The organism is Pseudochrobactrum kiredjianiae (genome assembly GCF_030362795.1).
GTDB lineage: Bacteria > Pseudomonadota > Alphaproteobacteria > Rhizobiales > Rhizobiaceae > Pseudochrobactrum > Pseudochrobactrum kiredjianiae.
This window is the reverse complement of sequence record NZ_JAUCBM010000009.1, coordinates 1-111,525: the sequence shown is the minus strand read 5'-3', so window position 1 is coordinate 111,525 and position 111,525 is coordinate 1. Positions and strand designations below refer to the sequence as shown.

123 protein-coding genes, 1 tRNA gene and 1 pseudogene are annotated in these 111,525 nt (G+C 50.7%); 41 read left to right on the top strand and 84 right to left on the bottom strand.

The window, feature by feature from the left end; genetic code table 11:
- From QUF18_RS15590 to QUF18_RS15580, 3 genes and pseudogenes are all read right to left on the bottom strand, one after another.
- Positions 1 to 367, bottom strand: a pseudogene (locus tag QUF18_RS15590) (IS6 family transposase); the annotation flags it as partial.
- A 71-nt stretch (positions 368 to 438) separates the two neighbouring features.
- Positions 439 to 996: a peptide chain release factor H gene (gene prfH / locus QUF18_RS15585; protein WP_289388182.1), complete on the bottom strand. Its 558-nt coding sequence runs from the start codon at positions 994 to 996 to the stop codon at positions 439 to 441.
- Positions 983 to 2,200, bottom strand: a complete 1,218-nt coding sequence (locus QUF18_RS15580; RefSeq protein ID WP_289388181.1) for an RNA ligase RtcB family protein — start codon at positions 2,198 to 2,200, stop codon at positions 983 to 985. Before QUF18_RS15580 ends, prfH begins: the two co-directional genes overlap by 14 nt.
- Before the next feature lie 455 nt (positions 2,201 to 2,655).
- Here QUF18_RS15580 and QUF18_RS15575 point away from each other — a divergent pair, with 455 nt between their 5' ends.
- Positions 2,656 to 3,957, top strand: coding sequence for a metal-dependent hydrolase family protein (locus QUF18_RS15575; RefSeq protein ID WP_289388180.1), 1,302 nt, complete (start codon positions 2,656 to 2,658; stop codon positions 3,955 to 3,957).
- Positions 3,958 to 4,008: 51 nt separating this feature from the next.
- Here QUF18_RS15575 and QUF18_RS15570 read toward each other — a convergent pair whose 3' ends face one another.
- Complete coding sequence (locus tag QUF18_RS15570; protein ID WP_289388179.1) at positions 4,009 to 4,824, bottom strand: AraC family transcriptional regulator; 816 nt, start codon at positions 4,822 to 4,824, stop codon at positions 4,009 to 4,011.
- 95 nt (positions 4,825 to 4,919) lie between these two features.
- Between QUF18_RS15570 and QUF18_RS15565 the strand changes: the two genes are divergently transcribed.
- Positions 4,920 to 6,152 (top strand): MFS transporter, encoded by a 1,233-nt coding sequence (locus tag QUF18_RS15565; protein ID WP_289388178.1) that lies wholly within the window; start codon positions 4,920 to 4,922, stop codon positions 6,150 to 6,152.
- 61 nt (positions 6,153 to 6,213) lie between these two features.
- Here the strand turns inward: QUF18_RS15565 and QUF18_RS15560 are convergent, their stop codons facing one another.
- Positions 6,214 to 7,122: a LysR family transcriptional regulator gene (locus QUF18_RS15560; RefSeq protein ID WP_289388177.1), complete on the bottom strand. Its 909-nt coding sequence runs from the start codon at positions 7,120 to 7,122 to the stop codon at positions 6,214 to 6,216.
- Positions 7,123 to 7,270: 148 nt separating this feature from the next.
- Between QUF18_RS15560 and QUF18_RS15555 the strand changes: the two genes are divergently transcribed.
- Positions 7,271 to 8,095, top strand: coding sequence for an aldo/keto reductase (locus QUF18_RS15555; protein ID WP_289388175.1), 825 nt, complete (start codon positions 7,271 to 7,273; stop codon positions 8,093 to 8,095).
- A 13-nt stretch (positions 8,096 to 8,108) separates the two neighbouring features.
- Positions 8,109 to 9,308, top strand: coding sequence for an MFS transporter (locus tag QUF18_RS15550; protein ID WP_289388174.1), 1,200 nt, complete (start codon positions 8,109 to 8,111; stop codon positions 9,306 to 9,308).
- A 59-nt stretch (positions 9,309 to 9,367) separates the two neighbouring features.
- Here QUF18_RS15550 and QUF18_RS15545 read toward each other — a convergent pair whose 3' ends face one another.
- From QUF18_RS15545 to QUF18_RS15465, 17 genes are all read right to left on the bottom strand, one after another.
- Positions 9,368 to 10,255 (bottom strand): helix-turn-helix domain-containing protein, encoded by an 888-nt coding sequence (locus tag QUF18_RS15545; protein ID WP_289388173.1) that lies wholly within the window; start codon positions 10,253 to 10,255, stop codon positions 9,368 to 9,370.
- A gap of 797 nt (positions 10,256 to 11,052) precedes the next feature.
- Positions 11,053 to 11,499 carry an iron-sulfur cluster assembly scaffold protein gene (locus QUF18_RS15540; protein ID WP_289388171.1) on the bottom strand — a complete coding sequence of 149 codons (447 nt, stop codon included), beginning with the start codon at positions 11,497 to 11,499 and terminating at the stop codon, positions 11,053 to 11,055.
- The gene (locus QUF18_RS15535; protein WP_289388168.1) at positions 11,496 to 11,933 is read right to left on the bottom strand and encodes a DUF1641 domain-containing protein; all 438 of its coding nucleotides are present in this window, start codon (positions 11,931 to 11,933) and stop codon (positions 11,496 to 11,498) included. Before QUF18_RS15535 ends, QUF18_RS15540 begins: the two co-directional genes overlap by 4 nt.
- 5 nt (positions 11,934 to 11,938) lie before the next feature.
- The gene (locus tag QUF18_RS15530) at positions 11,939 to 13,129 is read right to left on the bottom strand and encodes an NAD(P)/FAD-dependent oxidoreductase (protein ID WP_289388166.1); all 1,191 of its coding nucleotides are present in this window, start codon (positions 13,127 to 13,129) and stop codon (positions 11,939 to 11,941) included.
- A 207-nt stretch (positions 13,130 to 13,336) separates the two neighbouring features.
- Complete coding sequence (locus QUF18_RS15525; RefSeq protein WP_374807190.1) at positions 13,337 to 14,020, bottom strand: ABC transporter ATP-binding protein; 684 nt, start codon at positions 14,018 to 14,020, stop codon at positions 13,337 to 13,339.
- The gene (locus tag QUF18_RS15520; RefSeq protein ID WP_289388164.1) at positions 14,020 to 14,769 is read right to left on the bottom strand and encodes an ABC transporter ATP-binding protein; all 750 of its coding nucleotides are present in this window, start codon (positions 14,767 to 14,769) and stop codon (positions 14,020 to 14,022) included. The genes QUF18_RS15525 and QUF18_RS15520 overlap by 1 nt, the downstream gene beginning before the upstream one ends.
- Positions 14,762 to 15,733, bottom strand: coding sequence for a branched-chain amino acid ABC transporter permease (locus QUF18_RS15515; protein WP_289388163.1), 972 nt, complete (start codon positions 15,731 to 15,733; stop codon positions 14,762 to 14,764). The genes QUF18_RS15520 and QUF18_RS15515 overlap by 8 nt, the downstream gene beginning before the upstream one ends.
- Before the next feature lie 54 nt (positions 15,734 to 15,787).
- Entirely contained in the window at positions 15,788 to 16,708 is a 921-nt protein-coding gene (locus tag QUF18_RS15510; RefSeq protein WP_289388162.1) for a branched-chain amino acid ABC transporter permease, read from the bottom strand.
- 149 nt (positions 16,709 to 16,857) lie between these two features.
- On the bottom strand, positions 16,858 to 18,006 hold the full coding sequence (locus QUF18_RS15505; RefSeq protein WP_289388160.1) for an ABC transporter substrate-binding protein: 1,149 nt from the start codon (positions 18,004 to 18,006) through the stop codon (positions 16,858 to 16,860).
- A gap of 101 nt (positions 18,007 to 18,107) precedes the next feature.
- Positions 18,108 to 19,187, bottom strand: coding sequence for a hormone-sensitive lipase (locus QUF18_RS15500; RefSeq protein ID WP_353074532.1), 1,080 nt, complete (start codon positions 19,185 to 19,187; stop codon positions 18,108 to 18,110).
- A 40-nt stretch (positions 19,188 to 19,227) separates the two neighbouring features.
- Positions 19,228 to 20,778 carry a L,D-transpeptidase family protein gene (locus QUF18_RS15495; RefSeq protein WP_289388159.1) on the bottom strand — a complete coding sequence of 517 codons (1,551 nt, stop codon included), beginning with the start codon at positions 20,776 to 20,778 and terminating at the stop codon, positions 19,228 to 19,230.
- Between the two features lie 89 nt (positions 20,779 to 20,867).
- Entirely contained in the window at positions 20,868 to 21,881 is a 1,014-nt protein-coding gene (locus QUF18_RS15490; RefSeq protein ID WP_289388157.1) for an ABC transporter ATP-binding protein, read from the bottom strand.
- Positions 21,874 to 22,854 carry an ABC transporter ATP-binding protein gene (locus QUF18_RS15485; RefSeq protein WP_289388156.1) on the bottom strand — a complete coding sequence of 327 codons (981 nt, stop codon included), beginning with the start codon at positions 22,852 to 22,854 and terminating at the stop codon, positions 21,874 to 21,876. The genes QUF18_RS15490 and QUF18_RS15485 overlap by 8 nt, the downstream gene beginning before the upstream one ends.
- Complete coding sequence (locus tag QUF18_RS15480) at positions 22,854 to 23,672, bottom strand: ABC transporter permease (RefSeq protein WP_374807189.1); 819 nt, start codon at positions 23,670 to 23,672, stop codon at positions 22,854 to 22,856. The genes QUF18_RS15485 and QUF18_RS15480 overlap by 1 nt, the downstream gene beginning before the upstream one ends.
- A gap of 58 nt (positions 23,673 to 23,730) precedes the next feature.
- The gene (locus QUF18_RS15475; protein WP_289388189.1) at positions 23,731 to 24,663 is read right to left on the bottom strand and encodes an ABC transporter permease; all 933 of its coding nucleotides are present in this window, start codon (positions 24,661 to 24,663) and stop codon (positions 23,731 to 23,733) included.
- A 174-nt stretch (positions 24,664 to 24,837) separates the two neighbouring features.
- On the bottom strand, positions 24,838 to 26,442 hold the full coding sequence (locus QUF18_RS15470) for an ABC transporter substrate-binding protein (RefSeq protein WP_289388152.1): 1,605 nt from the start codon (positions 26,440 to 26,442) through the stop codon (positions 24,838 to 24,840).
- 115 nt (positions 26,443 to 26,557) lie between these two features.
- A complete protein-coding gene (locus tag QUF18_RS15465) occupies positions 26,558 to 27,478 on the bottom strand; it encodes a serine hydrolase (protein WP_289388151.1) in 921 nt (306 codons plus the stop codon).
- Between the two features lie 144 nt (positions 27,479 to 27,622).
- On the opposite strand from QUF18_RS15465, the gene QUF18_RS15460 reads away from it, so the two are divergent.
- From QUF18_RS15460 to ggt, 7 genes are all read left to right on the top strand, one after another.
- Entirely contained in the window at positions 27,623 to 28,561 is a 939-nt protein-coding gene (locus QUF18_RS15460) for a LysR family transcriptional regulator (RefSeq protein WP_289388150.1), read from the top strand.
- A 158-nt stretch (positions 28,562 to 28,719) separates the two neighbouring features.
- A complete protein-coding gene (locus QUF18_RS15455) occupies positions 28,720 to 29,220 on the top strand; it encodes an RNA polymerase sigma factor (protein WP_289388149.1) in 501 nt (166 codons plus the stop codon).
- A gap of 127 nt (positions 29,221 to 29,347) precedes the next feature.
- The gene (locus tag QUF18_RS15450; RefSeq protein ID WP_289388147.1) at positions 29,348 to 30,304 is read left to right on the top strand and encodes a FecR family protein; all 957 of its coding nucleotides are present in this window, start codon (positions 29,348 to 29,350) and stop codon (positions 30,302 to 30,304) included.
- Between the two features lie 112 nt (positions 30,305 to 30,416).
- On the top strand, positions 30,417 to 34,067 hold the full coding sequence (locus tag QUF18_RS15445) for a TonB-dependent receptor domain-containing protein (RefSeq protein WP_289388145.1): 3,651 nt from the start codon (positions 30,417 to 30,419) through the stop codon (positions 34,065 to 34,067).
- 404 nt (positions 34,068 to 34,471) lie between these two features.
- The gene (locus tag QUF18_RS15440; RefSeq protein ID WP_289388144.1) at positions 34,472 to 36,103 is read left to right on the top strand and encodes an L-lactate permease; all 1,632 of its coding nucleotides are present in this window, start codon (positions 34,472 to 34,474) and stop codon (positions 36,101 to 36,103) included.
- 12 nt (positions 36,104 to 36,115) lie between these two features.
- Entirely contained in the window at positions 36,116 to 36,313 is a 198-nt protein-coding gene (locus QUF18_RS15435; protein ID WP_289388143.1) for a hypothetical protein, read from the top strand.
- Positions 36,314 to 36,360: 47 nt separating this feature from the next.
- On the top strand, positions 36,361 to 38,016 hold the full coding sequence (gene ggt / locus QUF18_RS15430; RefSeq protein ID WP_289388142.1) for a gamma-glutamyltransferase: 1,656 nt from the start codon (positions 36,361 to 36,363) through the stop codon (positions 38,014 to 38,016).
- A gap of 330 nt (positions 38,017 to 38,346) precedes the next feature.
- On the opposite strand, the gene QUF18_RS15425 is transcribed toward ggt, so the two are convergent.
- The 14 genes from QUF18_RS15425 to QUF18_RS15360 all read right to left on the bottom strand — a co-directional run bounded on the left by QUF18_RS15425 (position 38,347) and on the right by QUF18_RS15360 (position 55,862).
- Positions 38,347 to 39,603, bottom strand: coding sequence for a hypothetical protein (locus QUF18_RS15425; RefSeq protein ID WP_289388140.1), 1,257 nt, complete (start codon positions 39,601 to 39,603; stop codon positions 38,347 to 38,349).
- A gap of 226 nt (positions 39,604 to 39,829) precedes the next feature.
- A complete protein-coding gene (locus tag QUF18_RS15420; protein WP_289388188.1) occupies positions 39,830 to 41,638 on the bottom strand; it encodes an ABC transporter ATP-binding protein in 1,809 nt (602 codons plus the stop codon).
- Positions 41,639 to 42,180: 542 nt separating this feature from the next.
- A complete protein-coding gene (cydX, locus tag QUF18_RS15415; protein WP_289388139.1) occupies positions 42,181 to 42,330 on the bottom strand; it encodes a cytochrome bd-I oxidase subunit CydX in 150 nt (49 codons plus the stop codon).
- A 48-nt stretch (positions 42,331 to 42,378) separates the two neighbouring features.
- Positions 42,379 to 43,524 (bottom strand): cytochrome d ubiquinol oxidase subunit II, encoded by a 1,146-nt coding sequence (gene cydB, locus QUF18_RS15410; protein ID WP_289388137.1) that lies wholly within the window; start codon positions 43,522 to 43,524, stop codon positions 42,379 to 42,381.
- Positions 43,524 to 45,128 carry a cytochrome ubiquinol oxidase subunit I gene (locus QUF18_RS15405; protein ID WP_434547424.1) on the bottom strand — a complete coding sequence of 535 codons (1,605 nt, stop codon included), beginning with the start codon at positions 45,126 to 45,128 and terminating at the stop codon, positions 43,524 to 43,526. The genes cydB and QUF18_RS15405 overlap by 1 nt, the downstream gene beginning before the upstream one ends.
- A gap of 411 nt (positions 45,129 to 45,539) precedes the next feature.
- Complete coding sequence (gene cydC / locus QUF18_RS15400) at positions 45,540 to 47,246, bottom strand: thiol reductant ABC exporter subunit CydC (protein WP_289388136.1); 1,707 nt, start codon at positions 47,244 to 47,246, stop codon at positions 45,540 to 45,542.
- Positions 47,243 to 49,063: a thiol reductant ABC exporter subunit CydD gene (cydD, locus tag QUF18_RS15395; RefSeq protein ID WP_374807192.1), complete on the bottom strand. Its 1,821-nt coding sequence runs from the start codon at positions 49,061 to 49,063 to the stop codon at positions 47,243 to 47,245. The genes cydC and cydD overlap by 4 nt, the downstream gene beginning before the upstream one ends.
- 38 nt (positions 49,064 to 49,101) lie before the next feature.
- A complete protein-coding gene (locus tag QUF18_RS15390) occupies positions 49,102 to 49,683 on the bottom strand; it encodes a GbsR/MarR family transcriptional regulator (protein ID WP_289388135.1) in 582 nt (193 codons plus the stop codon).
- Positions 49,684 to 49,822: 139 nt separating this feature from the next.
- Positions 49,823 to 50,176: a monovalent cation/H(+) antiporter subunit G gene (mnhG, locus tag QUF18_RS15385; RefSeq protein ID WP_289388134.1), complete on the bottom strand. Its 354-nt coding sequence runs from the start codon at positions 50,174 to 50,176 to the stop codon at positions 49,823 to 49,825.
- Positions 50,173 to 50,454 (bottom strand): K+/H+ antiporter subunit F, encoded by a 282-nt coding sequence (locus tag QUF18_RS15380; protein WP_289388132.1) that lies wholly within the window; start codon positions 50,452 to 50,454, stop codon positions 50,173 to 50,175. Before QUF18_RS15380 ends, mnhG begins: the two co-directional genes overlap by 4 nt.
- A complete protein-coding gene (locus tag QUF18_RS15375) occupies positions 50,451 to 50,933 on the bottom strand; it encodes a Na+/H+ antiporter subunit E (protein WP_289388131.1) in 483 nt (160 codons plus the stop codon). Before QUF18_RS15375 ends, QUF18_RS15380 begins: the two co-directional genes overlap by 4 nt.
- Positions 50,930 to 52,579, bottom strand: a complete 1,650-nt coding sequence (locus QUF18_RS15370) for a monovalent cation/H+ antiporter subunit D (protein WP_289388184.1) — start codon at positions 52,577 to 52,579, stop codon at positions 50,930 to 50,932. Before QUF18_RS15370 ends, QUF18_RS15375 begins: the two co-directional genes overlap by 4 nt.
- 2 nt (positions 52,580 to 52,581) lie before the next feature.
- A complete protein-coding gene (locus QUF18_RS15365) occupies positions 52,582 to 52,917 on the bottom strand; it encodes a Na+/H+ antiporter subunit C (protein ID WP_289388129.1) in 336 nt (111 codons plus the stop codon).
- On the bottom strand, positions 52,917 to 55,862 hold the full coding sequence (locus QUF18_RS15360) for a monovalent cation/H+ antiporter subunit A (RefSeq protein WP_289388127.1): 2,946 nt from the start codon (positions 55,860 to 55,862) through the stop codon (positions 52,917 to 52,919). The genes QUF18_RS15365 and QUF18_RS15360 overlap by 1 nt, the downstream gene beginning before the upstream one ends.
- A gap of 376 nt (positions 55,863 to 56,238) precedes the next feature.
- On the opposite strand from QUF18_RS15360, the gene QUF18_RS15355 reads away from it, so the two are divergent.
- Positions 56,239 to 57,564: an NAD(P)/FAD-dependent oxidoreductase gene (locus QUF18_RS15355; protein ID WP_289388125.1), complete on the top strand. Its 1,326-nt coding sequence runs from the start codon at positions 56,239 to 56,241 to the stop codon at positions 57,562 to 57,564.
- A 9-nt stretch (positions 57,565 to 57,573) separates the two neighbouring features.
- Here the strand turns inward: QUF18_RS15355 and crcB are convergent, their stop codons facing one another.
- The 10 genes from crcB to QUF18_RS15305 form a co-directional block, all read right to left on the bottom strand.
- Positions 57,574 to 57,960 carry a fluoride efflux transporter CrcB gene (gene crcB / locus QUF18_RS15350; RefSeq protein WP_289388123.1) on the bottom strand — a complete coding sequence of 129 codons (387 nt, stop codon included), beginning with the start codon at positions 57,958 to 57,960 and terminating at the stop codon, positions 57,574 to 57,576.
- 21 nt (positions 57,961 to 57,981) lie between these two features.
- On the bottom strand, positions 57,982 to 58,194 hold the full coding sequence (yacG, locus tag QUF18_RS15345) for a DNA gyrase inhibitor YacG (RefSeq protein WP_289388122.1): 213 nt from the start codon (positions 58,192 to 58,194) through the stop codon (positions 57,982 to 57,984).
- Positions 58,194 to 58,814, bottom strand: coding sequence for a Maf-like protein (locus QUF18_RS15340; RefSeq protein WP_289388121.1), 621 nt, complete (start codon positions 58,812 to 58,814; stop codon positions 58,194 to 58,196). The genes yacG and QUF18_RS15340 overlap by 1 nt, the downstream gene beginning before the upstream one ends.
- Positions 58,815 to 58,855: 41 nt before the next feature.
- A complete protein-coding gene (gene infA / locus QUF18_RS15335; protein ID WP_002965531.1) occupies positions 58,856 to 59,074 on the bottom strand; it encodes a translation initiation factor IF-1 in 219 nt (72 codons plus the stop codon).
- 259 nt (positions 59,075 to 59,333) lie between these two features.
- Complete coding sequence (locus QUF18_RS15330) at positions 59,334 to 59,786, bottom strand: arsenate-mycothiol transferase ArsC (protein WP_289388183.1); 453 nt, start codon at positions 59,784 to 59,786, stop codon at positions 59,334 to 59,336.
- Positions 59,787 to 59,810: 24 nt separating this feature from the next.
- A complete protein-coding gene (locus QUF18_RS15325) occupies positions 59,811 to 60,293 on the bottom strand; it encodes a UPF0262 family protein (protein ID WP_289388119.1) in 483 nt (160 codons plus the stop codon).
- 51 nt (positions 60,294 to 60,344) lie between these two features.
- Positions 60,345 to 61,637, bottom strand: coding sequence for a histidinol dehydrogenase (gene hisD / locus QUF18_RS15320; RefSeq protein ID WP_289388118.1), 1,293 nt, complete (start codon positions 61,635 to 61,637; stop codon positions 60,345 to 60,347).
- A gap of 21 nt (positions 61,638 to 61,658) precedes the next feature.
- Positions 61,659 to 62,120 carry a DUF2948 family protein gene (locus QUF18_RS15315; RefSeq protein ID WP_289388117.1) on the bottom strand — a complete coding sequence of 154 codons (462 nt, stop codon included), beginning with the start codon at positions 62,118 to 62,120 and terminating at the stop codon, positions 61,659 to 61,661.
- 148 nt (positions 62,121 to 62,268) lie between these two features.
- Positions 62,269 to 63,558: a UDP-N-acetylglucosamine 1-carboxyvinyltransferase gene (gene murA / locus QUF18_RS15310; protein WP_289388116.1), complete on the bottom strand. Its 1,290-nt coding sequence runs from the start codon at positions 63,556 to 63,558 to the stop codon at positions 62,269 to 62,271.
- A gap of 479 nt (positions 63,559 to 64,037) precedes the next feature.
- Complete coding sequence (locus tag QUF18_RS15305; protein WP_289388115.1) at positions 64,038 to 64,238, bottom strand: hypothetical protein; 201 nt, start codon at positions 64,236 to 64,238, stop codon at positions 64,038 to 64,040.
- A gap of 149 nt (positions 64,239 to 64,387) precedes the next feature.
- Here QUF18_RS15305 and QUF18_RS15300 point away from each other — a divergent pair.
- From QUF18_RS15300 to QUF18_RS15275, 6 genes are all read left to right on the top strand, one after another.
- Positions 64,388 to 64,462: transfer RNA gene (locus QUF18_RS15300), tRNA-Thr, on the top strand.
- A gap of 314 nt (positions 64,463 to 64,776) precedes the next feature.
- Positions 64,777 to 66,051, top strand: coding sequence for a Y-family DNA polymerase (locus QUF18_RS15295; RefSeq protein WP_289388113.1), 1,275 nt, complete (start codon positions 64,777 to 64,779; stop codon positions 66,049 to 66,051).
- A complete protein-coding gene (locus tag QUF18_RS15290) occupies positions 66,051 to 66,305 on the top strand; it encodes a hypothetical protein (RefSeq protein ID WP_289388112.1) in 255 nt (84 codons plus the stop codon). The genes QUF18_RS15295 and QUF18_RS15290 overlap by 1 nt, the downstream gene beginning before the upstream one ends.
- Positions 66,306 to 66,584: 279 nt before the next feature.
- Positions 66,585 to 66,761, top strand: a complete 177-nt coding sequence (locus tag QUF18_RS15285) for a hypothetical protein (protein WP_289388111.1) — start codon at positions 66,585 to 66,587, stop codon at positions 66,759 to 66,761.
- A 269-nt stretch (positions 66,762 to 67,030) separates the two neighbouring features.
- Complete coding sequence (locus tag QUF18_RS15280) at positions 67,031 to 67,240, top strand: cold-shock protein (RefSeq protein WP_289388110.1); 210 nt, start codon at positions 67,031 to 67,033, stop codon at positions 67,238 to 67,240.
- 121 nt (positions 67,241 to 67,361) lie between these two features.
- Entirely contained in the window at positions 67,362 to 67,574 is a 213-nt protein-coding gene (locus QUF18_RS15275) for a hypothetical protein (protein ID WP_289388109.1), read from the top strand.
- Here QUF18_RS15275 and QUF18_RS15270 read toward each other — a convergent pair whose 3' ends face one another.
- The 3 genes from QUF18_RS15270 to QUF18_RS15260 all read right to left on the bottom strand — a co-directional run bounded on the left by QUF18_RS15270 (position 67,575) and on the right by QUF18_RS15260 (position 68,974).
- Positions 67,575 to 67,868, bottom strand: coding sequence for a hypothetical protein (locus tag QUF18_RS15270; RefSeq protein ID WP_289388108.1), 294 nt, complete (start codon positions 67,866 to 67,868; stop codon positions 67,575 to 67,577).
- Between the two features lie 96 nt (positions 67,869 to 67,964).
- Entirely contained in the window at positions 67,965 to 68,225 is a 261-nt protein-coding gene (locus QUF18_RS15265; protein ID WP_289388107.1) for a hypothetical protein, read from the bottom strand.
- Complete coding sequence (locus QUF18_RS15260) at positions 68,222 to 68,974, bottom strand: glycoside hydrolase family 108 protein (protein WP_289388106.1); 753 nt, start codon at positions 68,972 to 68,974, stop codon at positions 68,222 to 68,224. Before QUF18_RS15260 ends, QUF18_RS15265 begins: the two co-directional genes overlap by 4 nt.
- Before the next feature lie 95 nt (positions 68,975 to 69,069).
- Here QUF18_RS15260 and QUF18_RS15255 point away from each other — a divergent pair, with 95 nt between their 5' ends.
- The gene (locus QUF18_RS15255) at positions 69,070 to 69,372 is read left to right on the top strand and encodes a DUF982 domain-containing protein (protein WP_289388105.1); all 303 of its coding nucleotides are present in this window, start codon (positions 69,070 to 69,072) and stop codon (positions 69,370 to 69,372) included.
- A 92-nt stretch (positions 69,373 to 69,464) separates the two neighbouring features.
- Here the strand turns inward: QUF18_RS15255 and QUF18_RS15250 are convergent, their stop codons facing one another.
- The 19 genes from QUF18_RS15250 to QUF18_RS15155 all read right to left on the bottom strand — a co-directional run bounded on the left by QUF18_RS15250 (position 69,465) and on the right by QUF18_RS15155 (position 89,489).
- Positions 69,465 to 69,842, bottom strand: a complete 378-nt coding sequence (locus QUF18_RS15250; protein ID WP_289388104.1) for a hypothetical protein — start codon at positions 69,840 to 69,842, stop codon at positions 69,465 to 69,467.
- 56 nt (positions 69,843 to 69,898) lie between these two features.
- Complete coding sequence (locus QUF18_RS15245) at positions 69,899 to 71,833, bottom strand: phage tail fiber repeat family protein (RefSeq protein WP_289388103.1); 1,935 nt, start codon at positions 71,831 to 71,833, stop codon at positions 69,899 to 69,901.
- A complete protein-coding gene (locus tag QUF18_RS15240) occupies positions 71,826 to 72,020 on the bottom strand; it encodes a hypothetical protein (RefSeq protein ID WP_289388102.1) in 195 nt (64 codons plus the stop codon). Before QUF18_RS15240 ends, QUF18_RS15245 begins: the two co-directional genes overlap by 8 nt.
- Positions 72,020 to 72,802, bottom strand: coding sequence for a phage tail protein (locus QUF18_RS15235; protein ID WP_289388101.1), 783 nt, complete (start codon positions 72,800 to 72,802; stop codon positions 72,020 to 72,022). Before QUF18_RS15235 ends, QUF18_RS15240 begins: the two co-directional genes overlap by 1 nt.
- On the bottom strand, positions 72,802 to 73,515 hold the full coding sequence (locus QUF18_RS15230) for a M15 family metallopeptidase (protein WP_289388100.1): 714 nt from the start codon (positions 73,513 to 73,515) through the stop codon (positions 72,802 to 72,804). Before QUF18_RS15230 ends, QUF18_RS15235 begins: the two co-directional genes overlap by 1 nt.
- A gap of 713 nt (positions 73,516 to 74,228) precedes the next feature.
- Positions 74,229 to 75,971 carry a TrbL/VirB6 family protein gene (locus tag QUF18_RS15225; protein ID WP_289388099.1) on the bottom strand — a complete coding sequence of 581 codons (1,743 nt, stop codon included), beginning with the start codon at positions 75,969 to 75,971 and terminating at the stop codon, positions 74,229 to 74,231.
- A complete protein-coding gene (locus QUF18_RS15220; protein ID WP_289388098.1) occupies positions 75,971 to 77,362 on the bottom strand; it encodes a hypothetical protein in 1,392 nt (463 codons plus the stop codon). The genes QUF18_RS15225 and QUF18_RS15220 overlap by 1 nt, the downstream gene beginning before the upstream one ends.
- Positions 77,362 to 77,709: a hypothetical protein gene (locus tag QUF18_RS15215; protein WP_289388097.1), complete on the bottom strand. Its 348-nt coding sequence runs from the start codon at positions 77,707 to 77,709 to the stop codon at positions 77,362 to 77,364. The genes QUF18_RS15220 and QUF18_RS15215 overlap by 1 nt, the downstream gene beginning before the upstream one ends.
- Before the next feature lie 25 nt (positions 77,710 to 77,734).
- A complete protein-coding gene (locus tag QUF18_RS15210; RefSeq protein ID WP_289388096.1) occupies positions 77,735 to 78,754 on the bottom strand; it encodes a tail fiber domain-containing protein in 1,020 nt (339 codons plus the stop codon).
- The gene (locus QUF18_RS15205) at positions 78,754 to 79,185 is read right to left on the bottom strand and encodes a hypothetical protein (RefSeq protein WP_289388095.1); all 432 of its coding nucleotides are present in this window, start codon (positions 79,183 to 79,185) and stop codon (positions 78,754 to 78,756) included. Before QUF18_RS15205 ends, QUF18_RS15210 begins: the two co-directional genes overlap by 1 nt.
- Entirely contained in the window at positions 79,182 to 80,639 is a 1,458-nt protein-coding gene (locus QUF18_RS15200) for a gene transfer agent protein BgtE (RefSeq protein WP_289388094.1), read from the bottom strand. The genes QUF18_RS15205 and QUF18_RS15200 overlap by 4 nt, the downstream gene beginning before the upstream one ends.
- Positions 80,640 to 80,649: 10 nt before the next feature.
- Positions 80,650 to 81,336, bottom strand: coding sequence for a phage adaptor protein (locus QUF18_RS15195; RefSeq protein WP_289388093.1), 687 nt, complete (start codon positions 81,334 to 81,336; stop codon positions 80,650 to 80,652).
- 58 nt (positions 81,337 to 81,394) lie between these two features.
- Positions 81,395 to 82,480 carry a N4-gp56 family major capsid protein gene (locus QUF18_RS15190; RefSeq protein ID WP_289388092.1) on the bottom strand — a complete coding sequence of 362 codons (1,086 nt, stop codon included), beginning with the start codon at positions 82,478 to 82,480 and terminating at the stop codon, positions 81,395 to 81,397.
- Between the two features lie 156 nt (positions 82,481 to 82,636).
- Positions 82,637 to 83,602: a hypothetical protein gene (locus tag QUF18_RS15185; RefSeq protein WP_289388091.1), complete on the bottom strand. Its 966-nt coding sequence runs from the start codon at positions 83,600 to 83,602 to the stop codon at positions 82,637 to 82,639.
- Positions 83,603 to 83,687: 85 nt separating this feature from the next.
- A complete protein-coding gene (locus tag QUF18_RS15180) occupies positions 83,688 to 85,682 on the bottom strand; it encodes a portal protein (RefSeq protein WP_289388090.1) in 1,995 nt (664 codons plus the stop codon).
- Positions 85,683 to 85,685: 3 nt separating this feature from the next.
- On the bottom strand, positions 85,686 to 87,095 hold the full coding sequence (locus QUF18_RS15175; RefSeq protein ID WP_289388089.1) for a terminase large subunit domain-containing protein: 1,410 nt from the start codon (positions 87,093 to 87,095) through the stop codon (positions 85,686 to 85,688).
- Complete coding sequence (locus QUF18_RS15170; RefSeq protein WP_289388088.1) at positions 87,055 to 87,393, bottom strand: DUF5681 domain-containing protein; 339 nt, start codon at positions 87,391 to 87,393, stop codon at positions 87,055 to 87,057. The genes QUF18_RS15175 and QUF18_RS15170 overlap by 41 nt, the downstream gene beginning before the upstream one ends.
- 424 nt (positions 87,394 to 87,817) lie before the next feature.
- Entirely contained in the window at positions 87,818 to 88,126 is a 309-nt protein-coding gene (locus QUF18_RS15160; protein ID WP_289388086.1) for a hypothetical protein, read from the bottom strand.
- 823 nt (positions 88,127 to 88,949) lie between these two features.
- On the bottom strand, positions 88,950 to 89,489 hold the full coding sequence (locus QUF18_RS15155; RefSeq protein WP_289388085.1) for a hypothetical protein: 540 nt from the start codon (positions 89,487 to 89,489) through the stop codon (positions 88,950 to 88,952).
- An 87-nt stretch (positions 89,490 to 89,576) separates the two neighbouring features.
- Between QUF18_RS15155 and QUF18_RS15150 the strand changes: the two genes are divergently transcribed.
- A complete protein-coding gene (locus QUF18_RS15150; protein WP_289388084.1) occupies positions 89,577 to 89,780 on the top strand; it encodes a hypothetical protein in 204 nt (67 codons plus the stop codon).
- Positions 89,781 to 89,788: 8 nt separating this feature from the next.
- On the opposite strand, the gene QUF18_RS15145 is transcribed toward QUF18_RS15150, so the two are convergent.
- The 9 genes from QUF18_RS15145 to QUF18_RS15105 form a co-directional block, all read right to left on the bottom strand.
- On the bottom strand, positions 89,789 to 90,052 hold the full coding sequence (locus QUF18_RS15145; protein ID WP_289388083.1) for a DUF2312 domain-containing protein: 264 nt from the start codon (positions 90,050 to 90,052) through the stop codon (positions 89,789 to 89,791).
- Positions 90,049 to 90,588 carry a hypothetical protein gene (locus tag QUF18_RS15140; RefSeq protein WP_289388082.1) on the bottom strand — a complete coding sequence of 180 codons (540 nt, stop codon included), beginning with the start codon at positions 90,586 to 90,588 and terminating at the stop codon, positions 90,049 to 90,051. The genes QUF18_RS15145 and QUF18_RS15140 overlap by 4 nt, the downstream gene beginning before the upstream one ends.
- Positions 90,515 to 91,351 (bottom strand): phage replication initiator YdaU family protein, encoded by an 837-nt coding sequence (locus tag QUF18_RS15135; protein ID WP_289388081.1) that lies wholly within the window; start codon positions 91,349 to 91,351, stop codon positions 90,515 to 90,517. The genes QUF18_RS15140 and QUF18_RS15135 overlap by 74 nt, the downstream gene beginning before the upstream one ends.
- Before the next feature lie 14 nt (positions 91,352 to 91,365).
- Positions 91,366 to 91,719 (bottom strand): RusA family crossover junction endodeoxyribonuclease, encoded by a 354-nt coding sequence (locus QUF18_RS15130; protein ID WP_289388080.1) that lies wholly within the window; start codon positions 91,717 to 91,719, stop codon positions 91,366 to 91,368.
- Entirely contained in the window at positions 91,716 to 91,922 is a 207-nt protein-coding gene (locus tag QUF18_RS15125; protein ID WP_289388079.1) for a hypothetical protein, read from the bottom strand. The genes QUF18_RS15130 and QUF18_RS15125 overlap by 4 nt, the downstream gene beginning before the upstream one ends.
- The gene (locus tag QUF18_RS15120) at positions 91,915 to 92,100 is read right to left on the bottom strand and encodes a hypothetical protein (RefSeq protein WP_289388078.1); all 186 of its coding nucleotides are present in this window, start codon (positions 92,098 to 92,100) and stop codon (positions 91,915 to 91,917) included. Before QUF18_RS15120 ends, QUF18_RS15125 begins: the two co-directional genes overlap by 8 nt.
- A 121-nt stretch (positions 92,101 to 92,221) precedes the next feature.
- Entirely contained in the window at positions 92,222 to 92,584 is a 363-nt protein-coding gene (locus QUF18_RS15115; protein ID WP_289388077.1) for a hypothetical protein, read from the bottom strand.
- Entirely contained in the window at positions 92,523 to 92,831 is a 309-nt protein-coding gene (locus QUF18_RS15110) for a hypothetical protein (RefSeq protein WP_289388076.1), read from the bottom strand. Before QUF18_RS15110 ends, QUF18_RS15115 begins: the two co-directional genes overlap by 62 nt.
- Positions 92,828 to 93,022, bottom strand: a complete 195-nt coding sequence (locus tag QUF18_RS15105) for a hypothetical protein (RefSeq protein WP_289388075.1) — start codon at positions 93,020 to 93,022, stop codon at positions 92,828 to 92,830. Before QUF18_RS15105 ends, QUF18_RS15110 begins: the two co-directional genes overlap by 4 nt.
- Before the next feature lie 79 nt (positions 93,023 to 93,101).
- Here QUF18_RS15105 and QUF18_RS15100 point away from each other — a divergent pair, with 79 nt between their 5' ends.
- Positions 93,102 to 93,779: a S24 family peptidase gene (locus tag QUF18_RS15100; RefSeq protein ID WP_289388074.1), complete on the top strand. Its 678-nt coding sequence runs from the start codon at positions 93,102 to 93,104 to the stop codon at positions 93,777 to 93,779.
- Here QUF18_RS15100 and QUF18_RS15095 read toward each other — a convergent pair.
- Positions 93,776 to 94,024, bottom strand: coding sequence for a hypothetical protein (locus tag QUF18_RS15095; RefSeq protein WP_289388073.1), 249 nt, complete (start codon positions 94,022 to 94,024; stop codon positions 93,776 to 93,778). The genes QUF18_RS15100 and QUF18_RS15095 overlap by 4 nt on opposite strands.
- 248 nt (positions 94,025 to 94,272) lie before the next feature.
- Here QUF18_RS15095 and QUF18_RS20405 point away from each other — a divergent pair, with 248 nt between their 5' ends.
- A complete protein-coding gene (locus tag QUF18_RS20405) occupies positions 94,273 to 94,719 on the top strand; it encodes a DUF4258 domain-containing protein (protein WP_353074528.1) in 447 nt (148 codons plus the stop codon).
- A complete protein-coding gene (locus tag QUF18_RS15090) occupies positions 94,697 to 95,152 on the top strand; it encodes a helix-turn-helix domain-containing protein (protein WP_289388072.1) in 456 nt (151 codons plus the stop codon). The genes QUF18_RS20405 and QUF18_RS15090 overlap by 23 nt, the downstream gene beginning before the upstream one ends.
- A gap of 77 nt (positions 95,153 to 95,229) precedes the next feature.
- Here QUF18_RS15090 and QUF18_RS15085 read toward each other — a convergent pair whose 3' ends face one another.
- From QUF18_RS15085 to QUF18_RS15075, 3 genes are all read right to left on the bottom strand, one after another.
- Positions 95,230 to 95,439: a hypothetical protein gene (locus QUF18_RS15085; RefSeq protein WP_289388071.1), complete on the bottom strand. Its 210-nt coding sequence runs from the start codon at positions 95,437 to 95,439 to the stop codon at positions 95,230 to 95,232.
- A 259-nt stretch (positions 95,440 to 95,698) separates the two neighbouring features.
- On the bottom strand, positions 95,699 to 96,145 hold the full coding sequence (locus QUF18_RS15080; protein ID WP_289388070.1) for a pyridoxamine 5'-phosphate oxidase family protein: 447 nt from the start codon (positions 96,143 to 96,145) through the stop codon (positions 95,699 to 95,701).
- Positions 96,146 to 96,206: 61 nt separating this feature from the next.
- Positions 96,207 to 96,461, bottom strand: coding sequence for a hypothetical protein (locus QUF18_RS15075; RefSeq protein WP_289388069.1), 255 nt, complete (start codon positions 96,459 to 96,461; stop codon positions 96,207 to 96,209).
- Between the two features lie 285 nt (positions 96,462 to 96,746).
- Between QUF18_RS15075 and QUF18_RS15070 the strand changes: the two genes are divergently transcribed.
- The 16 genes from QUF18_RS15070 (at position 96,747) to QUF18_RS14995 (ending at position 107,203) form a co-directional block, all read left to right on the top strand.
- Complete coding sequence (locus QUF18_RS15070) at positions 96,747 to 97,085, top strand: hypothetical protein (protein ID WP_289388068.1); 339 nt, start codon at positions 96,747 to 96,749, stop codon at positions 97,083 to 97,085.
- Complete coding sequence (locus QUF18_RS15065; protein ID WP_289388067.1) at positions 97,085 to 97,255, top strand: hypothetical protein; 171 nt, start codon at positions 97,085 to 97,087, stop codon at positions 97,253 to 97,255. Before QUF18_RS15070 ends, QUF18_RS15065 begins: the two co-directional genes overlap by 1 nt.
- Positions 97,252 to 97,389: a hypothetical protein gene (locus QUF18_RS15060; protein WP_289388066.1), complete on the top strand. Its 138-nt coding sequence runs from the start codon at positions 97,252 to 97,254 to the stop codon at positions 97,387 to 97,389. Before QUF18_RS15065 ends, QUF18_RS15060 begins: the two co-directional genes overlap by 4 nt.
- The gene (locus QUF18_RS15055; protein WP_289388065.1) at positions 97,386 to 98,207 is read left to right on the top strand and encodes an ERF family protein; all 822 of its coding nucleotides are present in this window, start codon (positions 97,386 to 97,388) and stop codon (positions 98,205 to 98,207) included. The genes QUF18_RS15060 and QUF18_RS15055 overlap by 4 nt, the downstream gene beginning before the upstream one ends.
- Positions 98,207 to 98,680 (top strand): single-stranded DNA-binding protein, encoded by a 474-nt coding sequence (gene ssb / locus QUF18_RS15050; protein WP_289388064.1) that lies wholly within the window; start codon positions 98,207 to 98,209, stop codon positions 98,678 to 98,680. Before QUF18_RS15055 ends, ssb begins: the two co-directional genes overlap by 1 nt.
- Before the next feature lie 8 nt (positions 98,681 to 98,688).
- Entirely contained in the window at positions 98,689 to 99,114 is a 426-nt protein-coding gene (locus QUF18_RS15045) for a recombination protein NinB (protein WP_289388063.1), read from the top strand.
- The gene (locus QUF18_RS15040; protein WP_289388062.1) at positions 99,111 to 99,323 is read left to right on the top strand and encodes a hypothetical protein; all 213 of its coding nucleotides are present in this window, start codon (positions 99,111 to 99,113) and stop codon (positions 99,321 to 99,323) included. The genes QUF18_RS15045 and QUF18_RS15040 overlap by 4 nt, the downstream gene beginning before the upstream one ends.
- A complete protein-coding gene (locus tag QUF18_RS15035; protein ID WP_289388061.1) occupies positions 99,320 to 99,691 on the top strand; it encodes an HNH endonuclease in 372 nt (123 codons plus the stop codon). Before QUF18_RS15040 ends, QUF18_RS15035 begins: the two co-directional genes overlap by 4 nt.
- The gene (locus tag QUF18_RS15030) at positions 99,691 to 100,326 is read left to right on the top strand and encodes a hypothetical protein (RefSeq protein ID WP_289388060.1); all 636 of its coding nucleotides are present in this window, start codon (positions 99,691 to 99,693) and stop codon (positions 100,324 to 100,326) included. Before QUF18_RS15035 ends, QUF18_RS15030 begins: the two co-directional genes overlap by 1 nt.
- A gap of 41 nt (positions 100,327 to 100,367) precedes the next feature.
- Positions 100,368 to 101,231, top strand: a complete 864-nt coding sequence (locus QUF18_RS15025) for a hypothetical protein (protein WP_289388059.1) — start codon at positions 100,368 to 100,370, stop codon at positions 101,229 to 101,231.
- Positions 101,228 to 101,488: an ADP-ribosylglycohydrolase family protein gene (locus QUF18_RS15020; protein WP_289388058.1), complete on the top strand. Its 261-nt coding sequence runs from the start codon at positions 101,228 to 101,230 to the stop codon at positions 101,486 to 101,488. The genes QUF18_RS15025 and QUF18_RS15020 overlap by 4 nt, the downstream gene beginning before the upstream one ends.
- Before the next feature lie 178 nt (positions 101,489 to 101,666).
- Complete coding sequence (locus QUF18_RS15015) at positions 101,667 to 102,803, top strand: tyrosine-type recombinase/integrase (RefSeq protein ID WP_289388057.1); 1,137 nt, start codon at positions 101,667 to 101,669, stop codon at positions 102,801 to 102,803.
- Positions 102,804 to 103,535: 732 nt separating this feature from the next.
- Positions 103,536 to 104,852 carry a YadA-like family protein gene (locus tag QUF18_RS20400; protein ID WP_353074527.1) on the top strand — a complete coding sequence of 439 codons (1,317 nt, stop codon included), beginning with the start codon at positions 103,536 to 103,538 and terminating at the stop codon, positions 104,850 to 104,852.
- Positions 104,852 to 105,433, top strand: coding sequence for an invasion associated locus B family protein (locus tag QUF18_RS15005; RefSeq protein WP_289388056.1), 582 nt, complete (start codon positions 104,852 to 104,854; stop codon positions 105,431 to 105,433). The genes QUF18_RS20400 and QUF18_RS15005 overlap by 1 nt, the downstream gene beginning before the upstream one ends.
- Positions 105,434 to 105,795: 362 nt before the next feature.
- Positions 105,796 to 106,203 (top strand): DUF3224 domain-containing protein, encoded by a 408-nt coding sequence (locus QUF18_RS15000; protein WP_289388055.1) that lies wholly within the window; start codon positions 105,796 to 105,798, stop codon positions 106,201 to 106,203.
- A 349-nt stretch (positions 106,204 to 106,552) separates the two neighbouring features.
- Positions 106,553 to 107,203 carry an imm11 family protein gene (locus tag QUF18_RS14995; RefSeq protein WP_289388054.1) on the top strand — a complete coding sequence of 217 codons (651 nt, stop codon included), beginning with the start codon at positions 106,553 to 106,555 and terminating at the stop codon, positions 107,201 to 107,203.
- A gap of 89 nt (positions 107,204 to 107,292) precedes the next feature.
- On the opposite strand, the gene QUF18_RS14990 is transcribed toward QUF18_RS14995, so the two are convergent.
- The 3 genes from QUF18_RS14990 to QUF18_RS14980 form a co-directional block, all read right to left on the bottom strand.
- On the bottom strand, positions 107,293 to 107,547 hold the full coding sequence (locus tag QUF18_RS14990) for a hypothetical protein (RefSeq protein ID WP_289388053.1): 255 nt from the start codon (positions 107,545 to 107,547) through the stop codon (positions 107,293 to 107,295).
- A 96-nt stretch (positions 107,548 to 107,643) separates the two neighbouring features.
- The gene (locus QUF18_RS14985; RefSeq protein WP_289388052.1) at positions 107,644 to 107,904 is read right to left on the bottom strand and encodes a hypothetical protein; all 261 of its coding nucleotides are present in this window, start codon (positions 107,902 to 107,904) and stop codon (positions 107,644 to 107,646) included.
- Positions 107,901 to 108,572 (bottom strand): lysozyme, encoded by a 672-nt coding sequence (locus QUF18_RS14980; protein WP_289388051.1) that lies wholly within the window; start codon positions 108,570 to 108,572, stop codon positions 107,901 to 107,903. Before QUF18_RS14980 ends, QUF18_RS14985 begins: the two co-directional genes overlap by 4 nt.
- Before the next feature lie 286 nt (positions 108,573 to 108,858).
- Between QUF18_RS14980 and QUF18_RS14975 the strand changes: the two genes are divergently transcribed.
- Both QUF18_RS14975 and QUF18_RS14970 read left to right on the top strand, forming a co-directional pair.
- The gene (locus tag QUF18_RS14975; protein ID WP_289388050.1) at positions 108,859 to 109,944 is read left to right on the top strand and encodes an acyltransferase family protein; all 1,086 of its coding nucleotides are present in this window, start codon (positions 108,859 to 108,861) and stop codon (positions 109,942 to 109,944) included.
- Between the two features lie 373 nt (positions 109,945 to 110,317).
- A protein-coding gene (locus tag QUF18_RS14970; protein ID WP_289386482.1) for an IS3 family transposase occupies positions 110,318 to 111,507 on the top strand; the annotation gives its coding sequence in 2 pieces (ribosomal slippage) (positions 110,318 to 110,570 and positions 110,570 to 111,507; 1,191 coding nt in all).
- The last annotated feature ends 18 nt before the right edge of the window (positions 111,508 to 111,525 follow it).

Here is a 111,525-nt window from a genome sequence, read left to right as displayed (position 1 = left end):
CGCACTGGCCTGCCGTGGCGGGCCAGTGCCTTGCGTATAAAGCGTTTAGCAGCTGTCAGATCACGATGTTTGCTGAAATAGAACTCAACCGTATCGCCATTGCTATCGATGGCACGATATAAGTACAGCCACGCGCCTTTGACCTTAATATAGGTTTCATCAAGGTTCCATTTGCGCGTGACCTGACGCTTCGTTCAAGCAGTTTTGGACTAAAGCAGATGACCCAACGATGGACGGTTGAATGATCGAGATCGATGCCACGTTCCGCCATCATTTCCTTCAGATTGCGCAGGCTCAAATTGTAAGCCAGGTACCACCGAACACACAGCAGAATAACGGATTTATCAAAATGGCGACCTTTAAACATCTAAAATACTCAGCTGAATAAAAGCCAAGATACTATCAGGTTATCCATTGACGAAAAGTTTGCAACACAACCTATCGTGCAGCCTTGGCATTTTCCATTTCATTCTCCTGCAGATGTTGCAGCATAGCTTTCAGCCGCTCCAAAGCTTCTGCTTTATTACGATGCTGAGACCGCTCATTGCGCGCAGTGAGCTGTATCCCCGTCGGAATGTGGAGAATACGCACGGCACTATCCGTTGTATTTTGATGTTGTCCGCCGGGGCCTCCGGCGCGCAGTGTTTCAAACCGGATATCTTCCGGACGGATGTCAACTGCACTTGCCTTCGGCAGGTCAGCTTCTGACACAGAAACAAACCAGTTCTGCCGCTTATGCTGCGGACGAACAGGACTCTTGAAAATGAACCTGATTGTCCCGCAATAATCCCGCGCAATCTGATCTGCCTTGTCCCCTTCGATAGTTACCAGCACTGACTTTGGGCCATATTTGTCCGGTGCCGTTACAGAGGTCATTTCAAATCTGCAATCCGATTGAAGTGCTTCTTTCTGTAAAACATCAACCAAGCGGCCAAGTGCAATACGACATTCAGCGGGGCCGGAACCAGATGATAAAAACAAGTCAACGCTTTTCATAATGCCCCTTTCGGCCTCTCTTATCGTCATTCTTCAGGCTCCCGCCAGTCTTCTGATCCATTGCCTTTTTGTAGGTCAGCAAAGGACGCATAGCCGCCACAGGGTCAATAAGATGATGTGCTTCAAGATCCGCAACCACCTGCGCAGAATCCTTGTAGGCCGATGCGGCTTCTTCCACCATCAAAGCCCGATCATCACAAATCGCCCTGCCGCCCCACGGATTACGCAGGTGTTGCTCACGTTGTGAACGAAGCTTGCCAATGCGTCCCTGCATACTGGCACGGTCATATTTACGACCTGCACCATGTGAAATAGCCCCGAGCGATTGCTGCACTTCATCGCGGGCGCGAACGATATAACTCAGGCTCGCCCGTGATCCCGCAACAGGAACCAAATCACCAGCATTCGCCACTGCCGCACCTTTATGATGAACAATTCCGTCAGGCTGAACACGCACAACATTATGCGGAACATCCGCGATCAATGTGCAATCAGCGTGTAATGCCTTAGCTGCGCGCTCCGCAATCATCCGGCGGTTAAGCGATGCCCATTTAACACATTGATCATGCTTATTTTTCCACCGTGTATAGGCAGGAGAGCCGATCTCCAGACCTTCATTATTGGCCTCACCAGCAACAAGAAACTCTGCAAAAACAGACGCACCCAACCCCCGTGAACCGGAATGAACCAACAAGTAAAGCGCCTGACTATCAAGCACGCCCTCAGAAGAACCTGCAAACATTTCATCCACAGCCTGTAATTCACAAAAGTGATTACCGCCGCCGATTGTTCCCAATCCTTCCGGAAACAGATCATGAGGAAGCCCGCTTGCAGCCAGCATTGCACCGGCATCAGAAATTTCCTGCATTTCCAACTCGCGTAAACGAAGCTCTGCTTTATCAATACGTAATTTACGCACGGGCAGATCAAGCATGAACAGGCTCATTCCGCAGCCAATATCGTTGCCGATTAATAAAGGATGCAGCCTGTTGGCAAGCAAAGCCACACCGGTCGCACCATATTTCCCCGGATGCAAATCAGGAAAGGCAGCAAGTGTCATCGCACCGTTAAGGCGAGCCATTTGATCAAGCTGGCGAAGGGTTTCCCCTTCCACCCAGCTTTTATCCGTATAGAAACGGCGTATTATAGCCGGAACCTGTGTTCCGGCTTCAGGAGAGCATAAGCTCTCAATTAAAATGCCCATAATTTTTAAACTCTGGATATAAGGTATCATCTGCTGACAAAGCCAGCAGGTCACTCAACATTCGTCAGCAATTACTGAGTTAAGCTGAAACCCCAGCGGGGCGAAGGATAATGCCGTGCATTGTCGTGCTCCCTTTCCAGAAACAGGGCGATAATGCGCCCGAAATACTATTGTCTGTATAATCGTCCTGTTTTGAAAATCAACATGACACATTCTGTATCAGGGTGCTTTTCCGTAAATCAACGCAAGTCAGCATCCATCTGTGACCATTTAACATCACTACATACGTACCAGTCCATTCTCTAAAATTCAGTCACAATGAAAAAGCCCCAAGTAAACAAGAAGCCCCTCATAGGTTTCATGATCATATGTTGATTTATTTTCAATATTCGTTGACTGATCGTTTTTATTCGTCTCTCTTTACATCGTGCATCTCATTGGAGGAGAGAGTATCAATGCAAAAACATCTACTATTTGGACTACTCGCATCTTGTCTTTTCACTATGCCTGCATTTGCGCAGGATACAGATCAGACAACGATTATACATGCCGGAACTTTGCTGGCAAATCCGGCAGACAAGCCCCTCACCGAGCAATCAATCATTATCAAAAACAATAAGATTGAGGCTATCGAAACAGGCTTTTCTCAGCGCGACGGGGCAAAAATAGTAGATTTAAGCAAAGCTTTCGTTATGCCCGGCATGATCGACAGCCATGTCCACATCACATCACAACTGGCACCGGATGCACGCCTTAAGCGTGTAGAAAATTCGGATGCCGACTGGGCAATGCAGGGTGCACTGCATGGCAAACGCACATTAGAGGCAGGCTTCACGACAATTCAGGATCTGGGCGCCAGCGGTCAGGATGCCATCTTTGCGCTCAAAGAAGCATCAAAACGCAATGACTTGCCGCTGCCGCGCATTCGCAGTGCAGGATATGCCATTTCCGTCAGTGGCGGCCATGCGGATGGCCGTCAGGGTTATAATGATGATGTAGCCGAGGTCTTGCATAAAGATTCAATCTGCAACGGTGCCGATGATTGCCGCCGTGCAGCACGTGAACAAATTCGCAAAGGCGCCGATATCATCAAAATCACAGCAACCGGCGGCGTTCTGTCAAATACGCTCGCAGGCTTCAACCAGCAATTTACCAGCCCTGAGATTGAGGCAATTGTTGATGCGGCGAGCAGCATGGGGCGTAAAGTAACCGCCCATGCCCATGGCTTGAACGGCATTAATTCCTCGCTGGCATCCGGCGTTATGTCGATTGAACATGGCACCTATCTGGATGACAGCTCCATTGCACTGTTTAAGGAAAAAGGCGCTTATCTGGTGCCAACAGTTATGGCCGGTGATTTTGTCGCCAGAACTGCCAAAGAAGCGAAATGGATGACAGAGCCACAGCGTATTAAGTCGCTGCAAGCTGGCCCCTTAATGCTGGATATGTTGCGTAAAGCTCATAAAGCTGGTGTCCAAATTGCGTTTGGTACCGATAGCGGTGTTTCTGTTCACGGAGACAATGCCACTGAACTGGTGCTGATGGTCGAGGCCGGAATGACACCGCAGGAAGCGTTACTCGCTGCAACAGTCAATGCGGCAACCCATATTGATATGATTGAAGACATCGGCACCATTGAAAGCGGGAAACTCGCCGATATTATTGCTGTAAAAACCAATCCGCTCGATAATATCGAACAGATGCGTGATGTCGGCTTTGTCATGAAAGACGGTAATATCTACAAGTCAGCCTTGTAAAATCTACAACGAACGCTCTTGCTGGTCATTTAGCCAGCAAGCGTTCCGAGTTTAGCTTGTTCTGGAATAGTCCGGCATTCCGGCCTGTTCCAGACCTTGCAAATAACGGGTCGGTGTCTGTCCCAGAGCCTTCTTAAACATCGTAATAAATGCGGTCGGCGATTCATATCCGAGCATTTCAGATGTTGCTTGCACTGAAGTACCTGCCGCAATCTCGCGCAGGGCAATAATCAGATGCAGCTGCTGCCGCCAGCGGCCAAAGGTCAACCCTGTTTCCTGCACCATCAGTCTTGCAAGCGAGCGCTCGCTCACCGCGATCCGCATTGCCCATTGTGCCAAGGTACTGCGATCTGCCGGATCTGCACTCAGCGCTTCAGCCATCAGGCGAATTTTAGGATGATCCGAAACCGGCAGATGGAAATCCTCCTGCCGCATCAGAACCAGCTCGTCCAGCAATACGCGAACCAGCCGGTCGGTATGACCGCCATCCGGATAATCCAGTGGTTGCTGCGCCAGATATCTGATCATTTCTCTCAGCATAGGAGAGACCGATAAAGTGCAGCAATGATCCGGCAAGGATACGGCATCCGGTTCAACAAACAGATATGCCAGATGTGCATTCGCTGTCGCATGATTGGAATGTGCGAGATCACCCGGAATCCAGACCCCGCAATTTGGCGGCACCATCCACATACCGTCCCTCACCTGACAGGTTACAGCACCATGCAAAGCCAACACGAGCTGGCCTTTACGATGCTGATGAACCGGTATTTCGGTCGAATAATCTCGAAAATTCAAATCCAGCGCAATCGCAGGGCGGGCGGTCAAATCAGGATCAAAATCAATAGAGTTGTGACGTGGCTGCATGACAATCTGGCATAATTTAGCGATTAATAGGCACTATAGCTAAATTCACAAGCACTGCAAGCCGGTAAATAGAGGAAAAAGAATGGATTAAAATCATGAATATTAAAACCGGTTCTATAAAACGGCCCCTTCTGTTGCTTACTGGCATCTTGCTCATTGCCACAACATTACGTGCCCCTGTCACCGGCGTTGCGCCGGTACTCGAACTCATCCGAGACAGCTTTGGCTTCAGCACCACGACCGCCGGCGCATTGACGACGCTGCCACTGCTGGCCTTTGCAATCGCCTCTCCCTTCGCTGTGATCCTGTCACGAAAATGCGGTTTGGAACGCAGCCTGTTCATCGCGCTATTGCTGGTCACCAGCGGTATTTTATTACGCCTGATCGAGTCTGTCTGGTGCCTGTTTCTGGGAACCGGCATCATCGGCATCGGCATTGCAATCGCAAATGTCCTATTGCCCGGACTTTTAAAGCGCGATTTCCCTGACAAAATTGCGGCGATAACAGGCGCCTATTCCGTTACGGCAGGGGTAGCCGCAGCAGTCGCCTCCACTGTTGCCATTCCTATCGCCTCCCTTTCCGGTTATGGCTGGAACTGGGCGCTGGGATCATTCGTTATTTTTCCGCTGCTCGCAATTGCAGCATGGATACCGCAATTAGCCAATACAACCACCAACACGCAAAACCATAAGGCAATCCAACACGATGATAATCTGTGGCGCTCTCCTCTCGCGTGGCAGGTCACACTGTTTTTTGGCCTCAACTCACTGGTCTATTATGTCATTGTCGCCTGGCTCCCTGCCATTTTGACTGAGGCCGGATATTCTCCCGCTGCAGCAGGCTCACTGCATGGGATTTCTCAATTGGCAACAGCTGTACCGGGCCTCATTTTTGGTGCAGTACTCAGCCGTTTTAAAGATCAGAAAACTGTCGCTATTGCTCTTCCGACTATGACAGCACTCTCCCTCGCCGGCATTGTTATCCTGCCACAATGGGCTGTATTCTGGGTGGGGCTTTTTGGCTTCGGCTGCGGTGCCACTTTCATTCTTGCTCTGGCATTTATCAGCCTGCGCTCAGCCAATGTCAGTCAGGCTGCAACACTCTCGGGCATGGCACAATGTGCAGGCTATTCGATTGCGGCCGGTGCACCTCCGGCTGCGGGCATGATCCATGATTATTTTCATAGCTGGGCAGCATTATTGATCATCTGCACAATCATTTGCGGCTTGATGGCAATACTGGGCTATTGCGCCGGACGCCCTGTGCATATTCAATCAAGAAAACAGGCCGTCGCACCCTGCATTAACAATGCGTTGGCGACAGAATAGTCGATTTATTATCATCTGCTTGCTATCTGGTCTCCGACCATGCAAGCAGATGAACGGCCTGTCATGCTTGGGCATTGAGGAATTTTTGCAACCTCGGCACGATAAAATCAAGAAAGAGACGAACGCGCTGCGGCATCCGTTGTCCGCCCAAAAAAACAGCGTGAATGTCCTCTTTATCCGGCTCGATCACATCAGTCAGAACTTCAACAAGACGACCTGCGGCCAGATCTTCCCGCACATGATAATCCCCCATGCGTGCCAGCCCCGCACCAGCCAACGCCATACGGCGCACTGTCTCACCATTATTGGCTAGCAGAGAGCCTTTCACTACGCGATCCGTCATTCGCCCGCCTTCCTTCAGCGGCCAGACCGGCGCTGCGCGACGAAAGTTGAAGCCGATACAGTTATGCTGTGACAGGTCTTCTGTTTTAACAGGTGTTCCGTAGCGCTCGAGATAGCCAGGCGACGCCACAATTTTACGATAGGCAGTACCAATTCGCCGTGCCATCATGCCGGAATCCGGAAGTGTCGCCACACGAAAAGCAATATCGGTTCGCTCAAGGTACAGATCAACAATTTCGTCGGACAGCGACAAGTCTACAACAATGTGCGGATAAGCCTCCCAGAACTCCATCAATAGCGGCTCAAGTCCCAAAACACCCAACCCCACAGAAACATTCACCCGAACCACGCCGCTCGCCGCTGCAGCCCCCTGTGAAAGCTCATGTTCAATCTGGTCCAGATCCTGCAACAGGGTCAGGCCGCGTTCATAATAAAACTTACCCTCATCTGTCAGTGACAGACGGCGGGTTGAACGCTCAATCAACCGCACACCAAGCCGCGCTTCCATGCGCGAAATCAGCTTGCTGATTGTTGATGGGGTCATTCGTAATAATCTTGCGGCTTCAGAGAAACTTCCCGTCTCAACCACACGCAAAAACACCTGCATCTCACCGGTACGATTATCCATCTGCGCCTCACTTGTGATTTTGTTTCACAGATGATGTGGAATTCGGGATGATTATCAAGTCCCCGCAGACACTTTATTTGATGACTAAGACAAAAGACCCGTGAACGGCTGACAATTTCTTCCTGTTCACCTCACAAGGAATTTTATTATGCAAACTGTTACAGCCCACGGCGCCACTATCCCAGCGCTTGGTTTCGGTGTCTTCCGCATGTCTGATGCGGAAGTTGAGCGGGTCATTCCGGCAGCACTTGAAGCCGGTTTTCGCCATTTCGATACCGCACAAATCTATCAGAATGAAGCAGCGCTCGGCAAAGCACTGCAGACTGCCGGTGTGCGTCGGGATGAATTATTCCTGACCACCAAAGTCTGGGTGGATAATTATAGTGCAGGTCGTTTCGCTGCCTCGGTTGATGAAAGCCTCGAAAAGCTGCAGACAGATCAGGTTGATCTTCTGCTTCTGCACTGGCCTGCCGATCAGGTTTCAATTGCCGCCCAGATCGACATGCTGAATGCAGTCAAAGAGGCCGGAAAGACCAAATTTATCGGCGTTTCCAATCAAAACATCGCACAAATGAAGGAATCCGTTGCTCACTCCGCTGCCCCGATCATCACCAATCAGGTTGAGTTGCACCCTTATCTCCCTCAGCATCAGCTTGTGGCTGCTGCTCATGACAGTGGCATGGCAGTAACCGCTTATTATAGCATGGCTGACGGCGCAGTTCCGCAAGATGCAACATTGCAAAAGATCGGTGCAAAATATGGCAAAACCGCTGCACAGATCGGTCTTCGCTGGCTGGTGCAACAGGGACATATTGCGCTTTCAAAAACAGCGAATCCTGCGCGTGTTGCTGAAAATATCGCGATTTTTGATTTTGTATTGGAAGACAGTGACATGGCTGTGATTGCCAGTCTCGCCCGCACGGATGGCCGCCTTGTCAGCCCTGCCGGTCTAGCTCCAGTCTGGGATATTTAAGAGGATTATCATTATGAGCACATTTGCTCCGGCGGCTGTTCATACGGCCGCATCATCCTTATCTGCGCGTGGTGTATTGCTTGCACTTGCAATCGGCGCGTTTGGTATAGGTACAACAGAATTTTCCCCTATGGGGCTGTTACCGGTCATTGCTGACGGAGTTGACGTATCAATCCCCACAGCAGGATTGCTGATAAGTGCCTATGCCATCGGCGTGATGGTCGGCGCACCTATTATGACGCTCGCCTTCAGCCGCTTTGGCAAACGCACAGCGCTAATCCTGCTGATGGTGATTTTCACCATCGGTAATTTACTGTCAGCGCTGGCTCCGGGCTATTATACGCTGTTACTGGCTCGCCTTGTAACCAGCCTCAACCATGGCGCATTTTTTGGCTTAGGTGCAGTTGTAGCGGCCAGTGTCGTTGCTAAAGAAAAACAGGCCAGTGCAGTTGCCGCGATGTTTATGGGACTGACCATCGCCAATATTGGTGGTGTTCCTGCAGCCACATGGATTGGTCAGCAAATTGGCTGGCGCATGGCCTTTGCCGGAACAGCCCTGATTGGAATTGTTGCTATTATTGCTTTATGGCTCGCACTCCCGAAAGGTGAGCGGGGAACAATGCCTGATGTTCGTAAGGAGTTACGGGTTTTAACACGTCCGGCTGTACTACTTGCCATGACAACCACTGTCATGGGGGCAGGTGCCATGTTTACCCTCTACACCTATGTAGCTCCCGCTCTGGAAACACTGACCAATGCATCCGGTGCTTTTGTTACAATGGCACTGGCACTGATTGGTGTTGGCTTTACCTTTGGTAACTGGATGGGCGGTCGGCTTGCCGACTGGTCGCTGGATGGAGCAACAAAGATATTTCTGGCCTCTCTTGCTTTGATTATGTTTGTGTTGCCATTTGTCCTCAGCACGCATAGTGGCGCTGCAATCGGATTGTTATTCTGGGGTGCTGCAGCTTTTGCTCTTGTCCCGCCCGTGCAGATGCGTGTCATGCTAGCGGCTTCCGAGGCACCCGGACTTGCCTCATCCATTAATGTCGGCGCATTTAATCTTGGCAATGCCGTTGGCGCAGCACTCGGAGCCGGTGTGATCAGTCTGGGATTTGGCTATGCGGCCGTTTCAATTGCAGGCGGGTTACTGGCTGCTGGCGGCCTCGCTCTGGTGCTGATTGGCAGTAAAAATACACCGCTTGCCAGATAAATCAGACGGAACCGGAAACAACTCATCCGGTTCCTCTATCGTCATAGAGCTTGCGCACGTCATTGAACTGTTGTGAAGCCCGCAAGATAACTCTGGATATCACGCACCCGTCCATCTTCTACAATTAGTTTCGTACGTTCATGCCTGACTTCATTGGGTGTCATATCAAAATAATGGCGAAATGATCTTTGAAACTGGTCAGAGCCGGCAAAACCCCAATGTTCGACCAGATGGGGTAGCGGGGTCGCGGGATTCCGTAATAGTTGCTGATAGGCTGCATGTAGTCGCTTTTCACGTATCACCCGCATGATGCCACCCTCAGTCTCGAACATACGGTAAAGATGAGCACGAGAGACTTTAAACCGGCTTAGCAGCATTTGAATATCAAGACACGGCTCGGCCAGATTTTTGTCTATAAAATCTAGAACCCGCATCCGTAAAACTGGCACTAAAGACGGATCATCTTCTTTCAGAGCGGAGTAATGCAGCGCCAAAGCGAGCAAGGATATGACAGCCTCCTCAACATCCAAAGTATTTGTGTCTGTTGTTACGGGCGTCAAATTCGCAATACCGGTTATAACATCGGCAAGTAGTTGTGTTTGTGGTAACCCTGCCTTGAGTAAAGTACCGTGTAATTTCCGTCCGTTCATCGCTTTTTCCACGCGATCGCGCTGTAAAAGCAGAGAATATGTCGAACCGGCACTATAATTCGATGAAAAAACGCGCCCGAAATCGAACAGATATACATCTCCTCTGGAGACCGACAATCTTGTCCCCGCAAAGTCTATCATAGCGGAAGCACCGGCGAACATTTGCAAGAGATAGAAGTCTTCAAGTCCGCTCCGGCTGATAATTCTCCAGTCCCGCATAAAACGCTGAGGCTTGAAACGAGCATAACCAGACATCATCGCGCCAATTATTTTTAAACCAAAGGCGCCTTCAAGCATAGGATAAAGCCCGCTGTCACATGGTGAGCTATCGAACAAAGGGCGAGTAACATCGCGCCAATAATCCGTTCGTTGAGAGGGCTCAACCAAGTCCGTTGAAACCTGTAGAACACCTTGCACGATGCGTCACCTCGTAAAAAACTGAATCGCATATCCGCTGCCAGACAGACTATTCTTAGTTGTTATCTATGCGAAAGAGATTTTTTGTCGTTGGCTCAATAAAATTATACAAATTTATAATAAAGTTGCGCACAAAAATGAGATTTCAGGTCGTGGAAGCCCTGAAGGGATTATGCTACAAATATAAACGTCACACTGAGATCAAATAATCCCACATTAATAGATGATAAACAAGCAGAATTACATATAAAAATATCGATTAATAATCGTAAAATATCAAAAATCAAAAGATGCAACTCAATACGCCTTTGTAAAAATAAGAATTCAATATCGGATACTCGTAAGAAATATTTCCTATATTGAATTTACAGCAGTCCATGTCAGAAATTCTCTTAATTAAAACCGATAGTACCACCATATAAAAAAGATTGTCCGGCCGTTTAGCCGGATTTTGACGGAGGTTTATTGGAGCATCTACTGGTTCCGAGATAGCTCTGCGGACCGTAATATACGGCTGCAGTCAACATCCTTCGTCATCGGCGGCAGTGCCGGAGTGTGGATAGCACAAACTATTCATGTTCAGCGGGGGCACGGTCACTGCCGCCGAAACGAATTTCAATCACCAGTAAAATATTTAGAAAATCATATCGCAATAGATTTAAGTTCATATCATTGGGCTATTTCACAAAGTCCAACTGATACGCGGCCTCCCCAAGCACCTGAAAAGGCAGCATAATAGAGCCGTGTCGCGTTTTAAAGGAGCGGGCAGCAACAAACATCTCCAGCGCATCCCACCTTGCAGGAAAGTGCACATCATCGCCTGCCAGTAAGCGAGAGAGCATTATAGCGACTTCATGGATCTCTGCAAAACTACATTCTGGCGCCTTTGCAACCACAACGGCGGTTGAAGCCATGCCAAGAGTACAGGCACGTACCTGAAAACCAAGCGCTGTAATCACCTCCTGATTATGGCAAATATCAAGAGTTACAGCACTGCCGCAGACAGGACTGGTACGACGAACGCTCAGATCCGCAGGAACGAGACGGGCATCATTACGAGATTTTCGTGCCCATTCACGCACTCTGTCCTCGTAAAGACGCCCGATATCAGCTTGCGTATTCATTTCTCCGCAGGACTGTCCATCTGCCGCCCAAGTACCGCAAGAAACTGCAATACAAAATGCAGTCCCCGCCGTACGTCCTCATTGCCAGCAACCTTCAGAAGACCAAACAATGATGGCAACGGTAAAGTCGCCGTCTGGTTCTGTGCATAGCGCGCAGCATTACCCAATGACCATGCGGCACCGACAGATTCCTCATAGGCTTTCATCAGCTTCTGCACCATAGCATCGTCGAACATATCAACACTGTCTGAAGCCAAAGACAGCAGATCAACAACATTATGGAAACGCTTACCCTGTAAAAGCGGTGAGATTTTTTCCAGCAAATCTTTCAGGCCACGCTCTGTCGCCTCATCCAGCAAAGGCGACACTGTTATAAATTCGTCTTTATTGGCTTTGTTCAAAGTAATGTCCTCCCCTGAGGCTGCATTTTTCATAAAACTCAGATGATCCCGCGTGCGACAGACCAATAAATACCGCGATTGAAGGCCTTGCGTAGCAGCCCGCCCACTTTTGTCGGCGGCGTGGGATGCACATCCTCGTCATAATTATACCAAAGCGGCATACCTGCCTCGAGCCCCATCTGAGCGACGGCCTGTACTTTGCCATCATAAGCATCAACAACACGACCGAGACGAATATCGCCGGCAATATTATTGGCAATCACCGGACACTGATTATGGCAGGAACCACCAGCCTTGGAGATCGGCAAATCTACCGTATCGCCCATCACATAAGCATTAGGATAACCATCAAGCTGTAAGGTTTGCCGGTTCGTCGGCAACCAACCTTCATTATCCGCAGCTTGCGAAACGCCGCTTTCAAGAACTGCGTCCACAGCCCGGATAGGCGGCGTACACATCAGGAGATCAAAACCCTCCTCTTTGCCTTCCTCTGAAACGGCAATCTTACTTTCAGGATCAACGGAAGCCAGTGTAAAGCCCCGCTGGAATTTAATGTCTTTGCTCTCGAAAATTGCAGGCACCACTTCACACACTTCCTGCTGCAGGAAGAGGCAGTTGCGTAACAGCTGAGAAACTGTCGGGTACGTGTAAACGATCTCAACCTGATCGCGCACACCTTTACGCCGCAAATATTCATCCAGCATCAGCGTGGTTTCAATCGGCGCAATACCGCATTGATGCGGGACATTCGGCGTTTTCGGGAAATTCACCGTAATGAAAATACGGCCCTTCTCAAAATTACGCAGCTTTTCTGCGAGTTGAAGCGCCGGTTTCTGCTGATAGAAGTAATCTCCGGCTTGCTTTAGACCCGGAATACGCTCCGGTGCGGGTAAACAGCCAGTAGACACTACGATATAATCATAGCCAATCGTCTTACCGCTCTCAGTCGTGACGGATGAACCGGCAAAATCGAAACGGGTAACTTTATCGACCTGAAAGTTAATTTCCGGACGCAGCAGTGTTTGTTGCTTGCGTCGCAATTCACCTTCAAAAAACATATCGAAGGCTACATACATAAAAGCAGGCTTATAGTAATGCCACGGCGAGTCCGACAATAATGTTACTTTGACGGCACCGCGCGCTACTTCCGGATAAAGCTTAGCCACAATACTATTGGCGGTCATTGTACCGCCAATACCGCCTCCAACAACGATAATATGCTTGGTCAAGAAAGCCCCCTGTTGCTGATTATGGATGCATGAGTGGTTTCATTCTCAAAATCAGGCTAACACAGGTAATTTATTCCAACAACTATAGATTTTAATAATTTATAGAATATAAATTGAACTATCACAAATTATTGATAATTCACGAAATATAAAAAAACGGCCACAAATAATCATGGCCGCAATATATAAAATTTTATTCTCAGATTGCTAAACACCGAGATACTGATCCTGTATTTCCGCATTCAGCGCATCAGGCTTGCCTTGCCAAACAGTGCGTCCACGCTCCAAAATCACGCACCGATCAGCAACCGGCAGCAGTTCCGACAGGGTTTTATCGACAACCAGAATAGACTGCCCACGTCGCTTCAACTCCCGCACAGCTTTCCAGATTTCCTGCCGGATCACTGGAGCCAATCCTTCTGTGGCCTCATCCAGCACAATCAATTCCGGATTGGTCATTAATGCCCGTCCGACTGCAAGCATCTGCTGCTCGCCACCTGATAAAGTATTCGCCTGTTGCTGGCTGCGCTCTTTCAGTCGCGGGAATAATTCATTCACTGCCCCAAGCGTCCACTCGCCTTTGCGGGCTGAAGCCAGCAAATTTTCCACGACAGTCAGATTGGGGAAACAACGCCGTCCTTCCGGCACAAGCCCGAGCCCCAGCCGTGCAATTCGATAAGGCGGCATTGCGGAAATATCACGCCCCATAAAGCTGATTTTACCCCGCCGCAGCGGCGTTAGCCCGAATACAGAGCGAATAGAGGTGGTTTTACCCATTCCGTTGCGCCCCATCAGAGCCACCACTTCGCCTTTGCCAACTTGCAGATCAATGCCAAACAGTGCCTGTGACGAGCCGTAAAATGTTTCAACCTGATTGAGTTCCAGCAACATCAGACAGCCTCCCCGAGATAGGCTTCACGCACCAGCGGATTGCTCCGAATTTCTGCGACCGTACCACTGGCAACCACACGACCATAAACCAGCACAGAAATGCGGTCTGCCAGAGCAAAAACGGCATCCATATCGTGTTCAACCAGCAAAACCGGCACTTCTTCACGCAATGCGTCCAGAAAGCCGGTTAATTGCTTGGAACCCTCCGGTCCCATCCCTGCCATTGGTTCATCCAGCAACAGCGCTTTAGAACGCAATGCCAGTGCAATCGCAATTTCAAGCTGACGGCGTTCGCCATGTGACAGCTCTGCACTGGCAATATGCATCCGCTCCGCAAGGCGCACACGCTCAAGAACAGCTGAGGCTTCGTCCCTCAAGCCTGCGTCTTTCATCACCGGCTTCCAAAAGCGAAAACTGGAGCCCTGCCGCGCCTGCAAAGCCAGCATCACATTCCGTAAAGCAGAGAATTCCGGCATCAGGGATGAGACCTGAAAGGTACGCCCCAAACCCAGTTGTGCGCGTTGCGTTACCCGTAATTGTCCGACATCCTGCCCGTCAAAACGGATTGCACCGCTGTCATGTTTAATGGTTCCGGCAATCTGCCCGATCAGTGTCGATTTCCCAGCACCATTGGGGCCGATCAATGCATGAATTTCACCTTTGTGCAGGTTCAAACTCACATCGTCAGTCGCCTTTAACCCGCCGAAGCTTTTGCAGAGATTTTGAATATCCAGAATTGGTTCAGCCATGACGGAGTTTCCCTGCAAAAAGGCCGATAATACCGCCGCGTGCAAACATCACCACACCCAGCAAAATCAGACCAAAGAAAAGCTGCCAATGTTCGACCATGCCGCCCAGCGCGAATTCAAACAGCACATAAAGCACCGCGCCGATTAACGGCCCAAACAAGCGGCCGGTACCACCGAGAATAATCAGCACAATCAACTCACCGGACATATGCCATGAGAACATTGACGGGCTGACAAAGCGGTTGAGATCAACAAACAACGCACCAGCCAGCGCTGTGATCATTGCTGAAAGCACAAAGGCCACAAGGCGAATGCGTAACGGTGCAATGCCCACCGATGACAGGCGCAGTTCATTCTGACGCGCGCCTTCCAGAGCCGCACCAAAACGGGAATTACGAAACCGTGAAAACAGAAACAACACCACCATCAACACGGCATAAGCGATCAGGAAAAAGCTCAGCGGTTTCAGCGTATTCACACCGGGAAAATTATTACGCATCGCCAGAGACAGCCCGTCTTCACCACCATAGGCAGGCCATGAAATTGCGAAATAATAAATCATCTGCGCAAAAGCCAACGTAATCATAATGAAGTAAACGCCGGAAGTTCGCAGACTAATAATTCCGATCGGCAAGGCAATCAAACCGGCGACCAGCATTGCTACCGGCCAGATAACCAGCATCTGATCACTGCCGGAAAACCAGTTAAAAATCATCGTTCCATCTGATGCATGGCTTGCAAGAATACCGGCAACATAGCCGCCAATGCCAAAGAAAGCCGCATGGCCGAAGGATACCATACCGCCCAGCCCCAACACCAGATTAAGTCCGGTGGCTGCAAGCGCCAGAATGGCAATGCGGGTGACGAGAGAAATATAGAATGTCTCTCCCATCTGATTGGCAATCAAGGCAACCGCAGGCAGAGCGAGTGCAAAAAACAGGCCGATAGCTATTTCGCGTTTCATCGGCCTTGCCTCCTGCCTGCAATAATCGCACTACTCAAAGAATATTTTTTAAAATCAGCCATTTGCAGCAAATAATCCCTGTGGGCGCATAGTGAGAATAATCGCCATAACAATGTAAATCAGCATCGATGCCAATGCGGTTCCGGCCGTTGCAGCCTGTGACGGCTCCATAAACAGCGCGAACAGTTTGGGCAGCAAAAAACGTCCCATTGTATCCACCACACCGACCAGAATGGCACCGTATAAAGCGCCTTTAACCGAACCTATGCCGCCGATAACAATGACCACAAAGGCAAGGATCAGTACCGGCTCCCCCATGCCAACCTGCACCGACTGCAAGGCACCAACCAAGGCACCGGCAAGACCGGCCAGCGCTGCACCGAGCGCAAAAACAATTGTGTTCAGCTTGGCAATATCAACGCCCAAGGCACCGATCATTTCACGATCAGCCTCACCTGCGCGGATACGCATACCCAAGCGGGTCTTGGCGATCAGGAAATACAGCCCGACAGCCACGATAATACCCGCGCCGATAATGGCCAAGCGGTACAACTGATATTGTGAACCGCCGGGCAAAGTGACTGAGCCCTGCAACAAAGGCGGAATATCCAGATACAGCGGGAAAGAACCAAAAATCCAACGTGTAGCGTCAGAGAAAATCAAAATAAGCGCGAAGGTCGCCAGAACCTGATCCAGATGGCTGCGGTAATAGAGCTTGCGGATCAGCACCATTTCCATAATGGCACCGGCACAGGCCGCGGCAATCAGACTGGCAATCAGGCCGAGCCAGAAAGAACCGGTTGCAGCGGCGACCACGGCGCAAGCAAATGCTCCCACCATAAAAAGTGAGCCATGTGCAAGATTGATAACCCCCATAACCCCGAAAATCAGGGTCAGGCCAGCCGCCATCAAAAACAGCATAATGCCGAATTGCAGCCCGTTTAGTAACTGCTCAATAAAAAGTGCAGAAGACAAAACCGCGTCCGATCTGTTGATTGCTTTTTATAAAATCTGCACAGAAATTACCGGTATGCTGCTCAATGCAGCATCATTTATTGTGCAGGGAATGCGGCAAACATAAAACTTGTTGCAGCGGTTTTATCCGCTGCAACAATCAAACATGCTTAGAGCTTGCAATCTTTGGCGTAATTATCCTGATGGTCTGTGAAACTTGTCGCCACGATCTTATTGGTCAGAACGCCGTCTTCCTTGATCACTTCGCGCATATAAATATCCTGAATAGGATGATTATTATTGCCGAATTTGAACTTGCCACGCACCGACTTGAAGTCAGCAGCTTTCATTGCTGCGCGGAATGCATCCTTGTCATTGATGCTGGCTTTTGCAGCAGCAGACAGGATCAGATTAGCTGCATCATAACCTTGTGTGGCATAAAGCGACGGCAGACGACCATATTCTTTTTTGAAGGCTTCGACATAGGCTTTATTCGCCTCATTATCGAGATCTTTTGACCAATGCGACGAGTTTTTTACACCCAGTGCCGCATCGCCGATAGCGCCCAGCACATCCTGATCAAAGGAGAAGCCAGGCCCTGTAACCGGAATGGTTACACCCGACTGGGAATATTGCTTCATGAAAGCAACGCCCATGCCGCCAGGAAGGAAGAAATAGACGGAATCTGCACCGGAGGCACGGATCTGCGCGATTTCAGCGGCATAGTCTGTCTGGCCGACTTTGGTATAGACTTCACCGGCAAGCTCGCCTTTATAAAAACGCTTATAGCCGGTCAGAGCATCAGTGCCTGCCGGATAATTCGGAGCGAGAATAAAGCTCTTTTTATAACCTGCTGTATTGGCATAGTTACCGACGGCTTCATGCAGATTATCATTCTGATAGGCCGCATTAAAATAATTTGCATTGCATTTTGCACCGGCCAAAGCCGAAGGCCCCGCATTGGTGGAAACGTAGATTTTATCCTGCGCCACAACACTCGGCACCACTGCCATAGCCAGATTGGACCAGACGATACCGGTCAGAATATCAACCTTGTCGCTCTGCACCATTTTGTCAGCAATCTGCACCGCCAGTTCAGGCTTTTGCGCATCATCTTCAACAATTACAGTGACATCTTTATTGCCGGATTGTTTGATCGCCAGCAGAAAGCCGTCACGGCTGTCAATGCCAAGGCCTGCACCACCGCCGGACAGAGTGGTGATCATACCGATTTTAAGTGGCTCGGCCTGCGCGGCCTGCGAAAGTGCCAGTCCAAGCCCGAAACAGGCGGTCGACAGGCTAAGTGTCAGTTTTTTCATCAGTGTTCCCTCGTGATTATTGTTATTGGGTAGTTCAATAATAAATTACCAAGACTTACAAGCTTGCTTTTCAGACTCCGAACACAAAAATGCGAAATACTCTAAAGACATAATAATTTACGCGTCAGCGGATGGTCCGCATGCTCAAGGCCATCCAGAATATTCATATGATGACGATCAGACTCCTCAACCTGATCGATCCGGACATCAAAGCCGCTCCATAAATTCGCCAGCGCCCGACTTTGACGAACAAATTCCGGCAATTCCTCTGCGCCTACCCATGTGGTGATATCTGTCCCAGCTAACGGTTCTTGTAAAACAGGACTTTCAAGACGCGCTTGCTCGAGATCAAGTTTAAAATCTTTGTTCATTTCAAGATTGAGCAATGGCCGCAAATCCGTCACAGCCGAGATCGGTACAATTTTACGCAAACGCTGTTGTAAGCTGCGGTTCAACGGTGTTGTCGTCGTTGCCATCCGTGCCACCAGATGCCCGCCCGCAGAATGCCCTGCCAAATGCAATGGTCCCTCAACCATTGATGCGGCCTGTTTTATCGCCATAGCAATTTCCGCCGTGATTTCAGGAATGCTGGCCTGCGGACACAGCGTATAGGACGGAATGGCCACCGCAAAGCCATGTGCAACAGCGCCTTGGGCTAAATGCGTGAAATAGAATTTGTCAAAGCGTAGCCAATAACCGCCATGTACAAAAACAACCAATCCGCGTGGCTGCGCCTGCGGCAACACAAGATCAAGAAGATTACGCTCTGCTGAACCATAACGCACATCGCCTGAAAATCGGCTCTGTGCTTCCATCTGGTCGCGAAAGCTTCGGGACTTCTGCTGCCATTGCGGAGGAAAACACGCAGAATCGACAACATGCTTCACATTGGAATAGGCCTGCTCCCAATTGCGGAGAAAAGGTCTTGCATTTCCATTCTGTAAAACTGGCGCAGTCAAACTATTCCGCATTCTCTCTCCTCCTGCCTGTGCTTCCGAATACACTCCTTTTATCGGAAACCAGTAAATATCTCCACAAATACAGAAATAATTCAAGCATGAAATTTCATACTTAAACCATTTCTGTGAAATTGTTCTGCTGAAATCGCGAAGCGCGGTATAAATGGCTATTCCTTGAAGCCACTGAGGCGCCATATAAATGCACCAATAAATCGTCTGCACGCCTGTTCATTCCTCAAACAAACAGGCGTGCAGTATCATTTTAGTCCTGCAAGCGATCACTAACCTTGCACAGGAAGCACAATTCACTATGAGCCGGAGAGGTTAGGCTGGCGAAAATGATCGCGCCGTCATACGGCATCACTATATCACGGCCATCCACACGTTTACCGATCACTTCGCCCTCATTCACCGCTTCACCAGTGACAAAACGCTTGAGCAACTGATCATCATCGTGATCAGCCAGAATAGCCTCGGAAATTTCCAATACGCGTAGCGGTTTCGGTTTTTGCGGAGCATCTTTGATTATACCAAGCGCGACCATGCCATTGATTACGCAATCATAACCAATTTGCGGACCGTTCGGGTCAAGATGCTGGCCACACTCAACAGTCACACCATACCCACCGGCAAAGCGCATATATTCTGTGGTGCCTACACCATGCAGCGATGACAGGCCTTCTGTTACACCGGCTTCGCGCTTTTGCTTAATCGCCTTCTCATGGGCAGGCAACCAGCCATGCACCAGCAGCGGCAGGTTCATGGCTTTTGCCAGCTTGCTCTCGGAAGCTTCATGGACAAAAGGCTCAAGCGCTCCCTGATTATCACGCGGGCCAAACAGCGCGAAGGCCTCACCTTCCGATCCGAAAGAATGCAGATCAATCAGCACATCATGCGCGCGCAACAGCGGACAGATAACATTGGCAACACGATCTTCATTATCCTGCGGGATTGCGCTTTCCGACAAGTTGCGGTTAAAGTTGCGATCACCGATACGGGTGTTGTTACGGAAGGCCAGACCATTGACCACCGGCACAAAAGTCACCTGACCACATTCCAGCTCTCGCTGTCCGCTACGGAATTCGCTGATCAGACGGCTGATTGCATAGGGGCCGGACGGCTCATTGCCATGAACAGAGCCGGTTACAATCAGGCGCGGCCCCGGTTTCAGACCATGAAATGTAACGGTTTCAATCGATTTCGGCGGATTGCTCACCAAAGGTGTCAGTGGTTTCACTGCATCATTGATTGAAGAAATATCAACCACCATGCCCGGACGGACACGGCGTGCCAGTTCCATCAAATGCTCATGGGCGACCACCACGCAACCGGAGGTGCCGCTGTAATCAGGTCTCGCCGTATGCATGAAAATCGCCGAGCCACCACGCGCTTCCGGCAGAGCATCGTTCCAGCCCACCGGAATAATCAGGTCAAACAGACGCTCGCCACGACGCGACGGTTGTGTTTCATCCGTTTCAAAAACCAGCTGATTGTAAAAAGGACTATCGGCATCTTCAACCCAGCGATAGTTTTCCGGCTTCGGCAGAAACGGAAAATCAAAGCTGCGCGGTTCATCGCCGAAGACTTCCGGATCGTAAAAACCATAGCGCAGCGGATGACGGCCGCGCGGAGTTTTACCATCGCCTTCACGTTTCAGCTGCGGGTCAATCAGACCATTGCGCCCGATAGCGCATTTAACTGTCCAGTCATCAATGGTCAGCAGACCAATATGCGGATTTTGCGGATCCTGACCGGTGCGGACAACGATTGTCGGTTGTTCGAGTGTTCCGACCATAAACGGATTTTGGCTCATAATATTCAACCTGTTTTACAACAATGACCGGAGCCTTTACCGCGCTCCAGACAGAATAAGGATCAAGATTTATCACGCAGCGGGCGCGATCAGACCACTCGCTCCAGTAAATGACATCTGGCACGGTGTGACGGATTGCCGATGGCTTGCGTAAAGTCCGGCACATCGCCCTCACGGCACGCATCAAACACCGACGGGCAGCGCGGATTAAAGGCACAACCCGATGGCGGCTTGAGCGGTGACGGCGCCTCGCCCTGCATACGGCGCGGATGGCGCTCCGCAGCCAGCGGATCCGGAATAGAAGCAATCAATGCCTGCGTATAAGGATGCAAAGGCTTAGTGAAAATATCACTCCACACGCCTTCTTCCACGATACGCCCCAGATACATCACAGCGATCCGGTCACTCATATGCTCGACAACACCCAAATCATGGGAGATCATCAACAAAGCAATGCCCAGCTCGTCTTTAAGCTCCAGCAGCAGATTGATAATCTGCGCACGGATCGATACATCAAGCGCGGAGACCGGCTCGTCACAGACCAGCAATTTAGGCTCAACGATCAGGGCACGTGCAATACAGATACGCTGGCGCTGCCCGCCGGAAAATTCATGTGGCCTGCGATCTGCCGCTTCCGGCTTCATGCCAACCTTGGTCAGCATATCAACCACACGCGCTTCGATTTCCGCTTTGTCTTTCATGCCGTGCAAACGCAAAGGCGCAGCCAGTGCATCACGCACCGAACGACGTGGATTAAGCGAAGCAAACGGATCCTGAAACACCATCTGCACATTACGTGCCTGACTGAGCGGATCATTCTTAACCGCTTTCGGCACATCCTGTCCTGCGACATGAACCGAGCCGGATGTATAAGGCACCAGCCCCATAATCGCGCTGGCCAGTGTTGATTTTCCGCAGCCACTTTCGCCAACCAGACCAAGGCACTCACCGGCGCGGATTGACAGATCAACACCATTCACAGCCTTCAAGGGTTTTTGCCGGAAGCCCTCACGTACTGTATAGTGAATATTCAGGTCACGCACAGCCAGCACATCTTCAGCATCAGCCGCTGGTGCGGGAGAAAGAAAAACCTGTTCAGTCATGATGATAACACCTGATTGTACTTATCCCTTCCAGCGCGGTCACCGGCGGCATAAGCGTTCTGCATTGCTCAGAAGCACGGGGGCAACGTGACGCGAAACCACAAGCTTCATCGCGCTCCAGCAAGCCCGGCACCACACCTTTAATCTCGGTCAGCTTTTTACGACCTTCCTGCAACCGCCGCCCCAAAAGCGGCAGAGAAGCCACCAGCCCGCGCGTATAAGGATGGCGCGGATCGGTAAAAATCTGAGAGGCCGGACGCTGTTCAACAATATGCCCCGCATACATCACCGCCACACGATCACACATACGCGCCACCAGCCCCAGATCGTGACTGATCATCAGCACCGCAGTGCCGCGTGCCTTACACAGTTCCAAAATCAGCTCGACAATCTCCGCTTGAATGGTCACATCCAGCGCCGTTGTCGGCTCATCCGCAATCAGCAAGGCCGGATCGCAGGCCAGTGCAATTGCAATCATCACGCGCTGGCGCATGCCGCCGGAAAGCTGATGCGGATAATCTTTAATCCGCCGCTCAGGGCTTGGTACCTGCACCTGTTCCAGTGCTTCAATGGCTTTCAAACGTGCCTGGCGTACCGACATGCCTTTATGCAGCACAAACATTTCACCGATCTGATCACCGATGGTCATCAGCGGATTGAGCGAGGTCATCGGCTCCTGAAAGATCATCGCTACGCGGTCACCGCGCAACCGTCGCATATCCCTGTTGGAAAGCCGGTTAATATCCTGCCCCTCTAACAGCACCTTCCCTTGCGTGACATGCAGCGGTGGCCGCAACAATCCGGCAATGGTCAGCGCACTCAGACTTTTACCGCAGCCGGACTCCCCCACCAGACCAAAGACTTCACCGGCCTGAATAGAGAAATTCATCTGGGAAACAGCAGGATAATCCTGTTCTTTATGCCGCAAAGCGATGGAGAGATTGTTGAGTTGTAAAATTGGTTGATCAGACATCAGCGTTTTGACCTCCCATGCGGGTCGAGAAGATCGCGCAGACCATCGCCCAGCATGTTAAAACCAAGCACTGTAATAAACAGCGCCAGCCCCGGGAAAATCGCTACCCAAGGGGCAACCATCAGCTGCTCACGGGCACGCGCCAGCATACCGCCCCAGCTTGGTGCCGGTGGCACGACGCCAAGACCAAGGAAGGAGAGCGAAGCTTCCGCCATAATTGCCGAACCGATACCCATTGTTGCCACAACAATCAGCGGCCCACCGATATTCGGCAGAATTTCACGCAGCATGATGTAGAACCGGCCAAAACCGAGTGTGCGGGCAGCCTGCACATAGTTCTGGGATTTTTGGGTCAGAACCTGCGCACGCGAGATACGGCAGCTATAGGCCCAGTCAGTCAAACCAAGCGCAATCAACAGGCTCAGCAAGCCGGGTCCGAGAACCGCCATCAGCGCCAATGCAAAAACAATAGTCGGGATCGCAAGCATCAGATTGGTCAGACCTTGCACAAATTCATCCCACCAGCCGCCGATATAACCGGCTGACAGGCCAAGCAGAACGCCGATACAGGTGTTCATCGCCTGAATGGCGAGGCCGATCAGCAGCGAAATTCGCGCACCATAAACAATACGCGAGAAAATATCGCGACCCTGTTCATCCGTACCAAACCAGAATTGCGCGCTTGGCGGCTCTTCCGCATACATCAGATTGGAGTGCCCGACAGGGTCATAAGGTGCGATCCATGGTGCAAATATTGCGACCAGCGCGATACACACAAAGATGGTAAGTCCTATGATAAGATTGGAGCGTAACATCAAATCTGCCTGCCCTGTTCATAAAAATCGTGGAATTTCAGATTATGCTGTGTCATGGCGCTCACCCGTAGCGAATACGCGGATCGATCATCAGATAGGCGATATCGACAAGCGTGTTGATGACGAGGAAGAACAGCACAATCACGAGAATACAGCCCTGCACTGTCGGGATATCGCGCATCGAGACAGACTGGATCAGCAATGAGCCGATACCGGGCCATGCAAACAGGTTTTCAATCACCACAGAACCGCCAAGCATTGAGCCGAATTGCAGGCCGATCGTTGTCAGCACCAGCACGAAAGCGTTACGCGCCATGTGTTTGGTCGCGATACGGAATTCTGAATTGCCTTTAGAACGCGCCGTACGGACAAAATCCGCATTCATCGTTTCCAGCACCGCCGCACGGGTGGTACGCGCCAGCAGAGCCATTGGCCCGATGCCCAGCGTGATGGCAGGCAGAATGAGATTTTTGATACTGCCATTGCCATAGCCGAAGGTCGGCAGCAGTCCCAGTTGCAGAGACACAAAATACATCGCGATCAAACCGAACCAGAAGCTCGGCAGGGACAGACCCGACACGGCTGTAATCATCGCCGTGGTATCCAGCCATGTGCCTTGCCGCACCGCCGCCAGAAAGCCGAGCGGCAGACCGATCAGCACCGCAAAAAAGATTGCCCCGACAGCAAGCCGGAACGACGCCACAATGCGGGTCGACAACATATCTGTCACCGGACGCTGTGTGGCAAAGGACGTGCCCAGATCGCCCGTCACCAGACCGCCGATATAACGGCCGAAACGCTCAGGCAGCGGATCATTGAGGCCGAGCTCTTTTTCAATCCGCTCAATCACCGCAGGGTCAATGTCACGCTTATCACCGGAGACCGCAGACACGAAAGTGCCGGGCATGACACTGAAGAGAAAGAAAATCAGCGTGATTGCCGCAAAAACTGTCACGAAGGACTGCAGCAGACGCCTGCCAATCACCATCAGCATAGGAATATCCATAAATTATGCAGGAAAAACGGGCGGTTGATGGCCGCCATGCTCCGCTCCCGCGACAAACCCTGTCACAGGGGCTGCCACTGGTCTGTGTTTAACCAATATAGACCAGCAACATTGTCTGCTTCTGCAACCCGCATCAAAGCGGATTGCAGATCAGCATGAGACTTACTTACGTCCCGGCGCATTCTCGTCGAGCCAGAGTGAATCCACCTCGATAATCGCGGCTTCTGTCACATTGGCATCCACACCGTGAATCCAAGGCTGGGTTGCGAGAACGGCCTTGTTGTAGTTGTTGAACCAGACCGGCGCTTTTTCGAAAATATAGCCGTCGGCTTTTTTCAGAAGTTCAATGCGCTTGGCCGGATCGGTTTCTGCTGCTGCTTCATCAAGCATCGCATCATAAGCCGGATCTTTAAAAGCACTGCGGTTACAGGCTGGACGGCTTACGCGGCTGTCAAAACAACGCAATGTTGTCAGCGGATCAGGGCCAGTACCGGCAGAACGGAACCATGCAGCAGCAAGCCCCTGGTTCATCTCATCAACCAGCGTGTTGGAATCCACTACTTTTGCTTTTGCATTGATCCCGATTTCTTTGAGGAACGGCATCATCGCTTCCAGTGTACCAAGGCTGCTATTGCCTTCGGTCACTGTTGCGGTGAATTCAAAACCATCAGGATAGCCCGCAGTGGTTAGCAGCTCTTTTGCTTTTGCCGGATCATAGGCATAAGGCGCACGGTCCTTGTCGAAAGCCGGAGAGGTTGCAGGCAACCAGCCGGTGGCCTTATAGGCTTTGTCTTTCAAAAGTTTACGAATGATAATATCGCGGTCAACCGCATAGTTGATTGCCTGACGCACGCGCTCATCATCGAACGGTTTCTTCTCGGTATTGAAACCCATATGACGGGTAAACACTTCCGAGATTTCGATCAGACCTTTGGAGAGTTCCGGATCAGCCTTATACATTGTATAGGCATTTTCCGACAGCACGGTTGCATCCAGCTCACCCGCGCGGAAGGCCATATCCAGTGCGCTGTTATCACCGGAAATAGTGAAATCCACAGCATCCGCATAAGGCTTGTCAGCCTTGTAATATTTATCAAATTTCTTGCCGGAGATTTTGGAACCTTCAACATGGTTTTCAAAAACAAACGGCCCGAGACCAACCGGTTTGGAGAGGAAATTGCCGCCTTCAACTTCTTCTTTCGGCAGGATAGCGGTAATAGCCTCAAAAAACTGCGTCGAAGGATCGGTCAGCTCTTTGAAAGTCAGAGAGAATGTATTGTCATCAATCTTCTTGATACCGCTGATCTCTTTGGCTTCTCCCTTCGCATATTCCTGTGCGCCGACAAGTGTGCCAACCTGTACTGCCCCCGGATAACCTTTGGACGGGTCCATAATACGGGTATAGGACCAGATCACATCATCTGCGGTCAGTTTGCGGCCGTTATGGAAATAAATATTGTCAAACAGCTTATAGGTAAAAGTCTTGCCGTCTTCGCTTGTGGTCACGGACTCTGCCAGATCAAGCGCTGGCGCATTTTTAGCTGAATCCCATGAATAGAGCGAGCGGTGAAACGCTTTTGAAACAGCCATATCCTGCGAATTATACGTCACATGCGGATCGAGGCTTTTCAGTGCGGCGCCATAAGGCGCGGCCAGATGCAATGTGCCGCCGGATTGTGGTGTCTCAGCCCATGCCAAAACGGCAGGCGCAGCTACGGACAATGTTGCAGCAAGAAATGCTGACTTGATAACAGACCGGTAATTCATCTCTTCCCCTTTGTACTGTGCTGTACTTGCATTATCAGTCCTGTTTCAGTTCTCCGTTGAAACAAGACGATCTTTATCGTGTATATACGTGTTGCCTAAAACGGCAATGCTACAATCATTTTAAGGTGTTATGCTCTGTAAAGGCATAATCACAGAACAAACGCGCAAAAGCCGGCAAGAAGCTTTTATCCGCCGCCGGCCATTCTCCCTCGCTCATCACACACAGAATAAAACTCTTGCCATCCGGCCGCTCGGCATAGACCAGATCATGCCGCGTCCATGAAGTATGACCGGCTTTTGACCAGACTTTATACTCTGCCGGTATGCTGTCGGTCAGAAAACCTGTGACCTGATCGCCATCCGGATCGAGATTGCTCTGTCCGCGCTGGAACTCCCGTTCCATCAGTTTCATCATCCAGTCCGCCTGCGGACGTGCGCCACGCGCAATGTCATGCATCAGTGTAGCAGCAGACAAAGCGGTGAGTAGATTACCATTGTTACCAGTGCGAATTTGCTTGGCGCGGCCATAAGGGCTGTCCTGATAAGTGCCGTGCAAAACACGAATTCCGGCAAATTCCGTACGGTTCTGGCTGTCATACCATTGCTGCACCTGTTCGCGGGCAGCACACCATTGCGCCAGCGCCTCTCCCTCTAAGGGTGCACCGTCGTCAGCACCAGTCAGTCTGCCCACAAGATAGACGGTTGCTTCATTGGAAGAGATTGCCATCATCTCACGGGCAGCGCGCTCATCTTCATCGTGATAGGCAAGCCTGCCCTCTTCGCGAAACGCAGCCAAAGCATTTAGAAAAAACAGTTTTACCACGCTGGCAGGATAAAGCGGCTTGTCCGCCTGATGGGAAAACCACGGTAAATCAACCAGCGCACCGGGATCAGTCAGACGCAACGGCGCATCATAAAGGCAGGCTGCAACGCAAACCTGATCCGGCGTTAATCCGCCATTGGTCATCTGCAAGGCCTGCTCAAGAGCACGCGCTGCCGGATGGGATTTATGAGCTTCAACACCCATTTTTGTCATTCCCCTTATGGCTCCCTTTGAGAGCCTCTTCTTTTCCCATGAGTTAGCCATGAAACTTTGTGCTTTGATATAGAAATATCATTGGAACTTAATTCATTTTTGATATTAACTGGTAACATAACACCTCAAATAGATGAGGCATTTATGGTGTCTGGCAAAAATCATATCAATCTGCGTCAGGTAGAGATTTTCAGAGCAACGATGAAATTCGGTACGGTGACGGCCGCAGCTGCGGCTCTCGGCTCATCTCAACCAACGATCACCCGTGAATTATCCCGCCTTGAGGAACATATCGGCTTTCCGCTTTTTGAGCGGCGCTTGCAACGCGTGGTACCCACCGCACGCGCGCTTAAATTATTTGAGGAAGTACAGGCGTCCTTTATCGGCCTCGACCGTATTAACGGCTTTATCGATCGACTGCGTGATGCATCAGCAGAAGTGCTGACCGTCGCCTCCCTGCCTGCTTTTGCGCAGACAATCCTGCCTGACGCGATTGCACGACTGAGCAAAATCCATCCGGACTTGACCCTGCAGATCAGTACAGTTGATCCGCGCAATCAGTCCAGTATTTCCGGTTTCAACTTCGATATTGGTCTTATTGAGGATTTTTATACCCAGAGAGACGCCGAAGCGCGGGTGTTGTGGGTCTTTAAACTCGTGGCAGTCTTACCGCCGGAGCATCCGCTTATAGCGCGGGATTATCTGGAGCCGCAGGATTTTGAAGGCCAGAACTTTATCAGCCTTGGCTCACAAGACCCTTACCGGCTGAGCGTGGAACGTATTTTTGACATGACGGGGACGCAGCGTCGGTTGTTCCTGTCCTCACAATCCGCCAATAGTGTCTGTGAAATGGTGCTGAGAGGATTGGGCGTTTCGATCGTCAATCCTTTGACCGCTCTGAGTTATGAAAAGCAGGGATTGGTTCTGAAACCTTTTATTCCGGCACAGGATTTTGTGCTGTCGGCGTTACGCCCCCTCAACCGGCCTGTTGTTGCTAGTTCTGAAGCTTTGCTGTCCCATTTAACGGCAATCTGCGCAGAAACCCATCAGAGACTGCAAAACAAGTTCCCGGACTACGCATAAATACGCATGATCGGACAAACGTAGCTATCTGCACTATTTATCCCTTGTTAAATAAACTTGATTATTATAATCAAGATTTATCGTATTATGCTATCTCATGAACGCTATGTTCGTGAAATTTTCAGGCGAATACATTTCAGGATAGTGGTTAAAGGCAGATGTGGGATCTCCATCATCTATTTAAAAAACACGCACGGGATATCAGGCAAGCGTTGCGGCGTCGAGGATTGCCTGAAGAAACTGCTGCTGATCTCACGCAAGATACCTTTCTCCGTGTTCTGATCTCTCCGCCTGAGACGACTAAAACGACCTTCAATCCTGTGGGTTATCTGTTCAGAACAGCACGTAATCTCGGCATCGATTATCAGAGACGCGAAGGCTTAATACGCAAGGTCGATCTGTCGCCGGAAGATTTTTCAGCCATTGCGGATCCTTCACCATCGCCAGAAAAACAAGTTTATGACCGCCAAAAACTGCTACTGACCCACAAGGCGCTGCATGAATTACCGGAGCGGACGCGCATAGCCTTTGAAATGCATCGTATGGATGAAATGACAATTGCGGCCATTGCCGCCGAGCTTAATCTTTCAACCGGCAGAACATGGTCACTCATCAGAGAAGCCTATGAATATATCGACAGCCGGTTGAGTGGTCTTTAAGCATGGACACCTGCATCCCCCGCCTTTGAACCAACCTTTCTGCATCAAATACTCTGCAAAACTGAAAAACGGGCATGTTCGTTCGTAATACTCTATAAGGAACACTCTTCTTTGACAGGCATGACGGATGGATAATTCTGCAGATGAGGCACAGGAAGCACAGCGTCTGTTTCGTGAGGCAGCAGATCTGGCTATCCGCTTGCAAAATGATCCCGTTAATCCGGTTTCTGCTGATACGGTGAAATCGTGGGTCGCACGCAGCCCTGCGCATGCTGCCGCCTGGGCACGTGTTGCCGCTGTCCACGGTTTTAGCGGTGCAGCCTTTGCTGAAAACCGCCGGAAACCTAAAAATGGCAAAATAACACGCCGCAACTTTATTGCAGGCAGTGCACTTGGCTTAGGCGCCGTGACAACCGGTGCTTTGACACTGCCGCATTTATGGCTGCTCGCACAAGCTGATCATATCACCACCACCGCAGAAATCAGAGATGTTGTTCTGCCGGACGGCAGCCTTGCCACGCTGGGCCCCGACAGCGCACTGGCTTTGGCCTTCTCGGAGCAAAATCGTCGCATCAATCTGTTATCCGGCATGGCCTATTTTCAGGTGCAGCCGGATCCTAACAGGCCGTTTATCGTATCCGACGGCGTGATGCAGGTCACTGCTCTCGGAACCGCTTTTGATCTGTCATCAGAAAAAGGCTTCTCATCCGTCACGGTTGCTCATGGCACTGTTGAAGCGAAAACCCGCACATTGGCCGGTGAAAAGCTCGAGGCCGGAAAATGGCTAACCTTCGACAGCACGACCAATCAAATAGCCAGAGGTGTGCAGGAAGCATCAGAAATCGCAGCCTGGCGCTCCAATCTGTTATTTGCCGAGAATGAAACAGTTGCGGCTTTGTGTGCAAAGATTTCCCGTTGGAAAAGCGGACGCATCATTATTGCGGATACTTCGCTCGGAGCGCGCACGGTCAGCGGTGTTTTTGACCTGAGTGATCCTGATGCGGCCATTGAGGCCGTCATTCGCCCTTTTGGTGCTAAAGCCCGAAAAATCGCCTCTTTTGCAACAATTATTTCTTCCGTATAAAAATATGAGTAAAAACTGAATATTTTTAAAGCTCACTCGTAAAGAAGAGTATGAGGGTGTTTCAGCGAATGAAAACTGGCGCCTGTATGATCGATTGACGGAGTGAGCTGGCATGACAGGCGCCACAAGAACAGCAGCAGCAACGCGTAATAACCGCAGCAAGGCTATGATGGCCGCTTTGCTGGCAACAACGGCAATAATGACCGGCATCGCCCTGACAGCGGTAATGTCTGTTGTACAGGCGCAGCAACAGACCAGTTATAATATTCCGTCCGGCCCGCTCAATCGCGCACTTGCCGCATTCGGCAGCCAGTCAGGCATGCAGCTTTCCTATGAGCCTTCTGTAGCGCGCGGCAAATCTTCAGCCGGACTTTCCGGCGCGGCCAGTCAGGAACAGGCGCTGGCGCGTATTCTGCAAGGCTCCGGTCTGTCCTATAGTTTTACTGGTTCTAAATCCGTACTGATTACTGAAAAGCCGGTTACCGGCAATAGCGGGGGCGCTATCAATGGTGCGATCCAGCTGGATCAGATTACGATTTCAGGCAGTGGTGTGGCTGGCGCTGCGGAAGCCCCTTATGCAACCGCGGCACCAACCACATATATTTCAGGCGAAACGATTGAGCGTTTTCGCGGCTCCAGTCCTGCCGATATGTTCCGTGGTACACCCGGTGTAAAATCCGGTGAGGCACGCAATGGTGCCGGTGCGATTGATGTGAATATTCGCGGTATGCAGGGCATGGGGCGCGTTGCCACCACAATCGACGGCGCAGAAAATTCTGTTACTGTCTATCAGGGCTACCAAGGCGTTTCCAACCGTACCTTTGTTGATCCCGATTTTATCGGCGGTGTCGAAATCAACAAAGGCGCTGATACGGCTTCATGGGGCAATGCCGGTTCTGTCAGCATGCGCACACTTGGTGTGGATGACATTGTCAAAGACGACAATCACTGGGGCATCCGCATTAAAGGCGGCATGGGCGGCAATACGTCGAAGCCGAATGCCGGTTCTCTGAGCGGGTATCAGTGGCCTTACGCGCCATGGGATTCAATGAAAACGCCCGTCGCCTCAAAAGACGGCTTGGACAGACCTTCTTTCCTGTCGCCGACAACCGGTTCCGGCAGCGTGATTGCGGCCTATAAAGGCGATGCGATCGACCTGCTGGCAGGCTATGCGCGGCGCAAGCAGGGCAATTATCACGCCGGAACGCATGGTGATACATCAGCCAATCCGGTTAATCTCGGCAGACAGCCTTATTGCAGTTCTGCGGTTATTATTAATTGCATACCCAAAGGCAATTACTGGACTGATTATTATGCCAATCAGGGACTGACCAATTACCGTGGCGGTGAAGAGGTTCTCAACACCCAGTTGGAAACAGAGTCGTGGCTGGCCAAACTCACTGCCCGTTTTGCCGATGACCATGAGGTTCAGCTCGGCTACATGGGCTTCCGCAGTGAAGCGGGTGACCGGCTCGCCTCGCGGTTGAGCGGTATTAAGGATCAGTCCATACAGCAGGAGCAAACGGCGGGCACCAGCCTTGATACCGTGACAGCACGCTATAAGTGGAACCCTGAAGATAATGATCTGATTGATCTGCGCGCCAATCTATATTGGACACATTTGCAATTGCGCAATCCAGTACGCGGCGGTCGTGGTGTTCAGCCCGGGAAAGTCGGCTTGCCTGCTGATTATCGTGTGGGTTCTGACAGCGATATGTGGGGCGGTGATATTCAGAATAAATCCGCCTTCTCATTCGATGTGGGCGATCTCGATCTCACCTATGGCATGGCTTTTCGTGTTGAAGATACGCGCGGCAGCAAACATAGTGCGGCGCTTGAAGGATGGATGACGCCCCGCGATGCGATCCGTCATGAAGTCGCCGGTTATACCAAAGTCGCCTATAAGCCTGTCGACTGGCTGACTGTAAATGGTGGTTTACGCTATTCGCATTTCTGGTCGAAAGACCGCTTCGATCCTTATGAGCGCAACCAGCTTGAGCGGAGCAGCGGTGCAGGCTCCAAGACCAACGATGGTGGATTCAGCCCGTCAGTGGGTGTTACGATTGAGCCTTGGGAACAGACACAATTCTACATCAATTATTCCAATACGCTGCGCGCGCCGAGCATTATTGAATCTGTCTCAGCCTTCAACAGCGTATCGGCAAATTATGAGGTTAAACCGGAGCGATCCAGCAATTGGGAGCTGGGCACTAATATCATTCATAACAGCCTGCTTGCCGATGAAGATGTGAGCATGCTGAAGCTTGGCTATTTCAACTGGGATGTGAAAAACTACATTTCCCGTAATCTGGTACTCAACCCGAAAAACCCGAGCGATCTCGGCCTGAACATTGCCAATATTGCCCGCGCAAAATTCTCTGGTCTGGAGTTTTCCGGCCGTTATGAGCTGGACGGATTTACGGCTGATCTGGCGGCAAATTACTATCTGAATGTTGAATATTGCCGCACGTCTGACAGTTGTGATGGCAAGAGCCTCTATGGTGACTACGCCACCAACCATGTACAGCCGAAATATTCTGTCGATCTGACCCTGTCGCAAAAATTGCTGGAAGAACGCTTAATGGTCGGCGGCCGTGTATCCTATACCGGCCCGCGTGCTATCGGCCATGGCGATGTGACTGCGCAGGGTGCATCTGAGTTCATCACACCGGTCTTGTGGAAGCCATTCACGCTGGTTGATATTTTTGCCGAATATAAAATTACCGACACTATGACCGCGGCATTCCGTGTCGAAAACCTGTTTGATAAGTTCTATATTGACCCGCTCGCACTGGTTACACAGCCGGGACCTGGCCGTACCTTCTATGTCAGCCTGACTACAGACATCGGCGGTGAACAGCAATTGCCAGCCTTACCATCACTCCTCACGCGCCGCCCAAATAATGATAGCAGCATTACAGACTGGACCGGCCTTTATGCCGGTGCACATGCCGGCGGTATTTTCGGCAAAACATGGGGCACAACAACGGCGCTAGATGGCAGTTCCCATGCCGTTGCGGCAACAGAATCTGCTGATTTCGGCATGGATAGCGGTCTGTTCGGCGTGCAGGCCGGCTATAACTGGCAGTTGCCGAACCGTATTGTGCTGGGGATTGGTGCGGACTGGAGCAAAACCTATCTGAATGCTGCGCATAAAGCCCGCACGACTGAAGGCGATTTTGCCGGTACCAGCAATGTTCAGGCGCAGACCATGTATGATATCGACTGGACAGCGGCACTGCGCGGTAAGCTCGGTTATGCTGTTGATAATAAGCTGATGGTCTATGGCACGGGCGGGTTGGCCATTGCCCGTGAAAGTCAATCACGTGAACAATACCGCGCGGTTGAAGACCCGAATGAGAAAATCACCGAAATCGTGCAGACCGACAAAGACAAGGCAACGCGTCTTGGCTGGGCAGCCGGTGGCGGGGTTGAATATGCCCTAAATGACCGCTGGTCAGTGATGGCGGATTATTCCTATACGCGCTTCGGAAAGACCAGTTTCACCTTTAACAGTGCATCTGCGGGTATCACCCGTGATCGGGAAACACAGGAAATAGCCGGCATTGAAATTGTTGACCCATCGAAAGATCCGTCAATGTCTTGGCTGTGCGATATGGATCCTTCGCTCTGCGAACCTTATGAAAAAACGATCTATAAAACTGTGAAACATGAGGGATCATCCAGCGTTAAAAACGGGCGCAAAGCCTCCAACTCACTGGATATCCATACGTTCAAAATTGGTCTGAACTACCGGTTCTGAGTTCGAGCGTAATCCGGCTTCTCATCATGTGCGGTAGCAGGACATGATGAGAAGCCGCAAGCTTCGCATAAGAATATACAAATTTAAACACCCTTAGTCAGCGTAGTGCCCCCCTTAATAACGCCACCTTTGTGACAGTCACGTGCTGCGTATTATCCTCAACTGCAGAACTGTCCGAATAAGAAAAGCACGAAATATAAAACATTTAATTATAATTAGATCACAAATAGTTCATTAGAATAAATCTAAAACGCGACGCAACATTGATTACAATCAATGTTATATTTTTATAATCAGCCAGTATTTAAATTCTAATTTGACAAGCCTCTAATTTATAATGACAGGCAATAAAATATATGGAAAATCAATTTCAAATTGCTTTTCCTCAAAATACAGGAATAAAAATGTCGCTAGATCTTGATTTGCTGCACTGGATACTTGCAGCAATTCCTATCATCGCCCTCATAATACTTATGGTAGGAATGAACTGGACTGCTCAGCAGGCTGGTACAACCGGTATTTTTATTGCCGCAGGTATTGCAGTCTTTGCCTTTGAAGCATCAACGCGTGCACTTGCCGTAGCTTCTGCCCGCGGCATCTGGGACGCAATGCCAATCCTTTATGTGATATGGCCTGCGTTGTTGCTCTATCAGATCATGAACCAATCCGGCGGCTATGATGCCTTAAGGCGCGGTATTTCCCGTATGTCCCGCAATGAGTTGTTTATCATTGTGGCGCTTGGTTGGGTTTTCACCTCCTTCTTGCAAGGGATTGATGGTTTCGGCACACCTATCGCCGTTGTTGCGCCCCTGCTCGTCGCCTTTGGTATGCGTCCGGTTTATGCAGTTGCCATTCCGATCATCGCGCATATCTGGGCAAAGTTTTACGGCACCTTGGGTGTAGGCTGGCTTGCAACGTTGCAGGTCGTCGAAATGGATGCGGGCGCAAGCCTTTCCATGGGGTTGCAAGCCGCAATTCTGATCGCCATTCAGTCGGTTCTCGGCGGCTTCATGGTGGTGTGGATGTATGGTCGTGGCGCGGCAGTTCGTGCCGGCTGGCCACTTGTTCTTGTCATCGCGGCCATCCACAGTATCGGCCAGTTTCTGGTAGTCTTTATTGACCCGATCCTTGCGGCCTTCCTGCCGGCTGCTCTGGCTATGGTGGCGCTTTATCCATTGTCCCAATGGTCACGCTACAAAGAGGCTGACACAACCATTATTGACCGCCCTGCCATGCTTGAAGAAGCGCATCTGGAAGAAAGCAGTGCCGAACCGCCGATGGATATCGTCGCTGCCTTCTCGCCTTATGCCCTGCTGACAATTTTGGCGCTCGCTACATCGCTGATCGATCGTTTGCATGCATGGCTTTATATCCCGAGCTTCGGTCTGCCTTTCCCTGCGATTACCACAGGCATGGGCGTTGAAACGGCTGCATCTGACAGCTATTCACCGCTGCATATGTTTGCCCATCCGGGTGCCACGATTACTGTGACAGCACTGGTAACCTGGTTCTGCTTCCGCAAGTTTGATTATTTCAATCAATGGGCAAAGGCCACCGGCAAAGAAATGCCGGGCGTTGTTAAAGGGCTTTTTGCCAGCGCTATTCCGGCTTCTGTTCCGATCATCGCCTTCCTCGTTATGGCTTCGATCATGAAACTGTCCGGCCAGAACACTATGCTCGCCCTTGGTATTGCAGCGATTGCTCCGGCTTATGTCTTTGCTTTCCTTGCCAATGGTATCGGCATTCTGGGTGCCTTTATCACCTCCAGCTCCACCTCTTCACAGGTTCTATTCTCTGAATTGCAGGTCAATCTGGCTGAAGCCAAAGGTCTGCCGCCGACAACCATTCTGGCAGCCCAGAGTGCCGGTGGTGCTATCGGCAATGCTATTGCGCCAGCAAACGTGGTTATGGGTGCAAGTACAACCGGTATCAACGGTCAGGAAGGTGCAATCCTGCGCAAGACCATTCCATGGACAATTGCAGCCTTTGTACTGACCGGCATCGCAACTGTCATCATGTCGATGATCTTCGCATAAGGGCAGAATAAAATGATCAAAAGAATACTTCAAAACCGCCTTTCATATCTGAGTGTTTCATTTGTGCTGTTTCTGGCAGCTCTGCCGCTGGTTAGCCTCGGTACCACGAATGACTGGCGCCTGATGTCAACGATCGGCATGGTGGCACTGAGTGTTGCCGCCATCATCCCCCCGCTACAGCGCGTGCTGTTTCCTCCCAAGTCTAAGTGAGTGACTGATCCGTCATCTGCTTTTAAAAATAGTATAAAGGGTTTGATATGATTAACGCTGATGGACCAAGAACCGGCAGACCAGCGGTTTTCGCCAAACGCGGTATGGTTAGCTCCCCGCACTATCTGGCTTCCGCTTCCGGCGATAACATCTTGCGTCGCGGCGGTAGCGCCGTTGACGCGGCCATTGCCATCAATGCTACGCTCTGTGTGGTTTACCCGCATATGGCCGGTCTTGGCGGTGACGCATTCCTGTTGATTGCAGGCGGCAAAGCCACTGAAATTGAAGCCATTGAAGCAACAGGTCCTGCTGCCAAGCTTGCAACCCGTGAGTTCTACAAAAAGCACGGTCACACTGACCAGATCCCGATGCGAGGTGCATTGGCAGCGCTTACCGCTCCAGGTGTTGTGGACGGCTGGCGTCTGGCACATGAGCGCTACGGCAAGCTGCCTTGGGCAGATCTCTTTGCCGATGCAATCCATTATGCCCGCGAGGGTATGGCAGTGAGCCGCTCCCTTGCGGATTGGCTGGTAACAGATGAAAGCATCCTCAATGCCGATGCCAATATGGCACGCATTTATCTACCAAACGGCAAGCCACAGCGCGACGGTGAGTTTATGGCTCAGCCGGAACTGGCAAAGACGTTTGAATATCTGGCGGAACATGGTCCGCGCAAAGGCTTCTATGAAGGCCCTGTTGCACAGGAAATGGCTAAATCGCTCGAAGCACAAGGTTCGCCGCTGCGCTACGAAGATTTTGCCAATTATCATGCCAATTGGGCAAAGCCGATCACTTCGACCTATCGTGGTTATGATGTTTATCAGCTGCCACCGGCAACACAGGGTTTTGCAGCACTGCAAATTCTGAATTTGCTAGAGCAATATGATGTCAAATCATGGGGCTACAACACAGCGGCCTATTACCACCACATGGTAGAAGCTGTTAAAGTTGCCTTTGCTGACCGTGACGAGTGGCTGAGTGACCCGAAACATGTCAAGATTCCGCTCGATACATTCCTGTCCAAGGACTATGCGGCAAAACGCAAACAGCTCATCAATGATGACACTGTGCGCGGCTTTACCGACATCGAACCGGGTGTGAAATTCGACGGCGAGTTCGAACATCGTGCACCGGATGGCGATACGGTTTATTTCTGTACTGCTGACGCAGACGGCATGATGGTCTCCAACATTCAGTCGATTTATCACGACTTCGGCGCTGCTGTGATTGCCGGTAATACCGGCGTTATTATGCAGAACCGCGGCTCGTTCTTCTCGCTGGATGCCAACCATCCAAACACGCTGGAACCGGGCAAACACACCTTCCACACCATTATACCGGCCATGCTGATGAAGGATGGCAAGCCAGTAATGGCCTATGGCACGATGGGCGGCGAAGGCCAGCCACAGACACAGGCTGCGATGCTCACCCGTATGCTCGACTTCGACTTCAACGTGCAGCAAGCAATTGAAGCACCGCGTTGGCTGATGGGTCGCACATGGGGTACGGTATCGCGTGATCTGGTGCTGGAGTCACGCACGCCGGAGGAAGTTATCCGTGAACTGCGCCTGCGCGGTCATCCGGTTAAAATGGCCAGCGGCTGGGAAGGTACACTTGGTCATGCCCAAGCAATCCGCAAACATGCCGACGGCTACGAAGGCGGTGCTGACCCGCGCGGTGACGGGACTGCAATCGGATTCTAAAGCCAACAGGTGACAAATAAACGGCGATGAAAGGCAATGTCCGATATGGGCAAATCCTCTCACCGCCGTTTTCATATTGATGTGCATGCGATGTTCATTAATATCATTACATAAGTAATGCTAATCAGCCACGCACAGTTTTGATGCTAGAGCGCCGTGTGCCAAACTTGGCACACGGCGCTCTAACAGTTTAAAGTTAGAGCATAATATTACCCTAAACGGATCCAAGTTTAAGGAATTATGCTCTAGCGCCGTCAAAACGAACTAGTAGACCACCGATCATCGGATAGCCTGCAAATTTGAGAGGTGAATTATAGTAATACCAATATTTCACTCATCACCCTTAATTTGCTTAAATGAACAAATTTCATCCAAGCGTGACGAAATCTCTTCTATGAGTTCTTTCAAAATAAACAGCTGGCTACCATTAACGGCATCTGTTGAGCCGTTTTCTATCCGGCCAGCTGCGAGATTGGTCATTGTACGATTAATCACATCATGGCTGTGGCTACCAATACTGATGGTGCCTTTTGCAACAGAACCGGCAAATGTATAAGCATGTCCGGCAACCGTCATCCCTTCGGTTGAAACAACCTCGTCAGTGGAGCTGTTGGCACCAAGCGCAATACTAAAATCCCCATGCGCCTTGCTATGAGCGCCGATTGCCGTGCTAAAATCACCATAGGCACGGCTATTCGAACCCAAAGCGGTACTGTTTTCAGCAGTCGCTTTGCTATTATGGCCGGAAGCGGTAGCCCCTTCACCAGAAGCTCTGCTGTGTGCCCCCAGTGCCGTTCCACTTTCAGAGGAAGCTTTACTGCTATAACCAAGAGCCGTACTGAAGTCACCGGAAGCTGCACTGAAACCACCAGCCGCAGTTCCGCCTTCGCCGGTAGCAGCGCTGCTACCGCCTGAGGCTGTACTGTTCTCAGCCGAAGCTTTACTTCTATAGCCATGCGCTGTGCTGAAATCGCCGGAAGCAACACTGCAATGGCCGGTCGCAGTACCACCTTCACCGGAGGCACCACTAATGCTACCTGTTGCTATACTGTTTTCACCTGTCGCCTGACTATTATAACCATAGGCAGTACTATAATGCGCTGTTGCGATACTTGTACTGCCAGTTGCAGTCGTGAAAGATGCCGAAGCCCTGCTACTATGGCCGAATGCAACGGCACCCTCGCCGGAAGCGTGACTTAAACTGCCAACCGCTGCCGTAAAACTGGCCGAGGCCTTACTGTCCTGACCAAGTGATGTTGCACCTTCACCGGAAGCAATACTGATACCCCCAATCGCAGTACTGTTTTCACCTAATGCGTGGCTCTCAGAACCAAGCACCGTGCTAAAATTTGCTGAAGCCATGCTTTTATAGCCAATGGCGGTGTTCTTATGACCAATAGCGGAACTGAGTGTCCCAAAAGCAGTACTGAAATTCGCCGAAGCCAAACTCTTATATCCGGTGGCTGTCGCGCCAACACCAGTCGCTGCGCTGTCGATGCTCAGTGCTGTACTGTAATCACCTGTGGCAGAACTTCCTGTGCCAAATGTTGTGATTTCAGCATTCATTTGCGAGGAGACTTCATCCATTATAGCATAAATCCAATTATAATATAAATATCACTTATACTTAAAATAAATATCATAAAATATAGTGTAATTATTATTACAAAAGGGAGGACACTTCTTCCATAAAGACGAAGAAATATCCAAATAGTGTATATTAATCCGCACCACGCTCGGTCGCACGCAGTATTGCGTGCAAAGGTGTAGAGGATGCTATATGCGGAGCCTTGCACAGGCTCCGCATAAGATTTTACGACAGAATAACGTCTTCCAGCCCTTTGGTCAGTTCCAGCGCCTGTCGTTCAAATAAACGGCGATAAATACCTTTAGACTTGCGGATCAACGCATCATGATCGCCTTCTTCAACGATTTTGCCTTTATCGAATACCAGCAACCGGTCGAGAGCACGCACAGTCGACAGACGATGTGCAATCACCAGCGTCGTGCGCCCGACCATCAGCCGCTCCATTGCCTGCTGGATCAGCACTTCAGATTCTGAATCAAGGCTTGAGGTTGCCTCATCCAGAATAAGGATCGGTGCATCCGCCAGAAAGGCACGGGCAATCGCCACACGTTGACGCTCACCACCAGAAAGCTTCACCCCACGCTCGCCAACAAGCGTAGAGTAGCCTTTCGGTAGCCGGTTAATAAAGTCATGCGCGCTTGCCAGCCGCGCCGCCTCTTCAACCTCTGCCTGTGTCGCACTTGGTCGTGCATAAGCAATATTCTCAGCCAGCGTGCGGTGAAACAGAATAGGTTCCTGCTGCACAATGGCAATTTGCGAGCGGAGTGACGCCTGCGTCATGTCAGCAATATTCTGCCCGTCAATCAGGATTGCACCGCCGCTCACATCATAAAGACGCTGAATAAGCTTCACGAAAGTCGTCTTGCCCGAACCGGAATGACCTACAAGACCAACACGCTCACCGGCATCGATCTTTACCGAGAAATCGCGATAAAGCGGGTCCTCATGATTGCCGTAATGGAAGGTCACATTGTCAAAACTGATCTCACCATTTCCAATCTGAATGGCAGGTGCATTCGGCTTATCTGCAATGCCGTAAGGCTCCGCTTCAATCTGCACCAGTTCTTCCATATCATTGACCGAACGCTGCAGATTACGGATATGCATACCCACATCACGCAGATAGCCCTGCAACATGAAAAACGCTGTCAAAACAAAGGTAATGTCACCGGCAGTCGCTTTACCTTGACTCCAGAGATACAGCGCAAAAGCAATCACCACACCACGCATCACCAGCAGATTAGCGCCTTGAATAAAACCATTCAGCGTACCAATCAGCCATGTACGGCGTGTGCGTCCGCGCCACTTAGTGACAACTTTTTCAAGTCGCGCATCCTCACGCGCCTCAGCACCAAAAGCTTTGACTACCGCATTACACGAAATTGCATCCGCTAATGCGCCACCCATGCGTGTATCCCAGCTATTCGCCAATGTTGCAGCAGGCGCAACAAAGCCGAGCGAAATCACAATGGTACAGACGATAAAAAGCACAGAGCCAATCGCTACCAGCAAGCCCATCATCGGCCAGTACCACGAGAGCAAAGCCACAGAACCCACCAGCATCAACAGAGACGGCATCAAAGCAATAATCAGCGTATCATTCAGCAGATCAAGCGCCCACATGGCGCGTGATACTTTACGCACCGTTGATCCGGCAAAGGCATTGGCATGCCAATCCGTTGAAAAGCGCTGCAATCTCGCGAAGGCGCTGGCAGCCATATCACTCATAATATTCAGTGTGAAATCGGTAATCACATAGAATGTCAGCTGTCGGGTAATCAGTGCAACAGCACCCAGCACAAGCAAAACGACCAGTGCTTCAATTGCTGCGGACAATGCGGAGTCGCTGCCCAATGACAGCGCATCAACTAACCGGCCGGAATAAAGCGGCGTCAGAACATCCGCTGCGGTTGCCAGCATCATACCAAATATCATCAGACTTAAACGCACAGGCTGTTTCCGCCAATGCGCAAAAGTGTAGCCAAGAACATTGCGGAACGCAGGCCCGCGGAAATTTATTCGAAACCGGGTCATATTAATCATACCAGCCCGCGCGAAGACGGGGTCTGGTTCCTTTAAAAGAAAAAAGTGCAGCTTTTCAGCCACGGCAAATAAGGAAGTTTATAAAGACACCCTTTCAGGGAGGGCGGACAGGTCTTGGCCTGTCAAACGGGCCAAGAACCTAAAGCTTGGAAATGCCCGCATAAACACCGGGCACCGACGGAAATGGATAGGATCGCATCTCTTACCTCTTGCCAGTGTTTCAGATGAAATCAAGATAAATGAGAAAATAGTTTTGCCAAGGTGCAAAATACGAAATTTTATTTACATCGCAACAAGTGTGGCAAAAATACCAGTTCGCCATCGCAAGTTCTTGCAAGCAATAATAGTATGACCAATGCATTTTGCATTTAAGTTGAATGACTCGAAATGCTCTGTCTTTTGTTTCTGCGCATGTCTTTGCCCAAAACCGGTGTCCGCGTTTAGAAGACAAGCTGTAAGTCATATAAAAGCAAAAACACCGGCCTGAACATTCAGGCCGGTGTTCTGTATTTCAGCACAACATCAAACAAATACTAAACAGCTTTGTCTGCTCTCTGCTCTGCACCGCTCTGTGCATGTTCTTTACGCTTGGCAGCATCATCCATCAGCTCGTACCACATAGCATTAAGCACTGCGAAAGCTGCTGCGAGAGGGAGTCCTAATATCCAGGCAAAATACCACATTTAAAGCCTCATCATAAACAGGAAACGGGAGTGATTAGAGATACCATTTTAATAATGCCCCTCTTCCATATCGCTTTCCGTGACCTTGCCGCGCAGCACATAATAAACCCAGCTTGTATAGAGCATGATGATCGGCAGCATGATGCCGGTACTAATCAGCATGATAAACAAGGTCAGATGGCTGGATGAACTGTCCCACACCGTCAGACTGGCACTTGGATCCAGTGAAGACGGCAGGATGAACGGGAACATCGCCACACCAACCGATGTAATCACCCCGAAGATCGAAAGCTTTCCGAACAGCAAAGCTGTGCCGGGACGGTGCAACCACAAGGCCAGAATGACCAGAAACGGCGCAAACAGTCCCAAAGCCGGAATTGCCCAGAGAGCCGGATATCGCAGATAATTGGCAAGCCATGCGCCTTGCTCCACCACAGCAGTTTTATACAGCGGGTTGGAAGGTCCATTCGGATCAATCTCACTGGTAATGCGGTAGCCAAGACCGGATTTCCAAAGATAAAAACCGGCAGCTCCATAGAAGACGACAGTCAGCAGAGCAAAAACTGTGCCGTATTTTCTGGCACGCTCTGCAATTGTGCCGCTTGTTTTAACGCAGAGCCACACACAGCCATGCATTGCCAGCATAATCACCGACATTAAGCCTGCGAGTAATGCAAAAGGGTTCAGCAATGCAAAGAAGGAACCTTCATAGAAGATCATCATGTCGTCGTTAATACGGAACGGTACGCCGAGCAAAACATTGCCGACAGCCACACCAAAAATCAGCGATGGTACAAAACCACCTATAAACAACGCCCAATCCCAACTGGTGCGCCATAAGGTGCTTTCTCTTTTACTACGGAATTTAAAGCCCACAGGCCGCAGGATCAGTGCAAAGAGAATGATGAACATTGCCAGATAAAACCCGGAGAATGACACCGCATAAAGCTGCGGCCATGCCGCAAAAATTGCGCCACCGGCCAGAATGAGCCAGACCTGATTGCCTTCCCAGACCGGCTCAATGGTTTCGAGCACCATCCGGCGCTCCAGATCGGTACGGGCAACAAAAGGTAGCATGGTTTCAATACCCAGATCGAAACCATCCATCGCGGCAAAGCCGATCAGCAGCAGACCCAGTAACACCCACCAGATCAGACGCAAAGTTGAATAATCGAGAAGTTCGGACAAAACCATTATTTTGCCTCCCCTAATGTGGCTGGTTTACTCGGTTCCGGCTTTGCAAAGGGCGCTGAAACCGGTGCATGATCCGGTTGCGGTCCGTTGCGGATCGCCCTTATCATCACGCCCATCTCAATAATGAACAATGTTGAGTAAATCAGAATAAATCCGGCCAGCGAGATCAGCACCGTTACCGGACTGAGATTGGAAACAGCCACTGCCGTTGGCAGCACGCCTTCAATGCTCCATGGCTGACGCCCGAATTCCGCAACCAGCCAGCCCATTTCGGCGGCAAGCCAAGGCAACGGGATCGAAAACACTGCAACCCAGAGCAACCAGCGATGCTTATCCAGTTTTCTGCGTGCGGAGAGGAAGAAGAATGTCCCTGTTAGCAGCAGGAAATACATGCTGAGCGCAACCATCACGCGGAACGCGACAAACAGCGGCAACACACCCGGCACCGTATCATTGGCGGCTGCCACGATTTGCTCATCTGTCGCCAGACGCGGATCATCAATATATTTCTTCAGCAATAGGCCATAACCCAAATGCTCGCCATATTTTTCAAAGGCTTGGGTCGCTTCAACAGGTGCGGTTGAGCCACGTGGCGTCGCTTTGATTGTTTGCAGGGCATCATAGGCCTTCATACCGTCACGGATACGATCCTGTGCTTGCACAACCAGCTGATTAATGCCCGGAATTTCAATAGTCAGTGAGCGTGTACCAATCAGCCCCATCACATAGGGAATATGAATGGCATAATGCGTCACACGATTTTCCTGATCGGGCAAACCGATCACCGTGAAAGAAGCCGGTGCAGGCTCTGTATCCCACATTGCTTCAATCGCAGCCATTTTCATGCTCTGGTGGTCGGAGGTTAGATACCCGCTCTCATCGCCGAGGACGACAACTGACAAGGCACCTGCCAGACCAAAAGATGCAGCAACTGTCATGGAGCGTTTGGCAATCTCCAGATGGCGGCCTTTGAGCATATACCAAGCCGATACACCGAGAATAAAGATCGAAGCCGTGACATAACCGGCGGAAACCGTATGTACCACCTTCGCCTGCGCCACCGGATTGAAAACCACGGCAAAGAAATCAGTAATTTCCATACGCATGGTTTCAGGATTAAACCGCGAGCCGACCGGATTTTGCATCCAGCCATTGGCCACCAAAATCCACAAAGCGGAAAGGTTAGAACCGATCGCCATCAGATAGGTGACAGTCAAATGGCCAATCCTGGAGAGACGATCCCAGCCGAAGAAAAACAAGCCGATAAAGGTCGCTTCAAGAAAGAACGCCATCAGCCCTTCCAGCGCCAGAGGTGCGCCAAAAATATCGCCGACATAATGGCTGTAATAGCTCCAGTTCATGCCGAACTGAAATTCCATTACCACACCGGTGGCGACACCGGTGACAAAGTTAATACCAAATAATGTACCCCAGAATTTCGTCATTTGCCGCCAGATCAGGCGTCCGGTCATCACATAGACCGTCTCCATAATCGCCAGCAGAACTGATAATCCGAGTGTCAGGGGCACAAATAGAAAGTGGTACATGGCGGTGACTGCAAATTGCAGTCGGGATAGTGAAACAATATCTAGTTCCATCATCATCCGCCGCGGGGGCGCGGCGCTCCTGTTGAGCGCATTATGATCAGAAACAGGGGCGTTTCCGGCCAGAATGCGCGTTAAATCAGACAGTCTGTGTCTCCGGCACGAATGCCGGAAAGGTCTGTGAGATACTTGCAGGCGGATACGTAAACTGATGTCTTCCAGAATATACGAATTCTAAGATTCAAGATACAAATATCCGCTCCCGCCAGAGATACCGGCAGGTTGTAAGAGTTTCACAGTATGGGGATGAAAGCGGCGCTTGGGAGAAAACCGCTTTCAATATCAGATTATGTGATCTGCTTTTGCCAGATCAGCACTCCGATAATGCGTCAAAATCGTGCTTCAAAAGCAGCCTCCTTTTCAAAGGCGTCGGTGTCAGCCTGTCCGGCGATGGGGCCGGACAGGCCATTGTTAAACTTGTCTCAGCGTTTCCAGAATGGCTGAAAATTCCGGTGTGTCTTTCAGAGCTTCAACCGTCATACGACCATTGCTCATCACTATAATACGATCCGCAATTTCGGCCTCGCGGCGCAAGTGGGTCGCTATAATCATCGTACGGTTTTCAGTGTCTGATCCACCACTGGCTTGCGCCAAACTCTGCAAAATGTCCTGTGCAGTGGCCTTATCAAGACCTTCAGTTGGCTCATCGAGCAACCAGAGCGGCGTATTGTGCAGAAATAACCGTGCCAATGCGAGACGACGTGCCTGACCGCCGGACAGGCCAAGCCCACCCTCGCCGAGCATCGTTTCCAACTGCTGCGGCATCTCTGTTACTGTCTCAGACAGACCTGCCAGTTCCAGCACTCGCATCAATTCAGCATCACTCGCCTGCGGTTGTGCCAAACGCAGATTTTCCGCCAGACTATCCTGAAACAATTGCGTTTTCTGCGTCAGCAGCGTTGCCGCATCATGGCGTACGATACCTGATGTTTGTGCCATTTCACCGGCCAGCAGTGCCATAAGCGTCGATTTTCCTGTGCCGCTGGTTCCGACAATGGCCAGTTTTTCACCCTTGCGTACAGTCAGATTGATATCCTGCAACACCAGAGGCGCATTGTCCTCATAGCGCATATCGACGTGTTCAAGATAAACGGCATCCTGCGGATTGGCCGGTTGTACCGGCACATAGAAAGACGGCTTCGTATTATACCGATCGCCGACACGCTGTGCTGCCATCAACGTGCGACCAAGCTCCATTGCGCCACGACGCAGCGCCGCAAAAGGCTCCATTGCACCCAAAGCCATCAGCAAAGCGAATGCCGCAACGGCAGGCGAAATCACACCCGCTTCTGCAAGCCAGACACCGCCCAGTAACGCAACACAGAGCAGCAGCACACTGGCAATGCCAAAACCGGCACCGACGGAAACTTCAATGCGGTTGAGATGATCATCAGCATTGGACAAACGCTGATCTGCCACGCAGATACTGACGCTTTGTGCTTGTAAACGTCCGGCCATCAGCAAATCTGTCTGGCCGGAAACCAGATCAATACTGCGTGCGCGCACAGCCTCCACAGCCTTGGCGCGGCGGCGCATCGGCTTCATCGCCCAGAGTGCTGCAACCACCGGCAGACCAAAGCCCGCAACAAGCAGAACAAGCACCATCGCCAGCGAGAATGTTGAATCGATCAGCCAGAAGGCAACACCGACAACCAGCATGGTGACAAAAGCCGCTGCAGCAGGAACCAGCACCCGCAGATACAAAGCATCGAGAGCATCAATATCTGCGGTCAGGCGGAACAGCAGGCGGCTTGGGCGGCGCAGCAGTGTTTTGGCGGCCTGTGGTGCTGCCCAGCTACGGAACAGTTTCTCCCGCATCGCCGCCAGTACGGCCAATGTCGCATCATGCGTCACCAGTCGCTCGGCATAGCGCGATGCTGTACGCAAAATCGCCAGCAGACGAATACCCGCAGCCGGTGCAAAAACATCAAAAGCCAGAGCTGAGGCCGTTGCCAGACCGGCGATTGCTGTGGCCGTGATAAACCAGCCGGACAGACCTAGCAGCAGAATACCGCATAGCACTGTCATCGCCGCAAGCAACATGCCAGCCCATAATTTAGCGCGTTTCTCAGAGAAGAAAAGTGTCAGAACGGGTTTAAGAACTGCGAGCTTTTTCATTCTGCTGCCCTCCGCTCTGAAGTTATTGAGACGATTTCATCATTGCTATCCGCATGAATATGCAGGCTCTGCGCGTCGGTGGCTTTATCCACACGGATCACCCGTCCCATTTTGCGCGCCAGTTCTTCGTCATGGGTTGCAACGATCAAAGTCTTGCCCTGCGCCATTGCCAGCAAACCCTGCGTAGCCTTGGCAGCAGTCTCACTATCCAGATGCGCGGTCGGCTCATCGGCAAAGATAATCTCCGCGCCGGATTTCAACGCAGCCCTTGCCAGAGCCAGACGCAAGCCTTCACCGCCGGACAAGCCAGTGCCATTTTCACCAAGATCAGTGGCGGCAGCCGCTGAAGCAACGCTATCGAGTGCCGCTGTTTTTAAAGCACCCTGCACATCATTCAGCGTAAAGCTATCACGCCCCAATGTAATATTCGCACGGACAGAACCGGAGAAAATATGCGGTTTCTGCCCGATCCACGAGACTTGTTCGCGCAAGATTTCAGCACTGTTTTGATCCAGCACTGTGCCGTTGATCAGCACATCGCCATTGCGCGGTGCAATCAGACCCGCCATCATCGCCAGAATTGTCGATTTACCGGCACCACTTGGCCCCAAGAGCGCCACATGCTCGCCTTTGGCAATCGCCAGATTAAAGCCACTCAGCAATTCAGCTTCATCGCTGCTGTCATAATTGAAATCGACATCACGCAGACAGATAGCATGGTTGTTATCTGCCTCTTCTTCAGATTGTGAGGAAGCGCCTACAGCGGTCAGGCGCATGCCACCGGCGCTGATATTTTCCAGTGCGTCAATTGCCGCTTCACCGGCTGCACGGTCATGCCAGACGGCCGATAGTTCACGCAGTGGCTCAAAAAATGTCGGTGCCAGCAGCAGAATAAACAGCCCCTGCCCCAGTGTCAGCGTCGCGCCCCATGCACCAAAGTTCAGTTCGCCGAGCAGATGGAAACCGATGTAAACCGCGACCATGGCCACGCCCAGTGCCGAGAAGAGTTCCAACACCGCCGAGGACAAAAACGCAATCCGCAGCACAATCATGGTTTTTTCGCGCAGCGTTTCCGCATTATTGCGCAGCCGTTGTGCAGTCAGATCAACAGCATGGAATGTACGAATGGTGGCAAGACCGCGCAAACGGTCGAGCAGAAATCCGTTCATCTGCCCCATTTCTACCAGCTGCTCTTCACTCGCAGCTTTGGCGCGATAACCGATCAGCGCCATAAAAACCGGAATAAGCGGAGCAGCAACCAGCAGAACCAGTGCCGCCGCCCAAGAATACCACAGAACCGCAGCAAGAAAGACAAATGGTACTGTCATGACTTTCATCTGTACTGGCTGATAGCGCGACCAATAGGTCACGATCATCTCGGCCTGTTCTGCCAGAATACTTGCCGCCTCACCCGATGCCGCACGATTGCGATCCAGCGGGGAGCGGGCTGCCAGAGCTGCCACAGATTTTGCACGCAAATCAGACAATGCCGTGCGCGATGCTTTATAAGCAATGCGCTCACCGGCACTTTGCATGGCTGTTCGCAACAGGCCAAGTGCAAAAATACCGGCAGCAATCATCAGCAAATTGCTGACTTTACCGCTGACGGTCAGTTCATTGATTGCATAAGCCATCAACCCCGCCTGCGGCAGCCAGATCAGCGCTACCAAGGCCTGCAACCAGCTGCCTTTGCGTAAATTTTCCGGCTGCGGCCTTCTTTTACGACGGCGCACAGATGGTTTTGCAGCGCCAGCAGCATTATCGCTGTCAGTCGCTGCAATCATTTCGGAGGCGGGATTTTGCCGGGGCGCTGCCATATTAGGGGGACGTGCAGCGGAACCGGCTAATGTTTCACTCAATCCGATTGCCCCTCTTTTTTCTGCGGCCGGCTACGGCCCAACGAAACAATCTTATCTTTAGCTTCCAGAAAACGCGTGACTTTAGAGCCCATGCTCAAAAGCATGGTCAGTCGTTCCGTTTCCAGAGATTTAACATCATCATACCAGTTGGTCAGACGCTCGATCAGACCATGCATATCGCTCATACGTGTTTGCGCAAATGCATCACTCTCTGTGGACGGCTTTTCCATGAGAATTTCACGCAGCACGCTCAGGGTCGGATCGACTTCACGCTTTTTGCGCTCTTCAGCGAGTGTGCGCAGAATTTGCCAGACATCGCCCGGTGTTGAGTAGAAATCGCGCCGGTCACCCGGAATATGCTTTAGCAGCACCAGATTCCAGCCTTGCAGTTCACGGATACCCATAGACACATTTGACCGTGAGACGCCGAGCCCCTCCACGATCTGATCAGCACAGAGCGGATCTTTAGAAAGATAGAGCAAGGCATAAATCTGCCCGACCGTGCGGTTGATACCCCAGCGGCTGCCCATTTCACCGAAGTGAAGTACAAATGATTGTACGGTTGGTGACAATTCCAATTCGACTGCTCCCGTATTTCCTGAACTTTCAGAAATTACTGAAATTCAGATATTATTATTGTTGCTCCTCCGCAACCCGCAAAGCTGGTTTGGACAATAAGTCGCAACACAAATCAGAGAAGGGACAAGCCCAAAATCGCTAATAAAGATCGGTTGATGTCGGCAATTGCCTGCTATCATCCGTTTTATCGCGATGCATGGTCGCCCGCGTCAATAGCATCAGTGTTACCGGCGTTGTCACAAACACAAAAGCGGTAATTAACAGTTCATGCAAAACCGGACGCGATTGCAAGACCGTAAAGAAAATAATTGATGCAATAAGAATGCCGCCGACCCCAAAAGTTGTGCCAAGTGTGGGGGCGTGAATCCGTTCATAGAACAATTTAAAGCGGATCAGACCGATGGCACCGATCATTGTAATAAGTGATCCGATCAGTAAAAACACTGAAACGACGATCGCAGTCCAGAGAGGAAGCTCAGCTGTATGGTTCATTCGATCACCTCGCCGCGCATCAGGAATTTTGCCAGTGCCACGCTGGAAACAAAGCCCAGCAGGCCAATGACGAGTGCTGCTTCAAAATAGATCGACGTACCGGTGCGGATGCCGAATGTGATAAACAGCATCATCATTGTTGCATAAAGCGTATCCAGCCCCAGTATACGATCTTGCGCGCGCGGACCGACAATCAACCGGTAGGCGGCGCAGATCAAAGCCACACTCAGACAAAGCTGCGATATCAGCAGCGCCCATGACAAAATCACTGTGCTCATGTGAAAATCTCCATCAGCAGGCGTTCATAATGCTGTTTAATGACCGCACGAAATTCGTCCTCGCCCGCCTTGTCCAGAATATGGATCAGAAGAACGCCTGTTGCCGGATTAAAATTAACCCATGCGGTGCCGGGTGTGGAGGTGACAATACAGGCCAGAATGGCCAGCGGAAGACGTCCGCGCAATTGCAGGCTAATGGTTACAAAACCGGCTTTGCGCTCTTGTCGGTCAAACAGAATGATCTTGATGACCGCCACATTCGACCAGAAAATATCAACAATTACCCGCCAGATTAGCTCGATAATTGCCCGTAGCGAGCGCACGCGCACCGGTTCGGGATCAAGTGAGGTAAACGCCAGCCCTGCACCTGCGGCAACAAAAAAGCCGAGAATGGCATGTCCCGGTGTGAAACCGCTCAGCAACAGCCACATCACCCAGAAGCTTAAAGACAGAATAGGATGGGGAAACAATGATCTCATTGTGCGTCTCCCTTCGCAGCCGGTGTCGTGCTGATCATCGGCTCAAATCCGGCTGACCGTTTTGCATCCAGCACATGATCGATATAATTATGCGGGCGATGCAGTGCCTGTGCCGTAGCATCAAGATAACGCATCACCGGTGCTGCCTGAATGGTCAGCGCAAGGCACAAAAACAGCAAAGCTGCGACGGGCACCAATTCGATCACCAGTACACGTGGTACATTGCCTTCCATTGATGCCCAGAAAGTACGGATACCAGAGCGCGACATCGCAATCAGTGCTGCAACGCCGGAAAGAATAATCAGCGCCACATAGACCCAGCTTGCCGCTGAAATCGGTGTATCTGTGCCCATGCCAGCCGGATTAAACAATGCCGACAGCAGCGAAATTTTTGCAACAAAACCGGAGAACGGCGGCAGGCCGATCAGCAAAATCGCGCTGACGGCAAAACAGGCTCCGAGAATAGCAAGTGTCGCGGGCAGCACTGTGCCGACTTCATCTTCCTCTTCTTCTTCTTCGTCACCATAGGCTTCAATCGTCACTGCAAGCACGTTCGCGGCGGCATCCTGTCCGCGCTCCACCAGCTCGATCAGCAGAAAAAAAGCCGAAATCGTCAGCGTTGAGCTAACCATATAAAACAGCGCACTCCCCGTAACCGCCACATTGCCGGTGCCGATGGCGGCCAGCAATGTACCGGACGACACCAGCACACTATAACCGGCAATGCGCCCCAGTGCCTGCGAGGCCAGCACCCCGATCAGACCGAAAGCGATCGTCGCCAAACCGATATAAAACAGCGCCGCATCCCCAAAACCAGCCGTTCTCGGCGTCAATTCACCAAAGAACAACAGGGATAGTCGCAGCAGCACATAGATGCCGACCTTGGACATGATCGCAAACAATGCTGCAACCGGTGCGGCCGCAGCCGTATAGGTTGTCGGCAGCCAGAAGTTCAGCGGCCATGCTCCGGCTTTCACCAGAAAGGCTGTGCCGAGAATTGCACCACCGGCCTGCAGGAACATCAGGTCTTCTGCGGGTACTTCCGGAATACGCTGTGCCAGATCGGCCATATTCAGCGTTCCGGTCACCCCGTAAATCATGCTGACACCGATCAGGAACAGCGATGATGCCGCAAGGTTGATAGCAATATAATGAAGCCCGGCTTTAACGCGGGTTGCACCCGTTCCGTGCAAGACCAGCCCGTAAGAGGCAGCCAGCAGCACTTCAAAAAACACAAACAGGTTGAACAGATCGCCGGTCAGGAATGCCCCGTTCAGCCCCATCAGCAACAGCTGGAACAGGGTGTGGAAATGCGAACCGACTTTGTGCCAGCGCGCCAGTGAAAAGCAAAGTGCAGCCAGTCCGAGAATACTGGTCAGCAACACCATCATCGCCGAGAAGCGATCCAGCACCAGCACAATAGCATAGGGTGCAGGCCAGTTACCGAGCAAATAAGGGATAACACGGTCGTCCGGCGTATTCGCCATATTGACCAGCATAATCGCCACGACAAACAACATAAAAGTCGCAACAATGCTGATCGCGGATTTCAATACACGGCGGCGCTCATCATAGAGCAGCAACAGTGCGGCAGTTACCAGCGGCAGCAAAATGGGCGCAATAATCAGATGGTCTTGCCAATTCAGCATTACTGGCTCTCCCTGCCGTCAACATGGTCTGTACCGGTCAGACCGCGGGAAGCCAGCATCACCACCAGAAACAACGCCGTCATGGCAAAGCCGATCACAATCGCTGTCAGAACCAGCGCCTGCGGTAACGGATCGGTATAAAGCGCTGGATCGGGCTGATCACCGAGAATAGGCGCAGAATCCTGACGCAGGCTGGCCATGCTGAAGATGAACAGATTGACCGCATAGGAAATCAGCGACAGGCCGATAATCACCTGAAAAGTACGCGGACGCTGCAACAACCAAAGGCCGGATGCTGTGAGAATACCGATACCAAGTGCAAGAATAAGTTCCATTACCGTCCCTCTCCTTGCTTAATGAGTACAGCTTGTTCGGCCTGTTCCGATTGTGTTTTTTCCGAGCGGCGATGACGGATAGACTGGTGCGCCAAGGCAATCAGCATCAGAACGGTTGCACCCACCACCAACGTAAACACACCGATATCAAACAGCAGTGCTGATGCGACCGGCATTTTGCCGATCAGCGGCACATCTGCATAATCGAAATAGGTGGTGAGGAACGGATAACCGGCAAAAAACGATCCGGCGCCCGTTGCCGCAGCGGTGAGCAGGCCGAAGCCCATCCATTTAACGGGCAGAATACGCAAATGGCTTTCCACCCAACGCGTACCGAAAGCCAGATATTGCAGGATAAAGCCGATTGCCATGGTGATACCGGCAGCGAAACCACCACCCGGCAAATCATGACCGCGCAGCAGTAAATGCATAGCGAAAACGACAATCACACCGAACAGATATTGCATGATAACAGATGGCACAGCCAGATATTCGGACAGTGTTGCACCTGCATCGCGCTCCGGATCAGCCGCATCATAGGCGTTCTGGATTTTCTGCTGTTGCGGGGATTCAATCGTATCGGATGCCGGACGGAAACGACGCAACAGCGCATAAACTGTCAGGCCGACAATACCAAGCACCGTAATTTCGCCCAGCGTATCAAATCCGCGGAAATCCACCAGCAACACATTGACCACGTTTTTACCGCCCGCTTCCGAATAGGAGTTCGCGAGGAAGTAATCCGCCAATGTAGCAGGGCTGAAACGCGTCATCATTGCATAGGCAACAACAGCCATGCCGCCGCCACCAGCCAGCGCAATAATCAAATCGCGGTAACGACGGATGCGCGGCACAAATGGTATGCTCGCATTTTCATCTTCTTGCCAGCGTTTTGGCAGCCAGCGCAAGCCAAGCAGCAACAAAACGGTGGTCACGATTTCCACCAGCAACTGTGTCACGGCCAAATCAGGGGCCGACAGCCAGACGAAGGTAAAGCAGGTGACAAGCCCCGCGCCGCCAAGCAACATCAGCGATGCCAGACGATGATATTTCGCCTGATAGGCCGCGCCGACAGCACAAAGCGCGCCAATCAGCCAGACGGTTGCGAAGACCGGATCAACCGGCATTGGCGCCAATGGCCCCATATGCAGACCAGCCTGATAAACCGGCCATGCACCAGCAATAACAGCAATCAGGATCAGCACCCGCATTTGCGGCTGGAGGCGGCGTGTGCCGAACCGGCTTTCAATGCTACGCGCCCATTTCCATGACACGGTGACCAGCACCAGTTCAAAAATACGCTGACCATTGAGATGGCGCAGCAATGGCGGCCCCTCGTCACACTTGGCCAGATAGTTTTTCATCAGCATAAAGACCAACGTACCGCCGAGCAGCGCAATCACACTCATAAGCAGCGGCACATTAAAGCCGTGCCAGATCGCAAGACTATATTGTGGTGTTTCACTACCAAGCACAGAGAGAACTGCGGTATGCAGGAACGGTCCGACAATCAGTGTCGGTACAATACCAATCAACAGGCAGAGCAGAACCAACAACTCAATCGGGAAACGCACCCATTGCGGCGGCTCTTTTGGCGTATGCGGCAGGTCAACCGGCGCAGGACCAAAGAAAGTCGAATAGATAAAGCGGATCGAATAGGCCACGCTGAAAGCACTGGCGAGCGTCGCCACATAAGGGGTTGCTGTATCCAGCCATGAGGACAGATGTGTTTCCACCGCCTCAGCGAAGAACATTTCCTTGGAGATAAATCCGTTCAGCAGCGGCACACCGGCCATTGCCGCACTGGCAACCATCGCAAGTGTCGCTGTCACCGGCATGAAGCGGAACAACCCGCTCAGTTTTCGCAAATCTCGCGTGCCGGTTTCATGGTCGATAATACCCGCAGCCATAAACAGCGAGGCTTTGAAAATCGCATGATTGACCATATGGAAAATCGCGGCAACCGCAGAAAGCGGACTGCCAAGGCTCAGCAAAGCTGTAATCAGTCCCAGATGGCTGATTGTTGAATAGGCCAGCAGACCTTTAAGATCCTGCTGGAACAGCGCAAACCATGCACCGAGCAGCAAAGTGGTGAGACCCGCAAGACCGAGCAGCCAGAACCATTCTTCTGTTCCCGCCAGTGCCGGCCACATCCGTACCATCAAAAACACGCCGAGCTTTACCATCGTCGCAGAATGCAGATAGGCAGAAACCGGCGTTGGCGCGGCCATCGCATTCGGCAGCCAGAAATGGAACGGAAACTGCGCACTCTTGGTAAAAGTGCCAAGCAGGATCAGCACCAATGCAACCGTATAAAGCGGATGGTTTTTAATGATATCGCCGGAGGCAAGAATAACATCAAGTTCATAGCTGCCAACCATATGGCCAAGCAGCAAAACCCCGACCAGCAGACCAAAGCCGCCAAGACCGGTAACAGTCAGAGCCATACGCGCACCGTCACGGGCACTGACATTCTGATACCAGTAACCGATCAGCAGGAATGAGAAGATACTGGTCAGCTCCCAGAACACGACCATCAGGATCATATTGCCGGACAGTACCACACCGAGCATTGCGCCCATAAAGGCCAAAAAGAATGAGAAAAAGCGCGGCACCGGATCTTCCGACGACATATAGTAGCGTGCGTAGATCACAACCAGCAGGCCGATACCGGTGACCAGCATGGCAAACAACCAAGCTAAACCGTCCATCCGCAACGTGACATTGAGACCATAGGCAGGCAGCCATGCCAATTGTGTATGCAGGACTTTTCCGTTCGCAACATAAGGATAAAGAGCAATTGTCAGCAGCAGAGCCGCTAATGCGGTAAGACCTGCAAACCAGACAGCAACTTGCCGGTCATTCGATCTGAGCAGACCTGTAAGGGCGCAGCCAATAAATGGCAGTGTGATGAGCAAAAAAAGGACTTTTCCGTCCGTCACCATCCGCGCCGGCCTCCTCAAATCAATTACGAGCAGTTTTGATTTTTAAAACTGCTGCCTCAAAACGAAATTATCTCGTTAAATCCGGTTGTTATTATGTGGTTTTGACCCGCGTAATAGCAAGTGCTTGATTGCAACTTATGTCCGCTATTTCCCCAACTCAGGCACAAAATTTCCGTTTTTTACAGCTTTTGCACAATATGTGGAAAAACTCGCAGGCAAATTATCTATTAAATTGGTTGAGAGGCTATAATCAGAGCAAAATATGACAGGAATTTTACAAAACAGCGGCTCTGCTGTGTGTTTTTCTGCAATTGTCGAATCATGCAGAATAGCCGAAGCTGCAGCACAAAATTGAAAAAGCTTACAGGAACATCCCATGGGTCCGCAGACAGACAGCGTCCAGTCATCCCCGTCACTCCCGAAGAAGACACAGATCGTCATTATTGGCGGCGGTATTATCGGCGTGTCTGCGGCGTTGTTTCTGGCACAGCGCGGCATTCCTGTAACCCTGCTTGAAAAAGGTGTGATTGCAGGCGAGCAATCCAGCCGCAATTGGGGCTGGTGCCGCCATACAGGGCGCGACTCCCGCGAAATGCCGATGATTGTTGAGAGCATGAAACTGTGGCAGCAGATGAATGCACTGACCGGACGGGAAACCGGTTTCCGCACAACCGGCATCGCTTTTGCAGCAGAAAAAGAAGAAGATCTTGAAAAATGGCGTGAATGGGTGCAGATCGCCAAAGAACACGGCATCGACGGTCAGGTTGTTGGCAAACAGCAGGCCGAGGCATTGGTGCCCGGCTTACAGCGCCAGCTCTATGGCGCACTTTATACCGCCGCTGACGGCCGCGCCGAACCGCAAAAAGCAGCGCCTGCCATGGCAGAGAAAGCGCGCGAACTCGGCGCTATTATTATGCAAAATTGTGCCGTCCGCCGTATTGAAACCACCAATGGCCGCGTCAGCAGTGTTATCACCGAACAGGGCGCTATTGAGTGTGAAGCAATCGTGGTCGCAGGCGGCAGCTGGTCCCGCCTGATCTGCTCTGATCTCGGTATAACGCTGCCGCAGCTAAAAATGCGCTCATCGGTTTTGCGGACAACACCGGTCGAGGCCGGTGTTGATGCTGCCATTGCTTTCTCTGATTTTGCACTGCGCAAGCGGATGGACGGCGGCTATACAGTTGCCAACCTGTCGGGCAGTATCGCTGATATTGTGCCGGACAGTTTCCGCTTTTTGCCAAAATTCATTCCGGCTCTGCGTACTGAATGGAAAAGCGTACGGTTGCGGTTTGGCCAGCGTTTCATAGAGGAAGCTTTTGAGTGGAAGCTACGCCCCGCAGACCAGACATCAATTTTTGAGAAAATCCGTATCCTTGATCCTGAACCTCATAAGGCTGCCAATCTGGCCGTCTTCAAAGCGCTGCAACAGGCATTGCCCGCTTTCAAAAATGCGCAGATCGCCCAGCAATGGGCTGGCCTGATTGATACGACACCGGATATTGTACCGGTGATTTCACCACTGGATCATATACCAAATTGTATTGCCGCCACCGGCTTCTCCGGCCATGGCTTTGGTATCGGCCCCGGAGCAGGCAAGCTGATTGCTGATATGGTGACCAATGAGCGTCCTGTGGTTGACCCTGCACCATTCCACATCAATCGCTTCAGCGACGGCTCCAAAATCCATATCGAAATGTGGTGATACGCGCTTTTAAATCAGGCGCATCAGATAAAGCCCTGCCAGCAAGGCTGTTGCACCTAAGATCACAGAAGACAGAATATAGACCAGCGCGGTGCCGATATTGCCGTTTTCCATCAGTAGCACTGTTTCCAGTGAGAAGGCCGAGAAGGTTGTGAAACCGCCCATAATACCGGTGGTCAGAAACAGCTTCCAGCTATCGGACAGAGCTACACCCTGCCCGCTGCGCATGGTGAAAAAGCCGATAATCAGCCCCATCAATAGTGAGCCGACAATGTTGACGATGAAAGTACTGATCGGGAATACAGTGAGCGCCGCAAAACGGGCAAACAACAACCCCGTGCCGTAACGGGCTGCACCACCAATTCCCGCACCGAGGAAGACAATCAGAAATTTCATTTGTCTTCCTCTATTAATTCGTTAGCTGTTTTCCTGATCGCTGTCGTCGATAGGTTTGCCCGGAATGACATAGGCATCAGACAACCAACGATTGAGATCAACACTGCGGCAGCGCGGCGAGCAAAACGGATAAGAGTCGCGTGTTGAGGGTTTGCCGCATTCTGGGCAAGGCCGTGTCGGGCGCAACGGCGTTACATTTTCATAGGAACCGGCAGGTTTGTCGTCTTCACTCATCACACTTTGCCTTCATGCCACTGCTCATAGACCGGAAACTTTTCACCTTCCAGCAGAGCCTGTGTTTCATGCAGCGGTAAACCGACAATATTACTATAGGAACCGACCAGCTTAACGATAAAGCTGCCCGCCAGCCCCTGAATAGCATAGCCGCCCGCTTTACCGCGCCATTCACCGGAGCTGATATAAGCATCCATCTGGCGACGGCTCAACCGGTCAAAACGCACACGGCTTTCAACCAGCGTCTGCCTCACACTGCCCTTCGGCGTGATCAGACAAACACCGGTAAATACTTTATGGGCACGGCCGGAAAGCAGACGCAGACAATCAAGCGCCACATCTTCACTCTCCGCTTTGGGCAGAATCTGCCGTCCGACGCCAACAACAGTATCAGCTGCAAGAATGAAAGCGGATTTATACTCCGCATCATTCTGCAGCTTTTCTTTTGCTTTTTCCGCTTTTTGAAAAGACAAACGCTTTGCGAGCGAACGGGGATGTTCCAGACGCTGCGGTGTCTCATTGATATCAGCCGGTTGCAAAAAAGCGGGTTCAATACCGATTTGCGCCAGAAGCTCAATACGCCGCGGCGATGCCGAGGCCAGAACCAGAGGATGGGACATTGGTGTCTTCATGGTCAGAATAGAGTCCGGCAGCAGAAATTTTATTTAAAGCGGTAGGTAATACGACCTTTGGTCAGGTCATAAGGGGTCATTTCCACCAGTACCTTATCACCCGCCAGAACGCGAATACGGTTTTTGCGCATACGACCAGCGGTATGAGCGATAATTTCATGTTCGTTTTCGAGCTTTACGCGAAACATAGCATTCGGCAAAAGTTCCGTTACAACGCCCGGGAACTCAAGGACTTCTTCTTTAGCCATATGGTACCTGTCTTTTAGTTTAATAAATCTGCATCATGCAGAAGGTCTGATTTTGCGCGGAACCTATATGATTAGAGTCCGTTTGTGAACAACTGAAATGTTGAACTGATAAAACTAGCTCTTTGACACCCTAAAACAGGCTCAAAACCACGCTAATGATACATAAAAAGCATGAAATGCCGGATTTAAGGTGCATAAACAGCCCTGAATGCCCATAGCATATGCAGGACTCACTATCAAATTTAGCACGTCTTAGCACTTATTGCAGAAAGCGCTCTGTAATTTTTTGTTTCAGACGATCCCGCACATCGCGATAAGCGGCCAACCGTTGCTCGCGCGAACCGGTCACCAATGTCGGGTCCGGCATCGGCCAATATTCCACATTGGCTGCGAAACTGCGCATCCGCTCCAGAACCACATGATGTGCCTGTGGTGTCAGTGTGATAATCAGATCGAAATAACCGTCATTCAGTTCTTCAAGTCCGACAGGCTGTCTTTCATTCAGCGACAACCCCTCTTCTTCCAAAACGGCATCAACAAACATATCACGCTCACCGCGTGTAACACCGGCTGAAGCCACATAGGTTTTGCCGTTCACTAACGAGCGGGTGAGAATTTCCGCCATTGGTGAACGGATTGCATTCATCCCGCATACAAACAGAATGGAATCCGGTTTCTTCACCACAGCAGTTTCAGTAAAACTATCCGGCATCTGATCAGGGCTTACGCTCATCAATCACCCGCGCCAATGCAGCACACAGACCAGCGTAAACAAACGCCGCGCTGTATCAAAATCAATCTCGATCTTACCGTCAAGCCGGTTCATCAATGTCTGCGAGCCCTCATTATGCAAACCGCGCCGCCCCATATCAATTGCCTCAATCCGGCTTGGCGTGGCCGAGCGGATCGCCGCATAATAGCTTTCGCAGATCAGAAAATAGTCTTTCACTGTTTTACGCAACGGCGACAGTGAGAGAATATGCGTGGCAACCAGTTCACCAGCCTCTCGCGTGATGGTGAAAATCAGACGTTTCTCCACCAGAGACAGTCGCAAGCGGTAAGGCCCGCCATCCGTGTCTCCGACAGGAGAAAAACTGTTCTCCTCAATCAGATCGAAAATAGCGACAGCGCGCTCATGCTCAATATCCGGCGTAGACTGGCCGATTGTCTCGTCCAGTTCCACATCTATCAGCCGGGCATTGTCATTTTTACCGGTCATCTGTCCTATACAGGCGGCGCTGATGCACCGCTCCGTTTTCCCTCATTCTGTTTACATATTCAGACGTCGTGAAATCGACAATCCATGTGCCTGTAAGCCTTCAGTCTCGGCCAGTGTAATTGCCGAAGGGCCAAGAATACGCAACTGTTCCGCGCCCAGCTTCAGCAAAGATGTCCGCTTAACAAAATCCATCACCGAAAGACCGGAAGAGAACCGTGCAGAACGCGCAGTTGGCAACACATGGTTTGGCCCGCCGACATAGTCGCCAATAGCTTCCGGTGTGTATTTACCGATAAAAATTGCACCGGCATTGCGGATTTTCGGCAGCAGACCGTCCGTATCGGCAATTGCCACTTCCAAATGCTCGGCAGCGATACGGTTGATCAACGGCACCGCACTGTCAAAATCTTCAACCAGAATAACCGCACCAAAATCCTGCCAACTGGCACGGGCAATTTCTGCGCGCGGCAAGGTTTGCAACTGGCGCTTTACGGCTTCTTCCACCGCTTTGGCGAAATCCGCACTATCGGTCAGCAGGATCGACTGGGCAAAAGCATCATGTTCAGCTTGCGCCAACAAATCCGCTGCAATCCAGTCCGGATGATTGTCGCTATCCGCAACCACCAGCACTTCGGAAGGCCCCGCAATCATATCAATGCCGACAGTACCGAAAACCAAACGCTTCGCAGCCGCCACATAGGCATTGCCCGGACCAACAATTTTAGCAACCGGCTTGATCGTTTCCGTGCCATAGGCCAGAGCTGCAACAGCCTGCGCACCACCCACACGATAAATTTCGGAAACACCGGCAATATGCGCGGCCACCAGTACCAGCGGATTCAGAGCACCATCCGGAGACGGCACAACCATCACAATACGCTCAACGCCCGCGACTTTGGCCGGAACCGCATTCATCAGCACCGAACTCGGATAGCTGGCCGTACCACCCGGCACATAAAGGCCAACGGATTCCACTGCCGTCCAGCGCGAGCCAAGCTCAACACCGATTGCATCAGTATAATAATCATCCTTCGGCATTTGGCGCTTGTGATAAGATTCAATCCGGTCGCGCGCCACAATCAGCGCATCAATCACCGACTGATCAGCATTTTTAACCGCCTCTTCCACTTCCGCTGCGGTTACCGCAATTCCGGTGACGCTAAGATCAATCCGGTCGAAACGCTTGGAATAGTCGATCAGAGCCTGATCGCCATGCTCACGCACCTGCTGCACAATCTCACGCACGGTACGATCCACATCTTCGGAAACTTCCCGTTTTCCCGCCAGAAAGGCCACAAAACTGGCTTCAAAATCTGCGGCACTTTGTATGAGCGTCTGAACCACGCTATTCCCTCATTTCATAACTTATTTGGCTTCAGTCTGATCAGCTGCAATATGATCCGGTTTATTGCCGGTTTCCCATGCAGCGCCCAGATCAGCCAGACGCATTTCAATCACTTCAACGCTAAGACGGATTGTTTTATCCGCTGCAAAAACCAGTTCAATCACGCCGGACGGCGCATCTGCCGGTTCAAAATTAATCGCCAGCAAAGCCAGCACATCCTCCGGCGCTGTCCTGTCAATATTCATGGCGCGAACATTGGTAACACGGTCGAAATGCAGCACACTACGGCGGCGTTCATAGCTCTCTTTGCCGCGCGAGCGCGCCGGTTTCTGATCGTGAATAAAACGATTGCAGGCAAGAATAAAACGCTGCTCGCCCGGGCGATAATCAAGATCGCCGACTTTCAGAACGGCATCCTGCACATGGGCAGAAATGATCTGTAAGTCTTCTTCATCCATTGCCACAAGTTTGAGCATCCGCAATCACTCTCCTGAACTCGCAAAGCGCTCATATCAACACGCTTCAGCGCACCGATATAAGCACTTAACAGTAAAAATCACTACTGTTTAATAACAAAACCCCGACTTGTAAAACAAATCGGGGTTTGTAACAAAAATCACATCTGCAAAATCAACCGCTGATGCGGGAGATTTCAGCACCGCAATTCGACAGTTTTTCTTCAAGACGTTCAAAACCGCGATCCAGATGATAAACGCGGTTCACCGTGGTTTCACCCTCTGCTACCAGACCCGCAATTACCAGTGTCGCCGATGCACGCAGATCCGTTGCCATAACCGGCGCACCCTTCAGGCGGTCAACACCTTCAACAGTTGCAGTCTGACCGGAGAGCGAAATTTTTGCGCCCAGACGTGCCAGTTCCTGCACATGCATGAAACGGTTTTCAAAAATTGTTTCCGTAATATGCGATGTGCCCTTGGCTTTGGTCATCAGCCCCATGAACTGCGCCTGCAAATCAGTCGGAAAGCCCGGAAACGGATCTGTTGTGATATCAACCGGTTCAATACCGTGGCCATTGCGGACAACGCGGATACCGTTTTCCACATCAGTGATTTCAGCACCAGTCTGGCGCAGCACATCCAGAGCAGATGTCAGCAAATCCGAACGGGTGTTTTGCAACACCACATCACCGCCGGTCATGGCAACGGCCATCGCATAAGTACCGGTTTCAATACGATCCGGAATAACGCGAACCCGAGCGCCTTTCAGGCTAGTTACACCCTGAATTCGGATTGTCGGCGTGCCTGCGCCTTCAATTTTTGCACCCATAGCGTTGAGGCAATCGGCCAGATTAACCACTTCCGGCTCACAGGCCGCATTGTGAATAATAGTATCACCTTTGGCGAGGCTGGCTGCCATCAAAGCCACATGGGTCGCACCAACAGATACTTTCGGGAAAGTAAATTCCGCGCCGGTCAGACCTGCACTGGTTGTCGCGCGGGCATAACCATTTTCGATCTCAATTTTCGCACCTAATGCCGTCAGACTATCAAGCATCAGATCCACCGGTCGTGTGCCGATCGAGCAACCACCCGGTAATGACACAATCGCCTCACCGGCACGCGCCAAAAGCGGCGCAATTACCCAGAAACTGGCACGCATTTTCGCAACCAGTTCATAAGGCGCAGTCGTATCTACGATATTCTTGGTGGTGAAATGAACCGTGCGCTCATAAGAACCGTTTTGATGCTCGCGGCGACCATTCACCGAATAATCCGCGCCGTGATTGCCGAGAATACGGGTCAGCAGTTCCACATCGGCCAGATGCGGCATGTTTTCGAGCGTCAGCGCTTCATTTGTCAGAAGCGATGCAATCATCAGCGGCAGAGCTGCATTTTTCGCGCCGGAAATCGGAATAATGCCGTTCAGTTTATTGCCGCCGGTGATTTTAATACGATCCATAATTCTTCACTTTCACGGCAATATCTTCACACCCGAGCGCATATGCTTCATGGTTTCAGACAGCCTGTTTTCAGACAGTTACAGCACAAGCTGTTTCTGACTATTCCGGTTTTTGTTACAGATAGCTTTGCCCGTGCAAAGTCTGTGCTAATATTCCTGTTGCCATAAAGCAGTTTGCGACAAAGACAACTGTCTCTTTCAATCAGAATTGTGTCTTTGTTATAAAAAACGTCATTTTCATTGCAGCCTGTATAAATCCGTTGCGTTTAAGCTGCGCGCACGAACTTATTTCACAGAAATGCTATCCTAGAAGCCACTCATAAACTTAAAAAGTTTAGAAATGATCCTTTCTGCAGCAAACGGATAACCCGACTGCAAAAGTGTTTCGCCTTAAAGCCTGTACAAAGCGTGCATTTTCAATTTTTTGAGTGGCCACATCTTTACCAGTGTTCAAAAACACAAGTTAACCGCGCCAAATTCTATTCTGTTTCAGGCGTCTCATCTTTCGGGCGGACATGGGCTGCTTGCAGCCCTTCCCCGCGTTCGTCTTCTGCTCCGGAGCGCCTTGAACGTATCTGCGCTTTACGTCGCTTGAGATTCGCACGCAATTGTTCAGAACGGCGCTTAGCACGCTGATCTATTTCGTCTTTTTGGGATAGTGTATCAGGCTTATCGGTCATAATATTACTCTTTTACACCAGCGAACCTGTTTGGAAAAGCATACATATGCACAGGTTTTAGCAGTTTTTACTCTTTTAACAAAAGAATTGCATTTGATGGCTTGCGGTTTCGGAAATCTTATGTCAGAAACCGCCGCAACGAACAGCATGCTGCGGTAGCTCAGTGGTAGAGCACTCCATTGGTAATGGAGAGGTCGGGAGTTCAATCCTCCCTCGCAGCACCAGTTTTCCCAAAGAATTCAAATAGATGCAAAGCGCCTCATTCGGGCGTTTTTTTCATTTCTGCACAAACGCACGGAACATAGCGCGAATAAACCCGTGCATCCGTGCAAAATCCGTGCAGTCGGAATCGCAACGAGCGCTTTAAAGAATCAAAAGCTCAAGCGAAATTCATCCACACCAATTCACAGCATCTATTAGCTCTCTCGAATCTGTCTTGACTCTTTTTCGATAAGAGAACATTTGTAGAACAGAATTGTAATTTAAAAATTGTGACCACTATTTTGCGCACTCGTTTGCGCCACGGATTTGCTGTGCCATGCGTAAGCCAGAAACGATTGAACGCTTATACCTCGACTTTGACGGCTTTTTTGCTAGCGTAGCCCAGCAATGCGATAAACGCTTGCGCGGCAGACCAGTTGGCATCGTGCCTTTTGAAGGTACAGACCGGACGGCGGTCATTGCCTGCTCAAAGGAAGCTAAAGCCTATGGCGTGAAAAACGTCATGAAGATTAAGGACGCAAAAGCACTGTGTCCCGATATAATATTAGTACCGCAAAATCCTGACCTATACCGACGTGCGCATAACGCCCTGCTCTGCGAAATTGAATCCGTCATTGCAATCGATACAGCCAAAAGCATTGATGAACTGACCTGCATTCTGGACGAGCGCAATCGGCGCGATCCGGAAGCGCTCGCCCATAAAATCAAGGAAACAATAAAACTGAATGTCGGCGAGTTCATCACCAGCTCTATTGGCTTTGCAGCGAACCGGCAGTTAGCGAAGATGGCCTGCAAAGCTGGCAAGGATGCCAGTAAAAGAGCCGGCCAATATGGCAACGGCTTAGCGATCTGGCACCCGCACATGATGCCAAACCCATTATTTAAGGTGAAACTGGCCGATGTGCCAGGCGTTGGCGATAATATGCGAATGCGCCTTGCCCATAGCCAAGTCATCACCACCGAGCAGCTTTATAAGCTGCAGCCCAAGCACATGCGGAAAATCTGGCGCAGTGTGAATGGTGAGCGCCTTTGGTACGCCCTCCATGGTTACGATATCCAAGCCATACCGCAAAAGCGCGGCATGTTTGGTCATGGCCGAGTATTGCCGCCTGAGAGCCGCAGCATCAACGGAGCTTATGAGATTGCCCGCCTTCTGCTTGTAAAGGCTGGCAGGCGCTTACGGCGCGAGGAATATTATGCTGAGGCCTTATGGCTTTGGTTGTCAGTCCGCGATGGCTCATGGTTCCGCATTGTGAAAATGCCAACAGTTAACGATGAGCAAGCCATTATGACAGCCCATAGATTGCTATGGGATTATGTGCGCCGTGAACTGCCGCGCAACGCAACCATATTTCGTGTCGGGATAACCCTTGCTGATTTGAGCCAAGCCAATGCCCGTCAGCTGGATATTTTCAATAACGACGATGTAATCAGACAGAAGTGGGAAAGAGCCAACGGCGCAATGGATGCACTGAATGCCAAATACTCCAGCACGATTGTGCATATGGGAGAATGGAAGCCACCTGCAGGCGGTCATGTTGGCGGTAAGATCAGTTATGTTCGGATCCCATCGGCAGAGGACTTCTACTGATGGGCAGCTGGAAAACAAAATATAAGGTCGGCGATCTGGCCGACGAGCAACGAATAGAAATGATCTGCAAAAAATGCAGCAGGCTTGTCTATATCACTAAGGCAACGATCTGCACGGCTAGAGGCCGTGAACAGCTTTATCTGGACGAAATCGAAAACCGTGCCCGATGCAAAGCGCAAGGCTGCCGAGGCCGCATGCGCATGGCTATGGATAGACAAGACGAAATGTCAGGCTTTGTCGGGGGCTTGGCATAATGCCAACTTTATGCAGCCTCAGTCCTTTGGACTTACTCCGCATAACGTGCGGCGGCTGTGGGCGTACACGTGAAATCCCTTCACGTTTCATGGCAATTATGTGCGGTGAAGCGGTGGAGATAAATACACTGCCACGCAGACTACGATGTCATGTGTGCAGTTTTCGTGGAAACACAGAAGTTGAAATTCTTGCCGGTCAGGTCGATTTAGGCGGAGAATATTTTGTTTATCATGATGATAGCATTAGTAAGAGACCGTTTTGAATAAGGACAAGACGAAATGAGCGACGACACACCACCATGGGAAACCAAACCAGCTAAACAGTCAGCACTCTATATCCATTGGTGCATGCATGAAGGCTGCAAAGAATGGGGAGCTTATGGCTTTGCTGGTCGGTATGGCGTTGAATGGTTCTGCTATGACCATAAATCAGACGGCAAAAAAACACCTAAGTGAACGCACCTAATTTGCCCTATCGAGTACTTTTGTGATGTCAAATTTCCTGCACAATCAACAACCAAAAATAGAAAATATTTTACATCGTAACTACTGGTTGACATTCCAAATAGTTCACTCTATGTTGTGATTATCGATATTTGCTTGTTTAGCTTTGCTTTTTGCGCAGCCTTTGCGCCCTTGACGAACCTTTCATCTCAAAAAATCGCTATCACTCTCACCGCGTATTTCCGCGTGAGTTTTCTATTCTTGCTATGAAAGGGTTCATTATGACCACTGGCACAGTTAAATGGTTTAATTCCACTAAAGGCTTCGGCTTCATTCAGCCTGACAATGGTGAGGGCGATGTTTTCGTTCACATCTCAGCTGTCGAACGCGCAGGTATGCGTGAAATCGTTGAAGGCCAGAAGCTCGGCTACGATCTTGAGCGTGACAATAAGTCAGGCAAAATGTCAGCTTGCAATCTGCAAGCAGCATAATTCGGTATAGTTCCCTCCTTTGACCACGGATGTACTGGCACCGGAGCGAATATAATACCAATAGAGGTCAGGCATTTTGTCTGGCCTTTTTTTATTTCTCAGATAATGATTGGCTTACTAAATGAAATCAATGCACAGCTTGCTGCGTCAAAATGCGGAAATTGCTTTTCAAAAAACTCAAATGCAATCAAATTCTCATGAACGTCTTACAAATGAAATCGATGAGAATGTCCGAAATCGTGATGAAAAAACTGCTCGATTAAAAGCGCAGAGATTAGCTCAAGTTCAGATCACTGCGCCTGCAAAGTCGAGAAAAACAAAACCAAAAAGCTGATTATGGCATATTGAAACCACCTTTGATCATAAAGCTGATTACTCCTAAAATTAGCGCACTTATGATCAGCCATACGACTTTTGCTAACGTATCACTCACGCCGGATATTTTCTTTTCAAGATCATTGAACCGGTTATCCATGTGCTTCCACTGCTCATCTTTGCGGGCATCGGCCAGTTCAGCTTGTCGCTGCCATTGCTCAAGACTGGTAACGCGCAAGGCCATAGCCGTCATTTGATGCTCGTTACCAACCACACGTGAGCGCAGGTCAAAATCATTCTCGGTTGGAGACATCACCAGCACCCCGCTTTTTTCCCGTATGCATTGTGACCAGCAACGCCCTTGCCTGTAGTCTGATCATTACCAGCCAGGTAGACCGCAGTTTCCGGTTTAACGCTGATCTTCTGCCAACCCGCGCAATTGCTCGCACTGGTCGCGCACCCCGCCAAGCTCACGGCACAGAGCAACGCTATCCATATTGTTGATTGTCTCATTAATCCCTGCCCTGTTCTGGATTGCCTGCGTCACGTCTTGAGCGGCCTTCAATGCCGCCTGCTGCTTGCCGTCATGAGTACCAAGCGCATAAAAAAAGAGGCCTGAAACTGCCCCTCCGATTACCGCACCAATGATGTGTTGAAGTGTCAGCCTCATGCCGCCTGATCCTGCATGCGCTTAATCAGGAAATACGCACCGGTGGCAAATGCCCCGACCATGATGATAGCAAGCGCCCACTGGATCGGCCCCGTACCGGAAGCCATGCCACCAAGACCTGAAAGTAACCCGCCGGCTGATGCCCATGCCTCTGGTTTTTTCAGTGTTTCTGTGATTGACTGATCTCTGGGGTTGGCTTTGGCAGGAGCCACAGGGGTGTCAGCAACTACAATAACACCTTGGAGAAGTTTACGTGCCTGTGTCTCCACATTCATCACCCGCTTTTGCCAGCCCCGCCCAAAGGTCGCCCATGTTTTGAGCGACTTCATGAAGCGCAAACGCTCCGCCGCATAAGCAGCAATAAGATCGCCTTTATAAGACTTCACTGCAGCAACAGTTTGGCCCCCCACAATGCCGTCAACGGTTACACCAACAACACGCTGTAGTGACTTAACCCCCTGTGCGGGACCGCTGTTCACACCATAATCGAATGCCATGAAGTCAATGCCAACTGGAAGCAGATCGCCCCCCGACTGCACCCAATAAGAGCGCCGGTAAATCTCGGTGGCTTCCTCTTTGGATAAGGCTTTGACCTGTGCCGGTGAAACGCTGGAAACGCCGCGATGTGCTGCCAATGTCCTGTGTGTGATGCCGTATTTGGTCGCACCGCCCGGGTCTTTCGGGTTGTTTACATATCCGCCTTCATGACCAAACATTAGGTCAAGCGCAGTTGTTAAGGTCTCACGCATAGCGTTCCTTTCAAAACTTATCTTGAAATGAGGATTACGCTCACTAAATCAAAGCTGTCACTCCAACACAAATCGTTCGGATTAAGGAGGCCTCTGTGAGCGACCGTTTGTTTGACAAGCCCGTTTTCGTTAAGAGCGGTAGTTATTTGACTTTAGAAATTGCCAGCATTCATGATGCACTGATCTTTCTGCATGAATGGCCAGAAGATGATCGTGACTTGATATATGAAACTGCTTGGAAAGCATGTTGTGATGCGCATGATGGTGTTAAACCGTTAGAAGTAGCGCGAAATGCAATCAAAGGCTTTGCCCGCAAGCGCGGCATTCTTGACGAGCCTAAAGGCCCCATCCCATGGATGAGCCAATCATCAACCAATGATGGCCAGTTATCAGCATAATAAGTCTGCTATTAAGCCCGAGCACCACAATGTTCGGGCCTTCAATTTTTGTCGTGATATTCGCATCGTGCTGCCAGTAATCTATAGCGACTTTACACTATTAGAGCTGCTTCCCACATAGCATCTACCTGTTCCGGCGTTAAACTAAGTGCAGTTGCCACCAGCAACAAAGTTAGATGCAAGCGATTAAACTGCGATGCGTCCTGCCATTCGATTTCAGCTTCTTGTTTTTCAAGCCCTTCCGGCATGGCTGCGATAGATTGCTCCACTTGAGCCAGAGAAATGCCATTACGCACCAATGTCAGACGCAGCTGGCGCTTGGTGATTGGCGGCATGCGAGCTCGCAACTCTTCCGGCGTTGGCTTTGAAGGTGCCACGTGAACCCATGAATTATTTTGCCAGATGTGATTTACACTTGGTCGCAAAGGCGTTGCGATTGTTCCCTCTCCATAGTCAGCAGCATCTGGCATACCACCAACAACTTGGAAGTAGCCTCGTTCTGGGTGGATAAATCCAAACTCTCTGATCATCGGAATTCACTCCAAAGAAAAACAGCCTCGGCTGGATCAAAACCACCCTGCCAAATAGCCTTATACGAAGCGCCTGCGGGCACGATGCCTTGAGCCACTTGCACCCCCGAAGCGCCATTTGTGTAGCCCCCGAGAAGCACATTCGTGGGATCGACGATCTGCAACTCCCCTTTAACAAACCTATCCATGCCCATAGCATCAACAGCCGTCATGCTCACGAAGATTGGCTTACCCGTGTTGTTAACATAAACGGTATCTGGAACTCTGCTTCCGGCTAAGTCTTGCCAAGTCTGGACTTCGCCGAAATTCGAAGCACCTATGTTAGCACGTACTTGCGCTTTTTGCGGGTCTGTGAGCGCTTGAGCCTCGTTGTACCGTACTGCGTTATCCGCCTTGTTACCTTGGCCAGAGGTTGCGAATGCTTCCATGTTTTGTGCTGCGGCCGTCCCAAGCAACGGCTTGTTTTGAATAGCCGACACTCCCGAAGCCGCGTTCCAATCGGACTGTACCTGCGGGACGTTAACCTGCGCTCCCGCAGTGATGCCTGCCAGTTTTGTCTTTTCGGTAGTTGTGTACCCCACATATCCGGACGAATACGTTATCGTGATCGTTCCGGTGCTTGTAATCGGGGAGCCAGCCACGGAAAGCCCTGTAGGAACGGCAACAGCAACGCTTGTGACTGTGCCAGTGTTGGCCGTGGCATTTGACGGGATACCTGCAAGTTTCGTTTTTTCCGCTGCGAGATACGAGGCCGTGGTCGCGTCGAGAACGGCCTTATTGCTGTGGCTGTGGCGGGCGGCCGTGTTAGCCGCGATGCCTGCTCGCTCGTCTGCAGTCAAAATTTTAGCGTCAAGGCCTTCTGTCATGTTCGACTGGAGAAATGCGTCACCGCCAATGCCGCGAGGATCGTAGACGGTCGCATCCATACCGCCCCCACCGCCACCGCCGGTCGGAACGCGCCACACACCATCGCCATAAAGAACCGTAAGGCCGCTTGCGTTTCCAGTAGCATTGATATCATCGATATCTACTTTCGATTTCGAGGCCAAAGCCCCGAGATCGCTTGTCTTCGCCAGACCGTTAATAATTTGCGCAGCCGTCTGACCGTTCAATAGGGCGCTATCAACAGCTTGCGCACCCGCATCAAGTTTTGCGTCTAAGCCTAGGCTCATTTCTGACTTGGTTGTAAAATTAGCGATGTCTGCTGGCTGCACTGCAGTGTCAGCCTTACCACCTTGTTCAATGGTGGCTTTGCTATCAAGAGCAGTTTGCAACCCTGTAACTTGTACAATTGAATGCGTGTGAATAGTTGCCGCTTTTGCATCAAGTGCATTTTGTAGGCCGGTCACATCACTGATCGGATGCTTATGCCCAACATCAGACTTTCCAGTCAGACCGGCTATTAATTCGGTCTTTGTTGCATATGCAAGCAATGCAGCCGGTTGCACTGCTGAATCTGCCAAAGCCAGCGATGCGAGTGAAGTTGACGACAATGCGACCGCGATATTCGTTGCCAGTGTACCGCCACCGGCAAGTCCAGCGCCTGCTGTAACTGTAGTGGCCTTCTGTACGGCACCAACAATGCGAGCATCATCACCTGCAGCAATAGTTCCAGCCGATGTGCCAACATTCATGGTCGATGCATCGCCGAGATTAGGCTTATTGAGAAGATCAGCATAGCGGCCGGAAAATCCGACTGCAGAAACCTGTGCCGGCTGAACAGCGGTATCAGCTTTTAATCCCTGCTCTTTCGTAGCCGCATCAGTGATACCATAACCGGCGAGTGTGGTTGCCTTGTCAGCTTTATCAGCCAACACCGGAAATAACCGATCCGGCGTAATAGCTTTACCAGCTTCAAGGCCAGCACGAATTTCGCCCTCTGAGGCTGTGGGAATATCAAATGTATGAGTATGATATGGAATATCAACCATGCGTCACCTCTGGAATGCCAGCCGCATCTAAACGGGCTTCAAGTTCAGAAATTCGGTCTGTAAGTGGCTTCAAAAGGCCATTCAGCGGCACGTGAATTTGTTGTCCGTTTGCCAGAAGCAAAACGCGGATGCTTTTCGTGTCAGATATGCCAGAAATGGCTTGCGGCGTCGGTGCAGCTCTGTCCATCACAGCACCCGTATGATTTTGTTTTTAATGATGGTGGGCTGTACGTTGTTATGATCATGCCCGCTACCTGAATTATCTGTCGCACCATTCAAGCGGTGCTTGTGCCGACCCGACCAGTGAATACGCTCCGTCCCTGTCCGCACCAGAGCATTGCCACCCTGACCGATCCAGTCACCTGCGGCGCTATCCCAGTCTCGTGCTTTGGAAATGGTGTAATTATGCGTGTGATCACCATCCTCAGTCGTTTCAATATTGACATTGTGTGAATGCTGCGGCAGTTGCTCGGCGGTCAGCTTGTGGCGCTCTGTGCCGCCAACCGCGCCAAGCACATCACCATCCACGCCGCCAGCTTTTGCAGTCAGCCGTGCCTTGCCACGGTTAAGACCGGCAGAAACGCGCCCACAGCTATCAGGAATATTAAAGGTGGTCGTGCCATTACCGGCACCGAATTTCGTGCCTATTGCAGCAAATAGAGCCGGATATGTTGTTCGGGAAACCTCACGCCCATCTTCAAACATCCAGCCTTCCGGTTCGGCCTCACCGTTCCAATCGATAGACCCGCCAACCGGCACAACCATATTGTAAAGTTTGGGGTTATAGGCCTGCACATCAACGCCGATCACAACATTGAGAAAAGCTTTCAAAGCGTCCTTATCAGCAAGGTCAGCCATAAGCTGCCGGATCGCGTTATTGATGTTCGACGGGGCGCACCCCTCAGCAATGTTAATACCGTTGATAGCGCTATTATAGGATGGCGTGGTGCTGTAATCTTTGATCGGCATTATGCGCGTCCTTGTTTAATTGAGGCCACGAGAGAAGCAAGGGCATTGGACTGGTTGGGAGAAACACCGGCGAACTGGACCGGCGAGAACGGTGAGGCTTGTTCCGGCTGTTGTCCAAAGGCTTGCAGCAGGGCGTTCAAACTGGATTGAGAGCGGCTTGGTTCTGACGTTGCCGCAGCTTCTGCAAAGGAAGGAACAGGCTCACCATTCGCTTGCTCTTGAGCAATCTGTCCAGCCTGTGGAGCTGCACCACTTGGCAACGGTAAAGCAGACTGTGAAGGTGGTGCGCTGGCAACCATTGCCGGATCAGGTTTACCGCCTCGCCTGTTTGCAAGTTCAATATGCCAGTTCTCATTAGAAAGCGGGAAAGCCAGTCCAAACCGTCCGGCATTTTCATGCGCCCATGCCGTTGCAGACGGGTCGAGATACTTCAGATCAGCGGCATGACCGTGGTTGTGATTAGATCGCCCGGGCGGCGCTACCCATTTTCTCGCTCTTTCCGGCGATCCGTATTTCTGCAAGGCATTCTGCCAAAGCTGTGCTTGGCGCTCAGGAGAACGAAAACCGGAAGTAATGCGCAACTGCTGTGCAATCTCCGGCGGGGCTGCCGCGAACATATTAGACAGTGCAGAAGCAAAGCCCTGATCAAGTCCTGAGAAGCTATCAGGCCGCATTGCCCCGCCGACAGCATATTTTTTGAAGTCAAAGGACATGGCTTTCTCCAATAAAAAAAGCCCCGCAAAAGCGAAGCTGTGGACTTAATGCAGATTTGATTCAAGTATTCGTAAAATAGAGGAGGAGAGAATCGTGGTTCACACTGGTATTTGTGATGCTATCCGCGCAAAGAAGATTATTAGCTTCTTATACAATGGGAAAATTAGAACCGTTGAGCCTCACCTTTACGGGTACGACGCAGACGGCGACCTATCGCTGTATGCTTGGCAGATTCAGACAGGAAGCGGCGAAGGCTGGCGCCAGTTTCACGCTTCCAATATATCCGGTATGTCCATAACTGAACGAAATTTTCTACAGCCTCGTATAGACTGGAAACCACATAAAATCGGAGTTTCACGGGTTTTGTGCAGTCTGTAAAACCACCACAGTCACATTTCATCGGGAATTTTGCTGGTAGCCGATGTAAGGCACAGCACGACCAATGTTGCTTAAACATGGTGTTTCCATTCCTTTCAGGATTGAGTATTGTTGAGTTATGCAGATAGATCACGATCCCAAAACCATAGAGCACATTCCCAATGAAAAACGCCCTCCAAAATGGATTTGGAAGGCGGCTTGGGTTGTTGTGGCTCTTTTTTGGGTGCTACAGTACTTCGACGGCATTCAGTGGGACAGCTTGTTGGTGGGTTTAATAACCGGCGTTGTTTTAGTTAGCTGGGTAGCGGATACTGCTGGCCTCGACGTACCGAAATCATGGCGCAGGAAGCCTCCCCGCCGCTGATCCGGACTGTCCCGCTAGAACCATCTGAATAAGCGCACGACCAGCATCTGACAGCTTTCCATTAACCATCTGATTTGACAGATAGTTCTGCAGCGGTTTTGACATAAGCATTTTTCCGATTGCTGCGGGGCCAGCTAAACCCAAGGCCAATCCAGCGGGGCCACCTATCGCGCCACCACCTCCGCCAAGAATTGCAGCTGATACACCTTGCGCCGCCATTCTTTGCGCTGTTCCTGAATTTGGCAGCGGAGACATAACCGCCTGCCCTGCCTTCGCCAACTTTGAAAAATCTCCCTGCCCTCGAGCATAGCCACCCCGATTGCCTGACGATGCTGCCAAGCGGAGGCGAGCGGGCGAGATAATGCCAAGCGCAGCATCTTCGCCACCACCCATGGCGGCTTTTTCCAAAACTTTCATATTTCCGTACTGTTTACGCAGAAATGACCACTCTGCCGCATCTTTCGGACTGATAGAACGTGACATCGCCTCATCGAGTGAGTTGCGAATACCGCGAAACGCCTCTGCCAGATCAGGGTCTCTGTTTCTCGCATTCTGAGCGAGCCTCGAAAAACGAGAGCGTGCTGCCTGATAGTCCACCCCAGACATAGTGCTTTTGCCAGCCTGAATACGGTCAATCACATCCGCCGTCAGATTGCCTAAGATTTGCTTCTGCTCAGAAGGCAAAACTCGGTCATATTCCCGAAGCGTACCCACGATATCATCTGCAAGCTGGCGATCTGCGCGTAAAGTATTGCGCGAAGATACGTTTTTAAAACCACGGCTCAAACGATCAGCATTCGCAGACATATTCTCAGCTGTTGCCAGCCCTTGACTACCGGCGCGGCGCATTGCGGCATCTGTGAATGCTCGCCCCTGATCATCAATCATTTGCGCGGCTTTAGCCCCACCAAGCTCACTTTCGCGATAGCGCAGCCAATTATTGCCGGTTTTCTGCCCTGCTGTGAGGGTAATGCCCTCATTCTGTAAAGTTCTTACTGCTGCTGCACGCTCTGCACTTGAAGCGAACGGGGAGACAGCGCGACGCGCCATATTTTCAACCCCTCTAGCCGCATATGGGGCAACAACTCCAGCAGCAGCGCCCCACTTAGCGCCGGTCTTTGCCCCATCTAATCGGCCTTCCAGTCCTTCACCGGCACCGAAGCCATGAGCCCCACCAAGAGCCAAACCTTCAACGCCAGACGCAAGCGCAACAGCAGGAAGTTTCGCCCCCTGTTGCACCATATTGACTGATGGTAAGAAGCCAGCACTACCAAGGCCAATCCCTTGCGCAGCGCCGCCGCCAAGCATCCCGCCATAATACGAAACAGGGTGTTCGCTTGATGCTCGTCGTTCAGCCTCACGCATACGGCCGAGATTATAATCATAATCACCACCAGACAAAGTGCTTAACCCGGCAACGGCCTCATCCAGCATTCCAAAGCCTGCGCCCTGCCCCACGCCAAGGCCGAGTGCATTAAGTGAGCCAGTCGGAATGTTCGGATTTGCGGGGCTTCGCAAATCTTCCATCTGACCAGTAGCAGGGTTTAAAACCATACCTTCCGGCACTTGACCAAATGTTCCGTCAGGGTTGGCTTGCGGCTTCTGCTGGCTTTCCACAAGATGCTGCTGCAAAGCCTGTAAAGCACCCTGCTCGTTATCGCCCTCAATCTCGTACATACCGCCATCAGGCGCGGTAATCTGGAATTTTGCCATTACTGCACCTTTTTAATGGAGTACCCGTTTATGTTTACTGGCGTTAATGGTGGCGGTGTAGCTGGCGCTCCACTACCCCCGCCATTTGCTGCGTTTTTCGCACGGCTTACACCAGCATTAACAATGCCGCGAAGTTCAGCCAGTGCATCACGATAATCTTTCGGGTTTTGCGCCGCATTCAATCGAGCGAATGCTTGTGTAGCTTTTGCACCTTCTGCATCAGTAATAGCACCGCCACCACGCAGACTATTGAACGCCTGCAAGAAAGTCTGACCATTGATCTGATCCATCTTGCTCTGTACGCGGTTCGCATCGCCTGAAACATTCCACATGCGGCTGCTTACGGGTCCAAGCATACCATCCAATTTTGGGTCATCTTCAAGGCTTTGAATAGTCGCCAGCATCTGATTAGCGTTCTGCTCAATGCCACCTAGCGCCGCTTTTGCCTCGCTTTTGGCTTTACCATCAGCCGTTGCCTCAGCAGCTTCAGCATTGTTCTTAGGAATGACACCGATCTGCTGTCGAGTAATCGGATCCAGCAATACCGTAGATGTTCCGGCATCAACCCGGATCGGTTCTTTTGAGAGCGTCACACCGTCAGGCAAGGGCGTTTTGATTGCTGAACCATTTTTACCAAGCTGCATGATTACAGGGTTACCGTTTTCATCTGTGCCGTATTGTGGCGCTAAGCCATATTCAGTCGTGCCACCGCCGTTGTTTTTCTCCCATTCGAACTTTTCACGGGCAAGCTGGTCAGATGGTGAAAGCTGCGGGTTTTCCAGCTTGTTGATTTCAAGCTCCATCTTGCGCTGCTGTAGCGCCTGCGTCGGGTCAACGCCTTTACGCATAGCAACCAAATAGGCGTTTAACGCCTGAGGATTGCCAGCAACATATTTGGCCTCTTCCTCGTCCATCCCCTTATTTTTAAGCCATTCAGCGGTGCTAAACTGCGTTTTCTTGGTCTTTCGGTCTTGGTTTCCGGCAGCAATCATCTGACTGCCCTTAGACAAGCTGTCCTGCATGGTGCCGCCCATACCCCAGCCAAGCATCATATCACCCAGGCGCTGGCCGAAATCGCTTTCACCAAACTTGGACAGGCCATTAAAAAAGCCGCCAGATTTAGACTGTGGCGGCTGTGCTGGCATAGCTTGGGATGTTGAGTGCGTCGGCATCGGATCGACCGCTCGCGGCACCTCTGCGACCTGTTTTTGCAATACATCAATTGGCGCAGGCAACGGCGGGGCTGGCTGCTGTGCAGCTTCTGCTCCCTGTAAAAGCATGTTCGTATTTGGCTGTTTTGCAAATTGCTGCGTCTGACCTGTGATATACGGAGCCAGCAAATTACCGATGGTTTCGCGCTGATCCAGAAAGCTTGTGAGAAGATTGCGCATTATACCTGACCGCCTTTCCCCATCATCTGGGCAATGTATGCCGAGAGAGGATTACCCTGCTGGCCGCCTGCCATTTGCACCGGTGAGAATTGTGGCGTTTGCTGGTTTTGCCCGATTTGGGCAAGTAAATCCTGACGGCTCTTTTCAGCATCGGTCATTTCGGCGCGATATTTGCCGAGTTTGCTACCACTCATATCCTGCAAGGCTTGAGAAAACATATTACGGTTGTCCGGTGTGCCTGCAATTGCCTGCTGGAAACCTTCCAGCTTGTCACTCAAACCGCCGAGCAGCTCGCCATTGGCGGCAGCACCTGTGGCCGCGGCTGTTGGCTGTACAAGTGTACTCATGGCGCTGCCCGCGCCTTTCAAAGCATTAAACATGCGCGACTACCTCCATGGTAATGCCAAGGGCATCGTAATTCACTGCCAGATAGCCGTCATTTTCCAGCACAACCGCATCCGGATACTTGTCGGCCACATCATGTGCCATCAGCCCCCGGAAGCGTGTAGGCTCACCGGTGTAATTGAACTCATACATCGGCAGCCCGTTTTCATAAGTGCCGGTATGCTCGATATTTTCTTTGAGCCGTGCATCCGATTTCGCAAACAGCGAGCCAATTGCCCCGATTGCACCGAGCGGATTAGACGGCTGATTAACCGTCTGCGTATTCGTCCCGTAATTGCCCGCAGAACCCGCAGCCGCACTTTGTAGGAGACCAAGGCGCGTCCAGTCCTGCATATCTTCTGCCTGCCATTTGGCATAATCGGCCTGCAACTTATCCTGCGCGTTCTTGTCCTGAATGCTCCCTGCACCGATCTGCGCCTGACCACGACCAAGCTGTGCAGCATCAACCCCAAGCTGGTTCTGGATAGACTGAGAATTGGCGCTATCAATCGCGCCAACAGCCTTGAACTGATTGTCCATTGCGCGGTTGTAATCGCTCTCCAACCCTTGCAGCAGCATGTTAGTGGTATTCTTGCCCAATACATCCGTATTGGCACCGGAGCCATAACGCCCCGATCCGGCAAACTGGCTTTGGATCAGGTCATTGGCAGAAGTAATCTCATTGTTGAGCCGCTCGCGGTAATAAGGATTGCCCTCTTTGAGATATTTACCGGAGGCATAATCCTGCAAATTGGTCTGCGCACTGGTTGGCTGCCCTGCCTGATCACGCAAAGCACCATAATCCGCCCCGCCATTCATCACGCTGCCAATACCGACCTGCGTGTTTGCTCCAAGATCGGCAACGGTCTGGCCTTGATAGACGTTACCACCCTTGCCGCTGTTGTAGAGGTTCATGGCCTCGCTGGCAGACTTTTTGAACAAAGGCTCAGCCCATGCAGGCGGCTTATTCTCGGTTGTCTGTGTCTGTGAGCCGCCTTTTTTGCCCATTATGTCAGTCCTTTCCGAAACATTGCCAGTTCCGCGCCATAGCCCTGTTTTGCCAATGCACGTTTCCAGCCCAAACGGCCAAGAACACTACATTCATGGCAACCCTTATCGCGGCCATATTGTTCTATTTTTTCAATCAATGGCGTGCTGTCTAAACCATCCTCACCGGCGAGAACTGTCACCATGATCGTGCGATGATCCGTTGCCTGATTGTGTTTGATCTCAGTGAGGACAAAGGAAACGTATTCCTCGCCATCAAGGATCAACCAAAGCTGGCGCTCACCGGCGAGGATTTCCCGCATCAGAGATTTAATCTCGATATCTTTAGGAAACCGCGCCACCATTTGCTGCATGGATGCCGTGATCTGCCGCCCATAACGCGCAATGCGCTCTGGCTGCCAATCACTGGTCAGATGAATATCGAGTGTCATTTTAAGCCTGCCGTGCTGACTTTGGTTTCAATGCCCTGCGCATGCGTCCAAATCGAGCCTGCGGGAATGCGGATTTTGATCTTGTGAAAGCGTGAGCGTGATATGCGCCGATACATACCGGTGCGCGATGATGGCGCCTGTTCATCCTGCCAGCGAAATGCGTCTGAGCGTCGAAACCGTGAGCCGATTGTGAGGCGCGCATCATCTGTGTCTGCAATCAGATAGATTTCATGAATGCGGGTAATGCCGCCTGCTGTGTCACCGATTTCCTGCGTGGTCAGCACCGCTTCTTGTGTCTGACCGTTGAAAAACCCAAGCGCCCCGTCTGGCGTAAACGCTGCCAAGACCGGCGACCCGCCCTGCCATGAGCGGGCATCAAGCGAGTATGGCAGTGCGTCAATTGAAGATGATACTGCATCCAGCCCTTCCAGCGTATAGCCAAGCGTTGCCGCTGACATCAGCATAGAGGCTTTAATATCGGCCTTTGTCCACCGGCTCAGCGCCCAATCATAGATATAGATCTGGTTATAATCTTCATTACCAAAGCGCCGGATTGCAAAATAAACCCGAGAATAAAACGGATCGACAACCCCCATGATTTCAGCGGTATCTGACCATTCCACTTGATCGAAAACTGTCCGGTCAACCTTTTCAAAACCGATATTGGCCATTGAACCATCAGGCGCGATTTGGAAGAACCCGCCCTCATCAGCATAAAAGGCCAGATTGGCACGCGATGCGATGGAAAGGCGTGAGCGTGCGCCACGCTGATCGTGGATTTTCTGGAAGGTGAATATCTCAACCGAGCCTGGCACAAACGTCACGCGCCGGATGGCTTTTTCCTGAAACACAAGCGGATTCGTCGCTTCGGTCGAGCCTTGCACCACACCGCCATCGGGGAATTCCTGATAATCGCAGTTTTTCGAGCCAACCGTCCAATGTTCGGCATCATTCAGGCCAGACCACCACACACGGCGCGGATGTGCAGGCAAGCCCATCAGGGCAACAAAGTCACCCCAAACGCGCACAATGGCAGCACGAGGCGGATTGCCACCAAGATCACGGAACACAGCCTGACCAAGCTCAATCACCTGCGGCGCGTCATTTTCATTCACCGCAATGACGAATGTGCCGAATTGTGCAAATGACCAACGGGCTTCACGACTGGCCTTATACTGCGTATCGGCTTTTGAGATATTCACCCAACTAAGATCGGTATTATCCAATCGGTAAAGGCCTGTTTCCGTGCCTGCAATAATATAAGTTCCGCCCAGATCATCCCGCGCCATAAACCCGCCAAGGCAAGCTGATGGCAGCGCTTGAGACAAAGGCTTAAACTGCGGAAACGGAATATAGGAGCCATCCGCACACAGCACATTATTCACATCACCGGTGAAGGCTCCATTGAGATCAGCCACATCAGGGCGGAACTCAGCAAATGGAATTGTCGGCATGGCTTACACCTCAGAACGCTGTGGCACGGATAACACCACGTGCACTGCGGGATGTTGTTTCGCGCTTTAAGGCTTTGTGCTGATCCTGATAATCGCTGAGTGCCTCGGTTGCGACCTGCGGGTCTTTGAGGGTGTCTTTTGCAAGAATGTATTTGGCACGCGCTTTGATCAGGTCGTAGGCCTCCGTCACCCATGCATTGGGGATTTCAAAGCTTGTCAGTGGTGCAAGGCGATAAGCACCAAGCTGCAACCGGATTTTATAAGCACCGTCCGGCACTGGATACAGGCGCAACTGCTGATTAAAATAGGTAAATGCCACCGGCAAGCCTTTAGCCCCGTAGCGGTCAGAGACAAGCTCCGTATCTTCCGGCATTTCACGGCGCAAATCGCTAACATGGCCTGCTGTATCCTCACGGAATGCCGCCTGAATATGGACAAGGCGCGGGATTTGCTCGTGCGCTGTTACCCCGTACCACTGCTGACCGGCAACAGTCTTGAAGGTCACATCGCGAGTTTCGTTAAAATAATAGGTTTCGCGCTCGCAATAGCGGATCGAGGCCGCAACAGCGCGTTGAATATCGGCAGTATATTCACCGGTATCATCGTCAATATCACGGGAAATATCAGCAATAAGCTGCGGGAATGTATAATCACCGCCGGTAAAGTTGGGACCCGATGTTGCAACTGTAATTGCCATATGACCTCGCTTTAAAAAAACAAGAAAGGGCGGGAATGACCCCGCCCTGCCCGTGATGTTATGCAGATGGTGCAGCGAAAGAAGTCAGGACGACCGTGCCGTAATCGATATCGTTATAAACGGTCTTTTTCAGACCGCCGATCATACTGGCGCGAACACCAAGTTCACGGTCGTAGTCAAACAGGTCTTCAACCCATTTGAACTTGTTCTTAGCCCCGTCTTTACCAAACGCAATCGAAGCCGACTGCGCGCCACAGAAGATAGCACGGCGGGTGTTGACCTTCTGCTTGAGGCTGGCCGGATCGGTGGCATCAATACCAAGCGGCACGCGGCTATTCTCAACAATCAGCGTGCGGTTATAAACACCGAGCGCACCGGTATAGAGGCCGTTTTTGTCGATGTCGCCGCCCTGCAAGCGCTTGCCCTGCAGGTCAAACCAGTTGCCGACTGTTGCAACGTCTTTGCGCATTGAGAGCGTCTGATCCGGGTGGATAAAGCAGACATAATCAATATCCGCGCCCAGCCCCTTGATCGGGCGCACCAGTGGAGCCGCATTTTTAGCGCGGTTCACTGCATCATCAATCATCTGCAGCTTGAACACATCAGCTGCAACAAGCGCCTGATCTGTGGCCTTGCTACCGGCGCGCAGGATACGCCCTGCACTTGGCGCAATCGTGGCATTGAAACCGGTATATTTGCCATTGATGACAAAGGTATTACCGGCAAGCTGGTTGAAGAACCATGTATCAATACGGTCTGCCATCCAGTCTTTCAGGCTGTCATAGCTTTCTTCACGCATATTGTAAGGCACACGCTGACGGTCGATGGTGCCTTCATTGCGCACGCGATGAGCATGACCAAGTTCGTTGATCACCATCTTATCATTGAAACGGGTCAGGCTTTCTTCATTGCCTTCCTGCACTTCGTTTTCGGTCGTGCCGTCACCGGTCGCGAGCATACGAATGCCCCATGTGATCTGATCACCCGCACCTTTTTTGGTTTCGGTCATGATCTGGCACAGAGAACCGGCCTTTTCGCCCATATACTGATAGGCAGTTGTTTCTTTGAGTGCCTCAACGTCCATACGCTGAGACCAGAGTTTTACGGTCAATGCATCATTGACGGGCTGAACAGTGGTAGCCATCGGGCAAACCTCCAAAAATGAGTTGAGATTTTGAGCAAATGCTACGCAATGCGCCGCGTGGCTGAGCGGAAAGCAGGATTACGCCTGCTACGATCCGGTCTGACGTGCCGGAAGACGAAGGGCAGTTTGAAAGCATACCGAGGCTTTATTTTTAGCTTAGCGACCGCCAAGCGCCTTCATAAAACGAGCCTGATTTTCCGGTTTGGAATACCAACGCTCGAAATCTCTATCCGACATATCCGCAATGGCCTGAGCCGTCAGCGCATCGCCACTTGGGTTTCCACTGGCCTGTGCCACAGTCTTATTGCGCGATTGTGCATCCTGAATGGTTTGTAATTGCTCGACTACAGCATTGGCTGCGGGAGCAGCCCCCGTGAAACCGTAAGCCTTGGACATGCTGTAAACGACCTGTGCCGGTGATTGGCCTGTCTTTGCAGCGGTAATCACAATGTCCCGCAACTCTGCATTCATTTGGCTGTTGCGGCCTTCCTGTGTTTGAAACTGCGGATAAGCCGCAGCCATAGACTGCAACTGCTTATCGCGTGTGTCCGACAGGTATTTGATAGCGTCGTTATAATCAGGTGTTTGCGCCGAAAACTCCTGACTGGTGTGATGCCAGTAATCAGCAACGGCTCTTTCTTGGCCTTGTGCTTGCTGCTGTTGCGCTGCTTGGGTCTCACGCTCCTGTAGCTGATCCAGCATTTTCTTGTTCTGTCGGCTCTGCCAATGTGTATGGGCAAAGATGTCAACAGTCGGATCAGGTTCGGGGTCATCATCCACCGCAGGCGCATTTTGCTGCTGCATGGCCTGTGTCAGCATATTCCACCGGTCAGCAAGAACGGCTTTTTCCGTGGCTTCGGCCTGTAGCTTTGCTTCTAGTTCCTTGCGTTTTGAGCGCTCCTTATGCAAAGCGCCATAAGGGACTGTGCGGTTCGGATCACCATCCTGCTCAGCACTGTCACCATCAACCGCAGGATTTTCCGGCTGCTGTGGCTCCTGTACCGCGCTTGTTTCCGGCTGTGCAGTTTCCGTGTCCGGTTTATCCTCGGGCATCACTTCACCGCTCGACGAAAAATAAGCCTCTGCCTCAGCAGAAAGCGTGCCTTCTTCCATATCCGACATGATTTTTCCTTGATTTAGTCTGACGTGACCAACGACAGCCGATAACGCACGGCTCAGCGAAAACAGGGCTTGCCCCTGCTATTTCTTAAAAAGATGATCCGCGCCGTGCTTCTGAAATACGACGAATGGCGTTGCGGCTTTCTTCAATGGCAAGGCGCTGCGCATCATTGCGTGCCTTCTGCTCAGCGGTCATAGCCTCTAATTCTGCTTTGCGCTGTGCAGCCATCAGATCAACAGCTTTTTCTTGCAGTTTCATCTGACCAAGCTGCTGTTTAATGGCCAGATCAGCTTGCGCGCTCTCAGTCTTGACTTTGGCTGCCATTTCCTCCGGTGAAGGCTGCGGCGGTTGCTGGCTCTGCTGTTCCTGTGCTTGCTTTGCACGTTCGCGCAGCTTTGCGACCAATGAGGCAGGCAATGGCGACAACTCCAGCAGATCAGGCAGAATTTCCGGCGTGATCATATTGCTGACCAACGGGAATAGGCTCTGCATCACCGCCCAAGTGCGTTCTTTTTCATTCGGGCTGGTCGGACTGTCATCAATGATGATGTCATATTTCTTATCAGCTTGACGAAACAGTGGCAGATACTGCTCTTGATCCATCCCAACCACACGGATCAAACGGCCATCAGACAGATAGTTCTGCAAGAGATAGAGAATGGTCTCCGCCTGCCGCTTGCGATAAAGCCGCAAAGCATTGAACAACGAGGCAAGCACACCGAGAGACGATTGCTTGCGCGTGTTTTCCAGCACACCAGCCTGATCGACCTCGCGTGTACCGATAAACTCCCTCGAAAGGCCGGTTACCTGTGTAATCGCTTCCTTGCTCTCATTGAACAGTGCAAAGAAACCTTGTGGGAATTGTGCCGGCGGCTTTGGCTGGATTTGCCCGCTTTGCAACGCTCCCGCATTCACCCATGTAATCGCATCCGGGCTTGCCCAAGTCTCATCAGCCTGACGGATATTATCGAAGGCCTCTTTTTCAGCCAGAAGTCCGCCTTTTGACTGCGAATTGAGCAGATGCATAATCTGGCTAAAGAATTTGTTCGTCCAGCGCTGCGGATCAATTGCAGCACGCACAATACCGTAAAACAGCCCGTCTTTAGTGTCGAAATAGCCGGTCATAACATCCCAGCCAAGACGGCCTTGCGGTGCCAGCGGGCTATCAATCTCAGCCAGCAAGCTGTTGCCAAGGAAAGCACGCTTTGCCACTTTGCGCATCTGGCGCACAAGTTTCAGGCTTGAGGCAATCTCTGGCATTTCTTTATTGATCTGCTTGACCTCGGCAGTCGTATATTCGCGCATAGCTTGCGGGTTCTGCGGATCGAGACCACGATAATAGGGCTCACGTTCCAGCCAGCGTGCCTCAACAATAACAACCTTTTCACCAGCCTCAAAGGTGCGCTCACCCTGATTATCATCAGCATAGCGGTTACCATGGTTCACCTGATGCGGATTGTCCCGTCCTGCATCATCACGCGCCCAGCCTGCATGGAGCGCTTCCTTAGGCATATCCGGAAACATGTCCTGCGCTTCTTCAATGGTCATTTCCCGCACACGAAACATGCGCATAGCATCGGTCATGTTGAGCTTACGTGCCGTTGACGGAAATACCATTTCAAATGGGTCAATCCGTTCTGCCAATGGTGCGCCGTCTGGATCATCCTCGTAATCAAGGCGCGTATCCATGAAGCCAAGACCGCCGATAATCATATCGCGGAAGGCTTCACTATCCTCATATTCGGCATTCGCCTCATCACGAAACCACTCGCCGCCAGCCGTCAAAATTTCATTGGCATGCGCATCACCCTGCTCGCGAGGGATATAGCGTGTCTCACGACGATTGTTCATTTCTGAGCCCACAACCGCATTAGCCAATGGCGCAATATTGTTGAAGGTCAGAACTGGTCGTTTTTGCTCCTGCATGGCAGCCAGATCGCCGTCTGACCATTGATTGCCTGCAACAAAGTCAAAATGCTCTTTGGCATGTTTGCGCCATGCACGGGTTTTGTCGATATCGTCTTTGTACCAGCCCTTGAGCCGGTCAAATATCGCTTCGCTGTCTTTTGCTTTCTCAGCCATATTCTACCCACTCATCCAACTTGAACCGCTCTTTGCACCAAAGCCGCGGTAGGCGCGGTTGGTTTCCGGTGGCGGTGCCTGTTTGGCAAATCGCAACATCATCAGGGCGTAACGCGATGCGGAAATCACATCGTCACGCTCTTTCACAACCTTACCGTCTTTGCGGTGATAGGTCTGTCGTTCCATCAACCAGTCCTGACAGATCGAGAACACCTTCCAGCGTCCTGTCTGCATCCGCAGCAACATGTCAGACAAACCAGCCTCAACACCGTTTGAACCATCCAGAAACTGAGCGCGTTCACTCAGCACCTTTAAGCCCTGCTCTTTGTATTGTTTCGCAAGCTGCTCTCCTGAACCCTTGTCATGCTGCAATCCATCATGCGGCCATGACCAAGGCAGCCACTGCTCGCCTGATAATAAGCCCCACGGTTTTAGTGCTGCAGCATGAATAAGCGGCGTTGCTTCGCGCTTGCGGTAATCTCTGGTGACATAAACAATATCTGCATCCCGATCCCATGCGAGACTTACGGCTGCGGTAGGGTGATCCCATCCAAAGTCTATGCCGCCGATCTGCGCCCAATGCGTTGGGATAGGAAACGGCTGAACAATGATATCTTCCTCGGCCACCGGAAAGATCAGACCGGAGCCGAGTGTTGGTATGCCTTTGGTTCGTGCTTCCCGCTCATGCGCCGGATAGCTGGCAATGATGCGATCACGCTCCTCTTGCGAGTAGTGAAGCGCATCCTGAATGGTCATCATGATCTTGATGCGATCAGGCGCATCTTCCAGAAAGAACCGCGCTGATACCGCCGACATACCTTTGAGCGGCGTATAGGTCATCATCACGCTGCCTTTGGTGGCATTTGTGCGCGTGATGCCTTCAAAATAAACGTCTGAGGGTGGCTCCTCATCAAACCAGACGAAGTGCACCGTATTGGCCTGCCATTTAGACCGGCCTTGGTCATAGGATTTGAACAACAGGGATGAAGCCCCGCCACTCACATGACCAACAGTCACCGTATCAATGGCATTAGAAACGCCCTGCCTGCGCGTCGTGCGCTGGATGCAGCGTTTCGGGATAAAGCCCGTGCCCCATTCTTCTTCGCGGTCTGGCTGCCCGATCAGCAGGCGCTGCACGCCATCACGGGTCAGTTCACCACTCTCGGAGCCTGCAATCACCACAATCGGATGCTCAAAGCGCAAGCCCTGCCACCAGTCCGGATATTCACCGGTCAGATGCATGGCGACCTCTGCCGCACCGGACAGGGTTTTACCCAACTGGTTACCGGCAGCAAAAAGGCGCTCCCGATAAGAAGCGCCTGCGGTATGGAATTCTCTCTGCTTTGGATAAGGCTCGTAGATTTTAAGCCGGTTAATGCGCAGTCGGTGCTGTTTCTCCTTCTCCAGCTTCATCAGCAGTGCCGATAGCTGTTCGGAGGGCAGAGATTGCAGCATCGAGGGATTCATCATCAAATTCCTCTAGCTTGTTCGTTACATCAGCAGTCATGGTCAAAGGCTTGCCATAACCACGGTCGAGAATTTCTTTTGCCGCAGCGATTTTAACGCGCGGGTCTGCATCTTCCATTCCGGCAACAAGCACCTCAATGGCCTTGTCAGCGTGTTCTCTGGCGCGTGCAGCCAAGCCTTTTGGCCTGCCTCCCGGATTGCCGGAGACACCTTTCTGAAATGGAGTGCCAATTTTCTTTTTCATGCTGTTCTCACGCTGTTTTCAGCACGGAATGATACTCTGTTGGCCTGCCTGCTACCGGCGCTTCATCGGCCATGAGTTATCCTTTCGCCGGTGCGCGAATTTCACTTGCCTTGTGGCGAGAGTCACGGTTCAGTCCCACTCTACAAGGGTTCAAAAGCATATGGCGTATATCGATCAGATCATTATGTTCTTCGCTGGGGTCTGGATGACCGCAACTGGCTTCGGCTTCTTGCGTCTCGGAGAACAGCAAGAATGGCAACAACAACTTGTCAGGCATTTTAGGTGGATGGGGCTATTACTGATAGCCATATCTATCATTTTGCTATTTGCCCCTCCTCACATCAATCCCCTCTCCTGAGAAGATAGAAATGAGCACCCTGCCGAACCGTGAGGAACGGCGGGGTGATACCGGCAAATTCAAAGCTCAACGCTTTACCGCAATGTGCGGATCGATATGCTGGTGAGCATCGACGGCAAGCCGGAAGGCCGAGTTTGGCTGGTTCTGAATATTGTACTCAACTGCATGGGAGTTGGTACTTCGATCAGGCAGTGAGTTGATGCTGACAGTGATAACGTCTACCTTGAAGACATCCGGAACATCATAGTCAGCAATGGTGAGCTTCACAGCATACACCGCTGGGCTGACATCAAGTGCAGAAGCCGGTGTACTCAGGCAGAAGGCGGCAGCAAGCATAGCAATGCAGCCGAAGAGCATACTTCGCATAATCTTCATGTTTTTTCCTTTAGAGTTTTGGACAATAAAAAACCCCGACAGGGGGTAAACTGTCAGGGTTCGTTTAATGCTGTCATGGCTCAAAATGTTAGAGCATAATAATCATTATCATTCATTTTGATACCGTCATTATGACCAGGGAAACTTATGATTTTACTCAATTATTGTTAAATTTATTAGGATAAATTAAGGCAATAAAAAAGGCCGAGGCAACTCTGCACCGACCTTCCTACTCATCATTTAATTTTCAGTGCCAGTACATCCGTTGTCAAAGGTTTAAATTGATGAAGACGTTTGCGAGTGCTGTGAGAAACGCGCTGGATAGCAACGTCCATAAAATCTATATAAATAGCGATTGCGTTCCAAACAAAGTTCCCGTTGAAACTTCTTTTCAGTTTAATGGACGGTCACATGAGACGCCAAAACGATTTCCAAGAAAACCGCCAATAACTGCGAATACCGCCCATCCCCATAAGCCACCGGCCCCACCTCGCATCGCCACTCCAATGCCGCCGACCATAAAACCGATAATAGCTCCACCAACAATACCTAAGATTGTGAATCTTGCCTCCCAAGGGCGCTTAGCACTCCACCGTCCGTATAAACTCAGAAGATAATTTAAAACTCTCATTTAGCCCCAGTTGAATTTTGATAATTCAGCTTGTTATTCAAAATCATAAATGAGCTTGTAAGCTTAGGTTTCAATATTGTCTATCAGGCAATAAAAAGGCAGCCTTTAAGCTGCCTCTCAAATCGGATTTCGCGTCACACGCAAATCACCACAATACAAAATATAGTATATTCCGCGTACACGGGCAACTACTTAGTGTGTTTTGTATCCCCAATGCACAGCTAGCTCGTCTAAACCATCTTTGATGTAATCACCAAGCGTCTTACGGTCACGCTGGCTTTCGGCCATATCCTTAATCTCCATGCCCTGCCCGACAACCTTGATCATAAGATCGAAGGCTTTGCGACCAAGCACCGGTTTACACTCATTCAATCGCTGAACCGCATCAATCATGCTGTCCGGCAGCGGGTCGATGCCTTTGCCGCCGTCTACCTGCTCACGGCCATAGTCAATAGCAACCGTACCTTTCGCACCGGAGCGCTCCCAATATTGGCGAAACCGGCCAGCTGCCGCCCATTGCGCATCATTTATGTGGCCACGTGAATAGAGAGTGCCCACGGCACTCTCCTTGATATTCACATAGGCCTTGATCTTCGGTGGGTTCCAGCTCTGACCTGAATGATCAGGCGAATAAAACGGGTTCGGAACACGATGCACCCGAATATCGGACTTGAGAGTTCCTACCTCCCCGCGGGAAATGGCTTTTCGCTGTTCTTTAGATGGTGCAACCATGATTGATCCTATGCTGAATCTGCATTTACAGTATCTAATTATCTGCTAATACTTGTTTTTATGCCGCAATATGTGGGAGTTTACCGAGTGCGTAAGCTGCGTTTTATGAAGTGGCATTTATCGGGGCAAGGCTGGATAGTCTTAGACACCATTACTGGTGAAGAAGCCCACGTCGATGGGGTAAAATACGGCATTTTGGTTGAGGTAGAGGCCGAGAGATATGCTGATACCCTGAACTGGCTTCATAACTACCCACCTCTCAATCCAACTCCATGGTTGGATGGTCAGTAGACACATATCTAAGCCATTCCCAATGCGTCCATATAAAGCTGGATCATCGCTTCTTCTTCCTGACGCTCATGGGCTTCTTTCTTACGAGCACGGATGATTGCGCGAACAGCTTTGGTGTCAAAGCCTGAGCCTTTCAGCTCTGCGAACACTTCCTTGATGTCCTCACTGATAGTGCCTTTTTCTTCTTCAAGGCGTTCAATACGCTCGATGAAAGCACGCAACTGCCCAACTGCTATCGCTTGTGCGCTGTCACCTGTAATGTCGTCACTCATCTTACTGCTCCTACCTGTTTGAATGTGTCTCTGACCGGAAGGTCTGGAATGTTATTGAAAGCGGTTTCGCCAATCTGGCCGATAAGCCGGTCACGCACTTGGTCAGGCGTTTCTGTGATGCCTGATTGGCGTTCAGATGCCTTTGCCTCGTCATGGGATTGATTGAACCGTGCCAGCATGGCCGCAACACGCGCCCTCGCCTCTGGTGTCTTTGTTGCCTCATGGCGCAACCGTTGCTGCTCGTTTTCACAGCGCTGGCGGTGAGGGTCTAATTTCCTAGCTCGCTCCTCAGCAAATTTACGCTGAACCAGATCGCACTCTTTACGAAGCTCGGCTTGCGAGGGCATGAACGTATGATCGACGTGTGAATGACCGCTGTTGAAATTATTTGTGGCAATTTCCAAGCTGTGAATCGTCACGCCTTCAAGGGCTTTGAGATAAACAATCTGGATCAGGTTGCGATCAATAGGATCGCGCGTTGGCAATGCGGAGAGGATGTACATTGCTTTCTTGATGTCGGTTTCCGTAACCTGCATCGAGTATGTCTGTGCTGTGGCTATCTGGTTCATTCGGGAAAATACCTTCCTCGCGCAGGGCATCAGCCCAGATATCGGTGTGGGTTAGCTTGCGGCTGGCCGGACTGGCGCGCTGTTGCGTCTGCTGCCGATTTTGTAGCCATTGCGGATCGAAACCCTGCCAGCCATGCGCAATCATCGCATCGGCAGCGGCATTCGGGTCGGGGCATTTGGAAAACTGACCGGCCAGCAATTGCGCAGCCCGAACGCTCAACGGCTTTTTGAGCGCCTTGCGATGATCAATCACAGCCTTGGCGTGATCCTGGTCTAAGACCTTCATCAATTCGCTTTGAGCAGATGCTTTTTCGGGCGCTCGCGCTTTAACTTCTGAACGTAGTGAAGAAGTATTAATTGGTGTATTGGTGTCTTTAGTGCGTTGCGCTTGCGTTTTCTCTGCGTGTTCTGTGCGTTCGACTTCCTGATAATGTGAATAATTACAAATAGTTACGTGCGTTTTTCCTGCGTTCGCTTTTGCGATGATCATTTCGTGCTTTTCGAGCACTTTCAGGAATGATCGGACGCGGTAATCGGACTTCCAGCGCCACGCATTTTGAAGCTGGCGCAGGGTCACAAAAAGGCATCCAGTCTGCACGTCATGCATGTCCATACCAACACGGTGCTTGGTGTCTTTCCATGCTGCATGTGCGATCAACCAGAGCCATGCCTCGCGCTCTGTCAAAGGCTCGGCTTGAAACAACTCATGTTCAAAGATTGCGGTCTGCACTCTGATCCACCGGCTCATGCTGCCAGCGCCTCCTCAGCGCGTTGAACCAAGACGACACAATCACTCTTAATGTCCGCATCCCATGTCATGGTGATACGCTCACATAGATTGTCGTTCTTGATCACTTGGTAATGTTGGAGAACATCGAGGATGGGCTTGAGACGATTGTCTAAGTCCATCCGGTTATGCGAGCGCTTGAGGGCAACACAGAGCGAAAACGGTGTGTCAATCCGGTCGTTACGGCCACGGATAAACCAGCCACAATCCTGCACCCATTTGGCATATTCAGGAGATTTGCGGCGGGTCTTGCCCCAACCAACATAGATATCCCAAACGGTTGGAGGGAACGGGAGCTCTAGACGTATCATGCCGCGCTCCTGTCTCTGGAAGCCGCAGCAGAGTAATCGGACACGGCTTGCCGAAGAGCATCACAAAGGCTGCGCTGCTCCTCGACTTCATGCGAAGGACGCGGAGCTTTACCTGCTCCATGCGTTTTCACCCATAGCTCCTTGCTGTACAGCATCTTCTTCATAGCAAAGGCCATGTCGGAATGAGTTAAACGCTCAGCCATGCTGCACCCGATACGTTTGAGAGCCGCCAAACAGATCATCGCCAGCAGGCTGCAAAAGACCACTATCAATCAGCCAGCGGCCAACGATGACCGGCACTGTTCGGCAGTCAGGCAATGTGAAATAGACATACCCGCCGCCCTTTTCGACGGCGCGAGTTTCTTGTGAATGTTCACGCACTAGCGTTGCCCCCCCCCTCTAGACGAGAAAGAACCGGCTTGGTGAAGCGGGGCATTTTCAATTCCTCTGTCATTCTCTCAACTCCGGGCAAATCCATTCAGCTGCACCTGCAGCCCAAGTTCTAAAACTGACGGCGATCTTGTGCCGCCGGCTGAATGACAGCCATCGCAGCAATACGGGCGGTTTCGGCGCGATATGCGGCTTGTTTTCTTCTCCCATCGAGGATTGCCTTCATTTCTTCGATTTCTCTGTTTTCAATCCTGCTAGCTTCTTTGTTGAAGACAGCCCTCACTCTGCGGCGTGTCCACACACCGTTGCGCTTACTCAAATCTGAATACGCCCGTTCCAGCATGGACTTGATCGTTTCGCGAACACCGCGCTGACCAATGATTTCATCCAGCAGAGAAGCGGCCATATCGACATCAGTCATCGTCGGCTCCTTGGCTGAAAAATCCACGTTCTTGGATGAAATTCCCACGTTCATGGGTGGCTCCTTTGTTACGTTTGACCTTGCGATGGACAAACGAAACAGGAGCAACCAGTGCATGGAGCCAGTGGGAAAGATTGCGCTGCGCATACTGAATAAAAACAGACATGCGCAGATACACTGCCGTAAGACGGGGATTGATGGCCGAGACGATCAAGCGGGGGAGGAAAACCGCCTCGGCCTTGTCACCGGCGGGAGGAGTAACCGGTGATATGAAACTTGGGATAAAGATCGCGTGGCTCATGCTGCGCGACTTTCTTTTTCCATGTTTTCGAGAACGCGGAGGCGAGTTTTCACGCGCGGCTCTCGACCTCCCCGAATTTGGAAAACAAAAAGAGGGTCGTTTGCAAACTTGCGCCCGAATTTTGTGGCGGAGATGCCTTCAGAGGCAATAAACTGCTCAATATTTTGTCGGAAAGTTTCGATCTCGTTCATAGGAGATCAGATTATAGGATTTATCCTGCAAATTAAGGGAAAAATCCTACATGCAATAAAATAGGGATTATCCTATAATATGCCTATGGATAAAGTACGCGAACTCATCATTAAAACGACCGAAGAGAAAGGGTTGTCGCTCAGCGAGATATCCAAGCAAATCGGGCGCAATCAAACCTATATTCAGCAGTTCATCACGAAAGGCTCACCTAAAGAGCTGCACGAGCGTGATAGAGCGACGCTTTCGTCTATCCTTGGAATTCCTGAAAGTTCTTTGCGACTAGATCCCCTCGATAACTCGACGCAGGAAGCTCGCGCCAAAAGCTTCACACCAACAATAGTCCCCGGCAAAGAACTGGTCGGCAATCGCGACTTCCCTATCTACGCCGCAGCTATGGGCGGCGATGGACATACAATAATCACCTTTGATGCAATCGATTATGTGAAGCGCCCAGCAATCCTTGAGAACGTCAAAGATGCTTATGGTGTCTATATTGTTGGCGACAGCATGGAGCCTGCTTATGAGCAAGGGGATATGGCGCTTGTTCATCCTCACCTGCCACCAGCTCGCGGTAAAGACGTGATATTGTTTCATGTCCCTCCAGCCAATGAAGCGGAATGCATCATTAAGCGACTGGTTGGCTTCAATGATTTGGAGTGGAAACTCCGGCAATATAATCCTGCAAAGGATTTCACTGAATACCGCGCATCATTCCCTTACTGTCATCGTGTCGTTGGTAAATACAGCGGGCGCTAATCAGCCCGCTCCAACTCCAGAATTTCGTCTGGCAAGTCACCTATGGCAATGAGCAGTCTAGGGACAGAATAATCGCCCGCGCTGGCATCTACCTCTCTGACAAAGGCAATCACAGCTGCCTTACATAAAGATAACCTCTCAGCCATTCTTCGAGCTTGCGCTGCATCTTCTACTTGAATAGGAGCATCAGGCGAAATGCAGCCTTTTGCCAGATTAAAACTCTGAACCACATACAATTCAGCCATTACGCAACTCCCATCGACTGATTAAGCCTCATCTTGCCTAGATGAAGTGAACATATCAAGAACGATTTAACGCAAACAAACAGATTTTTAACGAATGGCTAAGGATGCGCTAGATGTGGTGGTATGACGCTGGAGGGCACGCAATAGAGGCATTGCAACCGAAGTTTGAATAAAAGAATAGGCTGGGCATAAGGCTTTCTGTCATAACGTCCATTTTGCCGCGCTTATAAAAAAAACACAAACAACCCTTGCAAAAGTATCACAGTGATATACATACAGATTACTGGATTAACGAACAGAGGGGGACTGGTGCGTTGAGTCAACAGCCTTGGTCTAATGAATTGGCTACAGAAATAATTCGAAAAACAGCCAGATCACAGGCACTAACCCTCACTTATACAGCACATGCACGCGACCGTATCCATGAGCGCGGGTTAATCATGTCTGATGTTTTATATGTCTTAAAAAATGGCTTCGTACACGAAGGCCCAACCGAAAGCACTAGAGAAGGCTACTATAAATATTATATTGAGTGTAGGTGCCCAAACGGTGGGAACAGAAGCGTACGAGTAGTAGTTATCCCTGAAAATGAAGGGTGTTTCTTAAAAATCGTAACAGTCATGTGGCTAGACCAGCCAGAGACGCGATCAGGAAGCATAATCGGAGAGTACCATGAGCAAGTATCATTACATTGAGTGCGGCTTAGACAATGTCTATATTAACGGCCTGCAGTTTCAGCGAGATGATGCAGGTGACGAAATTATCACAATACCGGCAATCAATGAACTCCACAGTTTAATTGCAACGGGGATTGTAACTCATGAGCATGGAATTAGCGGCCAAGAGCTGCGCTATCTACGCTCTGAGATGGGGTTAACTCAATCGGAACTTGCGCAGTTTGTTCATCAGGACAAACAGACAATCGGCCGATGGGAACGCGGTGAGTTTGCAATAGACAGCAAGGCTGAAGCGCTAATTCGCCGTATAGCAATTGAAAAACTAAAGCTTAAGGTAGAGCTTGGAATTGAGGAGCTGTCCAAAAAAAGTGTCCCATCGCTGAACATGCAACAGATTAATATTCAGTTTGAAAACGACAACTCCAGCCACAGCTATGAGTTGGTGGCCTAACCACACAAACCCCGCTTCGGCGGGGTCTTTTTTGCCGGTCACTTCGGCGTTTTTCTTTTGCGCACTGCAAATACCCGCTATAAACCAAATAAACTCAGTATCTCACCTACTGCTTCTATCAAAGCCTGACCAGCTATCAGCAAGTAGATAAGACCTGCAGCCAATAAAAACAGCAATACCCGCCCTCCAGCGCGCAATGGGCACAAAGCACCTGCGCCTATAAGGGCGATTATAACAACAATCGTAATCTCTGGATAAAACGCCGGTAGCAGTAAAATAAATTCCATACAGCGTTTTTAGCCAACCTCTTTGACTGAGACAAGACAGATCAAAACGCCGGTCACTCCGGCGTTTTTCTTTTGTGCTTATCTAATATCTGAGATTAGTGAATTCCCTAGACACCCCATATCCGATAAACTAAGACCAGCTTAGGTTACGCGCTCTCCTGTTGATACTCTCACGGGGGCTTCGTGAAATGACTTGATTGAGCGCGTAGCCTACCCTCAGTAACTGGAGAAATCCTGAGGTCACTCCGACGCTTTTCTTTTATGGCTGCGTTTTATGACCAGTAGTTTCCATTATTGATATACGGAAATACACCGGTTCAAGTGAACGCTCCTCTCCACGAATAATCGTTTTAACATATGCCGGCTCCCACCACTCAGGCCCCGAAGACAGTAGTTCATAAGCAAGATAAAAAGGGGTATCTTTGCTTTCGGATTTTATAATATCTTCGTAAACTCCGGTCACAATAATACTTCGCCAATTATTTGTGCCGTGAACATCCGAGAAGCTAATACAAACGTTTGGGTTTGCCCGCATAAGCTCCATTTTCCTGCCTTCAGATGTCAATGAATACAGATATCCGCTACTATGAACGAACCGGAGCGGCAAAACGTATGGCTTATCATTTAGTGAACATGCAAGATAACCAATACCGATGTGTCTGAGCATGTCATCTATTTCTGGACGGCTCATGTCGTGAATAATCATCAGGGCTTCCTCACCTCAAATTTTGAGACATCACACTAAGCTAGAGATGCAAAGAGAGGGGCTATTTCTGGCTCGAAGTAGGTTCATTATTTTTTACAACACGAGCATCTGTGCTTATTTTAGCCAGTGCTATGTCTACCAGTCTCTTATGGTCGGTGATGCCCCTCTTAAATTGGCCATCAAGGAACAGCATTAACTCATCGGCCTCTATGGTATTGGCCGCGATAAGGGTAGCTCTGCAAATTTGAGTGTGAACCTTGCTTACAGTTGAAACTTCATGTTTCAGCGCATTATTATTTTTCTTATAAACAATCATTTAAATATACCTCCGGCCTTCGAGAATTGCGGAGCAAGCCCATCAGAAGGCACGAAGTTATACTAACACTAAATCAACAATCCCCCTAGCGCTAACCCAGCCCGCCACGTGCGGGCTTTTTGCTGCCCTGATTCTGCAAGGCCGGGGTGTGGAGCAAGTATGTAGGCAATTTAAATTTCCTATGCGTAGGATTTCCTATTGACAGTATATAGGATATTTCCTACGATAAATTCATCAACAGCGCGAAGAAGCACCCGCCGATCCGCTAAACGATGGAGAGAAGCCATGATGGCAAATGCCAAACCTACAGCCCAGACAATAGAGCGCGTACTTGACCGATGCCTTTATCAGGTTGTCACGCTTGCAGTTGACGGTTCAATGCACATGGATGGCGGCGAAGTATCAACCCTCAGCCGTGAAAATGCCCTTGAATTGATCCGCGAAGGCAATGTGCTGCGCGTGTTTGCCTTTAATCCAATCGAAGGCACCTGCTCCGATATCACCGACGAACTCGAAGGTGAGATTGAGTACGAAACCGATCAGATGATCCGTGACGGCGAAACCTTCATCCCATCCACTTATGAGCAACGCGCTTACGGCGATAGCGCCGGTCGGAGGCTGTAATGGAAGCCTCGCTCGAAACTCTCGTATGGGATGCCTACTGGCAAGAAGGCAATACGAAGCTCGCATTGGAGCGCGTTGTTCAGGTGGTTCGTGATTACGACAAGGTCGCTGAACTGAATGCCTCTCAGTCGAAAATCACCAAAATTTCGCACCGCCGGAGGGCGGCATGAAGCGCTCCGATCTTGAAAAAACAAAGGCCGAAATAGAACACGGCCTCAAAACAACCTCCGACATTCCAACCCGCCGTTATCTTGAAAAGAAATTTCATCAAGTGACTGAGCTATTGAAGGAACAGGCAGCATGAGCGCCGCACCCGCAATAATCGAACAAACAACAGACCTCCAACCCGTTCAGCAAAATGAAGTCGCCGCAATCATTCAGGTGATTGAACGCGCTGCCATGAACCCAAACGTCGATATCGACAAGATGGAGCGCCTTTTGCAGATGCAGGAGCGCGTTATCGAACGCAATGCAAAAGCAGCCTTTAATGCGGCCTTTGCCCGTATGCAGCCTGATCTACCAGCTATTGAGAAGAACGGCAAAAGCAACAACGGCGCTTATGGTCTTTGGGAGGATATTCAGGGCGGTATCCAGCCGGTACTCGCCAAGTATGGCTTTGCCCTGTCATTCAAAACCAAAGTCGAACAGGACGCGATTACCGTCACCGCTATTCTTCATCATGAAGAAGGCCATGACGACAGCACAGACCTGAAACTGCCAACCGATAAAAGCGGCAGCAAGAACGCTGTGCAGGCTGTTGGCTCCTCAGTCAGCTATGGCAAGCGCTATGCGGCTTGTGCCCTCCTGAACATCCGTGTCGGCGGTGAAGATGATGATGGATCAGCAACCGGTGAAATCGTCAATCACGATCAGCGCCCATCCGCACCGAGCAAATCCAGCGCCGCACTGAAACGTGCAGACGAAAACGGCGATGATGCGTGGAGCCGCCTGATCAAAGATGTACGCGCCGACATGGCCGACTGCCACACACTCGTTTTGTTTGGGCAAATCAAAACGCACTACTTCAACCGCGCAAACAAAGAACGCTGGCCGCGCGCATGGATGGATGCGCTTGCCAATGAATTTGAAACCTACGCCCAGGCATTCGGAGAACAAGCATAATGGCCGGTTCAGTTAATAAAGTCATTCTGGTCGGTAATCTTGGTGCTGATCCCGAAATTCGCCGCCTGCAATCCGGTGTGCCGGTTGCCAATCTGCGTATCGCAACATCGGAAAGCTGGCGCGACCGCCAGAGCGGTGAGCGTAAGGATAAGACGGAATGGCATAGCGTCGTAATCTTCAATGAAAATCTGGCCAAACTCGCGGAACAATATCTGAAAAAAGGTGCGAAGGTTTACGTTGAAGGCCAGTTACAAACCCGCAAATGGACGGATCAACAGGGCAACGACAAATACACTACCGAGATTGTGCTGCAGAAGTTCCGCGGTGAATTGCAGATGCTCGACAGCCGCAGTGAAGGCCAGCAATCCAGCCAACAGCGCCAATCGCAACAATCCAGTCAGTCCTATGGTCAGCAGTCAGCCGGATACAGTGGCGGCTTCGATGACAGCCTAGACGACGACATTCCATTTTGAGGTGAACCATGGAAAAGAGACGCTTCACACTCATCAATCCGCAGGTGCGCCAGAATGCAATCCGCGCACTCATGGCTCGGCCTGACGGTCACACAGCAACATTCGCACCACCAACACGAAGCGGAGGGCAGAATGATTTCTTTCATTCAATTTGTTCTGACATTGCGAAGTCTGGTTTTGAATGGGCTGGCAAACCGCGAAAATCAGAAGAATGGAAAGTTCTGCTCGTTTCCGGCCACACAAAAGCAACGCAAGGCGAAGTCGAATTTGTGCCAGGACTTGAAGGTGAATTTGTAAATATCCGCGAAAGTACCGCCCGTATGTCAGTTAAGCGCGCTGCATCTTTGCTCGAATACGCGCTGGCATGGTGCGCCGACCACAATATCCCCCTCACCGACACACGCCGCCAAGGTTATTTTCAGGAGGCAGCATGATGCAGACTGTTTCGCTTACCGCTCCTTATGAGTTTCGCCGCAGCAAAAAGCTGGCGCAGGCTCATATCCGCTCAACAACAGAATTGAGAAACGCTCCGGAAGTATTGGCCAACCGTCAAAAGCGCCTGAACGACCGGATTTCCGATATTCTGGCTGATGAACTGGCTGCAGCTTTATCGACCCTCAACTTTAATGAGGTTCATTCATGAGCAAGCGCATGGAGTTCTCTCGTAAGGACAAGGCAAAGATCATCACCCGTGCAAACGGCAAGTGTGAAAAATGTTCTGCTATGCTTAAAACGGGCGAAGGCGAAGTCGATCACATTCTGCCCTGCGCGCTTGGCGGCGAGGCAACCGTGGCCAATGGCCGCCTGCTCTGCCGCGTCTGCCATGTTGAAAAGTCGGCCGGCGACATCAAGGCAATTCGCAAATCAGATCGGCAGCGGGACAAAGCCAGCGGCGCGGTGCGACCGAAGTCAGTCCTTTCCGTTCGCAAATCTCCCAAACCAGCACTCACCAAAATCGTTCAGCAGCGTCGCTCTCTTTATGAGCCTGCGCAGCCACAGGAGCGCATCTAATGACAAAACCATTTATCGATAACGAAAAGTACCGCACTACCGGTGAAACGAAAAATCACTTCGGTATCACACTTCACCGCATCAAGGCTAAAATTGCTATCGGCGTAATTGCTGCTGGAACAATCGGCGGCTGGGTGGAGAAAGAAAGTAATATCTCTGTCTACGGCGATGCATGGGTCTACGGCAATGCACGGGTCTACGGCGATGCACAGGTCTCCGGCAATGCATGGGTCTACGGCGATGCACAGGTCTCCGGCGATGCACAGGTCTACGGCAATGCACGGGTCTCCGGCAATGCATGGGTCTCCGGCGATGCACAGGTCTACGGCGATGCACAGGTCTACGGCAATGCACGGGTCTACGGCGATGCATGGGTCTCCGGCGCATACCGTCACATCATCATTTCACCAATTGGATCGGAAGGCGGTTGCCTGACAGCCTTTGTTGAAAAGGACGGTACAATACGCCTGAGCCGTGGCTGCTTTAACGGTACGATTGACGAATTTTCAGCAGCGGTTGAGGAAACTCATGGGGCAAGCAAGAACGGTGACGAATACCGCCTTGCCGTTGAGCTTATCAAGTCACGCCTTGATACGACCGTGATTGAGGATGAAGCGCTGGAGGATGCACAATGACCCACCCACCCCATACCGCAGCGCAGATACCGGATGAGGCTATGCCTGAGAGAATTTATGCATCAGTACCAAGCTCAAAAGGCTGCGTCGTTAGCTTTGATATTCCGAGCCTCGCTTATGACGTTGAGTATATTCGCGCCGATGTTGCCGCCAATCACCTCTCTGTGCCTAGTGCTGTAGAGGTGGTGAAGTTGGATTGGAGTATCCCTTTTCCTCATGGAACACAGGAACGCGCCGAAAGTGTTTTTGGTACATATGCTATTTGGGAATTCGGTGGCGAAGGGTATTACAGGACGCCTAGCGCAACTGCTGGTACACCTGTGCAAGGAGGGCAGACAGAAGCCAAAGCCGCTGCACAAGCTGACTTTGAGCGCCGTATTTTCGCCTGCGTAGTCACCAAGCCCGTTGACGTGGCGGCAGCGAGGGAGGAGCTTGAAGATTTAACGCTTCCTATTGTTGGCAGTCTATTTGTATCCAGAGGTGGTGCAACTGTTCGTGGTGTCTCAGGATTAGAGAAAGGTGAAGACGAGCACAGCCCTCTAGTTCGACTATCTGATGTAGCTAAAGCTCTTGAACCTTTCCGCGCCATATCTGCCGAACCAGCACAGGACACCTTTGACAGTGCTGACTGGTTCTACCGAGATAACGACCCAGACGATAACGGCGATACAGCTTATGAAGCAATCGTAAACCACCCTGAATATTCAGTACACCTAGTTCACTCTAGTTATCGCGGTGATAGTCGTTTTGTTTTTCGTGCGCCCACGCTGAACCAAGATGATGATGACGATGACGATGAAACTCTTAACTTCGCGACCGAAGAAGAGGCAATGGCGGCAGTAATTGAGCGTAAAAAGGTTATCGAGGCGCAAACCGCAGCCCCGACAGCGGAGGCAGGACGATGAAGCTGACAGAGCAACAGGCAGAGTTATTCAGGCAATGGGATCGCTGCGATATCGGCATGGGATTTCATTTCAAAGGCTTATGCGAAATCACGAAGAAAAGTCGCGAAGAGATTGCGCCAATAGTCAGAGAACTTGCGGGCCTAGGTTATCTCGAATTTAAGCGCGGGTGCTGGACAGATGACGGTGAAATGTACGGGTCTGCTTATGTACTCACCGACGCAGGCCGAACAGCCTTGGCGCAAGGAGGTGGGGAGTGATGCAAAATACGACCGGACCTCTAGGCCGTGTTTATACGCTGAATGAAGCAGCCGAATATTTGAGAATGAACAGCCGGTCAGTTGCAAAGGTGGCGCGCAAAAGCGGACTTTGCTCCATAAGTGGCCGTGACCTTCTGTTTAGTGACAGTGACCTTCTAGCAATATGGGATTCAATGCGATGCCCCTCACCAAATTCAGACGTGGAGACAAAGGCAACTGGATCATCCGCGGTACAGTGCGAGGACAAAGCATTTATGAATCTACAGGAACGAGCGATGAACAAGCAGCGGAAGCAATTCGCGTGCAAACGGAGGTTCGCCTATTAAATGAAAGCGTCTACGGAAAGAAAGCCGTCGTCACTTTCCAAGAAGCAGCAGAAGCCTTTGTAAGTTCCGGCGGCTCCGACCGTTTCATTTTTGAAATCCGGAAGAAAACTCAAAAGCCGGTCGGGCTTGCCGTACATTTCCGAAACAAGCTGCTCCACACCATTACGCAACGCGATCTGGATGAAGCAGCGCGCAAACTCTACCCGGGCTGTTTACCGGAAACTTTAGTACGCCAATGCTATGCCCCGTTCATTGCCGTATGGAACCATGCCGTGCGAAACCAATGGGCAGAGCCTCGCCAGTGGTCACGCCCCAAGAAGGCAAAAGGTACTGCCATCCTCAATAAAAAATATCGTTCCGGCTCGCATCCGGTCTCATATGATCATGCCATGTCGTTTATCGCTGGCATGTCACCAGCACCAGCAATGGCAATGACAACCTTGTTTCTAACCGGTATGCGACCAATTGAGTTATTCGCACTCCAAAGCAAGGACGTTGACATCAATAACCGGTGGCTTGTCGTGCAAAGCAGCAAGATCGGAGAAAAACGTGGCATTCCTATCCATGAATATCTTGTGCCGCTTCTATCCGCGTTGAAAGCGCGTACAGGGCAAATGTTTCTCACCCATAAACGGGAGCCGTATCCGCTAACAGAGGACTATGGCGGCCAGCTATCAACTGCTATTACCGGCGCGCGCAAGAGAACCGGTATCAAAGATATCTCGCCATATACAGCGCGTCACAGTTTTAGCACTCAGCTCGTGATTAATGGCGTTCATCCATATATCAAAGATCAGATACTCGGCCATGCTGCCGACGATATGAGCAGGCTTTATACGGCGGTTCCGCAGCAGCCCTTGATCGAAGCAGTGAACACCATCAAGCTCGCTGCTGGCTGGAGCGAATTTGTATGGTATTCCGATCCGATTAAATGGGAAGGACGGCTCATTAACTGGAGCAAGAAATCACACGCCATCAAAGCGGCCTAGTGCATTATCCGTGCAAGGCGATTTTTTAAGCCTCTATTTCAATGTAATTTCAAGGCATTATCAAAACACAGAGATTCCATTGGTAATGGAGAGGTCGGGAGTTCAATCCTCCCTCGCAGCACCAGTTTTTCCAATGAATTCAAATAGATGCGAAGCGTCTCGTTCTGGTGCTTTTTTCGTTTCTGCATGAACGCACGGAACATAGCGCGAATAAACCCGTGCATCCGTGCAAGCGGAATCGCAACGAGCGCTTTAAAGAATCAAAAGCCCAGGCAAAATTCATCCACACCAATTCACAGCATCCATTAACTCTCTCGAATCTATCTTGAACCTTTTTCGACAAGAGAACATTTGTAGAACGGAATTGCAATTTGAAAATTTATCTACCCTTTTGCGCACTCGATTGCGCCACGGATATTTTGTGCCATGCGCAAGCCAGAAACGATTGAACAACCATCATCGCTTGCTCAACGGAAGCCAAAGCCTATGACGTGAAGAACATCACGAAGCTTGAGCAAACAATGCTTCGCTCTAAACTTAGCAGGCAATTCCTGCTCTATACGAGCAGTTGTACAACACTTCATTGTAGCAAATTGAATTTATACCAACTCGCAAAATTCTTGTAAGCATTTACAAACAATAGAAAATTTATTTTTTAATTCGAGAATAAATTCCCCATTGACAATATTCTTACTTAATGGAATTTTTATTTAAGTTCATCGAATATGAAATATGGTCAAACAATCAAGTAACCCATTAAGACATATTTATGAAAATTATTTGCACAAGCACCTTTTACAGAATGCAAATAATTATATCAGTATCAGTAGCGTTCCGTCTGAGTTTTTTGAATTAAATCTTTCAGGGGGAAAGATGGCGTTAAATCTTACGTCAACTCTTTGCGCTACGCAAAAACCAAAAACCATCCAAAAACAAATGAAATTATTCAAAGCAACGATATATGTTCTAGGCATATCATCATTGCTGACCATTGATACAAACATCGCATTTGCTGAGGCAACCAACCACCCAAGTGCATTTTGTACTCGCGCTGGATTTGGTCCGAACCAAGGAACCTGGACCTGTATAGTTCCAACACCCAATGGCGGACAAGCACTTATCAGTGGCGTTCCTGCTAGCTCTGACGGAAGTTCAATTGATGCGACTGTCCTTAACGCATGGATCGCTTCAAAACTTGGCAACAATGCTACTGTCATTGGTGACATGACAAGTAGCGCTACGGGTACGAATTCTGTTGCCATTGGCTCAGGAGCCTCAGCCGGAACTAATAATAGTGTAGCTCTCGGAGCAGGATCAATTACTTCAGCTGTGGTTGCCACAACGGGCGCAACAATAGCTGGTAATCAGTACAATTTTGCAGGCAGCGCTCCGACTGGCACAATATCCGTCGGATCCGTCAACAATGAAAGAACTGTAACAAATGTTGCCGCAGGCAGATTGTCGGAAACATCCACCGATGCGGTCAATGGCTCTCAATTACACGCAACCAATCAGGCATTAGACAAGCTGGATAATATTGCCGTCAAATACGACACCAATCCAGACGGAACAAAAGCCAACTCCATTACCTTGCTCGGAGGCGACCCGAATAAACCGGTTGTCATCTCAAATGTGGCGGCCGGCGTAAAAGATACTGACGCTGTCAATGTAAGTCAGTTGAAAGGGATTGTGGACACAACAATCACGCAGAATTACGCCTATATTGATAACAGCGTTAAAAATGCAGTGAACGTTTCCAAAAACTATACTGATCAGAAGTTCTCTGAGCTCAACACGAGCATTGAAGGCGTGAGAGACGATGCAAATCGTGCAGCAGCAATAGGTCTTGCAGCCGCATCTCTGCGTTATGATGACAATCCGGGCAAGTGGAGTGTGGCCGCTGGCGGTGGCCTTTGGCGTAGCCAAAGTGCATTTGCCTTTGGTGCAGGCTACACCAATGAAGATAGTGATATACGGGCAAATGTCTCAGCAACAACATCAGGCGGACATTGGGGTGTCGGTGCAGGATTGAGCTTCACGCTAAACTAATGATGAAAAAAGTCTGCAATCATTCAACCTATATACTGGCAATTGCAGTGAGCAGCTTCTTTACGCTGAACACTGCATTTGCACAGGATTTAGCGCCCAAATACTTCATTAAAAGCTCTGAGGTTCAGTTACCTGATGGCGTCGGATGGGGGCAATATAAACGAACCATCCAACCATTCGAAAACTGGACGCTTATTTGTGATGAGAACCTGAAGAAAAAAGAAAAAATTTGCAATCTCAGCCAGATCATCTCTGATGCCTCAGGCAATCAGGTTTTTAGTTGGTCTTTAGCAGCAACCGCAAACGGCGACCCTTTTATGATACTAAGGGTGCCGGGGAATACTGATCAAAAGATACCGCTTAAGGTAAAATTTTCAGGCAGAGACACCGCAATAGACATCGCGTACAAAGGATGTAATGAAGCTGTCTGCATTGCTATGATGCCAGTTGGTCCTATAACACGCGAACATATAAACAAGGGCAACGATGTAACGTTTGCCTTCACTGAAGTGTCAGGACAGTCATTTGAGATAGTTGCTCCGCTCAAAGGACTGAAATCCGGATTAGCCGGAATTAAATAATCTTCTCCCTTCTTCAAACATAGATCCCGCCACAGCAACGGTCATCCATTTCATCAGATTGCCGACCATACGCATCGCAATCATCAGACGAAATCCGTCCATCAGTGTTTCGATATCATCGCCACGAAATTGAAAATCGTGCCCGATGTAAAACCCAAGGCTGCAGAGGTCGCATGAGTATGGTGCGATTAGATGAAATGTCCGGTTTTGTCGGAGGGCTGGTGTGATGGCTACCTTGGCAACCTCAATCATCTATCTAATTATAATAAATAAATTGGCATTTATAACGGAATCAGGAAATGCATGATTAACCCGTTGAAAACGATCATGATGATTTAAGCTATTACAGAAGGATGCATTAGATGAAAGCAGCTGCAACTTTTACAACCATAGATTTCAAGCAAACAGAAGTGCTTCCCACCCCTTCAATTAAAACAGCCTTGCCGATCTTTGTAAGCACAATGGAAAAACTTTATTCAGGTGAAATCCAAGGTCGTTCGGCCACCATCTTTACGGCTGCGTTTGATCATGCAACGAAGAAGGGCTGCTACACCGCAATGGAAAGTTTTGAAGGTAGTGTGAATGGAAAAGTAGGAACTTTCAATTTCCTTCACACAGCATCAACAACAGACGGTGATCGGGCAAACGAGTTTTTCTACATCGTTTCTGGAAGCGGCACAGGTGACTTGAAAACAATCTCGGGAACTGGTGGCATGAGGATTGATACTGACGGCACGCATCATATTTGGCTCGATTATCAAATCGACTAAAAACACAAAGCCACAGTTGAATGGGCACCCCGCTGCTAAGAAAGCGGAATGCCTACTTATCTCCCCAATGCAAGCTAAACGAGTGGCGGAACCTTGGCTGCCACAACCCCACATACGCCAATCATGAGCATCAACATCTAGCGCGCGGCTTTTGCCTGTGTGAGAAGCTGGTGCATTTCAGTGACTTTGGCATCCAGATCGTCAACCTTGCGTTCAAGCTGCTCAATCTTTCCCTCCATACGAAGAACCATGCCGCCCCCTTTCTAACTTGTGGCAGCACTAAAATCCGGCTAGCATCGGCTCAACTGCTTTCCCGCTCCGCCCCCCCGCAACCATGATGGAAGCCACAGTGACCGAACCAACCGCCATTAAAATTTCAGTCGAGGTCGCATCTCACAAGGGCGAATTTTTCCTAGTCGACGCGAGTTACCTAGGCAACGGCAGGGTTTCTGGCATAGAAATCGCCAACGAAGAGAAGTTGATCCATCCGGGGATGAATGTCGTCTCACGTCCTAACGGAATACCAGATCAGTATCCGGAACGTCCCCACCTGGTTCACGTACCGGAGAAGGGCGGTATGCCACGCGATCTGGAAGAACTCGCTGGCATATGGATTGTGTCGGAGCCGTTGAAGCAGCTGTTTGAGCATATGGCCGCCGAGGCGTTTGCATTTGTGGCATGCGACTTCAGCCTTGCTGACGGGAGCCCCGGCCCTCAGTACTATCTAGGCAATGTGCTACGCAGAATTGATGCCTTGGATGAAACCGCCTCACGCGTAAGGATAAAGCTCGACCACAATAATCAGACTGGCGAGGATGAGAAACTTTATAGCCTCGTCGGCGGAGCCAGTTTGGTGTTCAATCATGATGTTTTGGGAGATGCCCATATCTTCCGCCAGGATCACATGGGAGCACCTCCGATCTGCGACCGTGCGATGTTTGATGCATTAAGTGCGGCCAACTTCTCCGGCGTACGGTTGCGCGATGTAGCCGATATCTAAGAGGGGGAGCATTTGCGGACATTGCCTGATCTAGTTAGATCTGAATTGATTCAACCTATCAAGATAATAGCTATCTTGATACAAAGTAGCTATTTATTCTGATTAATCCAGTTTAGCACTTTGAGGATGTTTTCGTATAACATCACTGTACCGATAACCGTGCCAACAACAGCGACAATCATCCATTTCATAAGCCTGCCGACCGTGCGCATCGCAATGACAAGTCGAAGACCATCTTTCAGGGTCTCAATATCATCTTCTCTGAGTTGCGAAAGAAACTCTTGCGTTTCATCTGGCAACTCATTGAACCGGTGCGCCGGATTTGCACTTGGATCCACAGCCATCACCAGCACCCCGCTTTATTCCCGTATGCATTGTGACCGGCAACGCCTTTGCCTGCACTCACATCATTCCCAGCCAGATAGACCGCCGTCTCCGGCTTAAGGCTGATCTTCTGCCAACCCGCGCAGTTGCTCGCATTGGTCGCGCACCCCGCCAAGCTCAATACACAGAGCAATGCTATCCATATTGTCGATTGTCTCATTGATACCTGCCCTGTTCTCCATTGCCTGTGTCACAGCTTGAGCGGCCTTCAATGCCGCTTGCTGTTTGCCGTCATGAACCCCAAGCGCATAAAAAAAGAGGCCAGAAACTGCCCATCCGATTATCGCGCCAATGATGTGTTGAAAGCTGAGCCTCATGCCGCCTGATCCTGCATGCGCTTTATGAGGAAATAAGCACCGGTGACGAACGCCCCGACCATGATGATAGCAAGCGCCCACTGGATCGGCCCCGCGCCGGAAGCCATGCCGCCAAGGCCAGAAAGCAATCCACCAGCAGATGCAATGATTTCAGGTTTCAGCAAGCTTTCCTTTTTCTGCTCCGGCTCAACATAATTGGAGGAGACGAAATCACCCTTCGCCCATAGTCCGGCCTCGGCAGCGCGGCGATTAACCAGCCCCTGCACACGCTTACCGCCTGCATTGACCCATTTCATCAGCCCAGCCGGTACTGTGCTATAATCACCGGCATTGAGCTTTTTCAGAAGCGTGGATTTATGCAAAGCACCAGTATTGAAATCGAACGAAACAAGCGCTGCATACTGGTTATCGGAAAGTGGCACTTTAACCAGATCCGATACGCTCTTTTCAAACTTCGCCAGATCAGCCCGCAGGATACGCACGGCCTCCTGTTCGCTGATCTTCATACCGGCAATAACCTTTGGCGTACCGGCTGCGGATGTATGGCCGTAACCGATTGTCCAGATACCAGCTACATCCTGATAAGCTGTCAGGCGCTTGCCTTCCCATTGCTGGATATGCGAAAGCCCCGCCGCGTTGATGCGTCGTGTCATGTGTGATCCTTTCATAAAAAGCCCCTGGAATGGGGTTCGTGCTGTGCTATTGTTGAGGAATGAAAAGAGCCGCTATTTTGCTAATCACTGCGTTCAGTTTAACCGCCTGCGGTGCGGGTAAGGCTGCGATGGATACAGGTAAAAACTTTGATCGCTATAGCTGCATGTCTCGAAATATTAAGGGACAGGAACCGTGCTCTACACCATCCACACCAGCAGATCAGCTATAAAGACCACCTCAAGAGCGACAGTTGTTGCAGTCTGAGTTTATTGACAATAGAAGTCCCGAACGAGGTGAATCATGACGTATCGGGACGACATAGATGGATTACGCGCAATCGCTGTGATTGCGGTTATTTTTTCCCACATCCATCTTATGCCAGGCGGTTATATTGGCGTTGATGTTTTCTTTGTGATTTCAGGTTTTCTAATTGCTCCACGCATTCTAGAAAAGATAAAATCAAACGAATTCTCGATATTCGATTTTTACACACGTCGAGCAAAAAGACTGTTGCCACAAGTCTATGCCGTCATCTTCGCCAATTTCGTAGCTGCGTATCTCTTATTTGCACCTTCTGATATCATAGCATTTGGCAAATCAGCCATTGCAACCGTTCTCTATGGTTCAAATTTTTATTTTTTGGCACAAACCGGTTATTTTGCCCCCGATGCCATTACACAGCCACTTCTTCATACTTGGTCTCTTGCGGTTGAAGAGCAATTTTATTTTGTTGCTCCTCTTATTATTTACGGGCTGGTAAAATTACAGCGTCCATTACTATTTGGCGCCTTAATTGGCTTGGCATCTTTGCTCGCTTGTCTTTTAACAACGCAACTTTGGACGAGTGCAAATTTTTTCTTGCTACCCTTTAGAGCATGGGAATTTATTATCGGAGCCGCAATTGCATATGTTCCTTTGCCTCCCCGTAACTTCCGAAACGTCTCAGCATTTTCCGGTCTCGCCCTGATTGCTTTGAGTGCTCTAACGCTAAAAGAAACTTCCCTCTTCCCCGGAGTAAATGCAGTTCCCGTTGTCGCAGGCACGGCTTTAATTATCTGGTCAGGAAGCGCAACGACACTTGCTAAAGTGTTGGCGACTTTGCCATTGCGTTTAACAGGGCGCGCTTCTTATTCATTATATATTTGGCATTGGCCTATCATTGTTTTTTACTCTTACTACTCATACAACGATTTTAGCTTTAATGCACAACTGCAAATGCTTGTAGCCACCTTCATTGCTGGCTTTCTATTCTGGTACGTTTTCGAGGAGCCGATTAGAAAAAGCAAAATCACCTTCCGGTTTGCAGTAGTTGCAACCGTATCTGCGTCTTTATCTGTCGTGGCAGTCTCTTTATTCATAAAACATGAAAAAGGTATTCCACAGTGACTAAATGAAGCTGCAAGATTAATGGCAGGCAGCGTAAAAGACAAAAGTGACTTCTTAGAAAACTGCATTAAACCACTCAGACCGGATCATCTTTCTGAGGACATCGACACATTGTGCAAGCTTGGCGCAGCGGAAGGAGCTGCAACATTTGCTCTATGGGGAGATCATTTTCTGCAGCCATAGCTTATGGCCTTTCGGAAGAAGCTAAAAAATTTGACCTGACTGGTGTTTTACTATCAGTGAACTCGTGTCCGCCAATTATTAATACAAAAGGTTGGTGGGAGCATTCTCGAACAGAATGCAGAGAAACTGACCTGCCACTGAGAATTTCCTCCAGAATGGATTAGAGTCCGGCCCGATAAAGGACGGACGAATGAAGAAGCAGCGATTTACGGAAGAGCAGATTATTGCGGTGCTGAAGGAGCAGGAGGCAGGCATGAAGGTGGCCGACCTGTGCCGCAAGTATGGGATTTCGGACGCAACATTTTATAACTGGAAAGCCAAATACGGCGGTATGGAGGTGTCCGAGGCGAAGCGCCTGAAGGCACTCGAAGAAGAGAACGCCAAGCTTAAGAAGCTGTTGGCCGAGCAGATGCTCGATGCCGCCGCACTCCGCGAGCTTCTCGCAAAAAAATGGTAGGGCCTGCCGCCAAGCGTGACGCCGTTGCACATCTGAAGGACATAATGGGTCTTTCGGAGCGGCGGGCCTGCCAGATTGTTTCGGCTGATCGCAAGATGATCCGCTATCGGTCCTGCCGACCGCCGGAGGTCGAATTGCGAGCAAAGTTGCGCGATCTCGCCAACGAGCGACGGCGCTTCGGCTACCGACGGCTGTTCGTCCTGCTCAGGCGGGACGGAGAGCCATCCGGCGTCAACCGCATCTATCGGCTGTATCGCGAGGAAGGGCTTTCGGTTCGCAAGCGGAAGGCTCGACGAAGGGCCGTCGGCACGCGTGCGCCGATCCTGGTCGAGGCGAAAGCAAATGCCCGTTGGTCTCTCGATTTCGTGCACGACCAGTTTGCATGCGGGAGACGGTTCCGGATCCTCAATATCGTTGATGATGTGACACGGGAATGCCTGGCAGCAATCCCGGACACCTCAATCTCCGGCCGCCGTGTCGCCCGAGAACTGACGACGCTGATCGAACGACGCGGCAAGCCCGGAATGATTGTCTCCGATAACGGCACGGAACTCACCTCGAATGCCATCCTGGCCTGGTCGAAGGATCACAAGGTTGAGTGGCACTATATCGCGCCAGGAAAGCCTATGCAGAACGGCTATGTTGAATCCTTCAACGGTCGGATGCGCGACGAATTGCTCAACGAAAGCCTGTTCTTTGGCCTCGATCACGCCCGCAGCGCCATCGCCCAATGGGCCGACGATTACAACAATTTCCGGCCACACTCGTCGCTGGGATACCAAACCCCGGCAGACTATGCTGGATCCATCGCCGCAACCGGCTCCAACGCTGCGCAAGATGAAAGCTTGGCGTTTCCGCCGGTTGCTACCAACACGCCAATTGGCGTAGTCAAAACCGCCGAGGCTCTAATCGCCGTTGGATGAAAGTTCAGTGGCAGGTCA

Coding starts and splice junctions, on each gene's coding strand:
- prfH (WP_289388182.1), bottom strand. CDS start 996: ATGAAAAGCGTTGACTTGTTTTTATCATCTGGTTCCGGCCCCGCTGAA.
- QUF18_RS15580 (WP_289388181.1), bottom strand. CDS start 2,200: ATGGGCATTTTAATTGAGAGCTTATGCTCTCCTGAAGCCGGAACACAG.
- QUF18_RS15575 (WP_289388180.1), top strand. CDS start 2,656: ATGCAAAAACATCTACTATTTGGACTACTCGCATCTTGTCTTTTCACT.
- QUF18_RS15570 (WP_289388179.1), bottom strand. CDS start 4,824: ATGCAGCCACGTCACAACTCTATTGATTTTGATCCTGATTTGACCGCC.
- QUF18_RS15565 (WP_289388178.1), top strand. CDS start 4,920: ATGAATATTAAAACCGGTTCTATAAAACGGCCCCTTCTGTTGCTTACT.
- QUF18_RS15560 (WP_289388177.1), bottom strand. CDS start 7,122: ATGGATAATCGTACCGGTGAGATGCAGGTGTTTTTGCGTGTGGTTGAG.
- QUF18_RS15555 (WP_289388175.1), top strand. CDS start 7,271: ATGCAAACTGTTACAGCCCACGGCGCCACTATCCCAGCGCTTGGTTTC.
- QUF18_RS15550 (WP_289388174.1), top strand. CDS start 8,109: ATGAGCACATTTGCTCCGGCGGCTGTTCATACGGCCGCATCATCCTTA.
- QUF18_RS15545 (WP_289388173.1), bottom strand. CDS start 10,255: ATGCTTGAAGGCGCCTTTGGTTTAAAAATAATTGGCGCGATGATGTCT.
- QUF18_RS15540 (WP_289388171.1), bottom strand. CDS start 11,499: ATGAATACGCAAGCTGATATCGGGCGTCTTTACGAGGACAGAGTGCGT.
- QUF18_RS15535 (WP_289388168.1), bottom strand. CDS start 11,933: ATGAAAAATGCAGCCTCAGGGGAGGACATTACTTTGAACAAAGCCAAT.
- QUF18_RS15525 (WP_374807190.1), bottom strand. CDS start 14,020: ATGTTGCTGGAACTCAATCAGGTTGAAACATTTTACGGCTCGTCACAG.
- QUF18_RS15520 (WP_289388164.1), bottom strand. CDS start 14,769: ATGGCTGAACCAATTCTGGATATTCAAAATCTCTGCAAAAGCTTCGGC.
- QUF18_RS15515 (WP_289388163.1), bottom strand. CDS start 15,733: ATGAAACGCGAAATAGCTATCGGCCTGTTTTTTGCACTCGCTCTGCCT.
- QUF18_RS15505 (WP_289388160.1), bottom strand. CDS start 18,006: ATGAAAAAACTGACACTTAGCCTGTCGACCGCCTGTTTCGGGCTTGGA.
- QUF18_RS15495 (WP_289388159.1), bottom strand. CDS start 20,778: ATGAGCCAAAATCCGTTTATGGTCGGAACACTCGAACAACCGACAATC.
- QUF18_RS15490 (WP_289388157.1), bottom strand. CDS start 21,881: ATGACTGAACAGGTTTTTCTTTCTCCCGCACCAGCGGCTGATGCTGAA.
- QUF18_RS15485 (WP_289388156.1), bottom strand. CDS start 22,854: ATGTCTGATCAACCAATTTTACAACTCAACAATCTCTCCATCGCTTTG.
- QUF18_RS15475 (WP_289388189.1), bottom strand. CDS start 24,663: ATGCTGATGGTGATTGGCAGGCGTCTGCTGCAGTCCTTCGTGACAGTT.
- QUF18_RS15470 (WP_289388152.1), bottom strand. CDS start 26,442: ATGAATTACCGGTCTGTTATCAAGTCAGCATTTCTTGCTGCAACATTG.
- QUF18_RS15465 (WP_289388151.1), bottom strand. CDS start 27,478: ATGACAAAAATGGGTGTTGAAGCTCATAAATCCCATCCGGCAGCGCGT.
- QUF18_RS15460 (WP_289388150.1), top strand. CDS start 27,623: ATGGTGTCTGGCAAAAATCATATCAATCTGCGTCAGGTAGAGATTTTC.
- QUF18_RS15455 (WP_289388149.1), top strand. CDS start 28,720: ATGTGGGATCTCCATCATCTATTTAAAAAACACGCACGGGATATCAGG.
- QUF18_RS15450 (WP_289388147.1), top strand. CDS start 29,348: ATGGATAATTCTGCAGATGAGGCACAGGAAGCACAGCGTCTGTTTCGT.
- QUF18_RS15445 (WP_289388145.1), top strand. CDS start 30,417: ATGACAGGCGCCACAAGAACAGCAGCAGCAACGCGTAATAACCGCAGC.
- QUF18_RS15440 (WP_289388144.1), top strand. CDS start 34,472: ATGTCGCTAGATCTTGATTTGCTGCACTGGATACTTGCAGCAATTCCT.
- QUF18_RS15435 (WP_289388143.1), top strand. CDS start 36,116: ATGATCAAAAGAATACTTCAAAACCGCCTTTCATATCTGAGTGTTTCA.
- ggt (WP_289388142.1), top strand. CDS start 36,361: ATGATTAACGCTGATGGACCAAGAACCGGCAGACCAGCGGTTTTCGCC.
- QUF18_RS15425 (WP_289388140.1), bottom strand. CDS start 39,603: ATGGATGAAGTCTCCTCGCAAATGAATGCTGAAATCACAACATTTGGC.
- QUF18_RS15420 (WP_289388188.1), bottom strand. CDS start 41,638: ATGACCCGGTTTCGAATAAATTTCCGCGGGCCTGCGTTCCGCAATGTT.
- cydX (WP_289388139.1), bottom strand. CDS start 42,330: ATGTGGTATTTTGCCTGGATATTAGGACTCCCTCTCGCAGCAGCTTTC.
- cydB (WP_289388137.1), bottom strand. CDS start 43,524: ATGGTTTTGTCCGAACTTCTCGATTATTCAACTTTGCGTCTGATCTGG.
- QUF18_RS15405 (WP_434547424.1), bottom strand. CDS start 45,128: ATGATGATGGAACTAGATATTGTTTCACTATCCCGACTGCAATTTGCA.
- cydC (WP_289388136.1), bottom strand. CDS start 47,246: ATGAAAAAGCTCGCAGTTCTTAAACCCGTTCTGACACTTTTCTTCTCT.
- cydD (WP_374807192.1), bottom strand. CDS start 49,063: ATGGCAGCGCCCCGGCAAAATCCCGCCTCCGAAATGATTGCAGCGACT.
- mnhG (WP_289388134.1), bottom strand. CDS start 50,176: ATGAACCATACAGCTGAGCTTCCTCTCTGGACTGCGATCGTCGTTTCA.
- QUF18_RS15380 (WP_289388132.1), bottom strand. CDS start 50,454: ATGAGCACAGTGATTTTGTCATGGGCGCTGCTGATATCGCAGCTTTGT.
- QUF18_RS15375 (WP_289388131.1), bottom strand. CDS start 50,933: ATGAGATCATTGTTTCCCCATCCTATTCTGTCTTTAAGCTTCTGGGTG.
- QUF18_RS15365 (WP_289388129.1), bottom strand. CDS start 52,917: ATGGAACTTATTCTTGCACTTGGTATCGGTATTCTCACAGCATCCGGC.
- QUF18_RS15360 (WP_289388127.1), bottom strand. CDS start 55,862: ATGGTGACGGACGGAAAAGTCCTTTTTTTGCTCATCACACTGCCATTT.
- QUF18_RS15355 (WP_289388125.1), top strand. CDS start 56,239: ATGGGTCCGCAGACAGACAGCGTCCAGTCATCCCCGTCACTCCCGAAG.
- crcB (WP_289388123.1), bottom strand. CDS start 57,960: ATGAAATTTCTGATTGTCTTCCTCGGTGCGGGAATTGGTGGTGCAGCC.
- yacG (WP_289388122.1), bottom strand. CDS start 58,194: ATGAGTGAAGACGACAAACCTGCCGGTTCCTATGAAAATGTAACGCCG.
- QUF18_RS15340 (WP_289388121.1), bottom strand. CDS start 58,814: ATGTCCCATCCTCTGGTTCTGGCCTCGGCATCGCCGCGGCGTATTGAG.
- infA (WP_002965531.1), bottom strand. CDS start 59,074: ATGGCTAAAGAAGAAGTCCTTGAGTTCCCGGGCGTTGTAACGGAACTT.
- QUF18_RS15330 (WP_289388183.1), bottom strand. CDS start 59,786: ATGCCGGATAGTTTTACTGAAACTGCTGTGGTGAAGAAACCGGATTCC.
- QUF18_RS15325 (WP_289388119.1), bottom strand. CDS start 60,293: ATGACCGGTAAAAATGACAATGCCCGGCTGATAGATGTGGAACTGGAC.
- murA (WP_289388116.1), bottom strand. CDS start 63,558: ATGGATCGTATTAAAATCACCGGCGGCAATAAACTGAACGGCATTATT.
- QUF18_RS15305 (WP_289388115.1), bottom strand. CDS start 64,238: ATGACCGATAAGCCTGATACACTATCCCAAAAAGACGAAATAGATCAG.
- QUF18_RS15295 (WP_289388113.1), top strand. CDS start 64,777: ATGCGTAAGCCAGAAACGATTGAACGCTTATACCTCGACTTTGACGGC.
- QUF18_RS15290 (WP_289388112.1), top strand. CDS start 66,051: ATGGGCAGCTGGAAAACAAAATATAAGGTCGGCGATCTGGCCGACGAG.
- QUF18_RS15285 (WP_289388111.1), top strand. CDS start 66,585: ATGAGCGACGACACACCACCATGGGAAACCAAACCAGCTAAACAGTCA.
- QUF18_RS15280 (WP_289388110.1), top strand. CDS start 67,031: ATGACCACTGGCACAGTTAAATGGTTTAATTCCACTAAAGGCTTCGGC.
- QUF18_RS15275 (WP_289388109.1), top strand. CDS start 67,362: ATGAAATCAATGCACAGCTTGCTGCGTCAAAATGCGGAAATTGCTTTT.
- QUF18_RS15270 (WP_289388108.1), bottom strand. CDS start 67,868: ATGTCTCCAACCGAGAATGATTTTGACCTGCGCTCACGTGTGGTTGGT.
- QUF18_RS15265 (WP_289388107.1), bottom strand. CDS start 68,225: ATGAGGCTGACACTTCAACACATCATTGGTGCGGTAATCGGAGGGGCA.
- QUF18_RS15260 (WP_289388106.1), bottom strand. CDS start 68,974: ATGCGTGAGACCTTAACAACTGCGCTTGACCTAATGTTTGGTCATGAA.
- QUF18_RS15250 (WP_289388104.1), bottom strand. CDS start 69,842: ATGCCAGATGCTGCTGACTATGGAGAGGGAACAATCGCAACGCCTTTG.
- QUF18_RS15245 (WP_289388103.1), bottom strand. CDS start 71,833: ATGGTTGATATTCCATATCATACTCATACATTTGATATTCCCACAGCC.
- QUF18_RS15240 (WP_289388102.1), bottom strand. CDS start 72,020: ATGGACAGAGCTGCACCGACGCCGCAAGCCATTTCTGGCATATCTGAC.
- QUF18_RS15235 (WP_289388101.1), bottom strand. CDS start 72,802: ATGCCGATCAAAGATTACAGCACCACGCCATCCTATAATAGCGCTATC.
- QUF18_RS15230 (WP_289388100.1), bottom strand. CDS start 73,515: ATGTCCTTTGACTTCAAAAAATATGCTGTCGGCGGGGCAATGCGGCCT.
- QUF18_RS15225 (WP_289388099.1), bottom strand. CDS start 75,971: ATGGCAAAATTCCAGATTACCGCGCCTGATGGCGGTATGTACGAGATT.
- QUF18_RS15220 (WP_289388098.1), bottom strand. CDS start 77,362: ATGCGCAATCTTCTCACAAGCTTTCTGGATCAGCGCGAAACCATCGGT.
- QUF18_RS15215 (WP_289388097.1), bottom strand. CDS start 77,709: ATGAGTACACTTGTACAGCCAACAGCCGCGGCCACAGGTGCTGCCGCC.
- QUF18_RS15210 (WP_289388096.1), bottom strand. CDS start 78,754: ATGGGCAAAAAAGGCGGCTCACAGACACAGACAACCGAGAATAAGCCG.
- QUF18_RS15205 (WP_289388095.1), bottom strand. CDS start 79,185: ATGACACTCGATATTCATCTGACCAGTGATTGGCAGCCAGAGCGCATT.
- QUF18_RS15200 (WP_289388094.1), bottom strand. CDS start 80,639: ATGCCGACAATTCCATTTGCTGAGTTCCGCCCTGATGTGGCTGATCTC.
- QUF18_RS15195 (WP_289388093.1), bottom strand. CDS start 81,336: ATGGCAATTACAGTTGCAACATCGGGTCCCAACTTTACCGGCGGTGAT.
- QUF18_RS15190 (WP_289388092.1), bottom strand. CDS start 82,480: ATGGCTACCACTGTTCAGCCCGTCAATGATGCATTGACCGTAAAACTC.
- QUF18_RS15185 (WP_289388091.1), bottom strand. CDS start 83,602: ATGTCGGATATGGAAGAAGGCACGCTTTCTGCTGAGGCAGAGGCTTAT.
- QUF18_RS15180 (WP_289388090.1), bottom strand. CDS start 85,682: ATGGCTGAGAAAGCAAAAGACAGCGAAGCGATATTTGACCGGCTCAAG.
- QUF18_RS15175 (WP_289388089.1), bottom strand. CDS start 87,095: ATGAAGCTGGAGAAGGAGAAACAGCACCGACTGCGCATTAACCGGCTT.
- QUF18_RS15170 (WP_289388088.1), bottom strand. CDS start 87,393: ATGAAAAAGAAAATTGGCACTCCATTTCAGAAAGGTGTCTCCGGCAAT.
- QUF18_RS15160 (WP_289388086.1), bottom strand. CDS start 88,126: ATGAAGATTATGCGAAGTATGCTCTTCGGCTGCATTGCTATGCTTGCT.
- QUF18_RS15155 (WP_289388085.1), bottom strand. CDS start 89,489: ATGGTTGCACCATCTAAAGAACAGCGAAAAGCCATTTCCCGCGGGGAG.
- QUF18_RS15145 (WP_289388083.1), bottom strand. CDS start 90,052: ATGAGTGACGACATTACAGGTGACAGCGCACAAGCGATAGCAGTTGGG.
- QUF18_RS15140 (WP_289388082.1), bottom strand. CDS start 90,588: ATGCAGGTTACGGAAACCGACATCAAGAAAGCAATGTACATCCTCTCC.
- QUF18_RS15130 (WP_289388080.1), bottom strand. CDS start 91,719: ATGATACGTCTAGAGCTCCCGTTCCCTCCAACCGTTTGGGATATCTAT.
- QUF18_RS15125 (WP_289388079.1), bottom strand. CDS start 91,922: ATGGCTGAGCGTTTAACTCATTCCGACATGGCCTTTGCTATGAAGAAG.
- QUF18_RS15115 (WP_289388077.1), bottom strand. CDS start 92,584: ATGAACGTGGGAATTTCATCCAAGAACGTGGATTTTTCAGCCAAGGAG.
- QUF18_RS15110 (WP_289388076.1), bottom strand. CDS start 92,831: ATGAGCCACGCGATCTTTATCCCAAGTTTCATATCACCGGTTACTCCT.
- QUF18_RS15105 (WP_289388075.1), bottom strand. CDS start 93,022: ATGAACGAGATCGAAACTTTCCGACAAAATATTGAGCAGTTTATTGCC.
- QUF18_RS15100 (WP_289388074.1), top strand. CDS start 93,102: ATGCCTATGGATAAAGTACGCGAACTCATCATTAAAACGACCGAAGAG.
- QUF18_RS15095 (WP_289388073.1), bottom strand. CDS start 94,024: ATGGCTGAATTGTATGTGGTTCAGAGTTTTAATCTGGCAAAAGGCTGC.
- QUF18_RS15090 (WP_289388072.1), top strand. CDS start 94,697: ATGAGCAAGTATCATTACATTGAGTGCGGCTTAGACAATGTCTATATT.
- QUF18_RS15085 (WP_289388071.1), bottom strand. CDS start 95,439: ATGGAATTTATTTTACTGCTACCGGCGTTTTATCCAGAGATTACGATT.
- QUF18_RS15080 (WP_289388070.1), bottom strand. CDS start 96,145: ATGATTATTCACGACATGAGCCGTCCAGAAATAGATGACATGCTCAGA.
- QUF18_RS15075 (WP_289388069.1), bottom strand. CDS start 96,461: ATGATTGTTTATAAGAAAAATAATAATGCGCTGAAACATGAAGTTTCA.
- QUF18_RS15070 (WP_289388068.1), top strand. CDS start 96,747: ATGATGGCAAATGCCAAACCTACAGCCCAGACAATAGAGCGCGTACTT.
- QUF18_RS15065 (WP_289388067.1), top strand. CDS start 97,085: ATGGAAGCCTCGCTCGAAACTCTCGTATGGGATGCCTACTGGCAAGAA.
- QUF18_RS15060 (WP_289388066.1), top strand. CDS start 97,252: ATGAAGCGCTCCGATCTTGAAAAAACAAAGGCCGAAATAGAACACGGC.
- QUF18_RS15055 (WP_289388065.1), top strand. CDS start 97,386: ATGAGCGCCGCACCCGCAATAATCGAACAAACAACAGACCTCCAACCC.
- ssb (WP_289388064.1), top strand. CDS start 98,207: ATGGCCGGTTCAGTTAATAAAGTCATTCTGGTCGGTAATCTTGGTGCT.
- QUF18_RS15045 (WP_289388063.1), top strand. CDS start 98,689: ATGGAAAAGAGACGCTTCACACTCATCAATCCGCAGGTGCGCCAGAAT.
- QUF18_RS15040 (WP_289388062.1), top strand. CDS start 99,111: ATGATGCAGACTGTTTCGCTTACCGCTCCTTATGAGTTTCGCCGCAGC.
- QUF18_RS15035 (WP_289388061.1), top strand. CDS start 99,320: ATGAGCAAGCGCATGGAGTTCTCTCGTAAGGACAAGGCAAAGATCATC.
- QUF18_RS15030 (WP_289388060.1), top strand. CDS start 99,691: ATGACAAAACCATTTATCGATAACGAAAAGTACCGCACTACCGGTGAA.
- QUF18_RS15025 (WP_289388059.1), top strand. CDS start 100,368: ATGCCTGAGAGAATTTATGCATCAGTACCAAGCTCAAAAGGCTGCGTC.
- QUF18_RS15020 (WP_289388058.1), top strand. CDS start 101,228: ATGAAGCTGACAGAGCAACAGGCAGAGTTATTCAGGCAATGGGATCGC.
- QUF18_RS15015 (WP_289388057.1), top strand. CDS start 101,667: ATGCCCCTCACCAAATTCAGACGTGGAGACAAAGGCAACTGGATCATC.
- QUF18_RS20400 (WP_353074527.1), top strand. CDS start 103,536: ATGGTCAAACAATCAAGTAACCCATTAAGACATATTTATGAAAATTAT.
- QUF18_RS15005 (WP_289388056.1), top strand. CDS start 104,852: ATGATGAAAAAAGTCTGCAATCATTCAACCTATATACTGGCAATTGCA.
- QUF18_RS15000 (WP_289388055.1), top strand. CDS start 105,796: ATGAAAGCAGCTGCAACTTTTACAACCATAGATTTCAAGCAAACAGAA.
- QUF18_RS14990 (WP_289388053.1), bottom strand. CDS start 107,547: ATGGCTGTGGATCCAAGTGCAAATCCGGCGCACCGGTTCAATGAGTTG.
- QUF18_RS14985 (WP_289388052.1), bottom strand. CDS start 107,904: ATGAGGCTCAGCTTTCAACACATCATTGGCGCGATAATCGGATGGGCA.
- QUF18_RS14980 (WP_289388051.1), bottom strand. CDS start 108,572: ATGAAAGGATCACACATGACACGACGCATCAACGCGGCGGGGCTTTCG.
- QUF18_RS14975 (WP_289388050.1), top strand. CDS start 108,859: ATGACGTATCGGGACGACATAGATGGATTACGCGCAATCGCTGTGATT.